The organism is Psychroserpens burtonensis DSM 12212, from assembly GCF_000425305.1.
GTDB classification, from domain to species: Bacteria; Bacteroidota; Bacteroidia; order Flavobacteriales; family Flavobacteriaceae; genus Psychroserpens; species Psychroserpens burtonensis.
Window position 1 is genome coordinate 1 of record NZ_AUDE01000001.1, and the last position, 115,343, is coordinate 115,343.

A 115,343-nucleotide genomic window follows, 5' to 3' on the forward strand; every position below is an offset into this window, starting at 1 on the left:
CATATCTCAAAGGTATTAATTGAAATTTAAAATAGTACTCCGAACTTATTGAGGGCTAAACTACTAACCAAGTTTGGGCCTCAGACATAACTTACATTAGAACCGTAAAAGGTTTTGCTACTTGGCTTTGATAACCGATATGTATTCTCGTAAAATTGTAGGATATGATCTTAGTGATAGTCTGGAACTAAAAGGATGCGTAAGAGCGCTTAATAAGGCTATTTATCAAGCTAAAAGTATTGAAGGACTCATACATCATTCGGATAGAGGAATACAGTATTGCAGCAATGTTTACACCCAAATACTTAAAAGAAAGAAAATAGATATTAGTATGACAGAAGAAAATCATTGTTACGAAAACGCAATGGCAGAAAGGGTAAACGGCATATTAAAAGATGAATTTTATCTTGACCAGACCTTTGCTAACGTGCCACACGCTAAAGCAGTAGCAAAAAATGCAATTAATTTATACAATGAAATAAGATTACATTTATCTTTAGACTTCAAAACACCAAATATGGTCTATAAATTAACCGCATAAAATCAATTTTAACCTGTAGCCATATTTCAGGACTAGACATTACCACAAACCAATGATAAAATTCTTTAGAAAAATTAGACAAAACTTGCTTATGGAAAATAAAACTGGAAAGTATTTAAAATATGCCATTGGAGAAATTGTTTTGGTTGTAATTGGAATATTAATTGCACTTCAGATTAATCAATGGAATGAAAATCGAAAGGAAAATAATGGGTTAAAAACATTAACTGAAAATCTAAATAATGAATTCCAGAAGAACTTAAAAGAACTTGATATTGACTTATCGCGCGTAAAAAATGCAATTACTGCGAGTAATACTTTATTATCATATACAGGTACAAAAAATGTTGAGGTCGATAACATAATAATTGATAGCTTAATTTATTATGCTGTCTCTAATCCTACTTGGAATCCAAGTTCTTATGTGTTAAATGATATCAAAAATTCTGGTAAATTATCAATTTTAAAAAATGAAAACCTTAAACTTCTTTTATATGATTGGGATAGACTTTATGAAGATATCCTAGAATGGCATGCTGGCTCAACTATTAATACAAACCGAGTAGTTCATTTTGTAGGTGAAAAAGGATCCTTAGTTAATATTGACCATTATAATAATAAAAATGAGAAAGGCACAAAGTTCGACATTGAAAACATAGACTTATTACAGGAAATACGTTTTGAAAATGAACTAGAAAACAGTTTATATTCTTTAATAGAATTGGACAAAAGGTATAATAAAGCAAGTGTTTTATTAAATAAAATTATAGAGCTTTCGAATAGTAATGATATTACAAAATAAAATAACGAAAGGCTAATACCGTGTATAATTCATTGCTAGTTCTAGCCTACTTTGAAATTCCTTCGGAATTTCTTCTGGTTCGTTTTAGTTTACTAATTTAGTTGCTAAAACACGCAACGAAATCATACACAACAACGTTAGCCAACATTTTGACAAACCGCTAACCAATGATAAACTTCTTTAGAAAAATACGCTACGACCTTATGGAAAAAAACAAAACTGGAAAGTATTTGAAATATGCTATTGGTGAAATTATTCTAGTCGTTATTGGAATTTTAATTGCACTTTCTATTAATAATTGGAATGAAAAGCGAAACAATTTAAAAAAGGGACAAACTATCTTAATTCAATTAAAAAAAGAATATAAATCCAATCTTCTCCAATTAGATGAAAAAATATTAATGAGATCTAAAATTGTTAGATCTTGCAAAGATATTTTAGATATAATTGATAATCCAATAAGTTTAAATCAGGACAGTTTATTTCAAAAAATAGCGACGCTAACATTAGACCCAACTTTTGATCCAGTTACTAACGATCTAATTAGTTCTGGTAATCTTCGACTAATTAAAAATGAGGATTTGAAACAAAAACTGTCAAACTGGACTTCGGATATACTCGCATTGCAAGAAATGGAACTCCAATGGCAGAAAATGACTCTTCAAATTAACTTTCCTTTTATAGTTAGACTAAATATTTATCGGGATATTGCTAATGTTCAATATAAAAATGAAACCGTACCTGTTTTTATACTTGATAAAAGTCTTAACGGAAAATTGAATATTGGTAAATCTAAAAAAACCCCTAGTTTGGCGGAAGTACTAAACAATCCCGAACTCGAAAGTCTGGTTACGAAAGCAATAACTGATAATTATCTCAATAATCTTCAATCACACTCACTAAGGAATAAAATCAATGATATTATCAATCTAATTGACAAAGAGATTAAACGGTAAATAACGAAAGCACAATACCGTTGTGCTTCATTATGATTATTTACCTAAGCTTGGCTTGCGATAATAACTACTGTGAACCATTCCTACCATATCGATTATGCTAGTTTTACTGATTTTATATGTGTTAAAAATAGTATCCACTAAATCTCTCTTGGACCTGATGTTCCTAACTTTTTTTTTAAAAGTTCTTGCTGGACTTCCAACTCAATCTCCTTGTTACTTAAAAGCTTACGAAGTATTCTATTTTCCTCTTCTGCTTGCTTTAACTCTTTACTACGCGTGTCATAGGTCACTTTTAAGCCTGCTTCGCCTTGGGTATCATATTTCTTCTTCCAACTATAAAAAAGTTCCCGTACTAACCTTGTATTTACGACTGGTTTCAACGATTCCTAATTCTTCAGATGTGGATAGAATTTTTAACTTTTCTTCTAAACTCCATTTCTTGTATTTCATATCTCAAAGGTATTAATTGAAATTTAAAATAGCACTCCGAACTTATTGGGGGCTAAACTACTAGATGGTTATATCGAGACAAATAAATCAATTGCTTGGGGAATAACTTTAAAATATGACTCTAAAATTATTGGGACAATTTGTTTGTGGAATTTTTCTCAAAACAATAAAACAAAGGCATTATGAGTGAAACCCTAAAAATGATCATTGATTTTGGTTTTAAAGAATTAAAATTTAACAAAATAGAGGCTTTTACATATACTGAAAATGAGAATTCTAAAAAACTATTAGAAAAAAACGGATTCCACCTTAATGAGAATAGAAAAGATCTAGATCATAAATCAAATATTATATTTGAAATTGAAAATGCCAACAGCTAACAATGTATAAAAATAATGTTAAATTGAGCGCTTAATCAAGTGTTAGTGCCTTTTTGTTACGGCTAATTTTACTTAGGAAAATCCACGCACACAAAACGTTATCTACAATTCCCACTTTTACGGGAAAAAATAATTACTCTAAGCTAACGTTTAGGTAATCGGAAAAAACCACGGCTGAAAATAAGAATAACTGACAGCTGATTTTCAGAACGATATAAAAACGTTAGTCAGAATTAATAAAATGAGTGACTTAAAAGCGATAGTAAAAACAACCTAATATTTAAAAATAAACCTCCTCAGAAGATATATCATATAACAAAAAAGAAGATATGCTTAGGTCTTCACCGCTAAACTTATGTCAGATAAAACAATTTTAACCATAGGGATTTTAGCCCATGTAGATGCAGGTAAAACCTCAATTACCGAGTCTCTACTGCATCACTCAGGGACAACTACATCTCTGGGTAGTGTAGATAAAGGTTCAGCTATTACTGATGGTTTAACTATGGAAAAAAATAGAGGAATTTCCATCAAAGCCTCATCTGTTAATTTCTCTTGGGAGCATCGTTTATTCCAGTTGGTAGACACCCCAGGCCATATTGATTTTTCAGCTGAAGTTGATCGATCTCTTTCAATATTGGATGGTGTAATACTAGTAGTTTCTGCAAAGGAAGGCGTTCAAGCCCATACCCTTAACCTATGGGAGAGTTTGATAGAACGAAAACTACCTGTCATCATTTTTTTTAATAAAATAGATAGGGCTGGCGTAGATGTAGAGCGCGTTTTTTTAGATTTTCAAAAAGACTTAGGCGTTCAACTTTTCGCTTTGAATTATCCCGATGTATCTCATCCAGACAACCCAAAATTATTATCGTTTACAAATTGTGCTCATCATATAAACTCTACAATCCTTGATACGTCAATGGAAAATCTAGCAGAATGTGACGAGACTTTTCTCTCGCAATATCTCGAAGGAGAGATCTCTAATTTAGAACAAGTTTTAGAGAAAGGAAAACAAAATATAAAAACTAGGGCACTTTATGGTTCGCTCTTCGGTAGTGCTAAATTAGGCTTGGGCATAGAAGAATTATTAAACAGTATTACGACATTAATCCCCCAACCAAAAAGCTACTATTCAACTGCCGCTGCAAAAGTTTTTAAAGTAACATTCGATAAAAAAAAAGGAAGATTAGCCTACATCAAATCGTATGGAAGCAGGCTAAAAAGCAAAGACTTCATTCGATCTCAACAGCTGGATAAGGACATTAAAATTAATCAGATATTTAAACCTCACCTTGGAGGTTTAGTCCAAAGCTCTGAATTACATAAGGGAGAAATCGGAATTATTACCACTTCTGATAGTATACTTCCTGGAGATATTTTAGGTTCTGAGGACCTTAAGGATCAATATTCAAAAATTAGTGAGGCTGTACTTGGCGTGGAAGTGATCCCAAAGGATGTAAAGGATTATCAAAAACTGGGAGAGGCTTTAGAAATCCTCAATGTTGAAGATCCAATATTAGATTTTAAATGGTTCAAGGAGGAAAAAGAGTTTCATTTAAAAATTTTAGGTCCTATTCAAACTGAGGTTCTAAAAGAAAATTTAATCCAAAGATGGGCCGTTGAAGCAGAATTCCACAAACCTAAAGTGATTTACAAAGAAACACCCTCTAAATCAGCTCAAGGTTATGTGCGTTATTGGATGCCAAAACCATGCTGGGCCATTATGACATTCTTGATAGAACCAGCACCACTAGGTAGTGGCGTTTCATTTACTTCAAACGTAAGAACGAGTGATATTAGTAACAAGTATCTCAATGAGGTCAAGCGAGCCATTCCTTGGTCTCTAAAACAAGGCATTCATGGATATGAAGTTACCGATATATCCATTACACTTATAGCCGGTACAGAACATACCGTTCATTCAAATCCTGGAGATTTTCTATTAGCTACACCAATGGGCCTGCTCAAAGGATTAGAAAATGCCGGAACAGATCTTTTAGAACCCATGTATGCTTTTGAAATCAAAGCCAATAAAGATTTGTTAGGGCCTATTTCTACTGATTTAAACCAGATGAATGCTCAGATAGATACTCCTATGTTCGAAAATTATTTTTTCATTATAGCTGGAAGAGTTTCAGTAGCTGCTGCCATGGATTATGCTATAAAATTTAATGCTACAACCTCGGGAAAAGGACGTCTAAAACTAACACTGGATGGCTATAAAAAAACTACTACCACTGATGACAAAATCAGGAGTTACAAAGGCGTTTCACCTCTAGATGAGTCTCAATGGATACTGCATATGCGTGGCGCCTTTAAAGCAGATGACAGGTCATCCAGCTAAAACTGAACAAAAAAGTAGATCATAGCATATAGAGAGTTCGGTGGTTTAGCAAGGTCCTGAGTGCTCTAACAAATCATCAAATATAAAAATTTAGCTTAGTGCAAACTTAGAAGTTTATTATTTCCTACTGCCCTCCTTACCATATTCTAAATGTTTGCAAAAATGTCAAAAACCTTATGAATAAAATATTAATTATTTTTCTACTATTCGGACTTTGCTCTTGCGGAAAAAAGAAGAAATCTGAAAAGAAAACAGAGCATGTAATAATTAAAAAAACTGTATCTGAATTAAAAGACTTCGAATTAATTGAGGACTTTGAAAAACATAAAGCAGAATTTAGCACTGAAACTTTTGAACTTAATAACCATTCTGCTAATGGTGGTGAGTTGACATTATTCCATGATAAAAAATTCAATTATATTGTTTATGATTTTTGGCTTTATGGAGAAACTGGAAAACTAAATTATACGTATTGGACAGAAAAAAAAGGAAAGATAAATTTTATATTCCTCGAACAATTGAAATAAGTGTATAATAACCTTAATCCTCTCTTTTGTTCTTTATTAATTATTACTAAATTTAATGAATTGTAAACTTAAGCTGTGTATAATGAATTGCTTTGGTCAGTGCTCATTTGTAAAATTCTTTAAGAATTTGCTCCGGTTCGTATTTGTTTGCTAAATTAGTTGCTTAATCACGCAACTATCCTTACAACAAAAGTTGTACTTCAGTATAAGCAACCAATAAGATTCCCGCTTTCTCGGGACATAAAAAGGATAAGATTCTTTAGATTATTGAAATAAAATTTTAGAAATAGAGATCAACTGTTCAGTGGACATTTGGTTGAGATAGCCGCTAGCGGATGTCCATAAAGTGAATAGAAACTATGATTAAGTTTTTTCGACGAATTAGATACGACCTTATAGAAAAAAATAAAACTGGTAAGTATTTCAAATATGCTGTAGGCGAAATTGTTCTTGTAGTTATTGGAATTTTGATTGCATTAAGCATTAATAATTGGAATGAAGAGCGTAAAAAAAAGGGTTTCATGATTACTAACATCAAGTCCATTTCAGAAGATATTAAAGCTGACCTTTATGATATTAAAAAGGTCAATAAAACCTTATATAATCAAATTGTAGCAGCCAATAATATAATACCAATTATGGAATCTGAAAATAGATTCATTATCGATTCTCTGAAATTTATAATGGATTTTAATTCATTTACTACGACTCCAATTATTTCTGAACGCTCAAACACATGGAGTTTCATTAATTCCTCTGGAGTTGTATCTGAATTTCCTGATTCTAAACTTTTAAAACTACTTCAAGATTATTATAAGAATTATAATGATATAGTCATCAATTTTACAAATTCAGGAAACCCTGCTAAACTAGAGCTTCGAAAGCTAAAATATGAACTTTTTAGTGACACGGAACATCGCAAATTTTTCCCCACTAATTCACCAAAAGCTCCAAGCTCGAAAGTATATAATTCTATTTTTGAGGATAAACGAATTTTGCCATTATGCAGGTTTATTGGCAGCACAGCTAATTATTTTGAAAAAAGTTTTAATTCTGTTCAAGATAAAGGAGAAACAGTTCTAGATTATATAAATGAAAAATATAATTAATGAAAAAAAATAACGAAAGCACAACAACGCATATAATTAAATGCCTAGTACCGTGTGTACTTGGAAAATCCTATAGATTCCCCTTTGGTTCGTTTTCTTTTGCTAAATTAGTCCTAAACAAAAATAACGCACTTTATATGAACACGTTAGACTTCATTAAAACCGACAACTAAGATTCCTGCTTTCTCGGGAAATAAATATGATTAGATCCTTTAAATTACTCAAACAAAATTTTGCGAAGTAAAATCAAATGTCCAGTAGACATTTGGTTGAAATAGCCGCCAAAAGACATCCATAAAATTAATAGAAACTATGATTAAGTTTTTTAGACGAATTAGATACGACCTTATGGAAAAACACAAAACAAGTAAATACCTTAAATATGCCATCGGAGAAATCGTTCTGGTTGTTATTGGGATACTAATCGCTTTATCTATAAATAATTGGAATCAAGAACGTGTGTCTAAAAACAAAGCCTACTCTTACTTAAATCAAATTAATAACGACTTATCTTTAGACTTACGATTCTATGATTCTATGATTTATGATTGGTCAGAATTTATTTTGGTTTTTGATAAGGTTATAAAAAGCGATTTAAAAAACGATACACTAATCACAAAACTTGGAAGTATATTAACAATAAATTCAGACCCTAGAGAATTTGGAAACTCCTACAATAATCTGATAAACTCTGGTGACATAGATTTAATTGAGGACAAAGCTCTTCTAACTAAATTCCATGAATACTACCGTATCTCTTGTCAATTATATAACAATGTTTCAGAATACCAGAGAACCTTTAATATACATAATATCGAGGGTCCCCTTGTTCAAACGCTGGTCATGGAAGAAGGTGGCTCCTATAGTTTAGAGTCGCTCAAAAAAGGAATAGCCTCAGGCAATTTAATATCAATGATTAATTGGCAAAATAGTTCGTACAAAACTTTACTTAAATTCCTTAAAAGAAACCAAAAAGAAGCACAAGAACTTCAAAGAATAATAAAGGATTTAGAAGAAACAAAAGGCTAAAACAGTATATAATTAATTACTTTAGCAAGTGCTCATAGACAAAACATTAATAAATTGAAAAATAAAGTTCTTTTTAAGTTATTTATTATCATTGCTATCCATTATTTAATTTAGCCAGACCGTCTCAGATAGGACCATTACAATTGATCCCAAGCTGTCTTTTCAAAACTATGAACATTTCAAAAGGTTAACGCTAAGCTTTCCAGATTCGCCCATCGAATATATAGATGACTTTGACTTTGAATGGGGTTATACCTATAAAATAAATGTTAGAGAAACAAGATTAAGATCAACCTTGTCTGATGGAACTCAATATGACTATGCACTCAATCATATTATTTCAAAAATAAAGGGGCCTAACTCAACTCCGTTTAAATTGTTTCTTGACCCATCGTTATATTATCATCCAGTAGACGCAAGTCAACAAGAAATAAATAAAACCTTAAAACCAATTAATGATAGTTTATATCTATACTTTGACAAAGTTAAAATTGAAGTTCCCGCTAATTTGAAAATATTATTTAATCAGATTCTAGAGGGAAAAGTATCAAGAATGGGTCATTTTATTTTTATAAATGAAGAACGCATTAGACTTGTCCATTTTTAACTCATAACACATACAAAACCTGTACATCTTTGAAAGTAGGTTTAGTAAGAACATTAAGATAATGATCGTCAAAACCTACTCTTACAAAAAAAGCCTTGTTTTATTGTTGAGTTTTAAGACCCCAAATTAAAAAAATACTCCTCGAAAAAATTATGCTTCAGTAAACAGATATTCGAAAGAACGCTCTCCAACCTTTCAAAAGCACATAAAAAGAGATTGAGTTAAAAACATTAAATACCCCAATTTGTTTAACCTATCTAAAAACAAAAAGCCTTTCAATTTCTTGAAAGGCTTAATTTTACTAGTGGTCCCACTTGGGCTCGAACCAAGGACCACCTGATTATGAGTCAGGTGCTCTAACCAACTGAGCTATGGGACCTATTGTTATAAATAACAATATGCTCTTTAAAAGCGTCTGCAATATTACCACATATTTTAAAACTCTACAAGAAATTTATATCAATTTACTCCTTAATATCTTGGCATAACTCAATCAAAACGCCATTTGTAGATTTTGGATGCAAAAAAGCAATAAGCTTATTATCTGCACCTCTCTTAGGTTTTTCGTGAATCATCTTAAAACCTTCGCCTTTTAATCGCTCAATTTCCTTTTCTATATCCCCTACCGCAAAAGCAATATGATGAATCCCCTCGCCTTTTCTTTCTATGAATTTGGCAATAGGACTGTCGGCTGTCGTTGCTTGTAACAACTCTATTTTATTTGGACCCATCTCAAAGAAAGAGGTAATTACACCCTCACTTTCTACAGCTTCTGTTTTATAATGTTTTGTACCAAAGAGCGCAGCAAATAAATCATTTGACGCTTCAATATCTTTTACTGCAATTCCTATATGTTCTATTTTTTTCATATTCATTTTCCGCGAAAACGGAAACCTCTTAAGTGGTTATTCTCTTTTTTACTTACTTCAAAGTTAACATAATCCTTAATTATCGCCTATTTTTGTAGCTAGAAACCAAAACTTGGTTTTATTTTTGATAAAAGTCGTTATATTAGAATGACTGATGATGACGTAACAACGACTTAAATTTAAAACAATGGAAGAATTTACCCAAAGACAGAAAAAAATTGGCGGACTTTTACAAAAAGACCTTGCAGATATATTACAAAAAGCAGCCAAGGATGGCGGAATGCGAGGAGTCATTATTTCGGTAAGTAAAGTGAACGTCACCACCGATTTATCGGTTGCCAAAGTATACCTCAGCGTATTTCCAAATGGTAAAGGAAAAGAACTCATTGAAGGTATTCGCTCAAACACCCCTTTAATTCGTCACGAAATGGCGCAACGCACCAAAAACCAATTACGTCGTATGCCTAACTTAGAGTTTTTTATTGACGACTCTTTAGAATATATAGACGGCATAGAAAGATCTCTCAAAAGAGAAGAAGACCCAATTAAAGAAGCAGATCTTTTAGCAAAACGTAAAAAGAAATAATCGGTTTTAGCAAAACCTTTATAAATAGTTTTATCGTAAAATTGATCTTCCTTTTACAAATAAGAGCATGAACTTCTCATTTTACATAGCAAAACGCTACCTGTTTTCTAAAAGCAGCAATAGCTCTATAAACATCATGACTATTATTGCAGCTTCAGGGACTGTAATTGCTGCTACTGCTCTATTTATTGTCCTCTCTGGTTTTGCTGGGTTAAAAAATTTAAGTCTAGAATATACCTCTGTTGTAGATCCTGATTTAAAACTATTTCCTTTAGAAGGGAAATCGTTTATAATTTCAAAAGAGGACTCTCTTAAAATTAAAACTATAAGCGGAATTCAAAGCTATTCTAAAACGATAGAAGAACGTGTTATTTTAGAATTTGATGGTAAAAAGCAAATTGTTACCATGAAAGGTGTGGATGAAAACTTTACTAAAGTTACAGCTATTGATTCTATGGTTTACTACGGAAATTGGCTAGAACGCAATACTAGTCAAATTGTTTCTGGTGGTATCATCTCCAGAAATCTTTCTTACGGAGTTCTTGATCTAACAAGGAATCAAAAAATATACGTCCCAAAACCAGGAAAAGGACAAATCAGCTCTGTAAAAGGCGCTTTTAACTCTTTAGAGGCTTATAACGTTGGTGTATTTGACATCAATGAAGAACTTAATAGTGAATATATCTTTGCCAATATTGAAACGGCTAGATATTTGTTAAACTATAACGACAACCAAATATCATCTATAGAGTTTAAATTAGTCCCAGAAGCTGACCAAATTCAAATTTCAGAAGCATTGCAAACTGTTTTTGGAAATCGCGTCACTATTAAAAACAGAGCTCAGCTAAATGATGCCCTCTATAAAATGCTCAACACCGAAAACGTTGCGGTCTATCTCATTTTTACTTTAGTTATTATCATTGCCCTTTTTAATGTAATTGGCGCCTTAATTATGATGATTTTAGATAAAAAAGCATCGCTAAATACCCTTTTTAATTTAGGCACAACAACAAAAGATATAAGACGTATTTTCTTTTTACAAGGTAGTTTGATGACTATTCTTGCTGGTACAATAGGATTAATCTTAGGGTTTGTAGTTGTGTTTTTACAGCAACAATTTTCACTTATTATGTTGACACCAGCCTTAGCTTATCCCGTAGAATTAAAGCTTATAAATTTCTTAATTGTCTTTATCACTATCGTCGTCTTAGGAATTTTAGCTTCTAAATTAGCTTCGCAGAGAATTAATCGAAATTTGGTAAAAGGTTAATTCATCAGTGCGCAATTTCCTATATCCAATTTGCAGTTGATTAGTCCTAACTTAAAAAATAGGCTTGAGATAAACGTCCTAAATATTCTTTAAAACGTATTCTAGCAAAAAAGAAAAGACGTATTCTAATAGATTAAAAATCCAGTTAATTAGAATAATAAAGAAGCTGTTTCTTTAAAATAATTTAAAATTAGTGGGTTTAGATAAATTTATCTTTGAGAAAAACACACAAGGGTAAATCAGCTTCACAGCTTTACAACATCAAGAAAACTGGTGATTTCCAAAGGACTCCAACACCTCATCAAAAGCAGCAAATACATCTTTAGCATCATCGCTTGTGACCATTTTCATTCTGTGTTCTTTGAAGTTAGGAATGCCTTTAAAGTAATTTGTATAATGGCGTCTCGTTTCAAAAACACCTAACTTTTCACCTTTCCAATCTATAGACATCTGGAGGTGACGTCTTGCAGCATCAACGCGATCTGCCATTGATATTGGTGCTAAATGCTCTCCAGTTTCAAAAAAATGTTTGACTTGTTTAAAAAACCAAGGATTTCCAATTGTTGCACGACCAATCATACAACCATCTAATCCAAAGCTATCGCGCATTAAAGCCGCTTTTTCGGGTGTATCCACATCGCCATTTCCAAATACAGGAATGTGCATTCTTGGATTGTTTTTCACAGCTGCAATTGGCTTCCAATCAGCTTCACCTTTATACATTTGCGCACGTGTTCTGCCATGAATAGAAATTGCTTTACAACCAACATCTTGAAGCCGCTCTGCAACCTCAACAATTCTTATAGAGTCGTGATCCCAACCTAGACGGGTTTTAACAGTAACAGGAAGATTGGTGCGTTTTACCATCTCTGCAGTAAGACTTTCCATCAAACAAATATCCTTTAGGATTCCTGCACCTGCACCTTTGCTCACTACTTTTTTTACTGGACATCCAAAATTAATGTCTATAATGTCTGGTTTAGAGCGCTCAACAATATCAATCGTCTGCAACATACTTTCCATGTTAGCTCCAAAAATCTGGATCCCAACAGGCCGTTCTTTTTCATAGATATCGAGTTTCATGACGCTTTTTGCTGCATCCCGAATTAAGCCTTCACTTGAAATAAATTCTGTGTACACAACGTCTGCACCTTGCTCCTTGCACAATGCTCGAAACGGTGGATCACTAACATCTTCCATTGGAGCTAACAACAACGGAAAATCTGAAAGTTCTATATCGCCTATCTTTACCAAACTCAATATATTTTGCGCAAAATTACAGTTTTTTAGGTAATTGTATACCTGCAACACCAATAACTAAATATAATGTGATTTTACATCATAAAAGGAGTAATCAAATTACGTCTGTAGATCTAGTCTCCATGACACTTGGAGTTGCCTTATACTCTTTAGTTGGAGCTCATTCAACTCGAATTATCGGGAAGCGTTTAGTTGATTTTTCCGAAGAAAAAAACCCAACCATACCAGCGATTCTTTATCTTCGTGAATTACTAAAAATAGTACTACAGAAATAGACCAACTTAAAAATTACTGATTTTAAAATGTAATCATCACGCATTTAACCCAGTTCAACAACCACTTCATTCTTTCTGTTTATCGCTTCATAAGGCGCATTGTATCCAAAAAAGTAAAACCGGTTAGTATAGGAAATCCCTTCTTTTTCTAAGGCTTTGATAAGTTGATTTTTATAATCTTCAATTTTCATATCATTAGCCCAACCTCCAAACGTTATAACAGCCATTTTTTTTGCTGGCTCTTCTTTAAATTCTATCTGTGACTGATTTGGTTTTGGTAAATCTTCTTTCTTAAAATTTTTAGGCACCATAAACATCATGGTCATAGAGTCTTCCAAAGACATTGAGACAGGTGAAGTCATTGCAATTTTTTTGTTCTCTTCGTTTCCACCAAAAATATATCCAGCTAAAACAGAAAACCCTTGACTTGATCCTTTTTTGTAATCACCAGTAGTTAGCTTAACCGATGTAAATAAGGTTGCCTCATAGGACCTAACCTCAAATGCATCATATGTCTTTATTACTTTATAAGGATATTTTTCAATTCCGTTTTGACTTTTCATAGCATAGATTTGAACGATAGCAAAAATTATTACAAGCACTAATACTACAATTAAAACTGTTTTCATTTTCATGTGATTTATTGATTTTTATTAAACTGTTTTAAGACCCAAAGCCCATAAAAACCTAAAAACAATTCTGCAATTGTTCCAAAGACATAACCAAAGGTTGGTATTCCATCTATTAAAATACTTAAGACTCTACCGCAACCCAGACCTAACATAAAAATGATATTAGTAATAAGTGCGGTTTTTAGATAATTGGATTTCAAAACACCCATAATCCACAGTGTAGAAAACCCTAAATACAATCCCATAACGGCTTTGTAGAAATTGTGTTCATCCACAGTCTCTAGAAACATATCAAAGCTTAGGTCTGGCTTAAAACCGTAAACAAAAGCCATAGGGATAACAATACAGACAGAAATGATTAAGTGTATTTTATTTATGATGTCTTGCTTTCTTTTCATTTATAACGTTTAAAAAACTTCAACTGCGCTCAGTGCGACAACATTCAAGTTAAAAGTCCTTCCTATTGGGGAGGATTTAGGAGCGGACTAAAACTCAATATCCTTCTCAACCTCTGCATCACCACGTTTCACGATAACTTTAGTTTTATCTCCAGTATCAAATGTAGATAACACGCGCATATAACTCATCAAATCGATCACTAAACTATCACCGAGTTTCACAACAATATCTCCTTTTTTAAGTCCTGCTTTTTGCGCTGGTTTGTCTTCACTAATTCCGTCAATTCGCATGCCTTTTCCATCAAAAAGATAATCAGGAATCACACCTAAACCCACCTTAAAACGAGGCACCTCTTCAGTTTCATTTTTTGTTTTTCTAAACGGTAATTTACCATTATCATCTAAATCTGAAATGATATCAAATATATATGATGAAATGGTTTCCATCCCTTCGTAATTTAGCTTTTGATTGTCATCACTAGGTTTGTGATAATCCTCATGCTGTCCTGTAAAAAAGTGCAATACCGGAATGTCACTATTATAAAAAGAGGTATGATCACTTGGTCCCACTCCAGATTCGTTTTGTATAATTTTAAAATTAGAATTATTGGCTTTTACAACCTGCTTTAAAATTGGCGATGTACCAACACCATAAACCGCTAATGTGCTATCTTGTTTTAATCGTCCAACCATATCCATATTAAGCATGAAATTAGCTTTTGATAAGTCTATAGTTGGGTTTTTCGTGAAGTAATTTGAGCCTAATAATCCCATTTCCTCACCAGAAAAAGCCATGAATAAATAATTATTCCCTTTGTTTGCAGACTTTAATTTTTGAGCAAGATTTAAAAGTACTGCCACACCACTTGCGTTGTCATCTGCTCCATTATGAATTTCTTTAGTGTCACCTCTAAACAAAGACCCTTCTGCACCATACCCCAAATGATCATAGTGCGCTCCTATAATAATCGTGTTTTCTGCTTGGTTATCTAAAAAACCAATCACATTAGTTCCTGTAATTGTACTATCGCCATCCTTGATAATATAATTAACTTCTTGATGTGGATCTGTTTTTGGCTTAAATGAAAATGTTTGTAAATAACCTTTTGTTCCTTCTGCTTTTAAGCCTAAATCCTCAAAACGTTCTGCTATATACTTTGCTGCGGCTTTCTCTCCATCAGTTCCTGTTTGACGACCTTCGAGTTTATCGTCTGCTAAAAAAGCAACGTCTTCTTTAATAGTTACAACATCAATTTTTTCTTCGGAATTTGTCTTACAAGCGGTTAAAACCGTCAAAAAAAGAACAATAATTAGGTGATTAATACGCATATATCTTAATTTTACACAAATTTAGTTAATAATTAGCAGATGAAATACATAGTTGTAGCACTAATAGCACTCACCTTTTTAAACTGTAAAAACGAATCTCAAACGACTTCCAAAGAGAATAAAAAACAACTAACAGAAACTATAGAAGCTGGTAAAGACACATTAATTTACCCTGAAGAAAAGCACTTTAAAGCCATTAGACAAGTCACCTTTGGTGGAGATAATGCAGAAGCTTATTGGAGTTTTGATGACAAGCAATTGGTCTTTCAATCTAATAATAAAGCATGGAACGTAGGCTGTGACCAAATGTTTTTAATGAATGCTAACGAAACATTTACAGCTAGTATTGCTCCTCCAATGTTGTCAACCGGAAAAGGACGTACAACATGTGCTTACTTTTTACCAGATAACAAACACATCATTTATGCCTCTACACATTTAAAACAAAATGAATGTCCAGATACACCAATACGAAATGAAAACGGAAAATACATCTGGCCAATCTATGACAGCTATGACATTTTTGTAGCAGATTTAGAAGGTAATATTATTAAACAATTAACGAATGAAATTGGATACGATGCGGAACCAACAGTATCGCCAAAGGGTGATAAAATTGTGTTCACCTCTACAAGAAGTGGAGATTTAGAATTGTACACCATGAATATTGATGGAAGCGATGTAAAACAAATCACGAACGAATTAGGTTATGATGGAGGCGCTTTCTTTTCTCCTGACGGAACAAAACTCATCTTTAGGTCGTCACGTCCAAAAACAGAACAAGAGATCAAAGAATACAAAGATTTATTAGCTGAAGGCTTAGTTGAACCAACTGAAATGGAACTGTATATCTGTAATGCAGATGGTAGTGATTTGCGTCAATTAACCGACTTAGGAAACGCAAATTGGAGTCCGTTTTTTCATCCTTCAGGAAATAAAATCTTATTCTCTTCAAATTTTGAAGCAGAGCGCGGATTTCCTTTTAATTTATATCTAATTGACCTTGATGGGAAAAACCTAGAACGTGTAACTCATGGTGAAACTTTTGATGCGTTTCCTGTGTTTTCAAATGACGGTAAACATTTAGCGTTTTCTTCAAATAGACATAATGGTGGTGGACGCGATACGAATTTGTTTATTGCAGAATGGCAAGACTAACAAATACCTTTGAAAAAAGAGATCTCTTAATCTTACATCACCTACTTCAGAAGAATATTTAGAAATGACGATTTTTGAAAGCCTAAACATTGGTGGTTATTGTTTGAATCTATTTCTTGTACCCAAAGGCACAAAACAAAAACCACATTATTATTTCTTCCAATATGTCCTCCCGACTGGACTTAACATATTGAATTTACTAAAAGGTTTTTGGAATCTAAATCGAAAATAGACTTTATGGTCTACTCTAATAAGCATTGACTAAAAGGTCTTCTTTAAAGCACATTTCCGAATAAAAATTAGTTATTCACCTTATTTAAACGATCACGCTCATCTGTTTTAATGTTGCGCTCATTAGATTCTAATCGTGTGTTACCGAATTTATAACGGAAACCTAACTTTATATAACGCGTATCTACATCTGAAAAACCTCTGCTAAACTGGTTTTGATACCTTACGCTGGTTGTAGCATCTTGCATATTAAACAAATCACTAACCGAAAGTGAAAGCACTCCTTTTTTCTTTAAGATGCTCTTAGATATTGCTAATTCTGAAAACAAACGATCTTCCACAATTTGAAACCCCTGCAAATTCTGTCCGACCCATGTGAGCGTAAATGATGCATTAAGACTACTGTCTTTTAGAAACGTCCAATCATTTTGCAAAACAGAATAATTAGACCAGAGGCTTTGATTTACAAAACCGTTACCAAAATCTGTTTCTTCTTCAATATTATAAAATGACGTTACCGCATAAATAGACCAACGGTCTGTGACATTAAAATAGGTTAGAAAGTCAAAACCGTATTCAACAGTCTTGTCAAAATTGACGCTAATATATTCTACCTCATTTGTTGTATTATTTTGTCTTGGAATCTCTGATATAGCGCCATCATAATTTTTATAATAAGCCTCAATAGTCAATAAATCACTAAATAATGTGGTTCCTATAACCGCATGGTCAGTAAAGGTTGGTACCAAATTAGGGTTTCCTGAAACGACATAATTTTCATTTAAAAAGAACCTAAATGGGTTCAAATCTGCATAGCCAGGACGCGCTATACTGCGTTTGTAATTAGCGTACACATTATAACGGTCGCTAATATTGTATTGTACACTCGCATTAGGAAACCACTCCAAATAGTCTTGTGTATTTATTTGAGTTGTAGATAAAGACACGCCCTCTATATTAGTTTGCTCAGCTCGCAGTCCTGCATTGAGACTCCATTTTTCAGTATTAGATGCGTAATTGGCATAAGCAGCATAAATACGTTCGTCATAATCAAAAGCATCTGAATTTAGATTGTCTATAGTTTCAGTTCCTGTATTGGGATCGACATCAAATTGACTGATATCACTTACCGTTTTTATATTAGAAGTCTTTACACCTGCCTCAAACTCTGAACTATCATTGATGGGTAAACTATAGTCTAATTTTGCTGCAAATATTTGAGTGTCTTGGTTGGCGTTAGTATTAAATGCAGACGCATTTATAAAATCGTTGTTGACATCAAAAAAATTGCTTAAAACGGCTTGATTTCTTTCATAATTATAAGTCGTAAAATGACCATTAAACGTTAATGAGCCTTTGGTAAGGCTATGCCTAAAATTAAGATCTACGCCTACATTATATTTATTATCACGAGATAAATTATCTGCTGTAAAACGCTCTAAAAAAGCGTTGTTTATATCTGTAATCAATGTATTATTATTGATACTGTATTTAAAGTAGGGTATATAAATCGTATTTGAGGAAAGGCTCAACGTATTGTTGTCATTGATAAAATAGTCAAAATTTGTGTTTAGACTGTGGGTTTCAGACCATGTGTTTCTATTAGTTAATGAACGCCAAGATTCATTTATAGCATTCGAATTATCTAGAAAATTAACCATATCGTCACCACCTCTATTTATTTTATCTTTTGAATAGTTATAATTGACGTTAAAACTGATGTCCTTATTTTTAAAAAAATGACTTGTTCCTAAATCATACCTTGGAAAAACACCTTGTGTAAAGTTAGAATTCACACTTCCTCGATACCCTGTAATCAAGTTTTTGCTCATTATGATATTTAAAACAACACCACTTTCTGCATCATATCGTGCTGAGGGATTTGTAATCACCTCAATAGATTTAATAGAATTTGCTGAAGACCCTTCTAATAATTGATTTAAATCTTCCGAAGATAAATTCACCTTTCTATCATTAATATATACCGTAGGATTAGAGTTTTTAACAGTAATCTCATCACCTAAAACCAAAACTCCTGGAGTGCTTTTGAGCACTTGAAGCATGTTACCTTCAACCAAAGCTGTCTTTTCTATATTGAAGATGAGCCTATCTGCCTCTCTTCTTAACGTAGGTTTTTTTACTGTAATATTAATTTGATCTAAACTTTCAACAGCATCTTCTAATGTAATCGTTTTTAAATCTAAGCTCCCAGTAAGTACAACTTTTTGCTCATATGTTTGATAGCCTATAAAACTTACTTTAAGAATATAAGTATTAGACTCGAGATTATTAATAATAAAAAACCCACTTGCATCTGTAGATGTTCCTTTTAGAACTTCGCTTTGATCGGTGTTAAAAACAATAATATTTGCAAATTCAATAGCCCTATCATGAGCATCTAATATTTTTCCAGAAATAGAATATTCTTGACCATAACCCAAGGAAGAATACAATAAAAATAAGGAGAAAATGTGGAGAAGTTTCAAAATTAGTTTGGGTTTAATAGTGCAATATACTATTTGTTTTTTAATGATAATTACGGTTTATCCGTAGTTAATGTGCTTTTTGTCAACATTAATGATATTGTATGCGTAATAATTCGATTATATTTGCAAATCATAATGAAGATGAATTAAAGTTTATGAAGAACATCAGGAATTTTTGTATAATCGCACATATTGACCACGGTAAAAGTACACTAGCAGATCGTTTATTAGATTACACTGGTACTGTGACCGATCGGGAAAAACAAGACCAACTTTTAGATAGTATGGATTTGGAGCGTGAGCGTGGTATTACTATAAAGTCACATGCTATTCAAATGGATTATACGTTTGAAGGCGAGGACTACGTGCTCAATCTTATTGACACACCTGGTCACGTAGATTTCTCTTATGAAGTGTCACGATCTATAGCGGCTTGTGAAGGTGCTTTATTAATTGTTGATGCTGCTCAAAGTATACAAGCACAGACCATTTCTAATTTATATTTAGCTTTAGAGAATGATTTAGAAATTATTCCTGTTTTAAATAAGATAGATTTACCAAGTGCTAATCCAGAAGAAGTTACAGATGATATCGTTGAGCTTTTAGGATGTGATCCAGAAGAAGTAATCCATGCAAGTGGTAAAACAGGCTTTGGGATTGATAAAATTTTAGAAGCGATTATTAAACGTGTTCCTGCTCCTAAAGGGAGTGTAGAAGCGCCATTACAAGCATTAATTTTTGATTCAGTTTACAATACCTTTAGAGGTATTGAAACTTACTTTAGAGTTTTTAATGGTGAAATAAAAAAAGGACAAAAGATTAAGTTTCTCGCAACAGGTAAAGACTATTTTGCAGATGAAGTTGGAACTTTAAAATTAACCCAAGTCGCTAAAAAAAGTGTAAAAGCTGGAGATGTTGGCTACTTAATTACAGGTATTAAAACAGCCAAAGAAGTTAAGGTGGGAGATACCATTACAGACTTTGCAAACCCTACCACTAATATTGTTGAAGGTTTTGAAGATGTAAAACCAATGGTTTTTGCTGGTATTTACCCTGTCGATACAGAGGATTACGAAGAACTTCGTAACTCTATGGAAAAATTACAATTAAACGATGCATCGTTAGTATTTCAACCTGAAAGTTCGGCGGCTTTAGGCTTTGGTTTTCGTTGTGGCTTTTTAGGAATGCTCCACATGGAAATCATTCAAGAACGTCTAGAACGTGAGTTCGATATGACTGTAATTACAACGGTTCCCAATGTGTCATATAATGCATACACTAACAAAAATCCAGATGTCGCTTTTATTGTAAATAATCCTACTGACTTACCTGAGCCAACGACCGTAAATCGTGTTGAAGAGCCTTATATTAAAGCTACTATTATTACAAAATCTGACTTTGTAGGTAATGTGATGTCTCTATGTATTGAAAAGCGTGGTATCGTTCTAAATCAAACCTATTTAACTCCAGAACGTGTTGAATTAACTTTTGAAATGCCTCTTGCTGAAATCGTCTTTGATTTTTATGATCGTCTCAAAACGGTATCTAAAGGCTATGCCTCTTTTGATTATTCTCCTATCGGAATGAAAGTGTCTAAACTTGTAAGATTAGACATTTTATTGAATGCACAAACTGTAGATGCACTTTCTGCCTTAATTCATACCGACAACGCTCAACATATAGGTAAGAAAATGTGTGAAAAACTGAAAGAATTAATTCCAAGACAACAGTTTGATATTCCTATTCAAGCTGCAATTGGTGCTAAAATTATTTCTCGCGAAACGATTAAAGCTTTGCGTAAAGATGTAACTGCTAAATGTTATGGTGGAGATATTTCTCGTAAGCGTAAATTGTTAGAAAAACAGAAAAAAGGTAAAAAACGTATGCGTCAAGTGGGTAATGTAGAAATACCTCAACAAGCCTTTATGGCTGTACTAAAGTTGAACGATTAGCTAATAACTCCTTTGAAAAAAGGAGTCTCTTTGCTGAAAAACACACGAGACTTTTTGGAATAAATTGATACCAATGTATAGGTCTACCTTTTACACCCATGAGCCTTGTAATCTTAGCTTCATTTTTAGTTTTTGTACTAAGAGATTGAGCAAATCTAAATCATGGTTTTTCTGAGAGTTTAGAAAAAGAAACTGTACAGCAATCAATAGCAAAATTTATGGACAACATGAGGTCTTTTATTTCGCAGTGAGTATATCTTTATTCCGAAGAAAAATTTAAATCACCTATTATAAAATAGAGCTCATACGCTCGTCGTAATTTTTAATCCTCTTAAGCAACAGTTTCAACATCAAAAGGTTTCCCTAAATAAACTAAGTGCCAATTTTCACCAATCTCTTCAATGTCTTTATTGTAAGAAGAAATAATTTTGATTTCAGAAGCTTCATTTTTAATAAACAACGGAATAATTTCTTTATCATTATCACACAGTTCAATTAAGCTTTCATAATGCGCCTTATCTTTTAGCTCAATTTCTTGAATACTAGGAAATTTTCTAACAACATTACTAAGCGTTGCAAAATCATCTGTATGTGAAAACAAGCCCACCTTAGGGTTGTTGTTACTGTCACGCATTTCATCTACACTAACTAATCTAAAAGCCCCATTCTCACCAAATTGTTTACTAAACTTATTTATGGCGTATTTATTTATATCATTACTCGCCGTTAATGCCATTAAATAACCCATATCATTTAGTTCTATATTATCCATTAGAGTATCAGAATAAATATTAGTATTTATAGCCTCAAGTCCTAACTCTTTAGCTTTATCAATATTAGTTTGATTACTATCTATTAATACCACATGTCTTCCATTTGACTCTAAATAATGACCAATAAGTCTAGATACCTTAGAGGCTCCAACTATTAATGTACCATTAGACTTTGTTAAAAACACACCAACTAACTTAGCAAATAATCGCGCTGTTGTTGCATTTAGTAATACCGTCCCTAATACAATCATAAACACCAGTGGTGTAATATATTCCGCACCTTCAACACCTTGTTTTAGTAACTTACTTCCAAAAAGAGAGGCAATACCCGCTGCTACAATTCCTCGTGGTCCAACCCAGCTTATAAAGAGTTTTTCATTAAGTGTTAATTGAGAACCTTGAGTACTTATAAATACAGCTAATGGTCTTATGACAAATACAACAATAGCGAAAAGCACTGCTGTTTTCCAAGTATATAATAACAATAGATCTTCAATATTAATGTTTGCAGCGAGGAGTATAAATAATATAGAAATTAATAATACACTAAGAGATTCTTTAAAATACAAGAGTTCTTTAAGGTTTGTTAGTTTTCCGTTTCCTAATACCATTCCCATTACCACTACTGCTAATAAGCCCGATTCGTGAGCAAAAAGTTCAGACTCAACAAAAACAAGAAGTACCGTAGAAAGTGCTACTACATTTAGTAAATAATGTGGAATAAATTTCTTGTTAATTGCGAAAGCTAAAGCATGCGCAAAAGTGAACCCAAAAGTAGTACCAAATAGCACAATTTTACCAAATTCTAAAAATGCTGTTTTTGTGAATCCGCTATCACCTCCAACGCTAATAAATTCAAATACTAGTACAGCTACTAATGCGCCAATTGGGTCAATCAAAATACCTTCCCATTTTAGAATAGTAGAAATATCTTTTTTAAGGGGAATATTTCTCAAAATAGGCGTAATTACTGTTGGTCCTGTAACGATTATTAAACCAGAAAATAGAAATGACAAATCCCAACTCAATTCAAAAATATAATGCGCTAAAATACCTGCGCCAAAGAAAGTCACCGCAGATCCAAGTGTAATTAGCTTAGTTATTACGGGTCCAACATTTTTAATTTCAGATCGTTTTAGTGTTAATCCGCCTTCAAAAAGAATAATACTTATGGCTAATGACACAAAATAATATAAACTGTCACCAGGAAAGAGTCCTTTTTCTCCATTCCAAATTGGCTCAATCCATTTGGTTCCATCTTCGCTTAAAAATTCTGCAGCAATTGGCCCAACCAAAAGCCCAATTAAAATTAATGGTAATATTGCTGGAATTTTTAATTTCCAAGCCACCCATTGCGCTAATATTCCTAAGATAATAATCCCTGCTAATTCTAACATGTAATATTTTTTTCAAAGTTAAATATAATTTAAACTATTTGAACAGCTTTTAAAAAAGAGCTTAAAAACGATGAGGAGCACAAATATTTCAAAAGGCATAAAAAAAATATTAACTTACCCTCGAAATTGATTTTTAATAGCACTTGACCAACAAAAAATTTAAAACCATAGGTATTGGAGTTGCATTTTCTCCAAACCTAAAAGCAAACCTTTACGAAGCTGCACGACTATCGCTCTCTTTTAAGAGTAAGTTGGTGCTTATTCATGTTGGTGAAAAATCTCGTAAAAAAAAGGAACAAATTTTAGACATTATACAACCGTTTCTAAAAGACAACCTCAGCTATGATCTCGTTTTTAAGACTGGTAATCCTGTAGATGTGATTTTATCGGTTTCCGAAGAAAAAAAAGTGGACTTGCTCATTTTGGGAGCACTTCAAAAAGAGAATTTTGTACAGTATTACCTAGGAACCATTGCTAGAAAAATCACGAGGCAAGCAAATTGCTCTATTTTATTACTTATTAAACCTTCTGTAGAACGCATACCTTGTAAACACATTGTTGTTAACGGGCTCGACAACCCGAAAACCAAACAAACTATTACCACAGCGTATTATTTGTCTCACAAACTACAATCTAAAAAAATTACAATTGTTGAAGAAATCACAAAGCAAGAAATCGCTGTGAGTGTAGATGATGATAAATCACTTCGAAAATATGCCATCATTAAAGAGCGTCTAAAAATGCGTGAAGACTCTCGTATAAACTCTATTATTAACGAAATCCCTGATGACTATAAGTCTAATATTGTTACAAAAACACAATCTATCTTTGGAACACGAGGCTACAGTATTGGTCACTATGCTCAATTTGTTAGAGCAGATTTATTAGTGATGAATGCGCCAACAAAAACCAGCTTTTGGGATCGTCTTTTCCCACATGATATCGAATATATTTTATCTGAGTTGCCAACAGACGTTTTAATCATTCAATGACAAAAAAAAAGAACAGCATAGCGCTCATTTTAAAGCAACTCCCTAAAAATATATTTTCTGGATTTGTGGTAAGTTTAATTGCTTTGCCATTAGGTCTAGGACTTGCCATGGCAAGTGACGCTCCAGCAATTGCTGGCGTTATCACTGCAATTGTTGGTGGTGTAGTCGTATCCATTTTAGGGGGAAGTCATGTAACCATTACAGGTCCAGGAAACGGGTTGGTAGGTGTTACCTTAGTTGCTATTACAACTCTTGGTCTAGAAGGTGCTTATGCAGCTATTATATGCTCTGGTCTATTAATTATGTTACTTGGTTTTTTACGTATGGGGAATCTTTCTGATTTTTTCCCCTCCTCTGCCATTCAAGGTATGCTTGCTGCTATTGGGCTTATCATTCTAGGTAAGCAGTTTCATATTATGTTTGGTCATAAAATTACTCGAGACAATACTATTGACTACTTGATTGAAATCCCATATACAATAAATGATGCATTACATTACGAAAATACAGGCCTCATATATGCAGCTGCTGCGGGACTAATAAGTTTAGCGATTATGGTGTTTTATCCAAAGCTTAGAAATAAGTATTGGCACTTAATACCAGCCCCAATGTGGATTGTTGTCTTATCAATAGGGTTTAGCTACTATTTTGAATTGGTCTTACATCAAGACAACCCAATTGCTCAAGACTACATGATACCTGCAATTCCTTCATTTGCTGAAATCACTACTCAATTACCAAAAATCTCATTTTCAAAAGTTGGTAGTCTAGCGTTTTGGGGAAGTGTGTTTTCTCTCACCTTAATTGCGAGTATTGAATCCCTTTTGAGTATCAAAGCGGTTGATAAATTAGATCCCGAAAAACGTCGCTCTAACGTAAATAAAGATTTAAAAGCTTTAGGGCTAGGAACAATAGCGAGTGGTTTTGTTGGTGGATTAAATGTCGTTACTGTAATTGCTAGAAGTTCGGTAAACGTTAATAATGGAGGAAGCAACAGGTCCTCTAACTTTTTTCATGCGTTCTTTCTTGTGGTATTTATTGTGGTATTTAGTTCTCAATTAACTCGTATTCCTTTGCCTGCTCTCATGGCTATTTTGGTATATACCGGTTATAAATTAGCATCACCAGATTTAATAAAGAAAATATTTTCTGTAGGAAAAGAACAACTCATCATCTTTTTTGTGACACTTCTTACCACCTTAAAGTTTGGATTAATTCTAGGAATTTCTGCAGGCGTAATCATCACTATAGTCATACATTTTATAATCAATAAAAACGTCACATTGTTTTTAAGGCATTGGATAAAACCAAATGTATTGATGTTTAAAGAGGATGATAATAAATCTAACTATTACGTTAGTGTAAAACATTTTTGCACGTTTGCCAATTTTTATAGATTAAAGCAAAAACTAGATGTGATTGCTGCAGATCAAGATGTCATAGTAGACTTTTCTATGTGTGATTTTGTAGATCATACAGTCATGGAAAATCTTAATAACTATCAAGGTATATTCACTAAAAATGGAGGTCATTTTGATATTGTAGGTTTGGATATACACGATGCAGATTCTAAGCATCCTTTTGCGTTGCGGAAAATTGTTGCAGTACCTAAATTATTTGGATATAATCTTACAAAAAGACAAGAAAACCTTGAGACTATTGCAAAAGATTACCACCTTACTTATAGTGCAGATATAAATAAAAACACTGCTTTTCTAAATCCTTTTCTATTTTTTAAAACAAAGCAACCCAATTATATTTACAATGAATTAGAAGACGAAAATGCAAACACTAAATTATTTGATATCGAATTTTCTGAAGGCGAGTTTATAGCTAAAGAAGTCGTAAGAACATCTATGCTTCATATTGATTTAAATGAAACGATTCCGGTGTTCTCTTTAGATAGAGAAACCATAATAGATAAGGTCTATGCAATTGCTGGATTTAAAGATATTAACTTTGATGACCATCAAGATTTCTCAAAACGATTTCATTTGGTAGGAGAGCATATAGAAGCCATTAAAACATTCTTCACGAATGAGTTAATTCACTTTTTTGAGAGTAATCCATATTATCATATAGAATCTAATGGCAATAGTTTACTCATTTTTAGTACCCAGCGCTTGGCTAGTACTAAGGAAATTAAAGCGCTCTTAGATTTTGGGAAACGACTAAAAGATGTCATTCCAAAGAGCCTTTAATTCGTATTAGTCTTTATCCTTAGTCATCTCTTCAGATCGATAATACACTCTTTTTAAACTCCTCTTTAATAAAAGAAATCTATAAATTCCAATGATAAAAAAAAGCGCACTAAAAACCAATGCCGTTAATGCTAAATACTTGAAGTTCGTAAAGTCTTTAAGCTGAAAAAAGGCGATGGCTCCCAAGAGTAAATACAATGACGATCGTATATAAGACAAAAGTGTGCGCTCATTAGCCAAACGGGTTCTTTCAATTGCCAAATAATCTCTAAGTATAACACGCTCGTCTGGTTCAAAATCACGACCAAACTTCAATAATTTTATTCCCTTTTTTTTAGACTTCTGCTTCATCTTGTAACGTTTTCTCTTGTAAATGTAAATTTTTATACTCCAAATACGATTATGACCATTCAAAAGTGTTAAAAATACCTCAATAATTGGTGCTAAACTTAAGTATTGTATACTGCTTTTAGTAATTTGCATTTCAATTATTTTTAGAGATGAAATTATATCCAATTAATGCTGGTAATTTTAAGTTAGATGGAGGTGCCATGTTTGGTGTTGTTCCTAAAACTTTATGGACCAGAACAAATCCTTCCGATAACAATAATATGATAGATATTGCCGCACGTTGTTTGCTTATAGAAGATAGCGATAGGTTGATACTAATCGATACAGGTATGGGAAATAAGCAAAGTGATAAGTTTTTTGGCTACTATCATCTTTGGGGAAATAACAGCATTGACAATTCTTTAAAAACTCATGGTTTTCATCGTGATGACATTACAGATGTTTTCATGACCCATTTGCATTTTGACCATTGTGGTGGAAGTATACAATGGAATGCCGATAGAACAGGTTATGAAACTGCTTTTAAAAACGCACATTTTTGGAGTAACAAGAATCACTGGGAATGGGCGACCAAACCAAACAAGAGAGAAAAAGCCTCCTTCTTAAAAGAGAATATTTTACCTATGGAAGACAGTGGTCAGTTAAAATTCACCAACCTTCCGCAGAAAGATATATTAAAAAATTCGCCACTTGGATTCGATATTTTTTTTGCTAATGGTCATACAGATAAGCAAATGATTCCAATGATTCAATATAAGGGAAAAACGATATGTTTTATGGCAGATTTGCTACCAACTGTTGGTCATTTACCATTACCTTTTGTTATGGGATATGATACACGACCTCTATTGTCTTTAGATGAAAAAGAACGCTTTTTAAACCTAGCAGCAGATCATAATTATTACTTATTTCTAGAGCATGATGCGCACAATGAAATTATAACCGTACAACACACAGAAAAAGGCGTCCGACTTAAAGATACATTTAAAACAAACGATATATTTAATTAAAACCAGTATAAACCCAGCGTGTTAAGCGTTATCTCTTAAAATAAGATTATTAGCGAACAACATGTGACCATTAAAAAACAATAAACATAAACACATGAAGTACTTATTTAAACCATTTTTATACACCGTATTCTTATCAGCCATTTTATTTGGTTGTAGCGCAACATCAGGAGTGCTTTCTACTCCAATAGAAAATATTGACACCTCTCCTTTAAAGGAAGCAGAGCTAACTGAAAGTGAAAAAAATACGTGGTCTCATTTAGATCTAGTAAAAGATACCATTCCTGGAATGAGTGTCGATAAAGCATACAGTGAGATTGTTAAGAATAAAAAAGGAAAAACAGTTATTGTTGCGGTTATTGATAGCGGAACAGATATAGATCATGAAGATTTAGATGATGTCCTTTGGACGAATAAAAACGAAGTTCCTAATAACGGAAAAGATGATGACAACAATGGTTACATTGATGATATTCACGGTTGGAATTTTCTTGGTGATGGGTACGATGAGCAATTAGAATACGTTAGAATTCTAGCCGCAGGAGACAAAAACACTCCAAGATATGCTGAAGCAGAAGCATTGTATACTAGCGAATATCAAAAATACGTAGGTTACAAAACTCAATATGAGCAAATTTCTCAGCAGGTTAATGCAGCAGATGAGATTTTAACCAAACACTTTGGCAAATCTGACTATAACAAAAAAGAGGTTACTGCTATCAAAACCGAAGATGAAAAACTAGGCCAAGCGGTGCAAGTAGCTCAATTTATTTATAGCAATAATATGAAGTCCTTGGCAGACGCTAAGAAAGAGTTTAAAAATGGACTGGAAAGCATCAACGATAGACTAAATGCCAATCTTAATAAAGAGCTAAAAGGACGTACAACAGGAGATAATCCTAATGATTTAAACGATAAAGTAGGTTATGGTAACAATAATCCTAGACCCTCTAAAAAAACAGAAAGTCATGGAACTCACGTTACTGGCATTATCGCTGCAGAGCGCAACAATAATAAAGGAATGAATGGTGTTGCAAATAATGTTCAAATTATGGCAATTCGCGCTGTACCTAATGGAGATGAATATGACAAGGACATTGCTCTTGCAATTCGCTATGCTGCAGATAATGGTGCCAAAGTCATCAATGGTAGTTTTGGTAAGTCATTCTCACCAAATAGCCAATGGGTAAGAGACGCTATTAAATATGCTGCAGATAAAGATGTTCTTTTTGTCCATGCTGCTGGTAATGACAGTGAGGATATTGATATCGCTTCTAATTTCCCAAATGACGCTGTTGGTACAGGTCCAGAAATTTCAGATAATGTAGTTACTGTAGGGTCGTTAACTAGCACCTATGGTTCATCAATGGTCTCTAGTTTTTCTAACTTCGGAAAAGTCAATGTTGACGTTTTTGCTCCTGGAAGTGATATTTATTCTACAATGCCAGAAAATGAATACGAGATGAATAGTGGTACCTCAATGGCTTCACCAAATGTTGCAGGAGTTGCAGCTTTAATTCGCTCACAATATCCAAGCTTAACGGCATCGCAAGTAAAGAAGGTTTTAATGGACTCTGGTTTACCAATTAAAGCAAAAGTTACAATAGGAGAAAACAAAGACGTAAAATCGCTCAACGAGATTTCTACATCTGGTAGAATAGTTAACGCTTATAACGCGTTGATTATAGCATCACGAATGGCAAACTAAAAGGAATTCCGAAGAAAAAAATAAATATGAGATTTAGATTAAGCACACTCTTACTGCTATGCGTAACATTTTTTTCTTCGGAAATTAATGCGCAAGACACCACAATAGAATATAAAACAGATTATTATTGGCAACAACAAACCGATTACATAATGGACATTGATATGGACGTAAAAACCTATCAATTTACAGGAAAACAGACTATAAAATACACCAATAATTCGCCAGACGATTTGTCTCGTGTCTTTTATCACCTGTATTTCAATGCCTTTCAACCTGATAGTGAAATGGATGCGCGTTTACAAAGTATTACAGATCCAGATGGTAGAATGACTGATAACGTTGGAACTAAAGAAAACCCGATTTTTGAAAGTCGCATATCAAAATTAAAAGACGATGAAATTGGTTTTATCAAAGTGTCTTCTTTAAACCTTAATGGAAAAGCCCTTAGTTACGAAATTGAAGGTACTATTATGATTGTGGATTTAGAGACACCAATCAAAGCAGGAGAAACTGTAGATTTTAATATGGTTTTTAATGGGCAAGTGCCTGTTCAAATTCGTCGTTCTGGTAGAAATAATAAAGAGGGTGTTGCTTTATCAATGGCACAATGGTATCCTAAATTAGCAGAGTATGATACCGAAGGATGGCATGCAGATCCATATATAGCACGTGAATTTTATGGTGTTTGGGGAAATTTTGATGTAAAAATCACTATAGATAAAGACTATATTATTGGCGGTACAGGTAATTTACAAAATGCAGACGAGATTGGATATGGTTATACACCTAACGACGTTAAGCATAAAGGAAAAAAGCTAACGTGGCATTTTATTGCACCTAACGTTCATGATTTTACTTGGGCTGCTGATAAAGATTATATTCATGATACAATGCAAGTTCTTAATGGGCCAATGCTTCACTTCTTTTACAAAAATGATTTACCGAAAGACAACCTAGAAAGCTGGAAAAAAATGCAACCTAAAACGGTTGAGTTGATGCAGTATTTTAGTGAGCATATTGGGAAATACCCTTTTGATCAGTATTCTGTGATTCAAGGAGGTGATGGCGGAATGGAATATGCAATGTCAACACTTATCACAGGAAATCGCAGTTATGGCAGTTTAGTTGGTGTGACAGCTCACGAAATGGCGCATACATGGTTTCAGTTTTTACTGGCAACCAATGAAGCTAAGCATGAGTGGATGGATGAAGGCTTTACAAGCTATATTTCTACTTTAGCTATGAACGAGATTATGGATGAGAAAAAAGAAAACCCATTAAGTAGATCTTATCTTGGATATGCTTTTCTAGCAAATTCTGGTGTTGAACAACCGTTAACGACGCATGCCGATCGTTATAATATTAATCAAGCCTATGGGATATCAGCCTATAGTAAAGGAGCAGTTTTCATCTCTCAATTAGGTTACATTATTGGTGATGATAATTTAAAAACAACTATAAAAAAGTACTATACAGATTTTGCTTTTAAACATCCAAAACCACTCGACATTGTGCGAACGGCAGAACGTGTTTCGGGTTTAGAATTAGATTGGTATCTCATCGATTTTGCGCAAACTACAAACACAATAGACTACGCTGTAACAAACGTAGAAGACAAAAAAGTAACTCTAGAGCGCATTGGATTAATGCCAATGCCATTAGACCTGACAATTACGTATACAGATGGTTCTACTGAGGATTTTTACATCCCATTACGTATGATGCGTGGTGCAAAAAAAACCTCAGCAACTGTAAAAGATGATTGGGCTTGGGCATATCCAACATATACACTAGAAACCTCTAAAACTGTAAAATCTGTGCAACTTGATCCTAAAGGGTTGATGGCAGATATAAAGCAAGATAATAATGTGTATCCTGTAGCTACAGAATAATTATATCGTGTACCTTCCTAAAATAGATTGACAGATTTTACATAAATTAAGAAAAGCCAAAACAAATAAATGTTCTGGCTTTTTTTAATACCATAGTTCATTTTTATAAGCCTCAATTTTAGAGGAGTGTTCTCTATTGTAAAGCAACAAATGGGTCTCGTTTATTTTTTTATTCCTATATCCTAACAAGTGAAAAATAGATTTAGCGAAAAACTTAGCTATATTTAAATTAACCTTAAGAACGTTTTTATTCTTATTATCCCAAGATATTCCTGGAAACAGAACTAAAAGACTATCAAATTTTAAATGACGTAATCCTGCTGAAAGCTTTAAGAAAAATGGCTTGATAGGCTTAATAATAAAAAAACCTTCCTCTCCTTTAGATTGGTATAATGGCATAAAAAGTCTAGCATTATATGTTGATTTGACCATCTGTTGATTACTCGTTGCTAAAATTGTTCCTTTTACGATATCCTGAAAGCTTTTAAAACCAGAGTTCATTTTAAAAACCTCATCTCTCTTTATGTGATATAGATATACCACTTCAAAAATATCGGATAAATGATTTGCGTTTATTTGAAGTTGTTGATAAAGTACTTGACATTGAGGGATGTGTTTCTGCTCTATAACGGTCACGTTCCTTAGCGCTAAATAAATAAAAGAGATACAGTTCTCTATAGCTTCTTTTTCATCATGTTGTCCTGACTCAAATCCAAGAGACACATATCCTAATTCATTAATAAAACTAAGTAAAGGACCATTTAAATACTCTTCAATTCCTAAAACAATAGGTACAGGAAATAACTTAGAAAATTTCCTATTAATTAGCGCATCATTAATCGTAATAAAGGGAAGTGTTTTGCTTGAAGTCGTATGAAAATCGATAAAATAAAATGGTCCAGAATTAGAACTAATGATGCGTTCTATTAATTTAAATAACTCGATTTGTTCTTGCTCTTCGGTATTTAAAGTCTCTTTAAGTTTGAGCGCTTCTAATTGTTTTTGGGTCCAAAGCCTATTTAGGTCTTTATCCAGATAACGTTGGTTTTCTTTTAGCGCCTTAAGGTTACCCGAAACACCATAAATAGTGCCAGAAACTGTTTCGGGTTTAATTGTATCAAGTACCTCTTGTAAGGCAAACACACCTGCTGTTTCATTGCCGTGAATACCAGCAAAAAAGACAATTGTAGCACCTTTATGAACCCCTTTAATATGGCCCAAGACCCGATTAATAGATATCGTTTTGTGTATGGCTTTATTATAAATTTGAGTCATTTGTCTTAAAGATCTTTAGACGTTAATATGCCAACTAATTTTTTCCCCTTCACAACAGGAAGACAACTAATATTGTTTTCTAGCATTCTCTGTTTCGCTTCTGCAATAGGTGTATCTTTAGTAATAGTTATGAGCTCATCTTTCATAAAGTTTTGAACACATTTAGTACTTTCTTCAATTTCGTTAATGTGATTTTTTATATCTGTCCAGCTTAATAAACCAACCAAATTTTTTTTATTATTTATAACTGGCATGTGATGAATATTTTTCCATTGCATAATATGAATAACAAGTTCCAAACTATCTTTTTTGTCAACTGAGAACAAATCAGTATTCATCACATGAACTACTTTTTTATCGATATCAAATGTGGTATGCACCTCTTTATCTAAAATTTTCCAAGTAGACACCGGATAATCACATTCTTGCTTTAAATACATATTTGCTGTTAATACTTGTAATGCTTCAATAGGTTTTTTTCTTTTTAGTAGATTTCTATAGCTTTTCTTAAGCCATTCTGAACCATTATGTATGTTGACTCTATTTTCTATAACGGTTAAGTAGTTCTCTGCATCTCTAGGTAAAACTCCCTTTTTATAAAGCCCTTTATATGCCATTGGTAATAATTCATCTAAAATTAAACGCTTACTAGAAATGAGCTTACCTTTCCATTTAAATTGCGCTGCCATTCCATATCTAGCAGCTTTAAAAAAATTAGATTTAACATCTTTAAAGTCCATTGTTTCATGGATATTATCTTCAGATTTTGGTCGTCCAACCATAATACCAACCCAGAACATCATATTAGCAATTTCATCTTTCGTTGTTGGTCCAGAAGGGATATACCTGTTTTCAATTCTTAGATGTGGTTTCCCGCCTCCAACACCATAGCATATACGATTCCAACGGTAAACCGTCCCATTATGAATGCTTAGCGCTTTCAACTTCGGAATCTCTCCATTTTGTAACATTTCTATACTGTCTTTCTCAAATTCAGCGGTCACCAAACTTCTAAATCTTGAAATATTATCTTTAAAAATATCTGTGATACTTCCAGTTTCCCAATGATTTCCAAAGCTCACCCTAGATTGTTTTTCATTTAATAAAAACGAATTAGCTCTAGTATCTACGCTCTGTGTAAATAATGCGATTCGGGTTTCACTCCACAGCTCTTTTCCGAAGAGAAACGGGGAATTTACACAGATACTAAGCACAGGACCAGATATCGTCTGGGCCCAATTATAACTTTGAATAAAATCGTCTGGGTGAATTTGTAAGTGTGTCTGAAAGCTAGTGTTGCAACCTTCTAACATTAGGGAATCATGTAATAGGTTTAGTTCGTCTACACCTTTTATATGGATATTAAAATCTTGCTTTCTAGATACTTTTATCGCATCGTTAAGCACATAGTATCGCTGAATTGGCGTCATGTTATCAATAGTGATATATTTGAGTGATAACGTGGGTAAAATACCTGTAAGCGCAATTCTTGTGTTGTACTTATCTGCAACTATTTTGGCTTTATTTAAAAGGTCTTTAAGCTGTTGATGCAATTTGGAAAAGCAATCTGCTTTGAGTTCAAAAGGATCTAAATTAATCTCAAGATTATAGTTTCCAATTTCTGTAGTAAAATGATGGTCGTTAATCTCTTTTAAAATGTCTAGTGCATTTCCATTTGGTAAGAATTCCTCATTAACCAGGCAAAACTCTTGTTCTGCACCAATGCGAATAGGTGCTTTTTCAATCATATTGTTTTCAATCATAAAATCTAAAGCTTCAATATCCTTAATTAGCTGGTGGATATAATTGGCTTTATCTTTCTTTTTTGAAAGTTTAGTAACGTGTAAATTTCCCATAATTATGACTGTTTTAAATGCAACTAAAATTACTTCAAACTTTAGATTTAAAATATGATTTAAGTCATGGTTTATAGAACGTTATGGTTAAACAAAAATGATAAAAAGGGTTTTTTAGCGCTCACTAACGCCAATCTAATAGGAATGCAAACAAGAGAAATAAAATCACCTAAAAATCGGTACGTTTATTATGAAATTTGTGCTTTCTATTCACGTTACTAAAAGGAAAAAGCTGTTACCATCTTTATTCACAGAAGAGAACTAGCAGGTGAATAATGAAAAGCTTAAAAAACTCAAAGTCACAATCTATGTCGTGTGGCTTTTTTTGTGAGATAAGTTGGTCAATTGGTCGATTAAAACTTTAAAACAATTATCAATCGTTTTAAATTTACTTTATTTGTTTTACAATGATTAGCAAAACTTATAAATCCTATTAAATAGTAGTATTCTAGATGTCATTTTCATATTCTAAAAAAGAAAAGCTTAAAAGCCAAAAACTCATAGAACAGCTGTTTTCCGAAGGGAAATCGGTTAGTGCTTACCCATTGCGCATGGTGTATCTAAAGTCAAATTTTGATGAGGATACACAATTTAAAACAGGAGTTACAGTAAGTAAACGTAATTTAAAAAAAGCAGTGGATCGAAATCGCATCAAACGCTTATTGAGGGAAGCCTACCGCCTTAATAAAAGTGAGTATTTTAACAACATTTCATCATGTTATACGTTAATGATTTTGTACATTGGTAAGGATAAAACGGATTTTGATTCCGTAAACAAAAAAATGAAACAACTTTTAGAGACTTTTTCTAAAAAAGTGTCGCCTGAATAAATGATATTATCCTTATGAAACGTCTATCAATAATAGGTAATTATAAAGAAAAGTGTTTATTGAGATCTTACGTGTGACGATTGAAAAACAATAAATATAACCACATGAAAAAACTACTACAAAAACGTATTTTAATTCCGCTTGTAGCACTCACTATTTTTTTTAGCGGAACAGCATTTAAAAGTGACTTCTTCGAAATTGCTAAGCAAATAGAAATTTTTACAACACTTTTTAAAGAACTCAACATGAATTATGTTGATGAGACAAATCCTGGAGATTTAATGGATACTGCCATTAAAAGTATGCTTGCAGATTTAGATCCATACACGAACTATTATAACGAACAAGATGTAGAGTCGGCGAGAATCAATAATGCAGGAGATTATACTGGTATTGGTGCTAATGTGTTGACACTAAAAGATAGATTGGTGATTGTTGAGCCTTACAAGGATTATGCAGCAGACAAAGCGGGTTTAAAAGCTGGCGACCAGATTATCAAAGTAGATAATGTTGTTGTTGCAGATTTTAAAGACGATGCAGGAAACTTGCTACAAGGTGGAGCAGGTACTAGTGTTGAAGTGACCTACATAAGACAAGGTAAAACATTAAATGCAACGATACAACGTGAGGCTGTAGACATCCATGCAGTACCTCACTACTCTATGATAAACGAAAATACTGGATATATTGTTCTTCGAAAATTTAACGCCAAAGCATCCGCTGAGACTAAAAGCGCACTTCGAGATTTAAAGAATCAAGGTGCTGAGAAACTAATTTTAGATCTGCGTGGAAATCCAGGTGGTTTATTAAGAGAAGCAGTAAATGTTACTAATATTTTTGTACCCAAGAATCAATTGGTAGTGACCACAAAATCTAAAGTAGAAAAATACAACAAAACCTATTACACAAAAAATGAACCGATGGATACCAAAATCCCTTTGGTTGTTTTAATTGATGGCTCTAGTGCATCAGCAAGTGAAATTGTATCTGGTGCTTTACAAGATTTAGATCGTGCGGTAATTATTGGAGTACGTAGTTTTGGAAAAGGTCTCGTACAGCGTCCTAAAAAATTAACTTACGGCACACAGATGAAAATTACAATTTCTAGATATTATACACCCTCTGGACGCTGTATCCAAGCACTTGATTATTGGAATCGTGACGAAAACGGAAAAGCAACACGTACAAAACAAGAAAATTATAACGCCTTTAAAACTAAAAAAGGAAGAACGGTTTATGATGGTGGAGGTGTACAACCAGATCTAGAATTAGAGGCTACTAAATTGAGCCCTATTACTAAAGCGATCATAGATGAAAATCTAATTTTTAAATATGCTACGCAATATTATTACAACCATCCCGCTCCAGACGATATGATGAAATTTGAACTTAGGGAAGCTGAATTTAACAGTTTTAAAAACTTCTTAAGTGCTAATAGCTTTAGTTTTGAAACTAAAACAGAAAAAGCCTTTGCAACTGCATTATCTGTAGCAAAAGAAGAGGAACTCAATAGTGAGATTGATGACGACTATTCCAACTTAATTTCGTCATTAAATACATATAAAAACAAGGCAATAGACGACAATAAAACACAATTATTGTCTTTACTCTCTGATGAAATTGTTAAACGTTATTTCTATCGAGAAGGTCTATATACATATTATGTTTCTAATAACTTTGAAATTCAAAAAGGTCTAGAAATACTTAAAAATCCATCAAATTATTTGGGCTATTTAGATTGATATTGAATTAAATTCGACGAAAGCATTTAAAAAAATTATATTTAAATAATGTTTTCAATACTAATATGAAAAAACTACTACTAATAACGCTTCTGTTTTCTCAACTTTTGATCGCTCAAAAGGAGTTTACACATGAAGTGTATTTTGAGACAGAGGCGTTTGAAGTACCTACAACAGAGCACAATAGATTATTAATGTTTTTATCAGAGATAGAAAGTATTGATATTTCAAAAGTTTCTATTTATGGGTTTACAGATGATAGAGGTAGTGATGGTTATAACTTAAAACTGTCGCAGGATCGTGCTAATTCAATAAAAACCATATTTTCTAATAACGAATTTGATGAATCTGTGATTACTAATGTTGATGGTAAAGGAAAAATTTTACTCAAACTAATCAAAGAAAATGATTTAAGTAAAATAAGAGGTCTTAACCGCAAAGTTGAGATTATTGTATCTTCTGTATTTCCTCCAAAACCCAAAGAAGCTCCAGAAGTAGTAGAAGCTAAAAAAAGAGAAGCTACAGAGCTTTTAAAAGGTGAGTTAAAAGCAGGAGATAAATTTGAGCTCAATAACATGCTGTTTAAAACAGGTTACAGTAAACTATTACCAGAATCTAAAGAAACACTTAAAGAAATTGCTGATATTCTCGTAGAACGAAAGGATTTATACTTTACCATTCAAGGTCACGTATGCTGTACAAAAAACAGTAGAGATGCTATAGATCGTAAAACTAAAAAACGTAATCTTTCTGTTGCTCGAGCAAAGTTTATCTATGAATATCTAGCAAAAAAAGGTGTTAATAAAAGACGTATGAAATATGTTGGAATGCGTAGAAAGTTTCCGTTGGGTGGCGAACCAAAATTAGACCGTCGCGTAGAAATTTTAATTACTTATGTAGGTGAAGATAATTAACTTCTAATCATTCCTATGTGCGGAATCCCATCTTCTAAATACTCCTCACCTACTTCAAAAAATTCAAGATTATTATAGAAACGCTTTAAATACGTTTGAGCAGAAATTTTGATTTTAGTTTCCTTATAATATGTTTTTATAGCGTCAACCGAAACATTCATAATATCACATCCGTACTTATGTTGGCGTTCACATTCACTCACCACTACTCTACCAATACTAGCATATTCAAAATAATCACCGGATTTAAATACTCTAGTGTAAGCAACAACTTTATTATTTTTAAATCCGACAATATGTAGTGCTTTTTGATCTTTCCCATCAATATCTTGATAGACACAATCTTGTTCTACAACAAAGACCTCACTTCTTAATTGAAGAATGTTATAAAGTTCTTGAGTAGTTAATTCTGTAAATTTTTTTACTTTTATATCTATCATAGTTCTTTGTCACACTAAGGGTAATCAAAGTGTCTTTTTACATTTATGAATGCTTTATTACTCATTCGTCCTTATCTAAATCCATCAAATATGTGAATCTTTAATTTTAAAATATTTTTTAATCCTGAACAATCACATCTTTATCTCCACATTTTCCATACTCTGGTTGGATATTAACATGATTGATTCCGAAGTTATAAAATACCATCTCTTCTACATCATGTAATATTACATCAAATTGAGATAAAGTAATATTCTCCTCAAAATCTATATGTGCTTCTAAATGAATTTCATCTTCATTGAGTTGCCAAATATGAACATGATGTACATTTTTTATAGCTCCTATTTGTTGAATATCTTTAACAATATCCTCTACTAGAATTTGATCAGGAGTAAACAACATCAATACTTTAAAGGAATCTTTTAATAAATCATAACCCATATAAATAAGATATAAGGCTATTGCAAAAGTTAAGACGCTATCCACCCAAAACATCTGATAATACTTCATCAATAATCCACCAATAAAAACTGCAACACTTGCCATCATATCTGTTAACAGGTGAAGATAAGCACTTTTTATATTCATATTAGTTTCGCTATCTTTTTTAAGTAAGAGCACACTAAAACCGTTACCTAAAATAGCTACTAAAGATAGCCAAATTACTACGTTAGACTCAATCTCTTGCGGATTTTGAAAACGTTTCACAGCTTCGATAATTAGTAAAATAGCAACTATAATTAAGGTCGCAGCATTAATAAAGGCTGCTAAAATTTCGGCACGTTTATAACCGAATGTTTTTTGAAGAGATGCTTTACGTTTTGAGAGTCGATTAGCAATATAACTAATAATTAAAGAGATCACATCACTAAAATTATGGAGCGCATCACTTAATAATGATAAACTACCTGAAAGTAATCCACCAATAACTTGTGCCACAGTAATAACTATATTTAAAAAGATAGAAATGATAAGATTTCTTCCCTTTAAATCGTCATGAGAATGGGAATGATTGTGAGAATGTGAGTTACCCATGAGCTATAAATTTTAGATGGATACTAACATGGAATAGGGATTTTATCCACACGGTTTTGATGACGTCCACCTTCAAAATCAGTATTTAAAAAGGTATCCACAATCTCAATTGCTTGTTGTAAAGCAGTATATCGTGCAGGAATACAACAAATATTAGCATTATTATGTTGTCTTGTAAGTGCTGTAATTTCTTTAGTCCAACAAATACCAGCTCTTACTTTTTGATGTTTATTTGCAGTCATTGCAACGCCATTAGCACTTCCGCAAATTAAAATACCAAAGTCTACTTTTTTATCAGCGACATCATTAGCAATAGGATGTACATAATCTGGATAATCAACACTGTCGTTTGCGTTTGTTCCATAGTTATTAACAGTATATCCTTTCGCTTCTAAATATGCAGTAATGGCTTGTTTATAATCCGTTCCCGCATGATCGTTACCTATTGAAATTGTCATAATTTGGTATGTTTTTTAAAACCTTAAAGTTAATAATTGCTTACAAATAAACCACAGTAAGACATAGATAGTTATTCATAACATTTATGTTTGATGACGATGTCGCTTTCTTCGGAAATAGGCGTTGTTAACATCTATGGTGATCTGTATTCATTACTTGTTCATATCTTATCTTAAGTACTTAAAAGTTTTCTTAGGATTATCCAGTAATTTTCCCAATCAAAAATAGAACCTTAGTAACCTAAAAAGTTAACCTTTTTTTTTGGTAAAGTTATCACCATTAAATTTGACCATGCTAACATAAAATTTAAAAATACTTATCATGTTTATGTTGTCAATAGAGGTTATCAACAGCTGTTAATAGCTTTATAAATTAGCTTTACAATCAGCCTTTTAAATGTTAACTTAATGTTAACTATATATTAAGTAATTGTGATAAGTCACATATCAAAGTAAAGTATAATAAAGTTATAGCGACTATTAACACACTATAATAAGCACCATTTTATTTTTTAAATTTTAAAAGAAAACTGATGTTATGTATATATGTGTTGATAAGTGTGAAATTTTATTTTTTTCAGTTTACTAAGCCTAAACAAAAATCAATTCATGTGTACGTTTTAACTTCCGAAACAAAAATAGTTTAAAACGGTTAAGAGTGTTTTATAAAATTTGAATGAGAACTAAACGCTTTAAAAATTTGATTATAAAGTAGTTAAATAAACTGTTATCCTTTATATTTGTAAGAAAATAATACAGTTATGAAAAAAATTACTTTACTTTTTTTGTTATTACCTTTTTTAGGGTTGAGTCAGGTTCAGATTGGGCAGGATATTGATGGAGTGAATGAATTAAGTACAGCTGGATATGCTGTAGCTTTAAATTTTGATGGATCTATTTTAGCTTTAGGTGTTCCAAATGAAAGCGTTATAGGTAACAGTTTTGGTGCTGTAAGGGTTTATGAAAATCAGAATAATACATGGGTTCAAATAGGAGAAGATATTGATGGTGTTTCTTCTAGTGATTTTTTTGGTCTGGCATTAAGTATAAATAATCAAGGAACTAAAATTGTTATAGGTTCTTATAGTAATGATAATGGAATTAATTCTGGCCAAACAAAAGTTTTTGAGAACCAGTCTGATTCTTGGGTACAAATAGGACAGGATATTAATGGAGTAACAACAAATGATTACTCTGGTTCTTCAGTAAGTATTAATGCAGAGGGTGATGTTATAGCTATTGGAGCTCCTTTAAATGACGGTATTGCTAATAATACCGGTCATGTTAGGGTATATGAATATCAGGTTAATTCTTGGGTTCAAATTGGAGAAGATATAGAGGGTGAAGCTTTTAATGACAGACTTGGTTCTTCAGTTAGTTTGAATGACGAAGGTAATATTTTAGCTATTGGTGCGCCTTTATACGATGCAAACAGTGTAGATTCTGGATATGTTAAAATTTATGGGAATCAATCAGGATTTTGGGTTCAAATAGGTCGAAATATAAATGGAGCAGATCAAGGTGATATTTTAGGTGAAAGATCAGGATCGGCGATTAGTTTAAATGCAAATGGTAATATCGTTGCAATTGGAGCTCCTAGAGGTGATGATATTGAAACTAACTCGGGTAATGTAAGAGTGTATGAAAATGTATCTGGTATATGGACTCAAATAGGATTAGATATAATTGGAAATGGAGAGGGTTCAAACGATAATTCGGGATACTCTATTAGTTTAAATGATATGGGTAATATATTAATTATAGGAGCTCCTGCAATCGATAATGCTAATAAAACTGGATATGCTCGTATTTTTAAATATCAACTTGATTCTTGGGTTCAAGTTGGAGTAGATATTAATGGAGATATAAATCAAGATCAATTTGGATTTTCAGTAACTATAAATACTGAAGGAAGTATTGTTGCGGTTGGAGCACCTTACCATGATGCAACTGCAAACACTGAAGATTTTGGTCATACAAGAGTTTTTAGTATTGTTCCAGAATTAGCAATATTAGAGGTTGTAGAAGACATCCTAGGAAACACAAACGGTATTAACGTAACAGCAGACCAGTTAAATAGTATTACTGGAGTTTCTGGAGCAATAGAAGGTATTAATTATACGACAGCTATAGCTAATGGTACATTTGTAGATGAAAACAATCCAACAGCTGCAGAAATACAAGCTATTATTAATCAAGTAAATAATGCTTTAAGTCTTAATGAAAATGATGTATTTAATTTCAAACTCTACCCAAACCCAACAAAAAATCAATTCATAATTCAGCTAGATCCTTTAGTACAATTACAAAAAGTAGCTATCTACAATACCTTAGGTCAAGTGGTTTTAACTTCCGAAGAAAAAAATATAAATACCTCTACATTATCGAGTGGTTCTTACATTGTTGAGATCATAACTAACAATGGAAAAAGCTCTAAAAAACTGATTATAGAATAAATTATGATGTAAAAATAATAATAAAGACCTGCTCATTTAACAGGTCTTTTTCATTAACTTAACACTCTCTAAACATGATTAAATAATTAAACCGTAGATTTGTAGAAACTTAATACTTCCATTACCGGTTTCACAACCTATAATTAAAGTGAAAACGTTAACTCTTCTCTATAAGAATTAAGTCTAAAAACGATAAGATTCCATGTTTCAAAGGAATTATAATGATTACAATTTAAATGACAAATAAGAAAAAAAGGAAACCTTCACATAACAAGATTTCCAACCTTACAAATACAATTCTAAGTATTTTAAAAAAAGATAGAAACCAAACTTTCAACCATAAACAAATTGCTGCTAAACTTGGTGTTAATGATGCCAGTAGTAGAAATCAAATTATAAAGAAACTTCAAGAGCTTAAGGCTAAAAACGAGATTGAAGAAATTGATCGTGGAAAATTTAAAGCTATTGTTAATACAGAGTATCATACAGGTCGTGTAGATATGGCATCCAGAGGTTCTGGATATATTATCTGCGATGACTTTGAAGACGATGTTTATATTTCTTCAAACAATATGAACAAAGCACTTCATGGTGATGAGGTAGAATTTTACGCCTACAAACGCAAAAATCGCGGTAAGAAGGAAGGTGAAGTCACTAATATTATTAAGCGTGCAAAAACGGAATATGTTGGTGTCATTCAAATTAACGAAAAAAAGAATTTCGCTTTTGTAGTTGTTGATAGTAACAAAATGTACAAAGATATTTTTGTGCCTATCAATAAAATTAATAAAGCAGAAGAAGGTGATAAAGTATTAGTATCTCTTGAAGAATGGCCAGAAAAAGCCGATTCTCCTTCTGGTAAAGTCCTTAAGGTTTTAGGTAAACCAGGAGAACACAATACCGAAATTCACGCCATTCTTGCAGAATACGGTTTACCATTAGAATTCCCGCACGAAGTTGAGGAGTTTGCTAATAAAATTGATACTTCAATTACTAAAGAGGAAATTGCAAAACGTCGTGATATGCGACAAGATTTAACTTTTACTGTAGATCCAAAGGATGCAAAAGATTTTGATGATGCATTATCGTTTAAAGTTTTAGATAATGGTTTATATGAAATAGGAATCCATATTGCAGATGTATCTCACTATTTAAAAGAAGGAACTATTTTAGATGATGAAGCTTACGAGCGTGCAACTTCTGTATATTTAGTAGATAGAGTGGTACCTATGCTTCCAGAAATTTTATCAAATGGTGCGTGTTCATTACGTCCACACGAAGAGAAGTATACTTTTTCTGCAGTGTTTAAATTGAATGATAAAGCTCAAATTAAAGACCAATGGTTTGGTAGAACAGTGACCTACTCTGATGCTCGTTTTGCATATGAAGAAGCACAGGCTATAATAGAAACTAAATCTAATGATATTCCTAAAGAAGTTTCATTAACAGGTAAAGCATATAAAGCAGATCAAGCTGTGGCAGACGCGGTATTAAAAATGGATGAACTCGCTAAAATTATGCGTAATAAACGTATGAGTTCTGGAGCTATTTCGTTTGACAAAGTGGAAGTTAAATTCAATTTAGATGACCAAGCAAATCCAGTTGGAGTTTACTTTAAAACGAGTAAAGATGCTAATAAATTGATTGAAGAGTTTATGTTATTAGCTAACAAAAAAGTAGGTGAATTTATAGGGAAACAAAAGAAAACTTTTGTGTATCGAGTGCATGATGAGCCTAAAGATGAAAAACTGGCAACACTTCAAAATGTAGTTGGACGTTTTGGATATAAACTAGATTTTAAAGATAAAAAAAGCGTGTCGTCATCATTAAATAATTTATTGAAAGAGGTCAACGGTAAAAAAGAACAAAACTTAGTAGATACATTAACGATTCGAACCATGAGTAAGGCTGAATATTCCACAAAGAATATTGGTCATTATGGTTTAGCATTTGACTATTACAGTCACTTTACTTCACCTATTCGTCGGTATCCAGATGTGATGGCACATCGTTTATTACAACAGTATTTAGATGGCGAAAAATCCGTAAATCAAGATGCTTATGAAGACAAATGTAACCATTGCAGTAACATGGAAAATCTTGCGACAAAAGCCGAAAGAGATTCTATTAAATACATGCAAATTCGTTTTATGGAAGATCATAAAAACGAAAACTTTGTAGGGGTGATTTCTGGTGTGACAGATTGGGGAATTTACATAGAAATTATTGAGAATAAGTGTGAAGGTATGGTCAGCGTTCGTGATATGAAAGACGATCACTATCAGTTTGATGAAGATCATTACGCACTCATTGGTAAAAATTCAAAAACGATGTATCAATTGGGTGACGAGGTCGTTGTGAAAGTTAAAAACACAGACTTAGTTAAAAAGCATTTAGACTTTACTTTGATAGGTAAACATATAGATGAGTAATTATTTTGGCGTTACCTAAAGGTCAGGCTGTTCGTTATATCTTTTGGTAAAAAACCAAAAGGATGCCACTTCCATCCTTAACGCAGATGGTGAAAATTAAAATTATTTATTGTTAAAATAAATAAACGTGATGTTGAACTTAATTCTGCATCACGTATTTTTATAGCTGTAACATTTCCGAAGAAAATAACACCAATAACAAAACCATTGATCATGATACTAACCACAACAAATTCTATAGAGGGATTTAAAATTGTAGAATATAAAGGCATTGTAACTGGTATTGCTTACGATTCTAGCTATAAGCACAAAGGCACGAAAATGTCTTTTAAAGACATGTTTAATACGAGTAAATATTGCGAAGGTTATGCTGAGGGCTTAGAAGAAATTAAGGGAAAAGCATTTCGTAAACTTCAAGAGAATGCTAAAGCTTTAAATGCAAATGCAGTGGTAGGTATTAAAATAGATATAGAACCACTAGCAAATTCTCATACTTTGATTGTATCTATAACAGGAACTGCTGTGACTGTAGCTTAGCTAATAATTCATTAATTAAGTTTGTAACAAATTCTAAAATTTGTGTCTAAGAAATACATTCTTTTTTAGAACTGTAACAATTTGTTTTGGCAGTCATCTTTAATATAGAAACAGACGTAAATACACTAAAACATATTTAAAATGAAAATTTTTATAACTGCTACATTTTTATTTATCACAACCTTGCTAACTGCGCAAAACCCTAAAGAAATAGGCGTTGGAGAGTTTAATGAAGTTAAAGTTTATGATTTAATTGTTGTAAACCTGATCAATTCAAACGAAGCAAAAGTTGTAATTACGGGAGACGATATTGAAGATGTTGAGCTTATTAATAAAGATGGAAAGCTTAAAATTCGTATGAAATTCGATAAAACATTCAACGGTACGAATACATTCGTTTCTGTGTATTACACAAGCATTGATATTATTGATGGAAATGAAGGAGCCTTTATCACGTCAAATGAACTTATAGAGCAAAACCAAATAGAACTTCGTGCTCAAGAAGGTGCACAGTTAAAAATTGGTTTAGATGTAGATCAAGTTAATATTAAAGCAGTTTCTGGTGGTATTATAGAAACTAGAGGTAAAGCGATATCACAAAATATTACACTTAACACAGGAGGTATTTATGAGGGTAAATCATTTGAAACCCAAAATACGACGGTTAATATTAGGGCTGCTGGAGAGGCAGATGTCAACGCTTCAAAAATGGTGGATGCCAAAGTTATTGCTGGTGGTGATGTTTATATTTACGGAAACCCAGAGCACGTGAAACAAAAAACCACCTTAGGAGGTAGAATTAAACGTGTCAATTAAACAGAAAATCAACGTAGTGAGTACCATACTTTTTTATTAGATTTGTAGGAAAGCTATTCTCTAACTATGTTTGATGATATTTTGGCAGCTATTCCTTTTGGGATAATCCTTGCGTTCACAATAGGTCCAGTATTTTTTGTACTGCTAGAGACCAGCGCGACCAAAGGATTTAAAAGTGCACTCATTTTTGATTTTGGTGTGATGTTAGCCGATATTGTTTTTATTCTTCTTGCATTTTATAGTACTAATAAATTAGTAGATAAGCTTAAAGATGATCCTAATTTTATCGTTTTTGGAGGTGTTCTATTAGTCACTTATGGAACAATTTCTTTTGTAAAAACATCTAAATCATTTAGAGCAATTGTTAGAGAGTATCACAAAGTTGAAATTCAGAAAAATGCCTTTGGAAAGCTTTTTATTAAAGGATTCCTTCTTAATTTCATAAACATTGGAGTCTTAATTGGCTGGCTTGGATTTATCGTTATAGGAAGTACAATCACAGAGTCTAAAAATGGAGTGGAAGTATTTATAGCAACCATGTTAACCGTTTATTTTTTAACAGACCTACTAAAAATTGCAGCAGCAAAACGATTAAGAAATAAACTTACACCACGACTTATTTTTAAAACTAAAAAAATAGTAGCACTAGCTATTTTAGGGTTTGGAATACTATTGTTGGTACAAGGCTTTTTTCCGAAGGGAAAAGAACGACTTCAAGAGGAAATTGAGCACCGTTTATAAAACGTCTAAACGATGGTAAAAACTGAATATCGCATTTATGTTGTAGAATTATCCAAAAGAGTATTCACAGAAAACAGAAAGTTTAGAGAAGCTAATCCGCAATTTAATGGTGTTTTAGAGTGTCTCTATGTTGGTATGACTAGTAAAACGCCAAAAGAGCGCTTTTTACAACATAAAACAGGTTATAGAAATAAGAAGGGTTATAAGATATCTGCAAACATTGTAGAACAATATGGTTCTTATTTAAGACCAAGTCTTTATAACCATATTGATCCAATGGCCACGAGAGCAGAGGCGCTTAAAATGGAGGAGACGTTGGCTTTGGAGCTGAGAAGACAACGTTATGCAGTTTGGTTTAATTAACAGATTCTTGGGAAGTTAGCGATCTTAATTAAGTTAGTAATTACTTAATTATCAGATTTAACTTTATAGGCGACGCTCACGTGTTACTCTGTCGAGATGATAAGTGATAAATTTTGAATAACAAAAGAGGGGTTTAGAAAGTCACTTTTTTTTGAGTTGTTGAACGTCTCGAAAATTCGGTAGAACTGCGATACTAAATTACTATACGTTTTCTTAAAATTTAAAACATAAAAAAACCCGCAACGTAAGTTGAAGGTTTTTTGAGGTGTCGAGCGGATTCGAACCGCTGTAGATGGTGTTGCAGACCATTGCCTAGCCACTCGGCCACGACACCTGTTTTCCTTTTTAAAGGCATCTCGTTATTTCTAGCGAGTTGGCAAATTTATAAAAAATTACCGTTTAATAACAGAAACCCTTACTTTTTTCGTCTTTCGGTCATTTTTATTGTGACGCTTTCAACGTCTCCACCTATTGGAGGATTTAATTTACTAACACTGACAGTTGCTTTTTTTACTAATTTTTCTTCGGAAAAGATTCGTGTCAACATACGTTTTGCAACCGTTTCTAGGAGTTTTGAGGGTTTAGACATTTCTTCTTTTGCTATTTTATTTAGCAATACATAATCTACGGTATCGCTTAATTTATCTGTTTTTACCGACGTTTTTAAATCTGCTTTAACCTCAATATCTACACGGTAGTCACTACCAATTTTTGTTTCTTCTTTTAAACAGCCGTGATGTGCAAAAACTCTTATATTTTCAACTTTTATTATTCCCAAAACGTTTTATTTTATTACAAAGATATAACGCAATTATCAATTATACATCGTATCGATATTCAATGTTGAATTGATATTATATTTAATAACTTTGTCTATTATTTCAAAACATATGTCTGAAGAAACAAAAGCGCTCAATTTTATAGAGCACATTATAGAAGAGGATTTGCAAAACGGCTTATCAAAGGATAAACTTCGTTTTCGCTTTCCGCCAGAGCCTAATGGTTATTTACACATTGGCCATACAAAGGCTATTGGGATTAGTTTTGGTTTGGGTGAAACATATAATGCACCAGTAAACTTGCGTTTTGATGATACTAACCCAGCAAAAGAAGAACAAGAATATGTCGATGCGATTAAGCGTGATATTGAATGGTTAGGCTATGAGTGGGCTAATGAGGTTTATTCTTCAGATTATTTTCAAACGCTTTATGATTGGGCGGTTCAATTGATTAAAGACGGAAACGCTTATGTCGATTCTCAGTCTAGCGAAGCCATGTCAGCGCAAAAAGGGACACCGACCCAACCAGGAGTTGATGGTCCGTATCGTAATAGATCTGTAGAAGAAAATTTGGACTTATTCCAAAAAATGAAAGCGGGAGAATATGACGAAGGTTCACATATTTTGCGTGCAAAAATTGATATGCAGCATGTTAATATGCATATGCGTGACCCTTTGATGTATCGTGTTTTGAAGAAGCATCACCATAGAACAGGAAATGATTGGTGTATTTATCCAATGTATGACTGGACGCATGGCGAAAGTGACTATATAGAACAGATATCACACAGTTTGTGTTCTTTGGAGTTTAAGCCTCATAGAGAGCTTTACGACTGGTTTAAGGAACACGTGTATGATTATGCAGCAGATAAACTACCAATGCAACCAAAACAGCGTGAATTTGCACGTTTAAACTTGAGTTACACCATTATGAGTAAACGAAAGTTGCTCAAATTAGTAGAACAAAAATTGGTTTCTGGTTGGGATGATCCAAGAATGCCTACAATTTCAGGCTTAAGACGACGTGGTTACACACCAAATTCTATTCGTACATTTATAGAAAAGGTCGGTGTTGCCAAGCGTGAAAACGTGATTGATGTATCGTTACTAGAATTCTGTATTCGTGAAGATTTAAATTATTCAGCACCGAGAATAATGGCTGTTTTGGATCCGATAAAAGTGGTGATTACTAATTACCCAAATGACAAAGTAGAATGGCTTGAGGCAGAAAATAATCAAGAAGATGACAGCGCAGGTTGTAGAAAAGTGCCATTTTCTAAGGAGTTATACATCGAAAAAGCAGATTTTAAAGAAGAAGCAAACAGCAAGTTTTTTAGATTGAAAGTAGGAAGCGAAGTGCGTCTTAAAAATGCGTATATCATAAAAGCAGAAAGTGTTGTAAAAGATGCCAATGGAAACATTACTGAAATTCATTGCACGTATACTACAGATACCGAAAGGAAAGTTAAAGGCACACTGCATTGGGTGTCTATTCAGCACGCTATAAAAGCAGAGGTGAGAGAATACGACCGTTTGTTTATGGATGAAGCTCCAGACAGTCATCAAGACACAGATTTTATGGAGTTTATAAATCCAAATTCACTTAAAATTATTGACGCTTTTGTAGAACCAAGTGTCTTAGAAGCTCAAGTTGGTGATCGTTTCCAGTTTCAACGCTTAGGCTACTTTAACGTGGATAACGACTCGAAAGCAGAACATTTGGTGTTTAACAAAATTGTGGGTTTAAGGGACTCTTGGGAGAAACAAAAACCGAATCCACAGCAGCAAAATAATAAACCGCAACAAGCACAGCACAAACGACCAGCTATTGAGGCGATCAAGCAACTCGGTAAAAAATACACCAATGTACCAGAAGAAAAACAGTTAATATCTAAAGCCGAAATTATAAAACTTTCTGAAGAGGTGACTTACGAGGATTTACAGCCTTTATTTAACACAGCGGCTAAAAAAGCAGGAACGCGAATTGCAACGATGATTGCCTTAAGGGTGTTGTTAAAAAACGGACAAGAACGCAACTCAGATATAGAGGAGTTTATAACAAAGGCAAAAGATGATAAAAATGAGCTTTTAGTGGCGGAAGCTAACGCTATTTAAGCCTATTCGTAGGTAAACTAAAAACCTTAAAGACAATCACTTTGAGGTTTTTTGTACATTTATGGAAATTTTGTTAGCTTTTGTTTCATACCTCAAAGTTTAGCTTTTGTGTTGTAATGAGGTTTTTTTTATAAACGTAGCATGACTACGGTTTTTACAAAAAGCAAGATTAGAGTGCAAATGGCAATTTTGCGGGCGAAAGAAAAGGCTAAGGAGAGTTTATTAACTAACTTTAATCAATTTATATCATGGATTTTAATTATTTGGCAATTGTTGTTGCCGCAGTAGTACCTGTTGTTTTAGGTTTTATTTGGTATAACCCAAAAGTATTTGGAGTGGCTTGGATGCGAGCAGCAGAAATGACAGAGGCCAAAATTAAAGGTGGCAATATGGCCATAATATTTAGCGTGTCATTAGTCTTATCAGTCATCCTAGCTTTTTTTACAAATTTTTTAGTGATTCACGAATTTGGAGTTTACGGTTTGACCGGAGGTAATCTGGATGCAGCAACCACTCAAGCTTTTCTTGAAGAGTTTGAAGGTACATGGCGCACTTATAAACATGGCGCTTTACATGGCGCAATGGCAGGTATAATGTTTGCTTTACCAGTAATTGGAATAAATGCCTTGTTTGAACGTAAAAATTTTAAATATATCCTGATAAATGCAGGCTATTGGATTGTTTGCTTAACAATTATGGGTAGCATTATTTCTGGATGGATTGCATAAACTTTAATCATTTAACACTTTTTAAAGGCTTAAAATTATATTTTTAGCCTTTATTTTTTTGCATTGATACACTACAAACTATACAATTCTGTAAACGATTTACCTGAGTCTTGGGATCTGCTTCCTAGTCAAGACCTTTTTTTAAAACGTCCGTTTTTAAAAGCGCTAGAAAATTCTAGCCCAAGTAATATATCGACCTATTTTATCGGTGTTTTTTCTTCGGAAATTTTAGTGGGTATTACCATTATTCAACGGGTTAAAATGTACGTAGATGATGTCTTTAGAAAAACGTCTAATCCTTTTTTTAAGCGCTGCGGAAAAGTGCTGATCTCAAAGATTGTTAAAGGAAATGCACTTATCGTCGGTAATTTAATGCAGACAGGTCAGCATGGGCTTTACTTTAATGCAGAGCACATAACACAAGATCGGTTTCTAGATACCGTTTCAGAAGGTTTAAAAGCATTATCAAAACAAATCAAAACCAGGCATAATAAAAAAATACGTATTATTGGTTTTAAGGACTATTTTGAAGATGATCCAATTCATGGGAGTCAGGCCTTTTTCCGAAGAGAAAAATTATACAAAGCACAAGTGCAACCCAATATGATTTTTGAGGTAAACACGAATTGGAAGTCACCTCAAGACTACGTCTCTACTTTTAATAAAAAATATCGTAGACGCTATAAAACAGCACTAAAAAAGAGCGATACTATTCAACGCAAAGAACTTTTTCTTAATGAGGTATTATCGCTTAGTGGTCAATTGTATGAATTATATGAGAACGTGTCTGATAACGCAGGAATTAACTCATTCAAATTACATAAAAAGCACTTTTATAATTTAAAACTGGAGCTTAAAGAGGACTTTAAATTGTTTGGTTATTTTATAGATCATCAGCTCGTAGGCTTCTATACTCTAATTTTAAATCACAGCAAGTTAGAGACTTATTTTTTAGGTTATAATCAAGCGCTTCAGCACAAACATCAAATGTATCTCAATATGTTATTTGATATGGCATCGTTTGGGATTGAACACCAATATAAACAGGTTATTTTTGCAAGAACAGCCATGGAAATTAAGAGTTCTGTTGGAGCAAAACCACATCATATGTCTTTGTATTTAAAACACACTAATAGTGTGATTGCAAATACGATTTTAAAGGCTGTCGTTAAGTACGCTAATCCCGTTAGAGATTGGGATGAACGACATCCGTTTTCATAAAAAAAGCTTCGAAGATTAACTCCAAAGCTTTCATAGTTGTATAAAAAGTTAAATTTACTCCGCTTTCTTTCTCGGATTTTTCATAGCCTCGCCAATCTGGTTACTAGCCGTAAAACTAGCGACCATATCATTTAGCATTTGACTTCCTGCTTGAGGAGAATTTGGTAATAATATTAAGTTACTATTGGTTTGCTGACCAATAGATTGCAACGTGTCATAATGTTGTGTGACCACAATTAGTGCAGATGCTTCTTGAGAATTAATCCCCACTTTATTTAAGACTTCTACAGATTCTTCAAGACCACGAGCAATCTCACGACGTTGGTCTGCAATACCTTGACCTTGTAGACGCTTGCTTTCTGCTTCAGCTTTTGCTTTCTCCACAATTAAAATACGAGCTGCATCACCTTCAAATTGAGCAGCGGTTTTTTCTCTATCGGCTGCATTAATTCTGTTCATAGCAGCTTTTACTTGAGCATCTGGATCAATGTCGGTTACTAAGGTTTTAATAATATCAAAACCATATTCTGACATGGCATCATTAAGTTCTGCTTTTACAGCTAAGGCGATATCATCTTTTTTAACGAAAACATCATCTAATTTCATTTTTGGTACTTCGGCACGAACCACATCAAACACATAAGAGGTAATTTGATCATGTGGATAATCCAATTGATAAAAAGCATCATAAACCTTGTCTTTAATAACACGGTACTGTACAGATACCTTTAAACGCACAAACACATCGTCTAAGGTTTTGGTTTCGATAATAACATCTAATTGTTGGATTTTTAAACTTAATTTTCCTGCGATTTTATCAACCAATGGAATTTTTAACTGTAATCCAGATTGTCTAATAACTTGAAACTTACCAAAGCGCTCAACAATAGCCGCTGTTTTTTGTTTCACTACAAAAAATGAGGAGTAAAGGACAACTAAGGCTAAAAGAGTAAGAGGTATAAATATAATTTTTTCCATAACAGGTGTTTTAATTAGTAGATAAATAACGAATTACTAAATTAAGTTATATTTGCTCAATTCACACCTTGAAATCATGCAAATAAAACAGTTTCTCTTATTAGTAGCCTTTTGTTTAAGCTTTGTTGCAGTTTCTGTAGCGCAACATAAACGATATACCATAAAAAATGGGATAAGTTTAATTGGAGGTTTAACTCAGTACGATATTACAACGGATAATTTCACAACCAAAAGTGGTACTGGCTTTATTGGCGGAATGGTTGCAACTGTAGATATTCCTCATAAATGGTATACGGTAAGTTATGGGTTTCAATTTTCTCAAAACACTTTGGAGATTACAGGGCGACCAAGTTTAACAACGATAACTCAAGCGCCTATAGAATACGATATTAAAATGGCACAAGTATCGTTTTTGTTGCACGTAAAATTAGTTTCTGATTATTTGACTTTAGATGTGGGTCCGCAATTGCAATACAATAGTGAATTGGAGTTAAAAGAGGACGGTCAAAAGAATTTCATCATTCAAGGTTACGATAATCTGTTTGCAGAAGACCTTAGTAACATTTCAAACTTCAACGCTAATGGTGTTATTGGCGCTTCGGCAGGCATCGGAAATTTTAAACTCCGAGCAGCTTACAGTTACGGATTTACAAATATCTTAGGAAAGTTAAACGACCAGGATTTTAATCTAAACAATGCAGATCGTTTTGAAGGGAATCAAAGCATGTTATCCTTTGCTTTGATGATTACGTTCTAACCACGAATTCCTGCGAAAGCAGGAATCTCATTTAAAACAGAAAATAGGCCTAATCAAATTCAATATTGTCGTCAGATTTATTAAAGATTTGTTGGTGGAAAACACCAACAAAGGCAATATAACCAACAAAATTGAACATTGGTAAAATGTCAGTCTGAGCGCAGTGGAAGACTCAACAAATGGTCCATTTACAAAAGCACTTCGATTTGCTAGGCAAGGTGTTTCCATTTCACTAGCGCTCAGTGTAATACTCTAAAGATATTAAACTTAACTTTGTGTCCAATACAGATTAATTCGTCTCACAACCTCTATTAAATCTATTAAGCACCAACAAAAGCGAAGTTGAACGATCAAGATTTCAACCTAAGCAACGCAGATCGTTTTGAAGGGAATCAAACGATGTTGTCTTTTGCTTTGATGATAACGTTCTAATACATTCCTGCGAAAGCAGGAATCTCATTTAAAATGGAGAACAGGCACAATCAAACTCAGTAATCTCGGCAAATTTATTTTTTAAGATGTGTTGGTAAGAACCGCCAACAAAGGCAATAGGTCTAACAAAATTAAATATTAGCTATATGTCAGTCTGAGCGGAGTCGAAGACCCAATATACAGGCAAAATCTTAACAGTATTACAATGTTCTACATAAGTTGCTTTCTAATGTAACGAATGTGAAAGCCATGACATGTCTATACTATCTAAGATGTATTGGTGGAAAACACCAACAAAAACGAGTTTTGTCATTCAGAGCGCTAGCGAAGAATCTCACCCGTTTAAAGGTTTTTCGCTAGCGCTCTGAATGACTTTCTTTTTCTTTTAAAGTTTATATCGAAGCAATCAACCCATCAATACGTTTCAAAGTTTCCACCTTCCCAATCATATAAATAATATCAAACACATCAGGACCTTGTAAGGCTCCAACAAGGGCTAAACGTAATGGCATCATCACTTTTCCGAAGCTAATCTCATTAGAGGTAATCCATTCTTTGACGGTGTTTTGTACGTTTTCTGAAGTAAAATCGTCTACGCTATTAATGAGGTCTTTGACCTTAGTTAAAACATCAGCTGTGTCGTCTTTAATCGATTTTTTAGTTGCTTTTTCATCGTAAGATAAAGGCGCCGTAAAGAAGAAATGGCTCAAGTCCCAAAAATCACTCACAAATGTGGCACGCTCTTTAACTAGGGCAACGACCATTTCTATATAATTAATATCGATGTCATTGCGAGGAGTTTGCGACGTGGCAATCTCATCTTGAGATTCTTCGCTAGCACTCTGAATGACATCACGCTTTTTATCAACAATAGTTTTAAACTGTGTAGCTAAACCATTATCATCCTGCTCCTGCATATAATGGTGATTAAACCACTTAATTTTATCTGGATCAAAACGTGCTCCAGCCTTATTGACGCGTTCTAATTCAAACGCTGTAATCAATTCATCTAAATTAAAAATCTCTTGTTCTGTTCCTGGATTCCAGCCTAAAAACGATAAGAAATTTATCATAGCGTCTGCAAAATAGCCTTCTTCTTTATAACCTTTAGACACATCAGCAGTTTTTGGATCTGACCATTCTAAAGGAAACACAGGAAACCCTAATTTATCGCCATCACGCTTGCTTAACTTTCCTTTTCCTGTTGGTTTTAGAATTAATGGAAGGTGCGCAAATTCTGGAGCGTCCCAACCAAAAGCAGCATATAATTGATAGTGTAATGCTAACGATGGTAACCACTCTTCACCACGAATCACGTGAGAGATTTCCATTAAATGGTCGTCCACAATATTGGCAAGGTGGTAGGTTGGCATTCCGTCACTTTTGAATAGAACTTTATCGTCCAAAACATTAGTGTCAATTTTTATATCACCACGAATACTATCTTTTAAATGCAAGGTTTCGTCTTGAGGTGATTTGAACCGAATCACATAATCTTCACCTGCATCTAATTTTGCTTTGGTTTCATCTTCAGTTAGCGATAACGAATTACTTAATTTGAGTCTGTTGTGCCAGTTGTAGATAAACGTTTTTCCATTAGCTTCGTGATCTTTTCTATGAAAGTCAAGAGTTTCAGATGTATCAAAAGCGTAGTAGGCATGACCTTTTTCTATCAACTCATCTGCATATTGTTTGTATAAATGTTTACGCTCGCTTTGACGGTAAGGACCAAATTTTTCGTTTTTTCCAGGACCTTCATCAAAAGGAATTCCACACCAGTTAAGCGACTCTACAATATAATCTTCTGCACCTTCAACATAACGGTTTTGATCAGTATCTTCTATACGAAGCACAAACGTACCCTTGTGTTTTTTAGCAAATAGATAATTAAAAAGCGCTGTTCTAACACCTCCAATATGTAAAGGTCCTGTTGGGCTTGGTGCAAAACGCACTCTAACGGGTTTGGTCATGGTTTTGAATTTTAAGACTGCAAAGATAGATTGATATGATTAGAGAACAAAGATTAGGATATTTATTTTACAGAATCCCTAAAGTCTAAATGTGTTAAAGTAGCCATTGCAGTTGAATTATCTAAAATCATTTCTTTTTCGAATAGATTGTTTTTAAAGAACATTACATCTCCATAAAAAGTTGGTCTTTCAATTTCATTTCTTATAGTATTTACCACATAAACCCTCTTAAGATTAAGATACTTGTCTGCGAAATTTGTATTCAATGCAATATTAATTGAACTGTTATTTTGAACTAAACTAGGATAAAGCAAAATGTCTACTTGAAAATTAGGATTCTCGTATAAGCACTTGTAAGAAATATAGGATGAAAAAATATGACTATTCTTATTACAAAATGAGTTAATAAAATACTCATGAAGAGATATCATATATTGCGCGTCCTGTGCACTAAATTTTGATTCTGCATATTTTTTAAAGGAGTTTGTGTTGTTTATTCCAAGAAATTTAGTGCCCTCTTTAGTGTTTTTTTCATTCAATAAGTTTACTACTCTAATATCACGATCACATGTAATATTCCATACGGAAAGAGCTAATAGATCATTTTCTTTTTCGTCCTTTTGATTTAATACGTATTCTAATACAGCTGTTTTTGGATGAATACTAGAATAAAAAACTGGAGAATTTTTAATATTAGCTCTTTGATTTTGGACAAACTGTTTTGGAGGGTATGTATATTCAGAAAAATTTTGACGATTATTTATATCATTTAATGGTCTGACTCTGTAGTAATGTCCATTAAATTGCTCTTTGAAATAAGATTCACTTGGGATTAAAAAAAAAAGGAAATAGTTCGTAATAAATTTTGTCTATTTCTTTGAAAGTATCTATATCCACAAAATTGAATCTATTTTTCCAATCAATAGACTTTATTTTATTGAAGGATTTTTCAAAATTATATTTGGTCATATTATTTTCATCTCCTTAGGCACACGTTTATTCATAATCCTAAACCATAACGGAGGCAGCATCGCTAAAACCATAGAGGTTGGATAACCAAAAGGCATTTGCGGACTCTCATCATGGCAATCTAAAACTTGATATTTCTTTGATGATTTAAAATGGTGATCGCTATGACGTGTGAGTTCGTACAATACAATTCTACCAATCACGTGGTTGGAATTCCAAGAGTGCATTTCTTTAACGCGCTCATATCTACCAGATTTTGTTTTTAAACGCAGCAATCCGTAATGTTCAATATAGTTGACTGATTCCAAGAGTAAAACCCCAATAATACCTGCGGAAATAGAAAACAACAATCCAATATGTCCAAAGACTAAGAAAACACTAGTTAAATAACTTAGCTGTAAAACCGTATACCAAAACATATCGTTGTTTACAGAAAGGAAACTTTGATTGTTAGTCTTTAATAGTTTATTCTGAATTTTCCAAGCGCCAACATATTGTCTAAAAATTGAAGTGAACCAAAAGGAATAGACCGTTTGATTATATCTTGCTGTGGCTGGATCTTCTTGCGTTGCTGCGTTCAAGTGATGACCAAAATTATGTTCGATAAAAAAGTGCATGTATAAAGACGGTAATAATAAAGCTTTACCAAGAAAACGTTCGTTTGTGGCTTGTCTGTGACCTAACTCATGAGCAACATTGATTCCGTTTACACCTAAAACGATGCCTACGGAAATAATCATACCAACCAATTCATAAGTTTCAATTACAGTGTTTGCTGCTTCATATATTCCGAAGAAAACTAACCCATAAACAATGGGGATGTTGAGATAGAGCAACCAGTCAAATACCTTTTTTTTGAGTCTGTTATCAACGTCTTCCGAAGTTAAATTTTTAGTGTCAACCGGGAAAATAAGTTCTAGTAAAGGAATGATAACGAATGCAAAAACAGGTGTGAGAAACACCAATGAGCCTTTAAAATAAACACTAATAAAAGCGACTAAGGGGATTGAAAATGCAGCAAGATATTTGAGGTCTTTCATTGACTTTTAATTCATTCCCTTGAAAAAGGGAAACTGTTAATAGTTTTAATTTAAAATCGAATAGGTTCTTTCTTTGCATACCTCACTCTCAAAATATACACTTTGGTGTCTTCAATGAGGTAAGTGATTGTATACTTGTGTTTTTCGTAAGTTCTAACGTTACCCTGATTATTATTTTTGAGCTGATCTATTTTATAGATTTCTGCGTTGGTTTTAAGTGTTTTGTTGCAGAGTTGGTCCAAACTATATTTTTGACCATTCTAAAATCATTTCTCTTACCGCATCGTGAGAGCGCAAGCTATTGGAATTTAATTTTAGTTTAAAGATAACTTAAAATTAGGACTAATTAAAGGCCTACCGTAATCTGAAAATTAACGCAGCTCCTCGAAATTAACAGAATCTTACCAAATTTAGGCAATTACACATAAAAATAAATTCTATATTAGTGAGTTATTTAAGGGTATGGCAGGAAATTTTAAAAATATTCAAGGCAAATTAGAGCAATTTATCAAACGTTATTACACGAATGAATTGCTTAAAGGCGTGATTTTATTTTTCGCAATAGGATTGCTCTATCTAATAGGCACTTTACTTGTTGAATATTTTTTATGGTTGAGTCCAGTATCAAGAACCCTTTTATTCTGGGTATTTATTGCAGTAGAATTAGCCTTGTTTGCTAAGTTTATCATATTCCCAATTGCCAAATTATTTAAACTCCAAAAAGGAATTGATTACGAAGACGCATCCCAAATTATAGGGAACCATTTCCCTGAAGTGAATGATAAGTTATTGAATGTTCTTCAACTCAATCAAAACAGTTCACAGTCTGAACTTTTAGAAGCGAGTATTGAGCAGAAATCGTTAGAATTAAACCCAATTCCGTTTAAATTAGCAGTAAACTTCAATAAAAACACCAAATATTTAAAATATGCTGCGATTCCGATAGCTATTTTATTACTGTCTTTTATTACAGGAAAAATTAATTGGTTTAGTGATAGCTATGAGCGCGTTGTAAATTATAATACTGCTTATGAGCCACCAGCACCATTTCAGTTTTTTGTAATTAATGAGAATTTGAAAGCGATAGAGAATAAAGATTTCAAAGTCACAGTAAATACTGCTGGTGATATCATTCCAGAGAACGCACAAATCCATTTTAACGAGCAATCGTTTTTTATGCAGCAAACTGCTCCAGGACAATTTGAGTATGTGTTTTCTCAACCTAAAGAAGCTTTGAACTTCAGTTTGTCTGCGAATGATGTCGTATCCAAGAATTATACTTTAGATATTATAAAAGTACCTACACTTGTTAATTTTGAAATGGTATTGGATTATCCTGAATACACTAAGAAGAAAGATGAGGTTTTGAAGAGTACAGGGAATTCTACAATTCCAGAAGGGACCAACGTGACCTGGAAGGTGAATACTAAATCTACAGATGAGGTGGTGTTTTATTCTAAAGACACGATTGCCTTTGAGCCTATTTCCGAAGGAAAATTTGAAGCTTCAAAACGTGTGTTTAGTAATACGGATTATAGTATTAGTACGAGTAACGCAGCATTAAAGGATTACGAGAATTTAGCCTTTTCAATCAATGTCATTAAGGATAACTATCCAGAAATGAATGTAAAGATGGAAACCGATTCTTTAGACAGCCAATCACTTTTTTTTTTAGGTCAAGTCAGTGATGATTACGGTTTAAGAAAATTACAGATGGTGTATTATCCAAGTAAAAACCCACAAGACAAGTCTTACGAAGTGATGAACGTGTCAAAATCTAATTTTGATGAGTTTGTAAGCGCGTTCCCAAATCAACTAAACCTTGAAGACGGTGTTGATTACGAATTGTATTTCCAAGTTTTTGATAATGATGTGCTTCATAAGTATAAAAGCTCAAAAAGTTCGGTGTTCAGCTATAGAAAGTTAACTAAAGATGAAGAGGAACAAAAGCAATTGGATGAACAAAACGAAACCATTAAAGATATAAGTAAAACCTTTGATAGGTTAAAAGAGCAAGATAAAGAGCTCAAAGAAATTTCTAAAACTCAAAAAGAAAAGGAGGAACTTAATTTTAATGATAAAAAGAAATTCGAAAATTTTATTAAGCGTCAAAAGGAACAAGAACAACTGATGAAAAGCTTCAACAAGAAATTGAAGGAGAATATAAAAGAGTTTCAAAACGAAGATAAAGAGCAAGAGAAAGACAAATTTAAAGAAGACCTGCAAAAGCGTTTAGAGGAAAACGAAGAACAGCTTAAAAAAGACGAGAAACTTTTGGATGAGTTGGAGAAGATGAAGGATAAAATCAACAAGGAAGAGTTTACACAAAAATTAGAAGAATTAGCAAAGCAGAATAAGAATAAAGAGAAAAGTTTGAAACAACTACTCGAGTTGACAAAGCGTTTCTATGTTGCCAAAAAGGCTGAGAAGCTGATGAAAGATTTGGAGAAATTGGCTGAAGAGCAAGAGCAGCTTTCCGAAGAAAACAAAGACAAGAATACAAAAGAAGCTCAGGAAAAACTCAACGAAAAGTTTGAAGATTTCCAGAAACAAATGGACACTCTCGATAAGGAAAATAAGGCACTTAAAAAACCAATGGATTTACCTCAAGACAAACCAACAGAGGAATCTATAAAACAGGATCAAAAAGAGGCTACTGAAGCTTTAGAGGAGCAAAAGGAGAAAGAGAAAGAAGCGGAGGAGAAACAAGAAGAAGGAGAACCTCAAGAAAAGCAGGAGGAACAAGAGCCACAGGAAAGTCCGCAAGGTCCGCAACAAAAAGCTAAGAAGAAACAAAAGCAAGCGGCTAAGAAAATGAAAGAAATGACTCAACAGATGGCTCAAGCCATGTCAATGGGTGGTGGAGAACAAATGCAAGAGGATATCGATGTATTACGTCAAATTTTAGATAATTTAGTTTTATTCTCTTTTGATCAAGAGTATTTGATGAACGATTTTAAAAAGATTGAAGTCAATCATAATGAATACGGTAAGTTTTTACGCAAGCAAAATGACTTACGAGAGCATTTTGAGCATATTGATGATAGTTTATTTGCATTATCATTAAGACAGCCTGCTATTTCAGAGCAAGTGAATTCACAAATCACAGATGTCTTTTATAACATGGATAAAACATTAGCCCAATTGTCTGAAAATCAATTATATCAAGGTGTTTCTTCACAGCAGTATACCATTACAGCGACCAATGAGTTAGCAAGTTTTTTGAGCGATGTACTTGACAATATGAATCAAGAGATGAACCCGTCTATGGGTCAAGGGCAAGGACAAGGAGAACAACTTCCAGATATTATTATGAGCCAAGAGGAGCTTAATAAAAAAATGGAAGAAGGTATGAAGAAGGGAGAAAAAGGAAAAAAGCCTAAAGAAGGTGATGACGGTAAAAGTGGAGAAGGAAAAGAAGGTGAAAAAGAAGGTGAAGATGGAAAGCCTAAGGGAGGAAAGGATGGCAAGAGCGGAAAAGAAGGCGATAAAAAAGGTGAGGGAGAAGGTAAAGGAGGAAAAGGCGATAGTGAAATACAAAACGGTGAGTTGTTTGAGATTTATCAAAGACAACAACAATTACGTCAGGCTTTAGAAAGGCGTTTAGAAAAAGACGGCGTTAAAGGAGGTCTTGGTCAAAAATTATTAAAAGATATGGAAGAGGTCGAGTTAGATTTAATTAACAAGGGATTTACAAATCAAACGCTTCAAAAAATGATGGAGTTACAACACCAGCTTTTAAAGTTGGAAAATGCGACGTTCATTCAGGGACAAGATAATAAACGTAAATCTGAAACAAATAATAAGGGGTATGACAACACCGTTCCTAGCCAAATCCCAAAGGCCAAAGAATATTTTAATACTACTGAAATTTTAAATCGTCAAGCATTACCTTTGCAACAAGTTTATAAAAAGAAGGTTCAAGAGTATTTTAAGAAAGTGAATGATTAGTTTTAACTACGAAACAGGGTTTACATTAGATGAAGAAACGAAAGTTTCACAATGGATATCTAATGCAATTTTAAGCGAAAATCTCAAAGAGGGAGACATCAATTACATTTTTTGTAATGATGACTATCTGCATAAATTGAATGTTGAATTTTTAGAACATGATACCTTAACTGATATAATTAGTTTTGATTATTCCGTCGGAAAAGAGCTACATGGAGATATTTATATTTCTATTGAAAGAGTTGCTGATAACGCAAAAGATTTTAAGGTGGATGTGTTGGATGAATTGAAGCGTGTCATGATTCATGGCATTCTTCATTATTGCGGATTTAAGGATAAAACCGATGATGATGCGAAGCTCATGAGAGAAAAGGAAAACCACTACTTAAGTATTCTCAACTAATAGTTTAGTATTTCAATGTATATTTGCGAACTGAATTCTTGCGAAGGCAGGAATCTCATTGTAGAAAAGCACGAAGGTTTGTGTTAGACCCTAACAATGAAAAGAGTTTAAAGAAAGAGATTCCTGCCTTCGCAGGAATGTGAATGTTCCACGTGGAACAATAGATAGAATTATGTTCAACGAAGTTTATGATGTCATAGTTGTTGGAGGAGGTCATGCAGGAAGCGAAGCTGCTGCATCTGCTGCCAATATGGGAAGTAAAACATTACTTATTACCATGAATTTACAAAACATTGCTCAAATGTCTTGTAATCCTGCAATGGGTGGAATAGCGAAAGGTCAGATCGTAAGAGAGATTGATGCGCTTGGAGGTTATAGCGGTATCGTAAGTGATTCGTCCGCGATTCAGTTTAAGATGCTGAATAAATCTAAAGGCCCTGCAATGTGGAGCCCAAGAGTTCAAAGTGACAGAATGCGTTTTGCGGAAGATTGGCGATTGTTGCTCGAGCAAACCAGAAACTTGGATTTCTATCAAGATATGGTATCTACATTAATTGTAGAGAATCATAAAGTGGTTGGTGTTAAAACGGCGTTGGGCTTAGAAATAAAAGCAAAGACGGTAGTTTTAACAAATGGAACATTTCTCAATGGTCTTATCCATATAGGAAATAAAAATTTTGGAGGAGGTAGAGCTGGAGAAAGAGCGGCAACAGGAATTACAGAACAACTTATCAGTTTAGGTTTTGAGTCTGGTAGAATGAAAACGGGAACACCGCCAAGAGTAGACGGAAGATCTTTAGATTATTCTAAAATGGTGGAACAACCCGGAGATGCACAGCCCGAAAAATTTTCGTATTTAGAATCTATAAAACCCTTAAAGGAACAGCGTTCTTGTCATATGACATATACGAGCCCAGAGGTTCATGACTTATTGCGTGAAGGTTTTGATCGTTCACCAATGTTTAACGGTAGAATACAAAGTACAGGACCTAGGTATTGTCCGTCAATAGAAGACAAAATAAATAGATTTGCCGATAAAGATAGGCATCAAATGTTTGTAGAGCCTGAAGGTTGGAATACGGTTGAAGTGTATGTAAATGGATTCTCTACATCATTACCTGAAGATGTTCAGTTTAAAGCACTGCGATCTGTAGTTGGTTTTGAAAAGGTGAAGTTCTTTAGACCTGGATATGCGATTGAGTATGATTATTTTCCGCCAACACAATTAAAGCACACTTTAGAAACTAAATTAGTAGACGGGTTATTTTTTGCTGGTCAAATTAATGGAACTACGGGTTATGAAGAGGCCGCTTCTCAAGGTTTAATGGCAGGAATTAATGCCGCTTTACAAGTGCAGGAAAGAGAAGCGTTTATATTAAAACGTAATGAGGCATATATAGGTGTTTTGGTTGATGACCTTATTACAAAAGGAACTGATGAGCCTTATAGAATGTTTACATCACGCGCAGAATACAGAACTTTATTACGTCAGGATAATGCAGACTTTAGACTAACACCTAAAGGTTATGATTTAGGATTGGCTAGTGAAACGCGTTTAAGAAGAATGGAAAAGAAGCAATCAGAGTCTGATAATTTTGTAAACTTTTTTAGAGATACAAGTGTGAAGCCTGAGGATGCGAATCCTGTTTTAGAATCTAAAAATTCAGCATTGGTGAAACAATCAGATAAGATGTTTAAGTTGTATTCACGACCAAATATCACGTCTGATGATATGCGACGTTTTGATGTTGTGGAGCAATATATTCAGGAGCATGATTTAGATAGAGAGGTTATCGAGCAGGCAGAGGTACAGATAAAATATTCTGGTTATATTGAAAAAGAAAAGAATAATGCAGATAAGTTAACTCGGCTCGAGGATGTAAAAATCCCATCTAGTTTTGATTATACGAAATTGAAATCTATGAGTACTGAGGCGATACAAAAGTTAACTAAAATTCAGCCAGTAACCATTTCACAGGCGTCAAGAATTAGCGGAGTGTCACCAGCAGATGTTTCTGTGTTGTTGGTTTATCTGGGACGCTAGTTGCGATGAACTGAGTTGTCAGTCGCAATAATTTTTGTAGACTGGTTTTGCTTAAGTTAAAAGATATCGTATAACAAAACGAGATTCCTGCTTTTTCAGGAATGAGATGTTTCACGTGGAACATAGATTAAATAACACAAAATAAATCTTCTGTTTGTGATAAACTCAACTGACAATAAACCCTACTTAAACGTTAAAGACCACTCCGTTTCAGGAGAAGAATTTCAGTTAGTTTATAATCAACAAATGGATTTATTAGAAACGTTTCCGCAACCATCAGAGGATAAATTAGGTGATTATTATGAGAGTGAGGATTACATTTCTCATACAGATGCGAAACGTAATGCGTTTGAAAAAGCATATCATTTTATAAAATCAATGGCTCTCAAACGAAAATTAAAACTCATTAACTCTTTTAATTCCGAAGAAAGAAAACTCCTCGATGTTGGTTGTGGGACAGGAGATTTTTTAAAAGTTGCTAAAGACAATCATTGGATGGTTTATGGAATTGAGCCCAACGAAAATGCGAGAAGAATTGCTAACGAGAAAACCAATAATGCTGTTTTTGATATCGAGCAGTTATTAAAATTTGAAACACAAAGTTTTGATGTCATTACGCTTTGGCACGTGTTGGAGCATTTGCCAAACTTAAAAACTCAAATAGGCACTTTTGAAGCGCTGTTAAAACCAAATGGTAGATTAATAATTGCTGTACCTAATTACAAAAGTTTCGATGCAAATTATTACAAAAACTTTTGGGCAGCTTTTGATGTGCCAAGACATCTATGGCATTTTTCGCAGACATCAATTTCTAAATTGGTTGGGACAAAAAGTATGGACGTTGAGAAAACAACACCAATGATTTTTGATGCATATTATGTGTCGTTACTTTCAGAAAAATATAAAAATGGATCTATGAATCTATTCAAAGCCTTTTGGATAGGATGGACCTCTAATTGGAAAGCAAAACAATCTACAGAGTATTCGTCCATGATTTACACCATTAAAAAGAGGTAAAATGCGTTTTTAAGCGTTTTAAGACACGTTCTCTTTGGGGTGTAAGCATTTATATTGGGCTCTAAAGTTTTAAAACGTGAGCCTCTTCTAAATCGCTTAATATGAATAGATTTTAAAAATGCATAACAGAATTGCTATTAATAATTTTAATAGTTAGTTTTTTAGCAAATACCACACACTTTCATACATTTGCAGAAAATAACTAAAATCTAAAAAATGAAAAAAATAGCAGCAGCACTTTCAATGGTGCTTGTTTTAGCATCTTGCCAAGAGCAAAAGAAAATGGCATTCGTTAATAGAACAGACGTCATTAATGACTATCAAGAAAAAATTGAGGTCGAAGAGAAGTTCAAGGTTAGAGAAGATCGTTTTAATAAACGTTCAGACAGTATTGGTAAGGCCTTTCAATTTGAATACCAACAATTTCAAATTGCAGCAGGATCAATGTCGAAGGAAAAACAACAAGAACAAGGTCAGGCATTTAATCAAAAGAGCCAAGTGCTACAGCAGCAAATGCAATTTGAGCAGCAACAATTACAACAAGCCTTCTCAATAGAAATGGATTCTGTAATGACAACGATGAAAACATTTGTTCAGGATTATGGTAAGAAAAATGGATATAGCTTTATTTTTGGAACAAGTGATGTAACCACTACAATAATGTATGGTGAAGAGGTTAGTGATATCTCTGATGCGATACTTAACGGCCTCAATGATGCTTACAAGAAAGAAGAGTAATCTTTTTATCTCATAAAATTTAAAATGCCGACTTATTTTTAGTCGGCTTTTTTATGCAATAACCTAGTGAGTTTTATAGATAAATCTGTCAGGATGATTTTGGAATTGCCGTTGCGTTCTATATGGTAAATGGCATCTTGAAGTTCTTCGGAAATTTCCATAATATTATTACCGTGAACAAAAGGAGCAAATTTTTCGAGTTTAAACGACGACTTTGGTTCCATAAAAACTAAGGAATCTGCTTTATAATTTAAAAGTAGCGCTTGACGGAAGAAATCCAAACAAAAATTCAAAAACTGCTTTTGTGTTTCACGACCGGTTTTAGCAATCGTTTCACTCCAGGAAATTAAATCGTGAATAGCACTCTTATTCCCTTTAGCTTTAAAAGCAGAGCGAATCCAGAACACAAACCAGTCTTCAAACTGTGTGTCTTCGCTATCGCTATAGACCAAATCACAAGCCTTATTATAATTTCCGTTAGATTGATGTGCAATTTTAATTGCGTCAGGTTCTGGTATTTGATAATTTTTTAGTAATGCATTTTTAATAACACCCTCTGCTAAAGGCGGAAAATGCAACACTTGGCAACGCGACCTAATGGTGTTTATAATTTGCTCTTCATCTTCTGCAATAAGTATGAAGACCGTTTTATTTGGCGGTTCTTCAATGAGTTTTAAAAGTTTGTTCGCAGCAGCTGTATTTAGTTTTTCTGCCATCCAAATCAACATCACTTTATAGCCACCTTCATAAGATTTTAGTGATAAGGATTTTACAATATCTAATGCTTCATCAACACCAATTTGACCTTGTTTATTATCAATTCCTAAAATTCTATACCAATCAAATAGGTTTCCATAAGGTTGTTTATCAACTAGTTGTCTCCATTCTTCCATGAAATGTTTAGAAACAGGATGTTTTTTAATCTTATCATTTGTTGCTACAGGAAACACAAAATGAAGATCAGGATGTGATATGTTTTTGAACTTTAAATTACAGCTTTCAGTGTCATTAGAATTCTCGCCTTCTATGTTTTTGCATAACAAATATTGCGCATAGGCAATGGCCATGGGTAACGTTCCAGAGCCTTCGGGGCCCACAAACAATTGCGCATGAGGTACGCGTCCAAAATCAGCACTTTTAGTCAGGTGATTTTTGATATGTTCTTGTCCTAAAATTTCAGAAAATAGCATAGCGCAAATATACTTTTTTATTTAAATCTTTAGAGATCTAATCTATGCAAACGTTTTCGTTAATAAACAGCTTTTGTCAGTTGGTTTTATTGGTTACATTTGTGTTTCAATTTTTTAAAAGACAAGACATGAAGACTCTAAATGATTTCAATTTCGAAAGTAAAAAAGCACTGATCCGTGTAGATTTTAATGTGCCATTAAACGAGAATTTTGAAGTTTCAGATGCGACGCGTATTATCTCTGCAAAGCCAACTATTATTAAAATTTTAGAAGATGGTGGTAGTTGCATATTGATGTCTCATTTAGGGCGGCCAAAAGGTGTTGAAGACAAGTATTCTTTGAAACATATTGTGAGTACCATTGAAGATGTTTTAGGTGTCGAAGTTAAATTTGTTGAGAATTGTGTTGGGTCAAAAGCAGAGGAAGCTGCAGCTAATTTAAAACCGGGAGAAATCTTGTTATTAGAAAATCTAAGGTTTCATGCAGAAGAAACTGCAGGTGATAAAGCATTTGCAGAGCAGTTATCAAAATTAGGAGATATTTATGTGAATGATGCCTTTGGAACTGCACACAGAGCACATGCTTCTACAACAATTATTGCTCAATTTTTTACAGATCATAAATGCTTCGGAAATTTGCTAGCTCAAGAAATTGAGAGTATCCGTAAAGTCATGGAGACAGGAGAAAAACCAGTTTTAGCAGTTCTTGGAGGAGCAAAAGTGTCTTCTAAAATTACAATTATAGAGAATATTTTAGATAAAGTAGATCACCTTATTATTGGAGGAGGAATGACTTACACGTTTGTAAAAGCGCAAGGAGGAAGCGTTGGAGATTCTATCTGTGAAGATGATAAAATGGAATTAGCGCTTGAGATCTTAAAACAAGCTAAAGCCAAAAATGTACAGATTCACTTACCAGTAGATGTGATTGCTGCAAATGATTTTGCTAACGATGCCGAAACAAAAATTGTTGATGTTGATGTGATTCCAGACGGTTGGCAAGGACTTGATTGCGGTCCAAAATCTAAAGCGATTTTTCATGATGTTGTGATGCAATGCAAAACCATTTTATGGAACGGTCCTCTAGGTGTTTTTGAAATGGAGAATTTTGCTGGAGGAACAATTGCTCTTGGAAATTCTATAGCAGAAGCAACTAAAAACGGTGCGTTCTCACTCGTTGGTGGTGGAGATTCGGTTGCTGCTGTGAAACAGTTTGGTTTTGAAAAGAAGGTGAGCTATGTGAGCACAGGTGGTGGAGCAATGCTAGAAAGCTTAGAAGGTAAAACTTTGCCAGGAATTGCGGCTATTTTAGAATAGGCTAATAATTAGCATCTGTTTTTTACTTCGGAAGTCTCTTACAAATACTTTTAATTTGTGGAATTACACCCTTTTTCTCTTTTTACTTCCATAGAAAAGAAACGAGAACTACTGCGATACTTTATTTTCATGTTTTGCAGTGATTTTAAACAAGAAATGGTATTAAACTTTCATTTTAGCTAAAAAAATCTCATTTTAGCTGACTTGTCGTTAGGCTGTATCCAAATATAGTCTGCGATTTATAAAGATAAAACCAATGAACCACAAGCTTATTACCCTAACTATTGGCTGCTTAGTATGTGCTTTCATCTCTTTTGGACAGGATTCCATTCCGAAGAAAAAAGAAATAAAACGACTCACAGAAGCCGATTTTGTTGCCGGTGAAACCTACGTGATTGATACGATTATTGATGGCAAAAACTTTTTTAAAAAGGGCCTTAATATCAAGCCAGAACTAGATTCTATTCAAAACCGAAAACTTCTAGACCATCCTCATGCTGCCGAAATTGACGAAAAATGGTTAGAAGAATTATATAGTAATGTACTCTTTGATAGTATTTATGAATCTGTCACGACTCTTAAATACGATCCTGTTGATTATCCTGAATTAACAACAGACACCTTAAAAGCGAGATTAAAACGGCTCAATGCAAGAACACCTTTTAATGTTGAATACAATCCTTCATTAGAGAGCGTTATAAAATCATACTTGAAACATCGACGTAATTCTATGTCACGATTAATGTCTTTGAGTCATTATTATTTTCCGTTGTTTGAAGAGTCATTGGATAATTATGATATTCCGTTAGAGGTTAAATATTTAGCAATTGTAGAGTCTGCTTTAAAACCAAAAGCAAAATCTAGAGTTGGGGCAACAGGACTATGGCAGTTTATGTTTGGCACAGGGAAAGAGTATGGACTCAACGTGAGCAGTTATGTCGACGAACGTAGCGATCCTGTAAAATCTACGGTAGCAGCGAGTCAATATTTAGCGCGTTTATATAAAATTTTTGGTGATTGGGATTTGGCGCTAGCAGCTTATAACTCAGGTCCAGGAAATGTTTCAAAAGCGATTCGTCGTTCTGGTGGTTATGAGAACTACTGGAATATCAGACCTCATCTTCCACGTGAAACAGCAGGATATTTGCCAGCATTTTTAGCAACAATGTATATTTTTGAATTCGCTGAAGAGCATGGTTTTAAAATTGAAAAACCTAATTATCGTTATGTAGAGACAGATACGATTCACGTGAAACAGATGATTTCTTTAGATCAAGTTTCAGAGCTTGTTGATGTGCCTATTGAGGAACTTCAGTTCTTGAATCCGTCGTATAAGTTAGATATCATTCCATTTATTAAAGGAGAAGATTATACGCTGCGATTACCGCGAGAAGCTATTGGTAGATTTGTGACTAATGAAATCGAGATTTATACTTATGTTACAGCAGAATTGAACAAGCGAGAAAAACCACTTCCGCAGTTATTTGACGCAAAAAGCAAAACACGATATCGTGTGCGGTCCGGAGATTACCTGGGTAAGATTGCTAGAAAATTTGGTGTACGAGTAAGCCAAATTAAACAATGGAATGGTTTGCGAGGTAACAATCTAAAAATCGGACAACGATTAACTATTTACCCAAGAAAACCCAATACGTCTTCTGGGAAAGCAGCGGCAAGCACACCTAAAAAAGTTATAAATACCGAAGGTAAATCTACATATAAGGTTAGAGAAGGAGATTCGCTTTGGAGTATCTCTCAAAAATTTCCAGGAGTTTCTGTTCAAAATATTAAAGAATGGAACGATATTAGTGGTAACAAATTGAAAATAGGAACGACCTTAGTCGTTTCGAAATAATTAGAACTCAATAAACAAGAAAAATGATTAAGAACATATTAGGTATTTTATTAATTGCTACGTTGCTTTTTGGATGTGATGATAAAAACGCACAGCGTATAGTGCCACAATCTTCAGGCAATATAAATAGTGTGGTTGTGGTTTCAGACAATCTACTATGGGAAAACAGTGTTGGTGAAGCCATAAGAGATATTCTTGCAGCGTCTGTTGAAGGATTATCTAAAGATGAGCCTCAGTTCTCAATGAGCCAAATGCCTACCGAAGTATTCTCTGGTTTTGCAAAAAATAACAGAACAGTTTTAAAGATCGAAAAAGGCAAAGAAGCAGCAACCCAAATTGCTAGAGATGCTTATGCAAGACCACAAACTTTAGTGGTTATTTCTGGACAAACAAATGCTGAAATTATTGAACAGATTAAAACGAACTCTGTGAAAATAATAAATGCATTTAAAAAAACGGAATTAAAAGAACGTCAACGTAGAACGAGTAAATCCTTATTTAACGATTCTCAAATTAGAGAAAAATTAGGGGTGTCTTTACAATTCCCTACAGCGTATAGAATTGCAAAAACAGAAGACGATTTCTTTTGGATTAGAAGAGACATTGAAACAGGAAATGTTGATTTATTAGTATATGAAATACCATTATCATCTATTAGAAAAGGAGACAGTGCAGTAGTAGATATCGTTAGAGTTAGAGATAGTGTTGGTAAAATACATATTGAAGGTGCATTAGAGAACAGCTATATGGCAACAGAGCCAGCATTTACACCTTTTATTAGTAATGTTATTATTGATAATAAACCAACCTTTGAAACTAGAGGGTTATGGGACTTAAAAAACGCTTTCATGTCTGGACCTTTTATAAACTATGCTATTGAAGACAAAGTTAATAATCGGTACATCATAGTAGAAGGTTATGTGTTTGCACCGTCAATTTCAAAACGAGATTATGTTTTTGAACTGGAATCTATTATAAAATCAATAGCTATTAAGTAAACGTAGACTAAACTAAAAAATAAAGCCAACGATGATCGTTGGCTTTGTTTTTTTATACGTTTTAAGAATAATTATTTATTCTTTTTCAGTTGTAGATGCAGATGTTGAGTCTTCGTCTTTGCTGGCATCTTTAAATTCTTTAATACCACTTCCTAGACCTCTCATGAGTTCTGGAATTTTCTTTCCTCCAAACATTAATAAAACCACAACAACGATTAAAATTATTTGCCATGCTCCTGGAGCTAAAAATATGCTAGATGTTATCATAATAAAGTATTTTGAACTGCAAATTTAATAATTATACTTCAAATTAAACGTTAATAAGTAAACTTTAACCAAGGCTGGTTACAATTGGACTTATTTTAATTAATTTTGTGTAACAATGGCAAAAAAAGAGAAAGAAAAAAAATTTAAAAAAAAGTTACTTCATAAGTACCGTTTGGTAGTTCTTAATGAAGACACTTTTGAGGAGCGTTTTGCCATAAAATTGACACGTCTAAACGTTTTTGTTATTTTATCTTTGGGAACTATATTACTTATTGCAGGTACTATTTTTCTAATTGCTTTCACGTCGTTAAAAGAATATATACCTGGTTATTCTTCTACCGCTTTAAAAAAACAAGCTACAGTTTTAAATTATAAAACAGATTCTTTATTGCAGGTTATAAACCTCAATAAGCAATATTACACTTCAATTAGGAAAGTGTTGACAGGGGATGTGGCGTCTGTTGAATTTAATAGAGACTCTATTATAGATGCGGCAAACATAGACCCTAGAGGTTTGGATTTGAAACCAACCAAAGAAGATTCTTTGCTAAGAGAGTTAGTTGACAAAGAAGATAAGTATAATGTATTTGAATCTTCAATATCGGCTACAAATTTTGTCTTGTTCCCTCCAGTAAATGGAATTATTTCTGAAGGTTATAATATTAAGGAAAAGCATTTTGCAGTAGACATCGTTGTTGCCAAAGACACACCTGTAAAAGCAACCGCAGATGGTACTGTTATTTTTGCAGAGTGGACAGCAGATACAGGTTATGTTGTGATTATTGAGCATAGTTATGAACTCATTTCTGTATATAAACATAATGCTTCAATAACCAAAGAGCAAGGAGATTTAGTGAAATCGGGAGAAGTAATAGCCATGGCAGGAAACGCAGGAGAATTGACAACAGGACCTCATTTACATTTTGAACTTTGGAGCAGAGGTTACCCCGTAAATCCAACAAATTTTATAGACTTTAACTAATGGGATTTTTTAAGCCTTTACTAGCAAAACTCTTTGCAAAATATGTAAGAAAATCTATATTAAGATGGTCTAGCAAGCCTATTGAAACTCAGTATAAGGTTTTTAAAACCTTAATTGATGAAGCGTCGAATACGCAGTTTGGTAGAGACCACGATTTTAAATCTATAAAAACATATCACGATTTTATTGAGCGTGTTCCAATACGAGATTATGAAGAGTTAAAACCGTACGTTGATAGGGTTGTTACAGGAGAAGAAGATGTTTTATGGAAAGGAAAGCCATTGTATTTCGCAAAAACATCTGGTACAACTTCTGGAGCAAAATACATCCCGTTAACAAAGGAGAGTATGCCAACACACGTTGAAGCTGCCAGGAATGCGATCTTAATGTATATTGCCGAAACAGGAAACAGCCAATTTGTAGATGGCAAAATGATTTTCTTACAAGGGAGTCCAACTCTCGAAGAAAAAAACGGAGTACAATTGGGTAGACTCTCGGGAATTGTAGCGCATTATGTTCCTAAATACCTTCAAAAAAACAGAATGCCGTCATGGGAAACTAATTGTATTGATGATTGGGAAACTAAAGTAGAGGCTATTGTAGAGGAAACGCTTCCAGAGGATATGTCGGTTATTTCTGGAATCCCATCGTGGGTTCAGATGTATTTTGAGAAAATCAATATCAAGACAGGGAAAAAAGTTGGTGAAGTGTTTAAAAACTTTAATCTTTTCATTTTTGGAGGTGTTAATTACGAACCCTATCGAGCAAAATTTGAAAATCTTATTGGGCGACAAGTAGATAGTATTGAGTTGTATCCTGCAAGTGAAGGGTTTTTTGCGTTTCAAGATCAACAGAACGAAAAAGGGATGCTTTTACAATTAAACTCAGGAATGTTTTATGAGTTTGTTGAAGCCAATCATTTTTTTGACGACAATCCAAAACGTCTCACGATTTCCGAAGTAAAAATTGGTGTCAATTACGTCATGATTATTTCTACCAATGCGGGACTTTGGGCTTATAATATTGGCGATACTATTGAGTTTACGTGTACAAAGCCTTACAGAATAATAGTTTCAGGAAGAATCAAACATTTTATTTCTGCATTTGGCGAACATGTGATTGGTAAAGAAGTTGAGCAAGCCTTACAAGATGCAACCCAAGGTTTGGAGGTTCGTGTTTCAGAGTTTACAGTTGCTCCGCAGATTAATCCATATTCTGGATTACCATTTCATGAGTGGTTTATTGAGTTTGAAAATCCCCCTAAAGATATTTTGGAGTTGGCAAAAAAAATTGATGCTTCTATGCAAAAACAGAATAGTTACTACTATGATTTGATCTTCGGAAATGTACTACAACCATTAAAAATTTCAACTGTAAAGAACAAGGGGTTTCAAGACTACATGAAATCCATAGGTAAATTAGGTGGACAAAATAAGATACCAAGATTATCAAATGATCGAAAAATAGCAGATTCTTTATCTGCTCAAAAATTGTTGAAATAATACTATATTTGTCCGCAAACGACAACGAATGAACAAAAGAAAAATTCACGAAAGAACGAGAGCTCAAGAAAGTTCAAATGCCATTGAGAGAATGTATGTTACGATGCGACATTTGTTTAATCGTGGTTTTTATAAACCAATGGGTGTTTCTGGTGAGACTCTTAGAGAGTCTTTATTGTTATTACGACCAGAAATTTATGGTTCTATTTCCGAAGAAAAAGCAGAGCTAGAGGGTTTATTATATGTTATTGATCGATTACCAGAAGGTATTGAGGAATGTACATTTATTAACCTTACCAGTGATGAAGGTTATGGTAATTCCCATTTTAAGCCCATAATTCCACCAAAAAGACGTCGTAACTGTTATCGTATAGATGAAGAGCAGATGAATATTGAAATCACTCGCGGGCGCTCAGAAATTTATGATATTTTAACGCACCTTACATTTTTATTTATTGAGTCTCACAAGATAAGTAAGCGGGTTTTAATAGATGAGAAAGGGTCAACCACTAGAGATTGGATTAAACTAGAAAAGGCGGTACTTTCAAAAAATAAATTAACACAACAAGAGCGTGAAATAGCGATTACTCACACTGCTAATATTTTAGGTAGAACATTTGAAGAGCTCACCAATGCTCATTTAAAATTTACTAATAAAGCGCAACCAGAGCGATTGCTTCATATTGTGTATTGGTTAGGGAAGCTTGCTATTGAAGAGGTGGTAAATAATAATAAACGAACAGTAACTTTTAGTCCGGTTTTAAGAGAGCGTTTAGGGCATCATTTATACGGTGAAATTTGGGCAGACAATATAAAGGAGGTTCTTAAAAAGAAGAAGCTTTTAGGGCGACCAATACATGTGATTAGTGCCAATATGCATAGTGTTATGAATTCTATTTTTGCACCTATTGCTTTAAAAACCATGGCTGTAAAAAAAGATATTTTTGACATTTATGAAACCATAGGTAAAAAGGAAAATGAAAATCTACGTAATAAAATTACTAGAGAAGCGTTGCAATGTGGTATGACATATATTGAGGATACTTCTGGTACTAACATAGATGTGCAGATTTTTGATACCGCTCAAATTGATTTTTCTAAAACAGATATCAAGATTGGAAGCACGTTTGAAGATGACGAAAAGCCTGTAATTTTTGTTATGGATTATGCTTTTGGAGAACAAGCCTACGAAACGATGGATGAGCTTTTAAAGCCTTATAATGATGGTGATGAAAAGGTGCTTTTAAATATAGAATCTGTTTCTATTATGGGTAAAGCGGGAATTTTAGAAGGGGGTAAAGGAGATATTATGATTCCTTCTGCTCATATTTTTGAAGGTACTGCAGACAACTATCCTTTTAAGAACGAGCTTAGCAGGGCAGATTTAGAAGGACAAGGGGTTAAGGTTTTTGAAGGATCTATGATTAGTGTTTTAGGAACATCACTTCAAAATAAAGAAATACTAAAGTTCTTTTATAACTCTACTTGGAATGTGATTGGACTAGAAATGGAAGGAGCTCATTATCAAAAAGCAATACAAGCAGCATCAAAGGTTAGGGGGAGTATAAACCCTAATGTAAAGGTGCGCTACGCTTATTATGCCAGTGATAACCCATTAGAAACGGGAAGTACTTTAGCATCTGGTGGTTTAGGGACTTCTGGAGTTAAACCTACCTATTTGATAACAAGAATAATATTACAACAGATATTTAATAAATAATATAAAGATATGAGTGAAAATTTACCTAACACCAACAAAAATGAAGAAGTAGATCTAGGTGTTTTATTTAATGCTATTGGAAAGTTTTTTGACAAAATATTTAATTTTATATCTAATTTTTTTAAAGTTTTATTTTCGGTATTTATTTATACGTTGAAACCTTTAATAGCTAATTTTAAGATTATATTAGTAATAATGATATTGTCTGGGGTTATTGGGTATACCATGGAAAAGTATAAGACGCAAACATATAAATCAGTAATGTATGTAAAGCCTTATTTTGATTCAAAGTATCAACTGGTAAATAATATCAATTACTTTAATGCTTTAATATCAAATAAAGATTACGAAACGTTAATAGAAGTATTTGATATCACAGACGAAGAGTCTAAAATTATAGACCGATTTGAGATCGAGATAGGACCAGAAAGTGAAAACGATAAAATAAAGGATTACGATACATACTTAAAATCATTAGATAGCATAAGGGCACAAAGCATAAGTTATGATGATTTTATCGAAAATAGAGACATCTTTTCATCAGATTTCTTTGAAATAACTGTTTATGCTAACAAGAAAGATGTTTTTAAAAATCTAGAAAATGGATTAAACTCTTCTTTTGAGAATACTTATTCAGAAAAGAAGAAGCAAAAAAGGGACTCTTTACTCTATATAAAGAAGCAAAATATCTTGGCTTCTATTAGATCTGTTGATTCATTACAAAAAGTCTACATTAAAGTATTAGAACAGGACTCTAAGACTAGTAGTAGCACTATAAGCCTTTCTGAAGGATTTTCAATTGAGCCTGAAAACTCAAGAACAAAAGAGTATGAATTGCTTAACAAGGAACTGGAACTTAGAAAAGAATTAAGTGCATTAGAAGAAAAGAAAATTGAGGAAAATGACTTTTTTGATATTGTTTCTGGATTTCAAGATATAGGTAGTATATCAAAAACTATTTTTCAGAAGTATTCAATTATTTTACCATTATTGGCTTTTGCCATAATATGTCTAATATTTATGATGAAAAAAAGTGTAGCATTTGTGAAAAGGTATGATTAATACAACAATATTAATAACAGGCGGAGCAGGTTTTATTGGATCAAATTTTATAACTTATATTTTAGAACAAAACCCTAATACTAAGGTTGTAAATTTAGATAAGCTCACTTATGCAGGTGAGTTGTCTAATCTAAAGAAAGTCACGTCTCATAATTACAAGTTTATAAAAGGAGATATATGTGATAGAAGTTTAATTATCAGTCTATTTAAAGAGTATGATTTTGATGCGGTAATACATTTTGCTGCGGAATCCCATGTTGATAATTCTATCGAGAAACCTGATGAGTTTATTCAGACAAATGTTTTTGGAACTTTTAATCTTTTAGATGTTGCAAAAAATCATTGGATGGATGGACCACACACTTTTAAAAAAGGGTCTGAACACAGAAGGTTTCATCACATATCCACAGACGAGGTTTATGGTACATTAGGAGAAACAGGGCTATTTACAGAGCAAACACCATATGCGCCTAACAGTCCATACAGTGCTTCAAAAGCATCATCAGATTTTATTGTTAGAAGTTACTTTCATACCTACGGAATGAATGTCGTAACTACTAACTGTTCAAATAATTATGGGCCAAAACAGCACGATGAAAAGTTAATTCCTACCATAATTAGGAAAGCGATAAATGGTGAACAAATTCCAATTTATGGAGATGGAAAAAACATAAGAGATTGGCTCTATGTTCTTGATCATTGTAAAGGAATAGATTTAGTTTTCCAAAAAGGGAGAACGGGAGAAACGTATAATATTGGAGGTCATAACGAAAGAGATAATTTGTATATCGCCAACAAAATATGTGATATACTAGATGAAAGAAAGCTTAAAGAAGAATCTTTCAAAACACAAATTACCTTTGTTAATGATAGACCTGGTCATGATTTTAGATATGCAATTGATGCCTCTAAAATAGAAGATGAATTGGGTTGGAAAGCAGATGAAAACTTTGAAACTGGTATCAAAAAAACAATTGATTGGTATTTAGATAAATATAAAAGCATATGAAGGGAATTATCTTAGCAGGAGGCTCTGGTACTAGATTACACCCACTAACAAGAGTTGTGAGTAAGCAATTAATGCCGGTTTACGATAAACCAATGATTTACTATCCGTTAACAACGTTAATGTCGGCTGGTATTAGGGAAATTTTAATTATTTCGACATCAAAGGATACACCTAGGTTTAAAGAATTACTTGGAAATGGCGAAGATTATGGATGTGTTTTTAAATACGAAGTTCAAGAAAACCCTAACGGTCTTGCTGAGGCATTTATTATTGGAGAGTCTTTCATTGGTCAAGATAAAGTAGCCCTTATTTTGGGGGATAATATATTTTATGGTTCAGGTTTAGAGGAAAAGCTAAGAGAACTTAATGATATTGAAGGCGGAATTATCTTTGCATACCATGTTCAAGATCCACAACGTTATGGTGTTGTTGATTTTGATGAAGACAACAAAGCACTTTCAATAGAGGAAAAACCAATTCATCCTAAATCGAATTATGCTGTTCCTGGTATTTATTTTTACGATAACTCAGTAGTTGAAATAGCAAAAAACATTAAACCTAGTGCTCGAGGAGAGTTAGAAATAACAGATATAAATAAAACCTATTTAAAGCAAGGGAATTTAAATGTTCAAATATTAGATAAAGGGACCGCTTGGTTAGACACAGGAACATTTAATTCTTTAATGCAAGCGTCTCAGTTTGTTCAGGTAATAGAAGAACGCCAGGGACTAAAAATTGGTTGTATCGAAGAAACAGCCCATAAAATGGGCTTCATAGATAAGGCTCAACTCATTAAATTAGCAGAGCCATTGCTTAAAAGTGGCTATGGGGAGTATTTACAAAACTTATAGTTTTTATGACAATAGAAGAAACATGTCTCAAAGATTGTTATGTATTAAAGCCTACGATATTTGAGGATCACAGAGGTTATTTTTTTGAAAGCTTTAATGCAGATAAGTTTCAAAAAATGACAGGGCTTACTATCAATTTTGTTCAAGATAATGAGTCCAAATCGTCTAAAGGAGTATTGAGAGGATTACATTTTCAAACTGGAGATTACGAGCAGTCAAAACTAGTAAGAGTTGTCAAAGGTGCAGTATTAGATCTTTGTGTAGATATTAGACGAGGATCTCTAACATTTGGTCAACATTTTTCAGTAGAATTAAATGAAGACAATAAGAAACAGCTATTTGTTCCTAAGGGTTTTGCACACGGTTTTTTGGTTTTAAAGAACGAAACTATAATTAATTATAAATGCGATAATTTTTATCAAAAAGATTCAGAAGGAGGTATCCTCTTTAATGATAAAGACTTGAATATTGATTGGGGAATTTCTGAAGATGAAATCATTCTTTCAGACAAAGACAAAATATTACCAACACTTTCAGAATATTTAAATGAAAAGTAGAGTTTTAGTCACAGGAGCAAACGGACAATTAGGTAAAACAATTAGGGAGCTCTCTAGTGATTTTAAACATTCTATTGATTTTGTTTTTGTAGAAAAATCTGAATTAGATATCACAAGTAGTGAAAGCTTGGAACTTTTTTTTCAAGCAAGTAACTTTGATTACTGTATTAATTGCGCCGCTTTCACCAATGTTGATTTAGCTGAAACTGAAACTGAAAAAGCAATTAATGTTAACGCTAATGCGGTAAAAAATTTAGCTATCAATTGCAAAAAACAGGATATTATTCTTATCCATGTTTCTACAGACTACGTTTTCGATGGTAAAAAAAAATTACCTTATATAGAAAGTGATGCCACAAATCCAATTAACTTTTATGGTGAGTCAAAGCTGTTAGGAGAAGAATATATTAGAGAATACCTTGACCATTATTTTATTATAAGAACCTCGTGGTTATATTCAAGGTTTAATAAAAACTTCGTAAAAACAGTTTTTAACAAACTAAAAAACAACGAAAAATTAACGATAATTACATCCCAAAAAGGAACGCCTACAAGTTGTAATGATCTATCTTATTTCATGCTTTTTTTAATATCCGACGCGATTAAAATTTTTGGTACTTATCATTTTTCAGCACAAGGAGAAACTACATGGTATGGCTTGGGAATGCAGATATCAAAGTATTTAAATAAAAATTCAAATGTGACTCCTTTAAAAAACTACCCCTCCAAAGCACAACGACCGTTGTATAGTGTGTTGAATAATAATAAAGCTGAGGAGCTTTTGCAAAAGCCACTTAAAAATTGGGAAGATAGTGTTGATGAGGTTATAAAAGGTTTATCAAATAAATCACATTAAAGAACAGAGAAACCTAGCTGAAAGATAATGGAACTAATAGAAAATTCCCAAAGCATAGCAATTTGAGCCTATAAATTGGTTTTGTAAAACACAAAATATATATGAGTGGTATAGAAATAAATAAAAATCTAAGAATCGCAATTGAAGCATCTCTAAAGGCGGGTGAAGTGATAATGGAGGTTTATGACACAACTTTTAATGTTGAAATTAAAGAGGATAAATCCCCATTAACAGAAGCAGATAAAAAAGCTAATGATATTATTAACTCTTACCTTATTGAGACCCCAATACCAATTATTAGCGAAGAGAACAAACAAATAGATTTTGAGGTTAGAAAAAATTGGGATTCTTGTTGGATTGTAGACCCTGTTGATGGAACGAAAGAATTTATAAAGCGAAATGGAGAATTCACAGTTAATATTGCATTAATACATAATGGAGTTCCTCAGCTGGGAGTTATTTATGTACCTGCCTCCAAAACGCTTTATTATGCTGATAACATTAAAAATAGTGCGTACAAGGCCGAATTATCAAATCATAATACGTCAATTTCTACAATTTTAGAAAAATCAAAAATGCTTCGGCCCAAAAACAGTGAGGGCAATCTTATTGAGGTCGTTGGCAGTCGCTCCCATATGAGTAAAGAAACACTAGACTATATCTCACAACTAAAAACTGAGGGCAAAGATATAGATATAGTGTCTAAAGGGAGTTCTTTGAAATTTTGTTTAGTTGCAGAAGGTAAGGCAGATATTTACCCAAGATTTGCTCCAACAATGGAATGGGATACAGCTGCAGGACAGGCTATTTGTAACGCAGTGGGTATAAATGTGATTTCAAAAGAGACTAATAAATCACTTTTGTACAATAAAGAGAATCTTTTAAACCCTTGGTTTATTGTTTCCAAAAGATGAAAGACCAGTCTCACAAGAGGCATATAGCTAAAACTATTACTTGGAGAATAGTAGGCACCCTAGATACTGTGATACTTTCATGGATTATCTCAGGGAGTCCAATCATTGGTTTAAAAATCGGTCTTGCAGAAGTAGTCACAAAAATGTTACTTTATTATTTTCATGAAAGGGCTTGGTTTAAAATAAACCTATCAAAAGACGGTGAGGTTTTAGAAAGTAGAAAAAGACACATAGCTAAAACATTTACTTGGAGGCTCATTGGCACCATTGACACGATGATTTTGGCTTGGATTATTTCAGGTGACCCTCTAACTGGATTAAAAATAGGATTTGCAGAGGTGGTTACAAAAATGTTGCTGTATTACTTTCACGAACGTTTTTGGTATAAGTCAAACTATGGTCTTTCTAATAGAAATAAAAAAGAACTATAATTTATTGATTATGAAAGAAAATATAATATCACATACTTATCAAGTTTCAAAAAAAGAAAGGAATAGTTCTAACAATCACAATTCATTTTTATTGTGGTTCACTGGTTTATCTGGTTCTGGTAAGTCAACAATTGCAAGTTTAGTTGAGAAAGCATTATTTGATTTAGGGATAAAAACCTACTCTCTTGACGGTGACAATATTAGAAAAGGCATCAATAATGACCTTTCCTTTTCTCCAGAAGACAGAACAGAGAATATTAGACGTATTGCTGAGGTGTCAAATCTAATGGTTGATTCAGGCTTAGTGGTATTAGCAGCGTTTGTTTCTCCCTATAAGAAAGACAGAGAGAATATTAGAACTATCGTTAAAGATGTTAACTTTGTCGAGGTTTACATCAATACTAGCATAGAAGAATGTGAAAGAAGAGATGTGAAAGGATTGTATAAGAAGGCTAGAGCTGGAGAAATCAAAAATATGACAGGAATTTCTGCACCTTATGAAACACCAAAAGCACCAGACATTGAAATAAAAACCGAAGGTGAATCTATTGAAGTATCGATACAAAGAATTTTAGATTTTATAACACCAAAATTAAAACTCAAAGATGAGTAAGTATTATTTAAATTATTTAGACGAATTAGAGAGTGAGGCTATTTTCATATTACGTGAAGTTTGGGCTCAATTTGATAATCCTGTGATTTTGTTTTCGGGAGGAAAGGACTCTATTCTAGTGACTCATTTAGCTAAAAAAGCATTTTATCCAGCTAAGATTCCGTTTGCATTAATGCATGTCGATACAGGTCACAATTTTCCTGAAACTATACAATTTAGGGATGATGTTATTAAGGATTTAGGTTTACAGCTTATAGTAGGCTCTGTTCAAGAGGCTATTGATGACGGGCGAGTTTCCGAAGAAAAAGGAAAAAGCGCAACCCGAAATATACTTCAAATAACAACGTTATTAGATGCTATAGAGTCTAATAAAATAGATTGTGCAATTGGAGGCGGACGAAGAGATGAAGAAAAAGCGAGAGCAAAAGAACGTTTTTTTTCGCATAGAGATGATTTTGGCCAATGGGATCCTAAAAATCAAAGGCCAGAGCTTTGGAATATCTTTAATGGAAGACATTTTGAAGGAGAACATTTTAGAGCTTTTCCAATTAGTAATTGGACAGAAATGGACGTTTGGAACTATATTAAAAGAGAGAATATTGCTATTCCTTCGCTGTATTATGCGCACGAAAGAGAAGTTGTTTGGAGACAAGAGAGTTGGATTCCAAATTCTAAATTCTTAGTGCTCGAGGATCACGAAGAAGTCGTCATAAAAAAAATTAGATTTAGAACTCTTGGTGATATTACAATTACTGGTGGCATTATGTCTGATGCAGATACTCTTGAGAAAATAGCAGCTGAAGTATCTGGGATGCGTCAAACAGAACGAGGAAACAGAAGTGATGATAAACGATCTGAGTCTGCAATGGAAGATAGAAAACGCCAAGGTTATTTTTAAAATAAAGTAAAAAAATGTTAGATAATAATCAATTATTAAGATTTACAACAGCAGGAAGTGTAGATGACGGTAAAAGCACACTTATTGGTCGTTTGCTTTACGATTCTAAATCTATTTTTGAAGATCAACTTCAAGCCATTGAAAATACAAGTAAAAAGAAAGGTCATGATGGTGTCGATTTGGCTTTATTTACTGATGGTCTCAAGGATGAACGCGAACAAGGTATTACTATTGATGTTGCTTATAGGTATTTCACCACACCAAAACGCAAGTTTATAATTGCTGATACGCCAGGACATATTCAATATACACGGAATATGGTAACTGGAGCATCAACAGCAAATGCGGCAATAATATTGGTAGACGCTAGACATGGTGTCATTGAGCAAACAAAGAGGCATTCATTTATTGCTTCATTATTGCAAATACCTCATGTGATTGTTTGCGTTAATAAAATGGATTTAGTGGATTATTCTGAAGAGGCTTACAATAAAGTTATTAATCAATTTGAAGAGTTTTCTTCTAAGCTGTTGGTTCATGATATTCGGTTTATTCCAATTAGTGCATTAGATGGAGATAATGTTGTTAATCGATCTAAGAATATGGATTGGTACCAAGGAGCCCCTTTGTTACATACATTAGAAACCATGCACATAAGTAGCGATATTAATAAAGTAGACGCAAGATTCCCTGTGCAAACGGTTCTACGCCCTCAAAATGATACCCATAGGGATTATAGGGGTTATGCAGGCAGAGTTGCTAGTGGTATATTTAGAGTAGGTGACGAAATTACTGTCATGCCTTCTGGGTTTACATCAATTATAAAGTCTATCGACGTCTATGAAGCATCATTGGATGAAGCTTATGCACCAATGTCTATTTCGATGACATTAGAAGATGATATTGATATTAGTAGAGGAGATATGATTGTGCGTTCAAACAATAAACCCGAAGCTAATCAAGACATAGAAGTTATGTTATGTTGGTTGGATGATAATCCTGCTAAACTAAGAGCTAAGTATAGTATTCGTCATACTAGTAATGAACAAAAAGCAATGATTAAGGAAGTTATTTACAAAATAGATATTGAATCTTTAGGACGTAACACAGAAGATAAAGATTTAAACATGAATGATATTTCTAAAGTTAAAATAAGAACTACTAAACCTCTTATGGTAGACTCTTACAGAGAAAACAGAACCACAGGAAGTATTATACTCGTTGACGATACCACAAATGAGACTGTTGCAGCGGGAATGATTGTTTAATTAGAAAGAAGTTAGAGAATGAATAATTTCATTTTTTTGATTCTCGTTTTACGCTTGCAATTATAAGTCCTTTAAATTCATGTAACCTCAACTCATATTTTGTTTTGTTTAAGTCTATTGATTACATTAATTGAAATACTTATTAGCACCAAAAATGGAAGTAAATACTAAAGGTTCAGTAAATAAGAGACTTAATATATAGATTGTTTAGGTTTATTTTTATTGTATTTTTGTTATCAAATAAATCAAAAGTAAATAGATGTTGGATTTAAAAGGAAAATCACTATTAATAACAGGAGGAACAGGGTCGTTAGGTAAGGCTCTTACAGAGCACATCTTGACCAAATATCCAGATATAAGACGTCTTGTTATATACTCAAGAGATGAGCAAAAACAGTTTCAGATGGCTCAGGAATATCCTTCAGATAGGTATCCACAAATACGCTACTTTATTGGAGATGTTAGAGATAAAGAGCGCCTTGAAAGGGCCTTTCAAGGAGTAGATTATGTCATCCATGCAGCTGCAATGAAACACGTCCATATTGCAGAATACAATCCAGATGAGTGTATAAAAACAAACATTGGTGGAGCAGAAAATGTAGTATATGCCTGTTTTAAAACGAAAGTAGAGCGTGTTGTGGCTCTTTCAACAGATAAAGCTTGCGCTCCAATTAATTTGTATGGAGCAACTAAATTGACATCAGATAAGTTATTTATTGCAGCAAATAATATTAAAGGTGATAATCCAATTCGGTTTTCAGTAGTTCGTTACGGAAATGTGATGGGATCAAATGGATCTGTAATTCCTTTTTTCATTAACAAGAAAAAAGAAGGAGCTTTACCTATCACAGATCCTAATATGACACGTTTTAATATCTCTCTTCAAGGGGGTGTTGATATGGTTATGCACGCCTTAGAGCATGCTTGGGGTGGAGAATTATTTGTACCTAAAATTCCTTCATATAAAATTATGGATGTTGCCGAAGCTATTGGTCCAAATTGTGAAAAACCCGTTGTTGGAATTCGTCCAGGAGAAAAAGTACATGAAGAAATGATTACAACTTCAGACTCTTTTTATACCTATGATTTAGGAAAGTATTACACCATACTTCCTGCAACCCACAGCTGGAGTTTAGAAAAGTTCATTAATGCTTTTAGTGCAAAAAAAGTTGCTCTTGGATTTAGTTATAACTCAGGAGAAAATGATGATTGGGAAACAGTAGAGGGCTTAAGAGAACTTATAAAAACACATGTAGACCCTAATTTTTCAGTATAATGAAATCAATACCATACGGAAGACAACATATTGATCAAGACGATATTGATGCTGTCGTAAAGACATTGACTGCAGATTTTTTAACCCAAGGACCCAAGGTAAAGGAGTTTGAAGATAAATTTGCTCAGTATGTAGGCGCAAAATATGCAGTTGCTGTAAATAATGCGACTTCAGGTTTACATTTGGCTGTTTTAGCCTTAGACTTAAAAGAAGGAGAACGTGTTATAACAACTCCAATTACATTCGCTGCTTCTGCCAATTGTGTTAGATTTGCTGGTGGAGAAGTATGGTTTGCAGATATAGAGGTAGATTCTTATATATTATCCTTAGAAAGTACGAGAAAGCTAATTGAAAGTAAGCCTAAAGGGTTTTTTAAAGGAATTATTCCAGTAGATTTCGCAGGACTTCCAGTAGATTTAGAAGCGTTTAGAAACTTAGCTAATCAACACGGTTTATGGATAATCGAGGATGCTTGCCATGCACCTGGAGGTCATTTTACAGACTCAAAAGGTCAAAAACAAATGTGTGGTAACTGTAATTATGCCGATGTTGGTATCTTTTCATTTCACCCAGTAAAACATATTGCTTGTGGGGAGGGTGGCATGATAACTACAAATTCCGAAAAGTTATACAAAAAACTAGCGTCTTTAAGAACGCATGGAATTACCAAAGAAAACATGAGTGAAGATCATGGAGGCTGGTTTTATGAAATGCAAGAACTAGGCTTCAATTATCGCTTAACAGACATACAATCTGCACTAGGGATAACCCAGTTAGCAAAAAATGCTCAAGGTGTTATTAGACGAAATCAAATAGCAACTGCCTATAAAAAAGCATTTGTAGGAAAAATTAAATTTCAAGACCTGCCTGAGAACTCATACAATGCGCACCACTTGTTTATTATCGAGGTAGAGAACAGAAAAGAATTATATGATTATTTGAGAACACATAATATCTTTACTCAGATACATTATATACCTGTGCATACGCTACCTTATTACAAAAGCATAGGATATGGTGACGCTAATTTGAAATACTCAGAAGACTATTATTCTAAATGTATAAGTTTACCAATGTATCCAACATTAAGTGATGAAGAGCAAACATATGTTATTGAGAAGGTTTTAAAGCTTGTTAATGGTAAATAAACTAATATTAGGAACAGTTCAATTAGGTCTAGATTATGGTATTAATAATCAATTTGGAAAACCCTCTTTAGAAAAGGCATTTGACATTTTACATACAGCTTATGATAATGGTATTAGAATATTAGATACTGCTGAGGCTTATGGGAACTCGACAGAAGTTATAGGTCAATTTCAGAAACAACATCCTAATAAAAAGTTCAATATTATTAACAAATTGGCAGTAAATGCAGATTTATCCACAAAAGACTTCTTCAATCATGTCAAAGAAGGTTGTAAAGTTTTAAATACAGAGCAGCTTTATGGATACATGTTTCATAATTATAGCAGCTTAAAACAAAATATAAATTTTTACGATGAACTACTAAACCTTAAATCTAAAGGGCTAACACTACATATTGGTATTTCTTTGTATACAAATGAAGAGATTATAGATATTGCTGAAAATTTTAGTGATTTTGATTTTATTCAAATTCCTTTTAATTTACTTGATAATGACTTAAAAAGAAAAGCCTCTGTTTTAAAAGCAAAAGAGAGAAATATCGCTATACATACAAGATCAACTTTTTTACAAGGCTTATTTTTTATGAACCCAAACATATTGATAGATAGTTTATTACCGTTAAAACCGTATCTTCAAGACATAGAAGAAATAAAATCAGATTACAATTTGACTACAGAGTCTCTTGCGCTTCAATACGTAATTCAAAAAGAGTATATCGATCATGTTTTAGTAGGCGTGGAAACGAGTCAACAATTAATTGATAACATTAACTTATGTGGAGCCGAGGTAACAATTCCTCATTCTATCATTGATAAACTCAATGTCTTAGAAAGTGACTTGTTAAACCCTTCTAATTGGAATTAAACCTTAAACCAAAAAAATACTAGGAAATTAATTATTCATTAGCTCTTACTGTTTTAAAAAATCGCTTTAATTTAAAATCAAAATAGATTTGTAATGAAAAATATAGTGCTGTTAGGCCATGGAGTTGGTGTTAAATTTGTTGTAGATTCTTTATTAAAAAACAGTAAAACACATAGAGTTGTTGCGCTTTTTACACATCCATTTAGCGATCACAAAAGGGATCTAGAATTAATTGAAAGTCGAAAAGATATTTATGGTGATTATGCCTATAATGTTTTCAATTTAAAAAAGGATTATGATATAGAAGTACACGAATCTGAAAACATTAATAACCCTCAAACTGTTTCAGAAATTAAAGATTATAATCCCGCTTACATCATTAGCATAGGATGCAGAAGCATCTTAAAGGCTCCTTTTCTAAATGAATTCCCTCAAAAAATACTAAATATTCACACAACACCGTTACCAACATATAGAGGTGCAGCAAGTGATTCTTGGATGATATTAAACAATGAATTGGGTAAAGAAAAGTATGGCTGTATGCATTTTATAGATTCTGGTATTGATACAGGAGATATCATTGCCAAATCATATTATACAATACCTAAAAAATCATATCCTATTGATGTGTTTAAAGCAAGGATGGACATCTTTCACGAGATTATTTTAAAAGGGTTAACTAATCTAGAAAATCCAAGTTTTATTCCTGAAAAACAAGACTCAAGTGCCTCAACAACGTTTCCTAGGTTGTACACACCTGAAGATGGAAAAATTAACTTTAATGACTATTCAGGAGATGATCTAATTCTATTTATACTTGCTTTTGGCTACCCTTTTGAAGGCGCCTTTTGCTTTTTAGAAGATCAAAAGATCAATATTTTAGATGCTGAATTCTATAATGACTTTGATTTTCATCCGTTTTCTTATGGATTAATCTTCGGAAAAAACGAAAATAATGAATACAAAGTTAGCGTTAAAGGTGGTTATATAATTGTGAAGAAGATTGAAATAAATGGAGAGTTTACAAAACAATCTAAAATATTTAGATTAGGAAAATTTTTGAAATAAATGAAAGTAATAGCAGTAACACAGGCAAGATCAGGATCTACTCGTTTACCAAATAAGGTTTTATTAAAGATTGAAGATAAAACACTATTGCAGATTCATATTGATAGAATAAAACAAGCAGAACAAGTTGATGATATTTTCATTGCAACAACTGTTGAACCAGCAGATGATGTCATTGTTAATCTTGCAGAAAGTTTGGATGTAAAGTATTATAGAGGAAGCGAAAATGATGTATTAGATAGGTTTTATCAAACCGTAAAAGAGATCCAACCAGATTTTATTGTAAGGCTTACTTCAGATTGCCCTTTGATAGACCCAAAGCTTTTAGACGAGGTGATTTCCGAAGCAAAAGAAGAAGATTTAGATTATTATGCCAATATTATTGAAGAACGTTATCCAGATGGTCAAGACATTGAAGTATTTAAGTTTTCTGCATTAGAAAAAGCGTGGAAAGAAACGACCTTAAAATCTGATAGAGAACACGTGACGCCTTATATTAGAAATAACTCCTCTTATAAAGGAGGAACACTATTTAAGTCTAATAATCATGGCTTAGACAATAATTATAATCATGTGCGTTTAACAGTAGATGAGTCTCAGGATTTAGAGGTTATTAGACACCTTATTAAAGACTTAGGTTTTGATAAAGATTGGAAAACTTATGCAGATTACTATTTAGATAACCCTAAAATTAAAGAACTTAACAGTAAAATTGTAAGAAACGAAGGGTATCAAAAATCTGTGGATGATGACACAATTGTTTAGTTTTAATAAATCAAAAGTTTAAATATGAGAAAGATTTTTTTTGTATTATGTTCAATTGTTTTTGCTTGTAGTCCAAACAATGATGATGATACCGAAAACACTATTGAAATTGAGGTGTCTACTATTACAGTAGAAGGCGCTACAATTGATTGGACACCTCCTTCAATTTTAGAATCTGCAGCTAGTGTGGTTTATAAAGTTTTATTATTTGGGGACGTGGTGGCAGATAATTTAACGATTAGAACATTCACTTTTACAGGTTTAAGTGAAAACGTACTCTATACAGGTTCGGTTTTTTCCTTAGACTCTAATGGGAATGAAACTTTTTCTGAGTTTAGCTTTACAACTTTACAAAATCCTTTTTTCGACGGAACCTTAACGATAGCAACCCAAGAAGAAGTAGATAATTTTTATTACACTCGTGTTAAAGAACTCGTTGTTGATGGTGTAGGAATTACAAACTTAGAAGGCCTGCAAACACTTCAAATAGTTGAACAGTATATCACTATTAAAAACACTGCGATTCAAAATCTAGATGGTTTACAAAATGTTTCAGCAGATCTAAGTGTGCTCTCGCCAGGTAACCTTATTGGTTTACCTAGCTTAAAAATAGAATTTAATAGCCAATTAGAAAATATATCTTCTATTTCGGGATTTTCTATTGATGCAAGACATGTGAGTTTAGAAAGCAATACATCATTATCAACCCTAAATGGTTTAGTTTTGGGAGAAGAATTTAAATCGATTGGTCTTACAGATTTACCACTTTCAGACTTGTCATATTTTAATAGCTTTAATCAAATATTTGGTTTAAGATTAAAAGAACTGAGTCTAATTACTAATTTGGATGATCTCAATAATCTAGACACTTTAAGATTTTTAACGATAGATAATTGTCAAAACTTGTCTAATTTAAATGGGTTGAGTAATGTCAATATTATGCGAAATATTCAAATTTTAAATTGTGATCAAATAACAAATCTTAATGGGTTAGAGTTATTAACTAGCTTGGAGCTCATATGGATAGAATCTTGTGAAAACATGATTAGTTTAGAAGGATTAGACAACCTATTTGAACCAGTGCAAAACGCTCAACTAATTCTAAGAAACAATACTGTTTTAGCTGATTTTTGCGCCTTAAAAACTTGGTCACAAAATGTTACTTTTATAGTAACAGTTGGTCCGCTTTTTGACATAATTGGAAACGCATATAATCCTACTTTAAATCAAGTTCAATCTGATACTGAATGTTCGCAATAATTAAGTGAACGATAAATTTTCAAAATAACAAAATAACAAAATGACTAATAGAACAGGACAAGACCTATATAATAAAGCAAAAACATTAATTCCTGGAGGAACCATGTTGTTATCTAAACGACCAGAAATGTTTCTACCAGACAACTGGCCATCTTACTTTTCAAAAGCAAAAGGCTGTAAAGTCTGGGATCTTGATGGTAAAGAATATACCGATATGTGTATCATGGGTATTGGTACAAATACCTTGGGTTATGGAAATGATGAGGTAGATAATGCTGTTATGGAGACTGTGAAAAAAGGGAATATGAGTACCTTTAATTGTCCAGAAGAAGTAGCATTAGCAGAAAAACTAGTTGAGCTAAATCCTTGGGCAGATATGGTGAGGTTTGCTAGAAGTGGTGGAGAAGCAAACTCTATTGCTATAAGAATTGCTAGAGCAGCATCTGGAAAAGATAAAGTTGCTATTTGTGGCTATCATGGATGGCATGATTGGTACTTATCTGCAAACCATAATAATGGAGATGGATTAACAGGACATTTATTACCTGGTTTAAGTCCTAATGGAGTACCAAAAAATTTAAAAGACTCCGTATACCCTTTTAATTATAATAATTATGAAGAGCTTTTGTCTATTATTGATACTAATGATATTGGTGTGATTAAAATGGAAGTGGTAAGAAATTTTGGTCCAGAAGATAACTTTTTACAGAAAGTTAGAGACTTAGCAACTCAACGAAATATTGTATTAATTTTTGATGAATGCACGTCTGGATTTAGAGAAACTTACGGAGGGATTTACAAGAAATATGGCGTTGAACCAGATATGGCTATGTATGGCAAAACCATTGGTAATGGTTATGCGTTAACCGCTGTAGTTGGAAAAAAATCTGTTATGGAAGCAGCACAGACCTCTTTCATTAGTAGTACCTTTTGGACCGAGAGAATAGGGCCTACTGCTGCATTAAAAACCATAGAGGTCATGCATAAAATGAAATCATGGGATATCATTACTGCTCAAGGAAAAAAAATGCAAAGTCAATGGAAATCTTTGGCTGAAACACACAATATAGACATTGCTATATCTGGTCTGCCTGCGCTAAGCACTTATAGCTTTAAAAGCGATAATGCCATGGCTTACAAAACACTTGTAGCTCAAGAAATGCTTAAAAAAGGTTTTTTGGCAAGTACAAATTTCTATGCATGTACTGAGCATAAAGACGAAAATATCGCTGATTATTTTGATGCTTTAGATGGTGTCTACAAGACGATTTCAGATTGCGAACAAGGTCACAAAAACATTCATGACTTGTTAGACGGACCTATATGTCATTCTGGATTTAAGCGACTAAATTAATGACTAAAACGATTCTCTTTAGAGCCGATGGAAATGCAACTACAGGTTTGGGGCATTTATATCGATTATTCAGTTTAGTTGAAATGGTAAAAGACCATTTTGATTTTGTGTTTCTAACCAAAGAAGAATCCACATTAGAAGTTATTCCAAAAGACTATCAAGTTTCAAAGATACCAGAGCATCTTTCAATTGAAAAAGAACCAGATTGGATTAACACTCATTTCCCTGCTCAATCTTATAGTATTATTGCAGATGGCTATCACTTTGATTCCGTTTACCAAGAAGCTATCAAGCAGTATGGGTTTAATTTGATATATATCGATGATTTGGCTAATGAAAAAATGTATGCAGACATTGTTATTAACCATTCACCATATTTAAAAACATCAGATTACCATAAGCAATCGTATACACAATTGGCATTAGGAACATCATATGCATTATTAAGGCCAGCCTTTTTAAAAGCTGCTCAGCATGAAAGAAAAGTAAACAGTATTGATACCGCTTTTGTGTGTTTTGGTGGTGCAGACCCTTTCAATCTCACAATCAAAGCTGTTAAAGCATTACTCGCTTTAGAAGATATAAAGCATATACATGTGGTTTTAGGAGGAGCTTACAAACATCATGGGCTTTTAGAGTTGACAGAAAAACACTCAAATGTATTAACTATTCATAGAAATTTATCTGAACAGGAGTTGGTTACGATAATGCAATTATCGCAAATTGCCATTGCGCCTGCAAGCACTATTTTGTATGAATTATGTTGTATTAACATGCCTATTTTTAGTGGGTTTTATGTGGATAATCAAGAACTTATTTACAAAGGGTTTTTAGGAAGAGGAGCTATCTATAATGGTGGTAATATGAAAGATTATTCGCAATCTGATTTTGAATTTCGTATTAAGCACATTTTAGGGAAAAATAATCATGATGTCATTATGAAGTCACAAAGTATGTTGTTTGATGATAGGATAAAGGCAAGACACATTGACTTAATCAAACAAATATGTTGAAAATAGCAGTATTATGTAGTGGAGGATTGGGCTTTGATACTTTAAAAAAAATCATGCCTGAATATCACATTTTGTGTGTGTTAACAGATAGTAATTCTAAGACTATTATCGAATTTGCTAAAACTAATGATATTCCTTTATTTTCAGGCAATCCTAGAAAGAAAAAAGGGTTTGAGTTTATTAAGGCTTTTGATATTGATGTTATAGCTTCAATAAATTATTTATTTTTAATTGAAGAAGATATCATCAACCATTCTAAACAGCTAACGTTTAATATTCATGGTTCTCTTCTTCCGAAGTATAGGGGAAGAACACCTCATGTTTGGGCAATTATTAATGATGAAAAAGAAGCAGGAATTACTGCCCATGTGATTGATGCTGGTTGTGATACAGGTAAAATAATACATCAGATAAAAGTTCCAATCGAAGATGAAGATACTGGAGCAGATATGCTTAATAAATATGCTGATGAGTATTTTCCGATGGTAAAACAAGTACTACATAATTTAGAATATAATCAATTAGATTTAAAGATTCAGAATGACTCTTTTGCTACTTACTTCGGAAAAAGAACATCAGAGGATGGTGCTATAAACTGGAATTGGACCAAAGAAAAAATAAGAAATTGGATAAGAGCTCAAGCTCACCCATATCCTGGCGCATTCACCTTTTACGACGGTGAGAAAATTATTATTGATAAGGTTTCTTTTACTGATGAGTTGATCTCTAAAAAACAACTTAATGGACAAATCATCAGTAAAATAAATTTAACACCAATAATTAAGACGTCAAATGGAGCTATCAAGTTAGATACTATACGAACAGAAAATTGTATTTTTGAATTAGGAAAAGCGTTTGATAATGAAAATAGGAAATAAAACTATAGGCGGTAAGAACCCTTGCTTTATTATAGCAGAACTCTCTGCAAATCATAATGGAAATCTCGATGTAGCAATAGAAACGATAAGAGCTGCAAAAAGAACTGGAGCAGATGCTATTAAATTGCAGACTTACACACCAGATACATTAACCATTAATTGCGACAATGAACATTTTCGTATAGAAGGTGGAACACTTTGGGATGGAAAGACCTTATATGAACTTTATGGTGAAGCTTATACTCCTTGGGAGTGGCATGAGCAATTGTTTAAGGTTGCCGAAGAGGAAGGGCTAATATGCTTTTCGTCACCTTTTGATTTTACAGCTGTAGATTTTTTAGAGAAATTAAATGTTCCAGCTTATAAAATTGCTTCATTTGAAATACAAGACATTCCACTAATTGCATATGCAGCATCTAAAGGCAAACCTATAATCATGTCTACGGGTATAGCTGAAGAAGAAGATATAAAATTAGCTGTTGAGACTTGTAGAAAAGAGGGAAATAATGATATTATATTATTAAAATGCACATCATCATACCCCGCTCCTCTAGAATTAGCAAATTTAAAAACGATTCCTGATTTAAAATCTCGTTTTGGTGTTGAGGTTGGTTTTAGTGATCATACTTATGGTAGTTTAGCTCCAACAATAGCCACCTCATTAGGTGCTAAAGTAATTGAAAAACATTTTATTTTAGATAAAAGTATTGGAGGCCCAGATGCAGATTTTTCTTTGGACGTTGCAGAATTCACTGAAATGGTGAATCGTGTTAGAGATACTGAAAAACTACTTGGAACCGTATCTTACGATCTTGCTGAAAAAGTAAAGAAGAACAGAAAATTTGCTAGGTCTTTATTTATTGTAGAAGATGTAAGAAAAGGAGATAAATTAACCTCCGAAAATATAAGATCAATAAGACCGGGATATGGATTACATCCTAAATTCTTAAATCAAATTTTAGGATCTACATTTTCAAAGGAGATAAAAAAGGGGACACCACTTAGTCAAGAGGATTTTATATAGTTATGCAGAAAAAGATGCTGGCATTGTTCCTTAGAGGATCCTCAATGGGATCAAAGTTCCTATTGATTATTGCCTTGTCTAAATCTCTTACTACTGAGGATTATGGCGTTTTGAGTATGGTTCTCACAACATTAACTTTTTTAATGTTTTTTTTAGGTTTAGATTTTTATAATTTTTCTCATCGCGAGATAATTGAAAATGACAGCCTAAAAGTAAAATTTTTAGTAAACCAGTTCTGGTTTCATTTGATTTGCTATGTTGTTTACATTCCAATAATCTACATCATTTTTATTAATGATATTATTCCGTTAAGCTATATTATACCTTTCTACTTATTGCTAGTTTTAGAGCATTTTGGACAAGAGCTTTTTAGGTTTTTCAACCTTTTTAATAAACCTAATCAGGCCAATTTAATATTACTCATAAGAACAGGCTTATGGATTGCTATTATGGTAATAGTAGAGTATTTTATATTAGAAAGACCCATAACGATAGAGCATGTATTATACTACTGGATTGCAGGTTCTTTTCTGGCGGTTTTGTATAGTCTCATCTATGTGTTTATAATTGGAAGCACAGATTTTAAAACTATCAATTGGTTTTCAATTGACAAAAAGTGGATCAAAACAGGAATCAGAATTAGCCTTCCTTTCTTTTTTGGAACTATAGCTTATAAAATAATTGAATATTCTGATCGTTATATGATTGACTGGTTCTTAGATAAATCGGCAGTTGGGATCTATTCATTTTACGCAAATTTTGCAAACATTATCAATATTATTGTTAGTACAATCACAATAACCCTAATAGTCCCTAACCTATTAAGAGCTATAAGTGCAAAAGAGCCAATTGAAATTGAAAAGCAAATTTCTAAATTTTTTAAGGAACTTTGGGTAACAACCTTAGGGGTAAGTGTAATTGTGGTTTTTTTAATCTTCCCCGTTTTAAGTTGGCAAGATAAGCCAGAGTTTAAAGCTGAAATTGTAGTCTATTTTGTTATTCTAATTGCTAACATTGCATTTAATATGTCTTTGTTTTATCACTTTTTATTGTATGCTTATAAGAAAGATAATTCCATTCTAAAACCTACTATTTATGCCTCATTAGCGAATATTGTATTAAATTTGATTTTTATACCTAAATTTGGTCTTATAGCTGCTGCTTTATCTACTCTTTTAAGTTTTCTATTAATACTTATTTTAAAGAGAAAATATTGGCTTGACTTTAATAGTAAAGATATTGAATAATAAATCAAAAAGCATTAAACATATTTTCATTGGGATTGCTCCAAACCATATTATAAATTTTGAGAATCTTATTAGTCAAGATGATCAAATTCAAAATACAATACTATTAAACCCTGGACATTTTGAATATGACAAGAGAGTATGGTCTTCAGTTATAAATGGTTCGATCGAAATGAAATATGGGGAGTTAAGCACCTTAGGAAAGCTCAAATACCAATTGCATAAATTATCAGGTTATAGAAATTTTATTCAACAAATACATACAAAGTTATTACACAAAAATCAGAAATACAATCTATATTATTGCAATTTAGATGATGTGTTAACAAATTATGTTTTTCATCAATTAATAAATGAAGATCTCATTAACGAGAATTATGTTGTAGAAGATGGCGTGTTAAATTATTATTATCCTTACATAGATTTAAAGAAGCTTAAAATGAAAAGGCTATTGTGTAAAGTGATGTACAATATAAATTTTATTCCTGAAAAGGAACACCCAACAGGTATTTCTTCATCAATAGTAAAAGGACAATATGTAAGGCTTCCTCAAAAAGCATTGCATCCAGAAAAATCAATATCTTTACCCTATGACGAGATATATTATGTGCCAGATGATGATACTATTTTAATAATTGGACAAGATATAATGCACAATGCTAAGGAAGGGTTAGAGTATTATTTGAAAAGATTAGAGCTACTGTTTGAACAAATACAAGTTATAATTAACGAAAATTCAAAAATAGTATACAAACCGCATAGAAATGGTGATTTCAAATTAGCAACTAATTTATTAGATTCTATGTTTAATTCATATGAGTTGTTTGAAGATATCACACCAATTGAAGTTTGTATAAAAGAGATAAAGCCAAGTCAAATATTTTCCTTTGAATCCAGTGCAATGCTAAATTTGAAAATTGCGATTAAAAACCATAATGTTAAAATTGCGGTACTTCCTTTTAATGTGAAAAAGGACGTTTTAACCAATATTTTTAAAACACTTGAAATTGATATTTTATAATGACGTTAGCATTTAACCTCTTTCTTTTAGTTCTATTTTTATTGTTTTTGTATGCTATAACGAGAAAGGACTATAAAATTGTATTTCTATTTGGATTATTAGTATTTCAAGGACTTACAATTATACCATCGTTAATATATTTAGAAGAAGGTATTTATATAAGTGAACAAGGTAGAGATAGCTTTTTTGTTGGTGCTACCTTTATGTATGTTATGTATTTTTTCATAACTTTTACCGTTATTTTCATGGTGTTTGAGTTGATGAAACGTTTTAAGACTTCTCAGCCTGTCTTTAGGTTGAATAATAATATAGTGGATGAAAAAATCATTTTCTATATAGTTGTTTTTACACTCTTAATTTTATATTACAATGCTAGTCAGTCGAGACTTCCTTTATTTGATCCCACTGTAACTCGTTTTACATATTGGCCAAATTCTAAATTGCCGTTTTTAAATAAAATATTAGGGAATACGTCTATTTTTATTCCTTTTATTTTAGGACTAATTTATAAAAACAATAAAACTAAATGTCTAATTTTATTAGCGTTATACTTTGTATATAATTTTTTAATAGGCCAAAAATTCTCTCCTATAATTTTAGGTTTTTTTTCTTTTTTCTTACCAATGGTATTAGTTTCCGAAAGGAAAATAAATTTTAAAAGATATATTAATATGAAAACTATCATTGTGATAGCTTTGATCGTGGGTTCTGTATACACAGTAATCTATAAGCGTTACGAACGGCGAAGACCCTATGCGGTTATTAAAATATATGACCCTAACGAAGCAATGTTCTATAGAGCTTTTGGTTTACAAGGACATCTAATGTGGGGAACAGTTGAGACTTATGTTTATAATGATAAACCTCATTCATACAACCCTCTAGATCTTTCATATGGAATGCAACATTTGATGAGGGAATTTGCTGCAAAAAAATCGAATCTAGACAAAGCGATTTCAAACGGATTTAATTTCACCAATGGATATCCTTCAATTTTATTTTACACTTACCCTATTTTTTTAGCATTAATTCTTCACATTCTTGTTACTGCAATATTAATTGCTTTTCCTGGCTGGTTATTAATTCAGTTTATAAAAGCGCGAGCCTATGTTATGGCTGTTATTTTATTTCAATTTTTTAATTGGGCAATATATGCGATAACTATGGGCTACTTCTACAAATTCAACTTTATAATTGGTTTTCTCCTTTTGTATGGGGCCTACACTTCTATCAATTACAAAAACAAAATAAAACTAAAACGTTTACGATGAATTATAAGCTTTTTATTTCTGGAGTTTTTATTATGTTACTGATAGCTTGCAAATCAGAATCTAAACCTGAAAAGAACCTAATAATCGAGGCTAGTGATCCGAAAATGGATTTGGCTGTGCTTATTAATGAACTAACTTTAGAAGATAAGTATCCTCAAAATGATGTTAGACGATATGGCGTTTTTCCCGATCTAACAGTAGGAAACCACCCTAAAACTGGGCAAAATAAAATGAATGAAATATTAAACCTAGCAGAGATGGGGCTTGAGCTTAATTTTCCTGAAGGTGTTTACAAAACAGTTTTAAATTTTTCTAATAGGAATGGGGTGAAACTTCATTTTGATAAGGCTGCATTTATAGGAGCAATCTTAATAAATGGAACTTCAGAACAAAAAATAAAGAATATAAACTTGACAGGAACATTGTTATCTTATAGCTCATTTTCATCTACATATAATTCTGGTGTTGCTATAGATTCTTTGATAATCAAAAATGATAAAACAATAAATATTTCAAATTTAAATAGTTCAGGTTGTAATATTTATATAGGAACGTTCTCGTTGAGTATTAATTACCTTGAAATTGAGGGCATAGGCTCTGTAGGAGATCAATTTAGGTATACGCCTGCTGCATTGATGATTCACGGTAAATCCCCTTCGCCTGAAGATATTCTTATTAAACATGCCAATATTAAATCATCAGACAGACATGGTGCTTATTTATCGGGTAAGTTTATTGAGATAAACAAATTGTTTATTACCTCTGTTGGCTTAGGGGAAATTGAAAACATGCCTAAAATCGCTTATACAAAACCCGGAGAGGAAAAAGAAATAACTGCGGTATGGCTAAAAGATTTTGAAGATTCAAATATTGGTGATTTACATATAAACACTTCGAGCTCACCTAAGTTAAACTATGCCTTATACTTAGATTCTGGCGATATAAACTTTCCATCTACGGTATCAATAGTCCACTTAGCAGGAAAGAATAATGAAGTTAAAAGAAGTCCTGCTACAAATATTGATGTTATATACTTTAAAGAATAGTAATGAATATGTCTATAGTTAAAAAAAAGCAGGTAATTGATTTTTGTTTTTTGCTCTTTATTTTAGTGCTTCCATTTGAGTTAATTTTTTCTCCAATAGCTTTTGGTTTGTTGGCTTTTGTGTTTTTAGTATTTGGAGATAAAAAGAATCTATTTACTGTTATTAAAAACCATTATTTAGCTAGTATAACTACTTTATTGTATGCTTATTATGTCATTGGAATGTTAATTAATGGTTCCTTTGATATTGCGAAGATAGATGCACAATTTTTCTTATTTGTAGTTCCTTTGCTGTTTGTAGTATTGAACCTGAGTATTGAGCAAATACAAAAAGCTAAAATAGTATATGTTTGGGCATGTATTGCTTTTTGTTTACTAGCTCTTTTAACTTTAGGATATAGCTTAGCAGTAAATTATGAACATAGAAATGATTATAATTTTATACAAACTTCAATGTATCATTTCCACTATCCTTATGATGTGCTTTATATCAATTCTGGCTACATAATCTTGCTTTTTGGAATGGGCTTTAAAAGAATAAAATATTTGCTAGCTACTTTGTTTTTTACAATAATCATGTTGTCAGGAGTGAGAATGGGTGTTGGTGTTTTTACGTTAATAACGTTAATTTATATATTAGTAAACTTTAAAAAGCTGCTCAATTTCAAAACCCTAGCCTTAATGGTATTTATTGTTCTGTTAGGTTTTGTACTAGTAAAAAATAGCAGATACGTTAATGATAAGTATTTTGACACATTAAATAAGATTGGATTTAATACAAATGAATATGTATCTGATATAGGCGAAGAGTATCATAAGGTTACTTTAAGACAAAAGCTGTGGTCCTCAGCATGTGACGCCTTGAGTCAATCTCCTAATTTGTTTTTTGGTTATGGAGCTCAAGGGTCTCGTGAGCCATTAAATGATATTTATACAAGTAGAAATTATAAAATAGAGCTTATGAATTCTCATAATGAGTATTTAACGACCTTACTTAATGGAGGTATATTTGGCTTGTTTATTTTAATTTCGGTTTTTATTCTTTCTATTATTATAAGTATTAAATCAAATTCCATTGACAACTTATTAATTGTTGTGATTATCGCAATAGCTTTTATTACAGAATCTATGCTAGAAAGGCAAAAAGGAGCAGTATTCTTTGCTGTATTTATTACTTTAATAATTATTGAAGGAAAGTTGAAACTATTTAATTCTACTAAAACATTAGAAAATCAATTGGAGTAATTAAAAACCAGATAAATCATCTTATTATTTAAAATAAATTCTTTTTCTAATGCGAATTTTAATTTTTAGCTTTCAAAATTATAGGATTTTGGGTTGATGTTTATTAATTTAATTTCTTCAATGCCCAAAATAATTAACGTTGAGTTTTATCGGGTCTAATTTTTATGGTTACACTACAATTAAGTTATTTATATTTTAAGAGGTCATGAAAAAAAATTCATAAAAAACAAATCCAGATATTATTGTTGAATTAATGGTAGAGCGTTTCATATATAAACATTTATAAATTTCTTACTATCCACTAATACTTGAAGTTTATAAGATATAATTAATATATATTTGCAACGATTTATCACACTGTAAAGTTTAATGAATAAGATAAAAGTTGTACATATACTTAACTCCGTAGGTGGTGTAGATGTGTCTTTAAGGATTATTTTGAAGAATATTGACAATCAAAATTTTGAAAACGTCGTTATTCATGGTTTAGAGGACACCAATACCGAGTTTAAAGATAAAGACGGAAAAATCATAAAGGAATATAAAATTCCAATACAGCGAAATATTAGTCCATTAAAAGATTCATCCTCGATATCCAAGGCTATTAAGATACTACGAAAAGAAAAACCAGACATCATACATGCGCATAGCGCTAAAGGGGGTATAATAGCTAAAATTGCGACTACCTTTCTAAAGATACCTGTACTGCACACACCTCAAGCTTATTCTTTTATGAGTGGTCAAAGTAAAATCAAAAAAACCATCTTCTTATCTATTGAGAAAATGTTCGTTGGGCCTAATAACAAAATATTAGCATCGTCTACTTCTGAGCAAAATAGAGCTATAAATGAGGTTGGGTACCCTATCGAGCAAGCATTGCTTTTTAATAATTCAATAAAGCCTATATCAACAATTCAATCGCTTTCTATTGATAAAACTTGGCCAGATAATTATATCTGCTCAGTTGGAAGACCTTCCTACCAAAAAAATATTGAATTAATGTTAGATGTTCTAAATAAAATTAGAAAATCCATAAGTGATATTCATCTGGTTTTGATGGGTGTAGGTTTTCATTCACCAAACCTTGAGACAGTAAAAAAGAAAATCAGAGTATTAAATCTAGAAAGTAATATAACACTGTTAGAGTGGACAACCAGGGAAGATATTTTTAATATTATAAAAAAATCACAACTTTATTTGACTACAGCAAGATACGAAGGGCTACCTTATGCTGTTATAGAAAGCTTAGCTCTTTCGAAACCAATAGTTGCTACAGATGCAGATGGAAATCGAGACCTAGTTATTGATAATTTCAATGGAAGATTGATATTTAATGAAGACGTAAAAGAATTGTCGCAGTCTGTGGTGGGTATTATTAATTCTGAAGAACAAAAACAAATGTTTTCAATTAACTCATTAAAAATGTTCAATGAGAACTTTAATATTATCAATAACATAGGTAATTTAGAAAATATATATAGAAACAACGTAAAATTAAAGAAATGAGAATCTCAGTTATAGGAACAGGTTATGTGGGCTTAGTAACAGGAACATGTTTAGCAGAAACTGGTAATGATGTGCTTTGTGTTGATATTGATGAACATAAAGTGAATCAAATGAAATCGGGAATTGTCCCAATTTATGAACCACATTTGGATGTTCTTTTTGAACGAAATATCAAAGCTAGTAGACTTAAATTTTCAACATCACTAGAGAAGGGATTAGAACATGGAGATATTATTTTTCTAGCGTTACCAACTCCAGAAGATGAAGATGGATCTGCCGATTTAAAATACATCTTAGGTGTCGCAGATAATATAGGTAAATTGATTACAGAGTATAAGGTAATTGTTGATAAAAGTACCGTTCCAGTAGGAACTTCAGATAAAGTTAAAGCAGCTATCGCTAAAAATGCTAACATTGAGTTTGATGTTGTTTCAAATCCAGAATTTTTAAGAGAAGGCTTTGCAGTTGATGATTTTCTAAAACCAGAGCGTATCGTTATTGGTGCTAGTTCAGAAAAGGCAATTAAACTCATGGAGAAACTTTACAAACCTTTTGTTCGTTCTGGAAACCCAATTATAGTAATGGATGAGCGCTCAGCCGAACTTACTAAATATGCAGCAAATTCATTTTTAGCAACTAAAATTACATTTATGAATGAAATAGCTAATTTTTGCGAAAAAGTTGGTGCTGATGTTGATAAAGTTAGAGTAGGAATGGGAACAGATTCCCGAATAGGAAAGCGTTTTTTATTCCCAGGAATTGGATATGGTGGTTCCTGTTTTCCAAAAGATGTCAAGGCATTATTTAAATCAGGGATGGATAATGATTATGAGTTTGGTATTTTAAAATCTGTAATTGAAGTCAATGATAGTCAGAAAACAATACTAATCCCTAAGATAGAAGCTCATTTTAATAATAGTTTAAAAGGAAAAACATTTGGTGTTTGGGGCTTGGCATTTAAACCAGAAACCGATGATATTAGAGAGGCTCCTTCACTATATATGATTGAAGAACTCTTGAGTAAAGGGGCTAAAATTAAAGCCTTTGATCCTGAGGCTATGCCAAACGTTAAAAATAAATTTGGTGATAATATTTATTTGGCATCAGATATGTATGATGCCACAAAAGATGTTGATGCTTTAATAATTTGCACAGAATGGAGTATATTTAGAACTCCTGATATTTCAAAATTGAAATCAAATATGAAGGCATTTAATGTTTTTGACGGTAGAAACTTATACGATGTAAGTGATATGAAAAATGAAGGTTTTAATTATATTTCAATAGGTCGATAAAAATCATAACAATGAATACAATACTTATTACTGGTGCTGCAGGTTTTTTAGGGTCACATTTGTGTGACCGCTTTATAAAAGAAGGTTTTCATGTCATTGGTATGGATAACTACATAACTGGAGATCAACGCAATATAGAACACCTTATTGAAAACACTAATTTTTCATTTATTGAACATGATGTAACCAAACACATATCAATAGATCAAAAAATACACTACATACTTCATTTTGCTTCTCCAGCTAGTCCAATAGATTATCTTAAAATACCGATACAAACTCTTAAGGTTGGATCATTAGGAACCCATAACTTATTAGGTCTTGCTAAGGCCAAAAAAGCGAGACTATTGATAGCTTCAACATCTGAAGTATATGGAGATCCGCTTGTTCACCCACAAACAGAGGACTATTACGGCAATGTTAATACCATTGGTCCAAGGGGAGTTTATGATGAAGCAAAACGCTTTCAAGAGTCTATAACAATGGCATATCATAGGTTTCATGGAATAGAAACTAGAATTGTTAGAATTTTTAACACCTATGGTCCTAGAATGAGATTAAATGACGGAAGAGTTATTCCGGCATTTATGGGGCAAGCTTTAAGAGGTGAAGATTTAACGATTTTTGGTGATGGTTCGCAAACAAGATCATTTTGTTACGTAGATGATCAAGTTGAAGGTATCTATAAATTATTGTTTAGCGATTATGCATATCCTGTAAATATTGGTAATCCGCATGAGATCTCTATTTGTGATTTTGCCGAAGAGATTATAAAATTAACAAATACAACTCAAAAAGTAATTTATAAGGACTTACCTGTTGATGATCCTATGCAAAGACAACCAGACATCTCTTTAGCTAGAAAGTTATTAAATTGGGAGCCTAAAGTGACGAGAGAAGAAGGTATGAAAAAAACGTTTGAGTTTTTTAAAAATTTACCAGAAGAAGACTTATTTAAGAGAGAGCACAGAGATTTTTCAAAACATATAAAAACATAATTTGAGTTTATTTAAACAGGGACGATATTCTGGATATTTAAGACCAATTTCTTACTTAATTGATTTAAGTATTATAAATGGTTTTGCAATCTTATATTTTTTTATAAATATTGATCCAATCATATTTATGATGTTTTCATTTATAGCATGGATCATTCTATCTGTCTATTCTAAATTTTATGAAGTATATAGATATACGAGAGAGGTTAAAATCTATTCTTTGATACTCACTCAATTAATATTGTTTACCTTAATCATTTTTGCTTTTTCTGGTTATTATTATAATCTAAATATCTATCCAATAACGATATTTAAATATGTATTATCTGTATTTCTTTGTATTGCGTTTTTTAAATTTACGATCTATTATTTGTTGCAAAAGTATCGAGTTTCTTTCGGCGGAAATTTCAGACGTACAGTGATAATTGGCGAAAACAAAAAAACGAAGGCTCTAGAAACATTTTTTAATAAAAACCCAGAATATGGTTATGTACACGTCAATACATTTAATTTAAAAGACCGAAAGATCATTAATTTACAAAGTCTGTTCGATTATATTAAAAAAGAAGAGATAGATGAGATATACTGCTCTATTTCGGAGCTGACAAATCAACAAATTCTTGAAATAGCAGATTTTGCAGATAACAATCTTAAAATCTTAAAATTTCTTCCAGATAATAAAGACATATATTCTAAGAAATTGAGATATGAATATTATGATTATATCCCAATTCTGTCTTTAAGAACCATACCGCTTGAAGATTCATTTAATACCATTGTCAAACGCTTTTTTGATATTATTTTTTCGAGTTTAGTTGTTATTTTTATTCTATCTTGGTTAACACCCGTAATAGCCGTATTAATTAAATTAGAATCTAAGGGGCCCGTGTTTTTCAAACAGTCGAGAAATGGGTTTAATTATAAAGAATTTGACTGTTATAAGTTTAGATCAATGACGCCTAATAAAGATGCACATTTGTATCAAGCAACTAGAGGGGATCAACGTATTACTAAAATAGGAAGGTTGATTAGAAAAACAAGTATTGATGAACTGCCTCAGTTTTTTAATGTGCTTTTCGGAGACATGTCTGTTGTAGGACCAAGACCTCATATGGTGAGTCATACTAACATGTATGCAAAAAAAATAGACAAATTTATGGTACGACATTTTGTTAAACCAGGTATTACAGGTCTAGCCCAAATTAGCGGTTTTAGAGGGGAAATAGAATCAGATAAAGATATAATTGGTCGTGTAAAATTTGATATATTCTATATAGAAAACTGGTCTCTACTTTTAGATATCAAAATTATAGCAAAAACGTTCATGAATGCTGTTAAAGGGGATGATAAAGCTTATTAAATAACCCCTTTCAATAAATCTAATTGACGATTAAAGTCAAAGTTTTGTATTGCTGTATCTTGTATATTCTGTTTTCTATCTAATGACAGTGATTCAATTTTAATAGTAGAAATAACACTATTTAAATTATCGTAATCTCCAGATGTCGCTACCCATCCTAAGTTGTTATTATTAATAACATCCTCGCCTTCTCCACCTCCATAATAAAGCATTGGCAGTCCTAAACGTGCGTATTCAAATATTTTTGAAGGAACACTACCATAAATTCTATTTAGTAATGGGATAATAGCAATATGATAGTTCGTTAATAAACGGTGAAGCTCGTGTCTTGTTACGCGACCGTGAAAAAACAGAGGCAATTTAGAGTTTTGGGAAATAAACGTTTCAATTTGAGATTGCTCTGCACCAGAACCATAAATATGAAATTCAATATTAGAATAATCTAGCTCAGTACACAACTTGTATATGCCTTGTGCTATACCTAGAAGACCAGCATACACTATTTTTAACTTACCATTAGATGGGACTTGTTGGATTTTTGGAACTAGAAAATCGGGAAAATTTCTGTATAAAAATGTCTTTTTATTTGCGAATATAGAATTTACATGAGTTAAAATCTCTTCACTTTGGCCTAAAACTAAATTGGCCTTACTGTAGTTATAACGTTCAATTTTTTCAAGTACCTTATAACTAAAATTCTCTTTTAATGCACCTAATTCCAAACCTGCTATAGGCCAAAGGTCACTTACATTTAGGATGAGGTTTTTGTTTTTTTTACGCAAAAATAACATAGAAGTGAATGCTACTAATAGTGGCGGAGATTGCACAATAACAGTCTTCGGGATTTTATTCCACAGGAAAAACCAAATCAAACTAAAACTATATGATAACATAGCAATTAATCGTAGCAATTTGTTTTTTGAGTTGCTCGCGTAAATCCAAAGGCGATTAATAATGATGTTTTTTTCTTCGGAAACGTGCCTGAATTTACCAGTATAGCCGTCAAAAATTTTACCGGTAGGATAATTAGGTAAAGGTGTTAATACGGTGACATCAAAATTATTTTGTTGTAAGCCATTCGCTAACTGAAAAATACGGTTAGATGCGGCTCCAATCTCTGGAGGAAAGTAACTGGTGATTATTAAAATGTCTTTTTTCATGATGTTGAGTTGACATGTGATGTAAACTGTTTTAGTTTTCCACCTTTAGAACGTTTCAATTTATGTTGTCTTTCAAAAGTTACGGTCAATCCTTTTTCAAGATAGCGTTCCATCTCTTGAGCTATAGTGTTTTTTTTGTCCTCAGATAGTTGTTCCTCACTCACATAACTAACTTTAAAAAGAGGTTTCTCTAACTGCTCAATAATAAACTCTTTAACGTTTCCGTCATCTTCAATAATACGCTTAGTAATGTAGTAAAAAGTAAGGCCTGCCGCCTTTTTTCCGCTAGGTAAAATAGCGATATCATTGGTTCTACCAATCAACGTTTTTAAGATTGGTTTTCTTAATGTGCTCGTTTTAGAAAGGATACCTACATCACCAATATCATATCTAATAAAAGGATGTGCTCTGTTGTATAAAGAGGTAATTACGATACGTCCTTCTTCTCCATAAGGAAGACAATTATCATTCGCGTCTAATATTTCAACATATAAGGTTTCACTATTGAGTTGCCAATCATTACTCGTGTTTTGAAAAGCGATTAAATCTAATTCAGAAGCACCATATTCGTTAATTATGGGGATTCCAAATTGTTTTTCCATGAGCTTTTTGTCGGTATCAAATAACATTTCAGAAGTGACAACACACGCCTTTAGTGTTGGGCAAATAGATGATAAGTTGATGGATTTTCGCTCTAGAAATTTTGCAAACTGAGCGATAGAACTTGTGTAACCATTAATATAATCAAAGGAAGTTACTTTAAATTTATCTAGATGTCCCTCAAAAGCGGCATCACTTAAATCAAACACAGAAAACCGATAACGTTTACTTAGTCTATCTTTTAGTCGTTCTTTATAATAGCCTTTTTTATCTAAAGGAATACCATAAAAACGTGCTTGACGTGACGTGTTAAAGTCCATGTCATACCAACTAAACCTGTTTTGAATCACAGCCCAAGTCATCGCATGACTATACTTGTCTTTAGCAAAAACAAAGGGATCCCCAGAAGACCCAGAAGTTTTATTGACATATGTATTTTTAGTAGTAAATCCTTTTGATAACCGTTCTTCTAGAGGGCATTGCAAATCTTTTTTTGTCATTACAGGTATAGAATCCCAATGCTTTGAGTTGGCATGAGGAGCTAATGACTTATAATAGTTATTGTGGCTTACATGAAAATCAACAATAGCGTGACGTTTATCCTTTAAGAACATTTTAAAATCAAGATCTTTTTTTTGCTGTATATGAGCCAGTTCCTTTTTTGCCTTATCCAAAGGGTAGCCATTTAATTGCAAAGAAAAATCAAAAAGGTTCAAAAAATGATAAGGTTTGTGTTGGATGTAAAGTAAAGAAAAAAAGTTTTGTTTAGAAACTTCGAAACCCGTAAAAACAATTATTTTTACGCAAACAAATTGAAAACATGACTATTTTAATTCTTGGTTCTGGCGGAAGAGAGCACACATTTGCATGGAAAATTGCCCAAAGTCCATTATGCGACAAAATTTTTGTGGCACCTGGAAACTCTGGTACAGCACAAATAGCAACTAATGTTGATATTAAAGTAACCGATTTTATTGCTATAAAAGCTCTAGTTCTTGAGTATAAAATTAACATGGTTGTTGTAGGTCCAGAAGACCCATTGGTGCAGGGTATACATGATTTCTTTTTAGAGGATGAGCAATTAAAACATGTGGCTGTTATTGGCCCTCAAAAAGCAGCAGCAGAGTTAGAAGGCAGTAAAGAATTTGCTAAAGAATTTTTATTTAGACACAATATTCCAACTGCTGCATACCAGAGTTTTAATGCCAATAATGTAGAAGAGGGTTATCAGTTTTTAGAAACTTTAAGTCCGCCGTATGTGTTAAAAGCCGATGGTTTAGCTGGAGGAAAAGGTGTTTTAATCCTTAATGATCTAGACGAAGCAAAAATAGAACTTAAAAACATGTTAGTTGATGCTAAATTTGGAGTCGCAAGTTCTAAGGTGGTTATCGAAGAATTTTTAGACGGGATTGAATTAAGTTGTTTTGTATTAACAGACGGTAAAAATTATAAAATTTTACCCACTGCAAAAGACTATAAGCGAATTGGTGAAGGCGATACAGGTTTAAATACTGGTGGTATGGGAGCGGTTTCTCCAGTGCCTTTTGCTACAGATGCCTTTTTGAATAAAATTGAAGAACAAGTTGTTAAGCCTACAATTAAAGGTTTAGCGAAAGATAATTTGCCATACAAAGGGTTTGTGTTTATTGGTTTAATTAAAGTTGGTGATGATCCAAAAGTAATTGAGTACAATGTGAGAATGGGAGATCCAGAAACAGAGGTGGTTTTACCGAGACTTAAAACCGATTTGGTAGAAGTTTTTAAGGCAATTTCAGAAGAGCGTCTAAATGAAATAGATATTGAAATAGATGACAGAGCGGCTACAACCGTAATGCTAGTATCAGGAGGTTATCCTGAAACTTATGAGAAAGGGAAAGAGATTACAGGCCTAGAGAATGTAGAAGACTCAATTGTGTTTCATGCTGGAGCGATCTTAAAAGATAATAGAATAGTGACATCGGGAGGACGTGTTATGGCAATTACATCTTATGGTAATACCTATGAAGAAGCCATAAAAAAATCTTATCAAAATATAGATAAGCTATATTTTGATAAGATGAATTATCGAAAAGATATTGGTTTCGATTTATAAACTAAGAACTTATTTTAATTTTTTTGTTTTAAGCGAGAATTAGAGATTTTATGCTAGTTTGAAATCATTTTTCAATTGCATAGCATCGTTACGGAAGTCAAAAATGGCAAAAACATGGTTCAAAAGGGCACTTTTTTTACGAATTGAAAATGTTTAAATGAATTCTATAGGTAAGAATGTGAAGTAACACTCTTATCTTCCTCTTTATTTTTACTATGTTCTTTTAATTGCAACATCCAGTATACGAATGCAACCATTGCAATGGCAACAAAGACCCAGGATAAAACGTTAGCCGACCACCAATTATCTAGTTCTAAAACTGCTAAAGCATCAAATGGGGCAAACAACACATTTACAAATAAGTCTTCAATAGCTAAAAAAAAGTCTTTCATTACAGTATATTTTTTAGAAACTCTTACCGAGCGTCGTGTATAATCATATATTTACAATGCAAAATTACGTATTTTTTTCATTTTAAACTATTGCAATGATTTCAAATTTTTTTAGTAAATCAAAACCTATACACTACATCGTCGCAAGTGTCATCTTATTATTGATTTTTGTTTTGTCTAGATTAAACGTATTCTCAGAGAACTCAAACGTTATTGTTTTTGCAGAGCAAATAGGCTTATTGTTAATCACGTTACTTTCGGTTTTTGTGTTTGATTTTTTAGTTACTCGCAATGGTTTAACTAAAAAAAACAGCTATAGTATTATTCTTTTTGTAGTGTTCTTTGCAATCCTACCGCAAACCCTACTAAATACACGACTCTTATTTGCTAACTTATTTATTCTATTGGCTTTAAGACGTCTTGTGAGTCTAAGATCTCAAAAAGAGATTAAAAAAAAGTTGTTTGATGCTTCGATTTGGATTGCTGTGGCCACACTTTTCTATTTTTGGTCTTCAGTATTTTTTATAATGATTATTTCCGCCCTGTTGTTATATGTTATAACAGATGTGAAAAACTATTTGATTCCTTTTGTCGGTGTGGCAACAGTTGCAGTGATTGTCGTGTCGTATTTAGTCGTATTTGATAAGGATATTATAGATTATACGGTAGGAATCTTTGATTTTAGTTTAGATTTTAGCGCATTAAATACTAAACGTCTTATTGTCGGTTCGACGTTATTATTTTCTGTTGGTTTATGGTCTTTATTTTACTATATCAAAAATATAAATTCGCAAATGAAGAATAATAAACCCTCTTTTAAGTTGATCATATTATCTCTTATTTTAGGACTATTCATCGTTGCCGTTGCTCCTTCTAAAAACGGAAGTGAGTTCATATTTCTATTCGCTCCTCTAGCTATTATAATAACGAATTATGTAGAAGTAATTCCCGAAAAATGGTTTAAAGAGACCTTACTTTGGGTTATGATTTTAACACCAATAGTGTTGTTAATGTTGTAGTTTTTTACCGAAAGCTAAATCACCTGCATCACCTAATCCAGGTACTATATAACCTTTATTACTTAATGTTTCATCTATAGCAGCAATCCATAGGTGTGTATCTTTTCCGAAGTGATTATTAACATAATCAACTCCATCTTGAGCTCCAATAACACTTACTAAATGAATGTTTTTTGGTGTTCCAAAGGGTTTTAATGCCTCAAATGTAGCGACCATTGATTGTCCAGTTGCTAGCATAGGGTCTGCAAGAATAAGTGTCTTCCCTTCCAAACTAGGACAAGCTAAATACTCTACGATGATCTCAAAGGTTTCAGGATTTTCTTTATGATGTCTGTAGGCAGATATAAACGCATTTTCGGCTTCATCAAAATAGTTTAGTAGCCCATTGTGAAGCGGTACACCAGCTCTTAAAATAGAACATAGTACAATGTCATCATTAAAGAGTTTTGTATCACTTGTTCCTAAAGGGGTTGTAATTGTTTTTGGAGCAAAATCTAGAGTTTTGCTCATTTCATAGCATAAAATCTCCCCTATGCGTTCAATATTTCGTCTAAAGCGCATGCGATCTTTTTGAATGTTGACATCTCTAATTTCGGAAATAAATGAATTTAATATAGAATCTTCTTGAGATAGATTGTGAATATGCATAGTTGGGTGTTCATTTTTATGAATGCTAAAGTTAATAAATACCCATATATTTGTGGTCTAAAATTTTACATTATGTTTTCAACAAAGGCCAATAAGATATTTCAAGACGTTATTGAAAAATATCATGTTATTAATACAGTGGACCAATCTTTCGTAAATAGTTATCATAAAGATGCAAATCTATTAGAACATTTACTCTATAGAAAAAGTTGGATTGATACAGTGCAATGGCACTACGAAGATATTATTCGTGATCCTCAAATAGATCCTGTTGCTGCTTTAAAATTGAAACGTCAAATTGATGCATCTAACCAGGATAGAACAGATATGGTGGAGTATATTGACGGTTATTTTCTTGAAAAATATGGTGATGCGTCACCAAAAGCACAAGCGACTATAAATACCGAAAGTCCGGCTTGGGGAGTTGATAGGTTATCGATCTTAGCGCTTAAAATATTTCACATGAATGAGGAGGCAACTCGTGCAGATGCATCTAGTGAGCATAAAGCGGCATGTCAAACTAAATTAAATATTCTACTAGAGCAACGCGTTGATTTGTCAACTGCAATTGATACTCTTTTAGAGGATATAAGCAAAGGTGATAAGTACATGAAAGTGTATAAGCAGATGAAAATGTATAATGATGATGAACTTAACCCTGTGTTGCGTTCACAAAAATAATTTCATATCAGCTATAGCCTGAAATACGGTCTTTATATAAGATTGTAAATAGGCTTCAAATGGCTATTTCTTATGCCAAAACTAAAACATATTCTAGTAATTCGTCTCTCAGCAATGGGTGACGTGGCGATGACTGTTCCTGTTTTACGAGCATTTTCAAATCAATATCCCGAAGTAAAACTTACCGTTTTAACGAAACCACTCTTTAAACCTTTTTTTAAAAGCATTCCTAATATTGAAGTTATTGCTGCAGATATAAAAGGCAAACATAAAGGGATTTTTGGGCTTTATAAATTATCTAAAGAGCTTAAATCACGAGATGTAAATGCTGTAGCAGATTTGCATAATGTTCTAAGAAGTAAGGTTTTGAAACTTTTTATCTTCGGAAAACCCGTCGTACAAATAGATAAAGGTCGTCAAGAAAAAAAGGCTTTGGTTGGCGGACAAACTTTCGAGCAACTAAAAACGACACATCAGCGTTATGCTGATGTTTTTAAAACTTTAGGGTTTCCATTGGACTTGAGTCAACCCATATTTCCGAAGAAAGAAAACTTAAAAGAGGCATTTATAAAAATTATTGGTAAAGACTCAAAACCTTGGGTTGGGATTGCTCCTTTTGCAGCTTTTGAAGGAAAAATGTATCCATTGGATTTAATGATTACCGTTATAGAAGCACTTTCAAAAGAGCATAAAGTGTTATTGTTTGGCGCAAGTAATGAAGAGAAAAAGGTGTTAGAGGATATTGCAAATCAATTTGATAATGTCATTAACCTCGCAGGTCAGTTTTCTTTAAATGAAGAATTAGATATGATGTCTAACTTAGATATTATGCTTGCAATGGATTCTGGTAATGCACACATGGCTGCGATGTTAGGTGTCAAAGTGATTACTATTTGGGGAGTGACTCATCCTTATGCAGGATTTTTACCATTTAATCACACTATAGATTCTGCAATTCTATCAGATAGAAAGCAATATCCAAAAATCCCAACCTCAATTTATGGCAATAAACTCCCAGAAGGTTACGAAAAAGCCTTGCGTTCTATCGTTCCAGAGCAGATAATCTCTAAAATTAAAACCGCTCTAAAATAAAAAAGCCTCGTTCTAGAAGAACGAGGCAAGATTTCGAATTTTAGATAATCCCTACGATTAAACTCTAATCTGTGGTGAAAATATTTTGATTAAAATTAGCTATCAAGAATACGTAGTAATATCTTTTGTTTTTTAGATAAAGTGTTTGTTTTATACGGTTAAATTCACATAAGTTAGATGATATGTAAATTATACGTCATCGTAGTCAATCACAATAGTAGGTGTTGTGGGTTGTGCTTGGCATGTTAAAATCAAACCTTCTGCTAATTCGCCATCTGTTAAAATATTATTTTTCCGCATCGTTGCTTTACCTTCTATAATTTTAGCAATACAACTGCTACAAATTCCACCTTGACAAGAATAAGGAGCATCTATATCTTCATCTAAAGCAGCTTCTAGGATAGTTTGTTTTTGAGACATTTCGAAAGTGAAAGTTTCATCATCTACAAGGATACTTATTTTGGTTGTGCCACTCGCAATTGTTCCATCAGTAGTATCAGGTTTTGCCGCTTTAAAAAGCTCAAAATGAATACGGTCTTCACTTGTGCCATGCTCGGTCAAAACATCTTTAACCGTATGGATCATTGCTTCAGGGCCACATAGATAATAAGCATCAACTTCAATATGCTTGTACTTGTTTTTTACGACATAATTGACTGTGCTTTTCTCAATGCGACCAAATATAGAGTTATCTTCATCTGCTTGACTAAATACAAATTGTATAGAAAAACGAGAACTATATTGATGTTGTAATTCTAGTAATTGGTTTAAAAACATGGTGTCTTTAGTCGTTTTATTGCCGTAAACCAAAATAATTTCACTCTGTACTTCCTCTTCTAAAGCACATTTAATAATGCTTAATATCGGTGTAATACCACTTCCAGCAGCAAACAACGCCACATTTTTAGTTTTAGAGTCATTAGGCTCAAACAAAAAACGACCATTTGGAGGGGCGACTTCTAATACATCGCCAATACTTAATTGGCTATTTGCGTATGATGAAAAAGTCCCATCCTCAACTTCTTTTATTGCAATTTTTAGTTCACCACTTTTTGGGGATGAGCATAAAGAGTAGTCACGCCTTACTTCTGACCCATTAACGTCGGTTTTTAAAGTGATATACTGCCCTGCTTTAAATTGAAATGTATCTTTTAATTCCTGCGGAACAT

102 protein-coding genes, 2 tRNA genes and 1 pseudogene (1 of these 105 running past the window's edge) are annotated in these 115,343 nt (G+C 32.9%); 76 read left to right on the forward strand and 29 right to left on the reverse strand.

All coding sequences use genetic code 11. The features are described from left to right. Positions 1-115: 115 nt before the first annotated feature. The 3 genes and pseudogenes from H593_RS0100005 to H593_RS19760 all read left to right on the forward strand — a co-directional run. A pseudogene (locus tag H593_RS0100005) lies at positions 116-541 on the forward strand (transposase); the annotation flags it as partial. 91 nt (positions 542-632) lie between these two features. After that, positions 633-1,343: a DUF6090 family protein gene (locus H593_RS19755; RefSeq protein WP_028870515.1), complete on the forward strand. Its 711-nt coding sequence runs from the start codon at positions 633-635 to the stop codon at positions 1,341-1,343. Between the two features lie 203 nt (positions 1,344-1,546). Beyond that, entirely contained in the window at positions 1,547-2,299 is a 753-nt protein-coding gene (locus H593_RS19760) for a DUF6090 family protein (RefSeq protein ID WP_028870516.1), read from the forward strand. A gap of 140 nt (positions 2,300-2,439) precedes the next feature. Here the strand turns inward: H593_RS19760 and H593_RS18235 are convergent, their stop codons facing one another. Beyond that, on the reverse strand, positions 2,440-2,682 hold the full coding sequence (locus H593_RS18235) for a hypothetical protein (protein ID WP_245584978.1): 243 nt from the start codon (positions 2,680-2,682) through the stop codon (positions 2,440-2,442). A 252-nt stretch (positions 2,683-2,934) separates the two neighbouring features. Between H593_RS18235 and H593_RS20665 the strand changes: the two genes are divergently transcribed. The 6 genes from H593_RS20665 to H593_RS0100050 all read left to right on the forward strand — a co-directional run bounded on the left by H593_RS20665 (position 2,935) and on the right by H593_RS0100050 (position 8,751). Continuing rightward, a complete protein-coding gene (locus H593_RS20665; protein WP_051229570.1) occupies positions 2,935-3,132 on the forward strand; it encodes a GNAT family N-acetyltransferase in 198 nt (65 codons plus the stop codon). Between the two features lie 355 nt (positions 3,133-3,487). After that, entirely contained in the window at positions 3,488-5,479 is a 1,992-nt protein-coding gene (locus tag H593_RS0100030) for an elongation factor G (protein WP_028870517.1), read from the forward strand. Positions 5,480-5,655: 176 nt separating this feature from the next. Further along, positions 5,656-6,006, forward strand: a complete 351-nt coding sequence (locus H593_RS0100035) for a hypothetical protein (protein ID WP_028870518.1) — start codon at positions 5,656-5,658, stop codon at positions 6,004-6,006. 359 nt (positions 6,007-6,365) lie between these two features. After that, positions 6,366-7,115 (forward strand): DUF6090 family protein, encoded by a 750-nt coding sequence (locus tag H593_RS19765; RefSeq protein ID WP_051229571.1) that lies wholly within the window; start codon positions 6,366-6,368, stop codon positions 7,113-7,115. A 348-nt stretch (positions 7,116-7,463) separates the two neighbouring features. After that, positions 7,464-8,144 carry a DUF6090 family protein gene (locus H593_RS19770; protein ID WP_051229572.1) on the forward strand — a complete coding sequence of 227 codons (681 nt, stop codon included), beginning with the start codon at positions 7,464-7,466 and terminating at the stop codon, positions 8,142-8,144. Between the two features lie 223 nt (positions 8,145-8,367). Further along, positions 8,368-8,751 (forward strand): DUF4377 domain-containing protein, encoded by a 384-nt coding sequence (locus H593_RS0100050; protein ID WP_261793645.1) that lies wholly within the window; start codon positions 8,368-8,370, stop codon positions 8,749-8,751. A 305-nt stretch (positions 8,752-9,056) separates the two neighbouring features. On the opposite strand, the gene H593_RS0100055 is transcribed toward H593_RS0100050, so the two are convergent. Beyond that, positions 9,057-9,130, reverse strand: a tRNA-Ile gene (locus tag H593_RS0100055). An 85-nt stretch (positions 9,131-9,215) separates the two neighbouring features. Beyond that, complete coding sequence (gene mce / locus H593_RS0100060; protein WP_028870520.1) at positions 9,216-9,620, reverse strand: methylmalonyl-CoA epimerase; 405 nt, start codon at positions 9,618-9,620, stop codon at positions 9,216-9,218. 187 nt (positions 9,621-9,807) lie between these two features. Between mce and rbfA the strand changes: the two genes are divergently transcribed. Both rbfA and H593_RS0100070 read left to right on the forward strand, forming a co-directional pair. Beyond that, on the forward strand, positions 9,808-10,206 hold the full coding sequence (rbfA, locus tag H593_RS0100065) for a 30S ribosome-binding factor RbfA (RefSeq protein ID WP_028870521.1): 399 nt from the start codon (positions 9,808-9,810) through the stop codon (positions 10,204-10,206). A gap of 67 nt (positions 10,207-10,273) precedes the next feature. Continuing rightward, entirely contained in the window at positions 10,274-11,476 is a 1,203-nt protein-coding gene (locus H593_RS0100070; RefSeq protein ID WP_028870522.1) for an ABC transporter permease, read from the forward strand. A gap of 261 nt (positions 11,477-11,737) precedes the next feature. On the opposite strand, the gene dusB is transcribed toward H593_RS0100070, so the two are convergent. Then, positions 11,738-12,730 carry a tRNA dihydrouridine synthase DusB gene (gene dusB, locus H593_RS0100075; protein WP_028870523.1) on the reverse strand — a complete coding sequence of 331 codons (993 nt, stop codon included), beginning with the start codon at positions 12,728-12,730 and terminating at the stop codon, positions 11,738-11,740. A 74-nt stretch (positions 12,731-12,804) separates the two neighbouring features. Here dusB and H593_RS20670 point away from each other — a divergent pair, with 74 nt between their 5' ends. After that, positions 12,805-13,011: a hypothetical protein gene (locus H593_RS20670; RefSeq protein ID WP_147231250.1), complete on the forward strand. Its 207-nt coding sequence runs from the start codon at positions 12,805-12,807 to the stop codon at positions 13,009-13,011. 44 nt (positions 13,012-13,055) lie between these two features. Here H593_RS20670 and H593_RS0100080 read toward each other — a convergent pair whose 3' ends face one another. The 3 genes from H593_RS0100080 to H593_RS0100090 all read right to left on the reverse strand — a co-directional run bounded on the left by H593_RS0100080 (position 13,056) and on the right by H593_RS0100090 (position 15,370). Further along, a complete protein-coding gene (locus H593_RS0100080) occupies positions 13,056-13,640 on the reverse strand; it encodes an SOUL family heme-binding protein (RefSeq protein WP_028870524.1) in 585 nt (194 codons plus the stop codon). Positions 13,641-13,651: 11 nt separating this feature from the next. Next, on the reverse strand, positions 13,652-14,041 hold the full coding sequence (locus H593_RS0100085; protein WP_028870525.1) for a DUF4345 domain-containing protein: 390 nt from the start codon (positions 14,039-14,041) through the stop codon (positions 13,652-13,654). 87 nt (positions 14,042-14,128) lie between these two features. Continuing rightward, positions 14,129-15,370 carry a M28 family peptidase gene (locus H593_RS0100090; protein ID WP_037051099.1) on the reverse strand — a complete coding sequence of 414 codons (1,242 nt, stop codon included), beginning with the start codon at positions 15,368-15,370 and terminating at the stop codon, positions 14,129-14,131. A 39-nt stretch (positions 15,371-15,409) separates the two neighbouring features. Between H593_RS0100090 and H593_RS0100095 the strand changes: the two genes are divergently transcribed. Continuing rightward, a complete protein-coding gene (locus H593_RS0100095; RefSeq protein WP_028870527.1) occupies positions 15,410-16,528 on the forward strand; it encodes a TolB family protein in 1,119 nt (372 codons plus the stop codon). 299 nt (positions 16,529-16,827) lie between these two features. Here H593_RS0100095 and H593_RS0100100 read toward each other — a convergent pair whose 3' ends face one another. Next, entirely contained in the window at positions 16,828-19,245 is a 2,418-nt protein-coding gene (locus tag H593_RS0100100; protein ID WP_245584979.1) for a TonB-dependent receptor domain-containing protein, read from the reverse strand. Positions 19,246-19,400: 155 nt separating this feature from the next. On the opposite strand from H593_RS0100100, the gene lepA reads away from it, so the two are divergent. Beyond that, positions 19,401-21,197, forward strand: a complete 1,797-nt coding sequence (lepA, locus tag H593_RS0100105) for a translation elongation factor 4 (protein WP_028870529.1) — start codon at positions 19,401-19,403, stop codon at positions 21,195-21,197. Positions 21,198-21,528: 331 nt separating this feature from the next. On the opposite strand, the gene H593_RS0100110 is transcribed toward lepA, so the two are convergent. Beyond that, positions 21,529-23,367, reverse strand: a complete 1,839-nt coding sequence (locus H593_RS0100110; protein ID WP_028870530.1) for a cation:proton antiporter — start codon at positions 23,365-23,367, stop codon at positions 21,529-21,531. 143 nt (positions 23,368-23,510) lie between these two features. On the opposite strand from H593_RS0100110, the gene H593_RS0100115 reads away from it, so the two are divergent. Together H593_RS0100115 and H593_RS0100120 are read left to right on the forward strand one after the other, a co-directional pair. Then, complete coding sequence (locus H593_RS0100115) at positions 23,511-24,359, forward strand: universal stress protein (RefSeq protein WP_028870531.1); 849 nt, start codon at positions 23,511-23,513, stop codon at positions 24,357-24,359. Next, a complete protein-coding gene (locus H593_RS0100120) occupies positions 24,356-26,560 on the forward strand; it encodes a SulP family inorganic anion transporter (RefSeq protein WP_028870532.1) in 2,205 nt (734 codons plus the stop codon). The genes H593_RS0100115 and H593_RS0100120 overlap by 4 nt, the downstream gene beginning before the upstream one ends. A 6-nt stretch (positions 26,561-26,566) precedes the next feature. Here H593_RS0100120 and H593_RS0100125 read toward each other — a convergent pair whose 3' ends face one another. Continuing rightward, positions 26,567-27,043 (reverse strand): DUF202 domain-containing protein, encoded by a 477-nt coding sequence (locus tag H593_RS0100125; RefSeq protein ID WP_245584980.1) that lies wholly within the window; start codon positions 27,041-27,043, stop codon positions 26,567-26,569. 17 nt (positions 27,044-27,060) lie between these two features. Between H593_RS0100125 and H593_RS0100130 the strand changes: the two genes are divergently transcribed. From H593_RS0100130 to H593_RS0100140, 3 genes are all read left to right on the forward strand, one after another. Continuing rightward, positions 27,061-27,921: an MBL fold metallo-hydrolase gene (locus H593_RS0100130; protein ID WP_028870534.1), complete on the forward strand. Its 861-nt coding sequence runs from the start codon at positions 27,061-27,063 to the stop codon at positions 27,919-27,921. Between the two features lie 94 nt (positions 27,922-28,015). Then, positions 28,016-29,629 carry a S8 family peptidase gene (locus tag H593_RS0100135; protein WP_028870535.1) on the forward strand — a complete coding sequence of 538 codons (1,614 nt, stop codon included), beginning with the start codon at positions 28,016-28,018 and terminating at the stop codon, positions 29,627-29,629. Between the two features lie 26 nt (positions 29,630-29,655). Next, complete coding sequence (locus H593_RS0100140) at positions 29,656-31,524, forward strand: M1 family metallopeptidase (RefSeq protein ID WP_028870536.1); 1,869 nt, start codon at positions 29,656-29,658, stop codon at positions 31,522-31,524. A gap of 84 nt (positions 31,525-31,608) precedes the next feature. Here the strand turns inward: H593_RS0100140 and H593_RS0100145 are convergent, their stop codons facing one another. Both H593_RS0100145 and H593_RS0100150 read right to left on the reverse strand, forming a co-directional pair. Beyond that, positions 31,609-32,799, reverse strand: a complete 1,191-nt coding sequence (locus H593_RS0100145) for a succinylglutamate desuccinylase/aspartoacylase family protein (RefSeq protein ID WP_028870537.1) — start codon at positions 32,797-32,799, stop codon at positions 31,609-31,611. A gap of 5 nt (positions 32,800-32,804) precedes the next feature. Continuing rightward, a complete protein-coding gene (locus tag H593_RS0100150; RefSeq protein ID WP_028870538.1) occupies positions 32,805-34,655 on the reverse strand; it encodes a glutamate-cysteine ligase family protein in 1,851 nt (616 codons plus the stop codon). Between the two features lie 452 nt (positions 34,656-35,107). Between H593_RS0100150 and rnpA the strand changes: the two genes are divergently transcribed. The 3 genes from rnpA to H593_RS0100165 all read left to right on the forward strand — a co-directional run bounded on the left by rnpA (position 35,108) and on the right by H593_RS0100165 (position 38,141). Further along, a complete protein-coding gene (gene rnpA / locus H593_RS0100155; RefSeq protein WP_028870539.1) occupies positions 35,108-35,485 on the forward strand; it encodes a ribonuclease P protein component in 378 nt (125 codons plus the stop codon). A gap of 104 nt (positions 35,486-35,589) precedes the next feature. Then, positions 35,590-37,227 carry a S41 family peptidase gene (locus H593_RS0100160; RefSeq protein ID WP_028870540.1) on the forward strand — a complete coding sequence of 546 codons (1,638 nt, stop codon included), beginning with the start codon at positions 35,590-35,592 and terminating at the stop codon, positions 37,225-37,227. A gap of 65 nt (positions 37,228-37,292) precedes the next feature. Next, positions 37,293-38,141: an OmpA family protein gene (locus tag H593_RS0100165; RefSeq protein ID WP_028870541.1), complete on the forward strand. Its 849-nt coding sequence runs from the start codon at positions 37,293-37,295 to the stop codon at positions 38,139-38,141. Here H593_RS0100165 and H593_RS0100170 read toward each other — a convergent pair. The 3 genes from H593_RS0100170 to rpiB form a co-directional block, all read right to left on the reverse strand. Then, on the reverse strand, positions 38,138-38,581 hold the full coding sequence (locus tag H593_RS0100170; protein ID WP_028870542.1) for a GNAT family N-acetyltransferase: 444 nt from the start codon (positions 38,579-38,581) through the stop codon (positions 38,138-38,140). The genes H593_RS0100165 and H593_RS0100170 overlap by 4 nt on opposite strands. Positions 38,582-38,699: 118 nt before the next feature. Then, complete coding sequence (locus H593_RS0100175) at positions 38,700-39,617, reverse strand: cation diffusion facilitator family transporter (RefSeq protein WP_028870543.1); 918 nt, start codon at positions 39,615-39,617, stop codon at positions 38,700-38,702. A 23-nt stretch (positions 39,618-39,640) separates the two neighbouring features. Next, positions 39,641-40,075, reverse strand: coding sequence for a ribose 5-phosphate isomerase B (gene rpiB, locus H593_RS0100180; RefSeq protein ID WP_028870544.1), 435 nt, complete (start codon positions 40,073-40,075; stop codon positions 39,641-39,643). A 761-nt stretch (positions 40,076-40,836) separates the two neighbouring features. Between rpiB and H593_RS0100185 the strand changes: the two genes are divergently transcribed. From H593_RS0100185 to H593_RS0100215, 6 genes are all read left to right on the forward strand, one after another. Continuing rightward, positions 40,837-42,531 carry a T9SS type A sorting domain-containing protein gene (locus H593_RS0100185; RefSeq protein WP_028870545.1) on the forward strand — a complete coding sequence of 565 codons (1,695 nt, stop codon included), beginning with the start codon at positions 40,837-40,839 and terminating at the stop codon, positions 42,529-42,531. Positions 42,532-42,767: 236 nt separating this feature from the next. Next, positions 42,768-44,963: a ribonuclease R gene (gene rnr / locus H593_RS0100190; RefSeq protein ID WP_028870546.1), complete on the forward strand. Its 2,196-nt coding sequence runs from the start codon at positions 42,768-42,770 to the stop codon at positions 44,961-44,963. 213 nt (positions 44,964-45,176) lie between these two features. Next, a complete protein-coding gene (locus H593_RS0100200; protein ID WP_028870547.1) occupies positions 45,177-45,500 on the forward strand; it encodes a YbjQ family protein in 324 nt (107 codons plus the stop codon). Between the two features lie 141 nt (positions 45,501-45,641). Beyond that, positions 45,642-46,316, forward strand: a complete 675-nt coding sequence (locus tag H593_RS0100205; protein ID WP_028870548.1) for a head GIN domain-containing protein — start codon at positions 45,642-45,644, stop codon at positions 46,314-46,316. A 66-nt stretch (positions 46,317-46,382) separates the two neighbouring features. After that, positions 46,383-47,057: a LysE family translocator gene (locus tag H593_RS0100210; protein WP_028870549.1), complete on the forward strand. Its 675-nt coding sequence runs from the start codon at positions 46,383-46,385 to the stop codon at positions 47,055-47,057. Positions 47,058-47,069: 12 nt separating this feature from the next. Continuing rightward, the gene (locus H593_RS0100215; protein WP_028870550.1) at positions 47,070-47,420 is read left to right on the forward strand and encodes a hypothetical protein; all 351 of its coding nucleotides are present in this window, start codon (positions 47,070-47,072) and stop codon (positions 47,418-47,420) included. A 263-nt stretch (positions 47,421-47,683) separates the two neighbouring features. Here the strand turns inward: H593_RS0100215 and H593_RS0100220 are convergent. Both H593_RS0100220 and folB read right to left on the reverse strand, forming a co-directional pair. Continuing rightward, a tRNA-Cys gene (locus H593_RS0100220) sits at positions 47,684-47,754 on the reverse strand. Positions 47,755-47,835: 81 nt separating this feature from the next. Beyond that, on the reverse strand, positions 47,836-48,198 hold the full coding sequence (gene folB / locus H593_RS0100225) for a dihydroneopterin aldolase (RefSeq protein ID WP_028870551.1): 363 nt from the start codon (positions 48,196-48,198) through the stop codon (positions 47,836-47,838). A gap of 112 nt (positions 48,199-48,310) precedes the next feature. Between folB and H593_RS0100230 the strand changes: the two genes are divergently transcribed. The 3 genes from H593_RS0100230 (at position 48,311) to H593_RS0100240 (ending at position 52,263) form a co-directional block, all read left to right on the forward strand. Then, entirely contained in the window at positions 48,311-50,314 is a 2,004-nt protein-coding gene (locus tag H593_RS0100230) for a glutamine--tRNA ligase/YqeY domain fusion protein (protein WP_028870552.1), read from the forward strand. Between the two features lie 248 nt (positions 50,315-50,562). Continuing rightward, a complete protein-coding gene (locus H593_RS0100235; RefSeq protein ID WP_028870553.1) occupies positions 50,563-51,042 on the forward strand; it encodes a DUF1761 domain-containing protein in 480 nt (159 codons plus the stop codon). A gap of 63 nt (positions 51,043-51,105) precedes the next feature. Continuing rightward, positions 51,106-52,263 (forward strand): hypothetical protein, encoded by a 1,158-nt coding sequence (locus H593_RS0100240; protein ID WP_028870554.1) that lies wholly within the window; start codon positions 51,106-51,108, stop codon positions 52,261-52,263. A gap of 54 nt (positions 52,264-52,317) precedes the next feature. Here H593_RS0100240 and H593_RS0100245 read toward each other — a convergent pair whose 3' ends face one another. Beyond that, entirely contained in the window at positions 52,318-53,241 is a 924-nt protein-coding gene (locus tag H593_RS0100245) for an SPFH domain-containing protein (protein ID WP_028870555.1), read from the reverse strand. Positions 53,242-53,293: 52 nt separating this feature from the next. On the opposite strand from H593_RS0100245, the gene H593_RS0100250 reads away from it, so the two are divergent. After that, on the forward strand, positions 53,294-53,998 hold the full coding sequence (locus H593_RS0100250) for an outer membrane beta-barrel protein (protein WP_245584981.1): 705 nt from the start codon (positions 53,294-53,296) through the stop codon (positions 53,996-53,998). Between the two features lie 824 nt (positions 53,999-54,822). On the opposite strand, the gene gltX is transcribed toward H593_RS0100250, so the two are convergent. From gltX to H593_RS20675, 4 genes are all read right to left on the reverse strand, one after another. Continuing rightward, a complete protein-coding gene (gene gltX, locus H593_RS0100260) occupies positions 54,823-56,400 on the reverse strand; it encodes a glutamate--tRNA ligase (protein WP_028870557.1) in 1,578 nt (525 codons plus the stop codon). Positions 56,401-56,462: 62 nt separating this feature from the next. Beyond that, positions 56,463-56,666 (reverse strand): hypothetical protein, encoded by a 204-nt coding sequence (locus tag H593_RS21460; RefSeq protein ID WP_245584982.1) that lies wholly within the window; start codon positions 56,664-56,666, stop codon positions 56,463-56,465. A gap of 699 nt (positions 56,667-57,365) precedes the next feature. Continuing rightward, a complete protein-coding gene (locus tag H593_RS0100270; protein WP_028870559.1) occupies positions 57,366-58,409 on the reverse strand; it encodes an alkane 1-monooxygenase in 1,044 nt (347 codons plus the stop codon). 50 nt (positions 58,410-58,459) lie between these two features. Then, positions 58,460-58,651: a hypothetical protein gene (locus tag H593_RS20675; protein WP_147231224.1), complete on the reverse strand. Its 192-nt coding sequence runs from the start codon at positions 58,649-58,651 to the stop codon at positions 58,460-58,462. A 220-nt stretch (positions 58,652-58,871) separates the two neighbouring features. Between H593_RS20675 and H593_RS0100275 the strand changes: the two genes are divergently transcribed. From H593_RS0100275 to H593_RS0100295, 5 genes are all read left to right on the forward strand, one after another. After that, positions 58,872-62,360: a DUF4175 family protein gene (locus tag H593_RS0100275; RefSeq protein WP_028870560.1), complete on the forward strand. Its 3,489-nt coding sequence runs from the start codon at positions 58,872-58,874 to the stop codon at positions 62,358-62,360. Beyond that, positions 62,353-62,763 carry an rRNA maturation RNase YbeY gene (gene ybeY, locus H593_RS0100280; protein ID WP_028870561.1) on the forward strand — a complete coding sequence of 137 codons (411 nt, stop codon included), beginning with the start codon at positions 62,353-62,355 and terminating at the stop codon, positions 62,761-62,763. The genes H593_RS0100275 and ybeY overlap by 8 nt, the downstream gene beginning before the upstream one ends. 172 nt (positions 62,764-62,935) lie before the next feature. Further along, positions 62,936-64,807, forward strand: coding sequence for a tRNA uridine-5-carboxymethylaminomethyl(34) synthesis enzyme MnmG (gene mnmG, locus H593_RS0100285; RefSeq protein WP_028870562.1), 1,872 nt, complete (start codon positions 62,936-62,938; stop codon positions 64,805-64,807). A gap of 159 nt (positions 64,808-64,966) precedes the next feature. After that, positions 64,967-65,824, forward strand: a complete 858-nt coding sequence (locus tag H593_RS0100290) for a class I SAM-dependent methyltransferase (protein ID WP_028870563.1) — start codon at positions 64,967-64,969, stop codon at positions 65,822-65,824. 216 nt (positions 65,825-66,040) lie between these two features. After that, complete coding sequence (locus H593_RS0100295; protein ID WP_028870564.1) at positions 66,041-66,562, forward strand: OmpH/Skp family outer membrane protein; 522 nt, start codon at positions 66,041-66,043, stop codon at positions 66,560-66,562. Positions 66,563-66,600: 38 nt separating this feature from the next. Here the strand turns inward: H593_RS0100295 and H593_RS0100300 are convergent, their stop codons facing one another. Continuing rightward, positions 66,601-67,752: a DNA polymerase III subunit gene (locus H593_RS0100300; RefSeq protein ID WP_028870565.1), complete on the reverse strand. Its 1,152-nt coding sequence runs from the start codon at positions 67,750-67,752 to the stop codon at positions 66,601-66,603. Positions 67,753-67,880: 128 nt separating this feature from the next. Between H593_RS0100300 and H593_RS0100305 the strand changes: the two genes are divergently transcribed. From H593_RS0100305 to H593_RS0100315, 3 genes are all read left to right on the forward strand, one after another. After that, the gene (locus H593_RS0100305; protein ID WP_028870566.1) at positions 67,881-69,068 is read left to right on the forward strand and encodes a phosphoglycerate kinase; all 1,188 of its coding nucleotides are present in this window, start codon (positions 67,881-67,883) and stop codon (positions 69,066-69,068) included. Between the two features lie 256 nt (positions 69,069-69,324). Then, positions 69,325-70,923, forward strand: a complete 1,599-nt coding sequence (locus H593_RS0100310; protein ID WP_051229574.1) for a LysM peptidoglycan-binding domain-containing protein — start codon at positions 69,325-69,327, stop codon at positions 70,921-70,923. A 23-nt stretch (positions 70,924-70,946) separates the two neighbouring features. Next, positions 70,947-71,921: a DUF4837 family protein gene (locus H593_RS0100315; RefSeq protein WP_315969297.1), complete on the forward strand. Its 975-nt coding sequence runs from the start codon at positions 70,947-70,949 to the stop codon at positions 71,919-71,921. A 75-nt stretch (positions 71,922-71,996) separates the two neighbouring features. Here the strand turns inward: H593_RS0100315 and H593_RS0100320 are convergent, their stop codons facing one another. Beyond that, the gene (locus H593_RS0100320; protein WP_028870569.1) at positions 71,997-72,188 is read right to left on the reverse strand and encodes a twin-arginine translocase TatA/TatE family subunit; all 192 of its coding nucleotides are present in this window, start codon (positions 72,186-72,188) and stop codon (positions 71,997-71,999) included. Positions 72,189-72,303: 115 nt separating this feature from the next. Here H593_RS0100320 and H593_RS0100325 point away from each other — a divergent pair, with 115 nt between their 5' ends. The 32 genes from H593_RS0100325 (at position 72,304) to H593_RS0100480 (ending at position 106,490) form a co-directional block, all read left to right on the forward strand. Continuing rightward, entirely contained in the window at positions 72,304-73,170 is an 867-nt protein-coding gene (locus tag H593_RS0100325) for a M23 family metallopeptidase (protein WP_028870570.1), read from the forward strand. Beyond that, the gene (locus H593_RS0100330; protein WP_028870571.1) at positions 73,170-74,672 is read left to right on the forward strand and encodes a GH3 auxin-responsive promoter family protein; all 1,503 of its coding nucleotides are present in this window, start codon (positions 73,170-73,172) and stop codon (positions 74,670-74,672) included. The genes H593_RS0100325 and H593_RS0100330 overlap by 1 nt, the downstream gene beginning before the upstream one ends. 28 nt (positions 74,673-74,700) lie before the next feature. Beyond that, positions 74,701-76,392, forward strand: a complete 1,692-nt coding sequence (locus tag H593_RS0100335; protein WP_028870572.1) for a DUF6909 family protein — start codon at positions 74,701-74,703, stop codon at positions 76,390-76,392. Positions 76,393-76,401: 9 nt separating this feature from the next. Then, on the forward strand, positions 76,402-77,454 hold the full coding sequence (locus H593_RS0100340) for a hypothetical protein (protein ID WP_028870573.1): 1,053 nt from the start codon (positions 76,402-76,404) through the stop codon (positions 77,452-77,454). After that, the gene (gene rfbB, locus H593_RS0100345) at positions 77,447-78,463 is read left to right on the forward strand and encodes a dTDP-glucose 4,6-dehydratase (RefSeq protein ID WP_028870574.1); all 1,017 of its coding nucleotides are present in this window, start codon (positions 77,447-77,449) and stop codon (positions 78,461-78,463) included. Before H593_RS0100340 ends, rfbB begins: the two co-directional genes overlap by 8 nt. Continuing rightward, positions 78,460-79,314: a glucose-1-phosphate thymidylyltransferase RfbA gene (gene rfbA / locus H593_RS0100350; RefSeq protein ID WP_028870575.1), complete on the forward strand. Its 855-nt coding sequence runs from the start codon at positions 78,460-78,462 to the stop codon at positions 79,312-79,314. Before rfbB ends, rfbA begins: the two co-directional genes overlap by 4 nt. Before the next feature lie 5 nt (positions 79,315-79,319). After that, a complete protein-coding gene (rfbC, locus tag H593_RS0100355; RefSeq protein WP_028870576.1) occupies positions 79,320-79,871 on the forward strand; it encodes a dTDP-4-dehydrorhamnose 3,5-epimerase in 552 nt (183 codons plus the stop codon). After that, positions 79,861-80,727 (forward strand): dTDP-4-dehydrorhamnose reductase, encoded by an 867-nt coding sequence (gene rfbD / locus H593_RS0100360; RefSeq protein WP_028870577.1) that lies wholly within the window; start codon positions 79,861-79,863, stop codon positions 80,725-80,727. Before rfbC ends, rfbD begins: the two co-directional genes overlap by 11 nt. Before the next feature lie 101 nt (positions 80,728-80,828). Then, on the forward strand, positions 80,829-81,641 hold the full coding sequence (gene cysQ / locus H593_RS0100365; RefSeq protein WP_037051108.1) for a 3'(2'),5'-bisphosphate nucleotidase CysQ: 813 nt from the start codon (positions 80,829-80,831) through the stop codon (positions 81,639-81,641). Further along, entirely contained in the window at positions 81,638-82,072 is a 435-nt protein-coding gene (locus H593_RS0100370) for a DUF2061 domain-containing protein (protein ID WP_028870579.1), read from the forward strand. Before cysQ ends, H593_RS0100370 begins: the two co-directional genes overlap by 4 nt. Positions 82,073-82,082: 10 nt before the next feature. After that, positions 82,083-82,685: an adenylyl-sulfate kinase gene (cysC, locus tag H593_RS0100375; RefSeq protein ID WP_028870580.1), complete on the forward strand. Its 603-nt coding sequence runs from the start codon at positions 82,083-82,085 to the stop codon at positions 82,683-82,685. Then, on the forward strand, positions 82,678-83,583 hold the full coding sequence (gene cysD, locus H593_RS0100380) for a sulfate adenylyltransferase subunit CysD (protein ID WP_028870581.1): 906 nt from the start codon (positions 82,678-82,680) through the stop codon (positions 83,581-83,583). Before cysC ends, cysD begins: the two co-directional genes overlap by 8 nt. A 14-nt stretch (positions 83,584-83,597) precedes the next feature. After that, positions 83,598-84,851: a sulfate adenylyltransferase subunit 1 gene (locus tag H593_RS0100385; protein ID WP_028870582.1), complete on the forward strand. Its 1,254-nt coding sequence runs from the start codon at positions 83,598-83,600 to the stop codon at positions 84,849-84,851. 259 nt (positions 84,852-85,110) lie between these two features. After that, positions 85,111-86,127 (forward strand): UDP-N-acetylglucosamine 4,6-dehydratase (inverting), encoded by a 1,017-nt coding sequence (gene pseB / locus H593_RS0100390; RefSeq protein ID WP_028870583.1) that lies wholly within the window; start codon positions 85,111-85,113, stop codon positions 86,125-86,127. Then, positions 86,127-87,275 carry a UDP-4-amino-4,6-dideoxy-N-acetyl-beta-L-altrosamine transaminase gene (pseC, locus tag H593_RS0100395; RefSeq protein WP_037051110.1) on the forward strand — a complete coding sequence of 383 codons (1,149 nt, stop codon included), beginning with the start codon at positions 86,127-86,129 and terminating at the stop codon, positions 87,273-87,275. The genes pseB and pseC overlap by 1 nt, the downstream gene beginning before the upstream one ends. Further along, positions 87,265-88,140: an aldo/keto reductase gene (locus H593_RS0100400; RefSeq protein ID WP_028870585.1), complete on the forward strand. Its 876-nt coding sequence runs from the start codon at positions 87,265-87,267 to the stop codon at positions 88,138-88,140. The genes pseC and H593_RS0100400 overlap by 11 nt, the downstream gene beginning before the upstream one ends. A gap of 93 nt (positions 88,141-88,233) precedes the next feature. Continuing rightward, a complete protein-coding gene (locus tag H593_RS0100405) occupies positions 88,234-89,208 on the forward strand; it encodes a methionyl-tRNA formyltransferase (RefSeq protein ID WP_028870586.1) in 975 nt (324 codons plus the stop codon). Next, positions 89,209-89,973 carry a cytidylyltransferase domain-containing protein gene (locus H593_RS0100410; RefSeq protein WP_028870587.1) on the forward strand — a complete coding sequence of 255 codons (765 nt, stop codon included), beginning with the start codon at positions 89,209-89,211 and terminating at the stop codon, positions 89,971-89,973. 24 nt (positions 89,974-89,997) lie between these two features. Further along, positions 89,998-91,233 (forward strand): fibronectin type III domain-containing protein, encoded by a 1,236-nt coding sequence (locus H593_RS0100415; RefSeq protein ID WP_028870588.1) that lies wholly within the window; start codon positions 89,998-90,000, stop codon positions 91,231-91,233. A 40-nt stretch (positions 91,234-91,273) separates the two neighbouring features. Then, positions 91,274-92,587 (forward strand): aminotransferase class III-fold pyridoxal phosphate-dependent enzyme, encoded by a 1,314-nt coding sequence (locus tag H593_RS0100420; protein ID WP_028870589.1) that lies wholly within the window; start codon positions 91,274-91,276, stop codon positions 92,585-92,587. Further along, complete coding sequence (gene pseG / locus H593_RS0100425; protein WP_028870590.1) at positions 92,587-93,600, forward strand: UDP-2,4-diacetamido-2,4,6-trideoxy-beta-L-altropyranose hydrolase; 1,014 nt, start codon at positions 92,587-92,589, stop codon at positions 93,598-93,600. Before H593_RS0100420 ends, pseG begins: the two co-directional genes overlap by 1 nt. Then, positions 93,594-94,478, forward strand: coding sequence for a methionyl-tRNA formyltransferase (locus H593_RS0100430; RefSeq protein ID WP_028870591.1), 885 nt, complete (start codon positions 93,594-93,596; stop codon positions 94,476-94,478). Before pseG ends, H593_RS0100430 begins: the two co-directional genes overlap by 7 nt. Then, positions 94,462-95,502 carry a pseudaminic acid synthase gene (gene pseI, locus H593_RS0100435; protein WP_028870592.1) on the forward strand — a complete coding sequence of 347 codons (1,041 nt, stop codon included), beginning with the start codon at positions 94,462-94,464 and terminating at the stop codon, positions 95,500-95,502. The genes H593_RS0100430 and pseI overlap by 17 nt, the downstream gene beginning before the upstream one ends. Positions 95,503-95,546: 44 nt before the next feature. Next, positions 95,547-96,749, forward strand: coding sequence for an oligosaccharide flippase family protein (locus H593_RS0100440; RefSeq protein WP_028870593.1), 1,203 nt, complete (start codon positions 95,547-95,549; stop codon positions 96,747-96,749). After that, a complete protein-coding gene (locus H593_RS0100445) occupies positions 96,742-97,770 on the forward strand; it encodes a polysialyltransferase family glycosyltransferase (RefSeq protein ID WP_157588738.1) in 1,029 nt (342 codons plus the stop codon). The genes H593_RS0100440 and H593_RS0100445 overlap by 8 nt, the downstream gene beginning before the upstream one ends. Positions 97,771-98,441: 671 nt before the next feature. Beyond that, positions 98,442-99,041, forward strand: coding sequence for a DUF6418 domain-containing protein (locus H593_RS20680; RefSeq protein ID WP_147231220.1), 600 nt, complete (start codon positions 98,442-98,444; stop codon positions 99,039-99,041). Then, positions 99,038-100,087 (forward strand): hypothetical protein, encoded by a 1,050-nt coding sequence (locus H593_RS0100455; RefSeq protein WP_028870596.1) that lies wholly within the window; start codon positions 99,038-99,040, stop codon positions 100,085-100,087. Before H593_RS20680 ends, H593_RS0100455 begins: the two co-directional genes overlap by 4 nt. Positions 100,088-100,095: 8 nt before the next feature. After that, positions 100,096-101,331 carry an O-antigen ligase family protein gene (locus H593_RS0100460; protein ID WP_028870597.1) on the forward strand — a complete coding sequence of 412 codons (1,236 nt, stop codon included), beginning with the start codon at positions 100,096-100,098 and terminating at the stop codon, positions 101,329-101,331. 369 nt (positions 101,332-101,700) lie between these two features. Further along, the gene (locus tag H593_RS0100465) at positions 101,701-102,837 is read left to right on the forward strand and encodes a glycosyltransferase (RefSeq protein ID WP_028870598.1); all 1,137 of its coding nucleotides are present in this window, start codon (positions 101,701-101,703) and stop codon (positions 102,835-102,837) included. Further along, positions 102,834-104,132: a UDP-glucose dehydrogenase family protein gene (locus tag H593_RS0100470; protein WP_028870599.1), complete on the forward strand. Its 1,299-nt coding sequence runs from the start codon at positions 102,834-102,836 to the stop codon at positions 104,130-104,132. Before H593_RS0100465 ends, H593_RS0100470 begins: the two co-directional genes overlap by 4 nt. 11 nt (positions 104,133-104,143) lie before the next feature. Further along, positions 104,144-105,130, forward strand: a complete 987-nt coding sequence (locus H593_RS0100475) for a UDP-glucuronic acid decarboxylase family protein (RefSeq protein ID WP_028870600.1) — start codon at positions 104,144-104,146, stop codon at positions 105,128-105,130. A gap of 1 nt (position 105,131) precedes the next feature. Next, positions 105,132-106,490: an undecaprenyl-phosphate glucose phosphotransferase gene (locus tag H593_RS0100480; RefSeq protein ID WP_028870601.1), complete on the forward strand. Its 1,359-nt coding sequence runs from the start codon at positions 105,132-105,134 to the stop codon at positions 106,488-106,490. On the opposite strand, the gene H593_RS0100485 is transcribed toward H593_RS0100480, so the two are convergent. Beyond that, positions 106,487-107,650: a glycosyltransferase family 4 protein gene (locus tag H593_RS0100485; protein ID WP_028870602.1), complete on the reverse strand. Its 1,164-nt coding sequence runs from the start codon at positions 107,648-107,650 to the stop codon at positions 106,487-106,489. The two genes, H593_RS0100480 and H593_RS0100485, sit on opposite strands and share 4 nt — an antisense overlap. Beyond that, positions 107,647-108,966 carry a phenylacetate--CoA ligase family protein gene (locus H593_RS0100490; RefSeq protein ID WP_028870603.1) on the reverse strand — a complete coding sequence of 440 codons (1,320 nt, stop codon included), beginning with the start codon at positions 108,964-108,966 and terminating at the stop codon, positions 107,647-107,649. The genes H593_RS0100485 and H593_RS0100490 overlap by 4 nt, the downstream gene beginning before the upstream one ends. Before the next feature lie 104 nt (positions 108,967-109,070). On the opposite strand from H593_RS0100490, the gene purD reads away from it, so the two are divergent. Continuing rightward, a complete protein-coding gene (gene purD, locus H593_RS0100495) occupies positions 109,071-110,342 on the forward strand; it encodes a phosphoribosylamine--glycine ligase (protein ID WP_028870604.1) in 1,272 nt (423 codons plus the stop codon). A 164-nt stretch (positions 110,343-110,506) separates the two neighbouring features. Here the strand turns inward: purD and H593_RS0100500 are convergent, their stop codons facing one another. Next, positions 110,507-110,734, reverse strand: a complete 228-nt coding sequence (locus H593_RS0100500; protein WP_028870605.1) for a DUF6341 family protein — start codon at positions 110,732-110,734, stop codon at positions 110,507-110,509. Between the two features lie 95 nt (positions 110,735-110,829). On the opposite strand from H593_RS0100500, the gene H593_RS0100505 reads away from it, so the two are divergent. Further along, the gene (locus tag H593_RS0100505; RefSeq protein WP_028870606.1) at positions 110,830-111,753 is read left to right on the forward strand and encodes a DUF6427 family protein; all 924 of its coding nucleotides are present in this window, start codon (positions 110,830-110,832) and stop codon (positions 111,751-111,753) included. Here H593_RS0100505 and upp read toward each other — a convergent pair. Continuing rightward, positions 111,742-112,401, reverse strand: coding sequence for a uracil phosphoribosyltransferase (gene upp, locus H593_RS0100510; RefSeq protein ID WP_028870607.1), 660 nt, complete (start codon positions 112,399-112,401; stop codon positions 111,742-111,744). The two genes, H593_RS0100505 and upp, sit on opposite strands and share 12 nt — an antisense overlap. A 72-nt stretch (positions 112,402-112,473) precedes the next feature. Between upp and H593_RS0100515 the strand changes: the two genes are divergently transcribed. Together H593_RS0100515 and H593_RS0100520 are read left to right on the forward strand one after the other, a co-directional pair. After that, positions 112,474-113,082 carry a DUF4254 domain-containing protein gene (locus H593_RS0100515; protein WP_028870608.1) on the forward strand — a complete coding sequence of 203 codons (609 nt, stop codon included), beginning with the start codon at positions 112,474-112,476 and terminating at the stop codon, positions 113,080-113,082. 72 nt (positions 113,083-113,154) lie between these two features. Further along, complete coding sequence (locus tag H593_RS0100520) at positions 113,155-114,174, forward strand: glycosyltransferase family 9 protein (protein WP_028870609.1); 1,020 nt, start codon at positions 113,155-113,157, stop codon at positions 114,172-114,174. Positions 114,175-114,363: 189 nt separating this feature from the next. Here the strand turns inward: H593_RS0100520 and H593_RS0100525 are convergent, their stop codons facing one another. Then, positions 114,364-115,343, reverse strand: partial view of a ferredoxin--NADP reductase gene (locus H593_RS0100525; protein WP_028870610.1) — the 3' portion only. The gene runs 73 nt beyond the window's last position; 980 of the gene's 1,053 nt are visible here — the last part of the coding sequence; its start codon lies beyond the right edge, outside the window; it ends in the stop codon at positions 114,364-114,366.

Coding starts and splice junctions, on each gene's coding strand:
- H593_RS19755 (WP_028870515.1), top strand. CDS start 633: ATGGAAAATAAAACTGGAAAGTATTTAAAATATGCCATTGGAGAAATT.
- H593_RS19760 (WP_028870516.1), top strand. CDS start 1,547: ATGGAAAAAAACAAAACTGGAAAGTATTTGAAATATGCTATTGGTGAA.
- H593_RS20665 (WP_051229570.1), top strand. CDS start 2,935: ATGAGTGAAACCCTAAAAATGATCATTGATTTTGGTTTTAAAGAATTA.
- H593_RS0100030 (WP_028870517.1), top strand. CDS start 3,488: ATGTCAGATAAAACAATTTTAACCATAGGGATTTTAGCCCATGTAGAT.
- H593_RS0100035 (WP_028870518.1), top strand. CDS start 5,656: ATGAATAAAATATTAATTATTTTTCTACTATTCGGACTTTGCTCTTGC.
- H593_RS19765 (WP_051229571.1), top strand. CDS start 6,366: ATGATTAAGTTTTTTCGACGAATTAGATACGACCTTATAGAAAAAAAT.
- H593_RS19770 (WP_051229572.1), top strand. CDS start 7,464: ATGGAAAAACACAAAACAAGTAAATACCTTAAATATGCCATCGGAGAA.
- mce (WP_028870520.1), bottom strand. CDS start 9,620: ATGAAAAAAATAGAACATATAGGAATTGCAGTAAAAGATATTGAAGCG.
- rbfA (WP_028870521.1), top strand. CDS start 9,808: ATGGAAGAATTTACCCAAAGACAGAAAAAAATTGGCGGACTTTTACAA.
- H593_RS0100070 (WP_028870522.1), top strand. CDS start 10,274: ATGAACTTCTCATTTTACATAGCAAAACGCTACCTGTTTTCTAAAAGC.
- H593_RS0100080 (WP_028870524.1), bottom strand. CDS start 13,640: ATGAAAACAGTTTTAATTGTAGTATTAGTGCTTGTAATAATTTTTGCT.
- H593_RS0100085 (WP_028870525.1), bottom strand. CDS start 14,041: ATGAAAAGAAAGCAAGACATCATAAATAAAATACACTTAATCATTTCT.
- H593_RS0100090 (WP_037051099.1), bottom strand. CDS start 15,370: ATGCGTATTAATCACCTAATTATTGTTCTTTTTTTGACGGTTTTAACC.
- H593_RS0100095 (WP_028870527.1), top strand. CDS start 15,410: ATGAAATACATAGTTGTAGCACTAATAGCACTCACCTTTTTAAACTGT.
- lepA (WP_028870529.1), top strand. CDS start 19,401: ATGAAGAACATCAGGAATTTTTGTATAATCGCACATATTGACCACGGT.
- H593_RS0100110 (WP_028870530.1), bottom strand. CDS start 23,367: ATGTTAGAATTAGCAGGGATTATTATCTTAGGAATATTAGCGCAATGG.
- H593_RS0100120 (WP_028870532.1), top strand. CDS start 24,356: ATGACAAAAAAAAAGAACAGCATAGCGCTCATTTTAAAGCAACTCCCT.
- H593_RS0100125 (WP_245584980.1), bottom strand. CDS start 27,043: ATGCAAATTACTAAAAGCAGTATACAATACTTAAGTTTAGCACCAATT.
- H593_RS0100130 (WP_028870534.1), top strand. CDS start 27,061: ATGAAATTATATCCAATTAATGCTGGTAATTTTAAGTTAGATGGAGGT.
- H593_RS0100135 (WP_028870535.1), top strand. CDS start 28,016: ATGAAGTACTTATTTAAACCATTTTTATACACCGTATTCTTATCAGCC.
- H593_RS0100140 (WP_028870536.1), top strand. CDS start 29,656: ATGAGATTTAGATTAAGCACACTCTTACTGCTATGCGTAACATTTTTT.
- H593_RS0100145 (WP_028870537.1), bottom strand. CDS start 32,799: ATGACTCAAATTTATAATAAAGCCATACACAAAACGATATCTATTAAT.
- H593_RS0100150 (WP_028870538.1), bottom strand. CDS start 34,655: ATGGGAAATTTACACGTTACTAAACTTTCAAAAAAGAAAGATAAAGCC.
- rnpA (WP_028870539.1), top strand. CDS start 35,108: ATGTCATTTTCATATTCTAAAAAAGAAAAGCTTAAAAGCCAAAAACTC.
- H593_RS0100160 (WP_028870540.1), top strand. CDS start 35,590: ATGAAAAAACTACTACAAAAACGTATTTTAATTCCGCTTGTAGCACTC.
- H593_RS0100165 (WP_028870541.1), top strand. CDS start 37,293: ATGAAAAAACTACTACTAATAACGCTTCTGTTTTCTCAACTTTTGATC.
- H593_RS0100170 (WP_028870542.1), bottom strand. CDS start 38,581: ATGATAGATATAAAAGTAAAAAAATTTACAGAATTAACTACTCAAGAA.
- H593_RS0100175 (WP_028870543.1), bottom strand. CDS start 39,617: ATGGGTAACTCACATTCTCACAATCATTCCCATTCTCATGACGATTTA.
- rpiB (WP_028870544.1), bottom strand. CDS start 40,075: ATGACAATTTCAATAGGTAACGATCATGCGGGAACGGATTATAAACAA.
- H593_RS0100185 (WP_028870545.1), top strand. CDS start 40,837: ATGAAAAAAATTACTTTACTTTTTTTGTTATTACCTTTTTTAGGGTTG.
- rnr (WP_028870546.1), top strand. CDS start 42,768: ATGACAAATAAGAAAAAAAGGAAACCTTCACATAACAAGATTTCCAAC.
- H593_RS0100200 (WP_028870547.1), top strand. CDS start 45,177: ATGATACTAACCACAACAAATTCTATAGAGGGATTTAAAATTGTAGAA.
- H593_RS0100205 (WP_028870548.1), top strand. CDS start 45,642: ATGAAAATTTTTATAACTGCTACATTTTTATTTATCACAACCTTGCTA.
- H593_RS0100210 (WP_028870549.1), top strand. CDS start 46,383: ATGTTTGATGATATTTTGGCAGCTATTCCTTTTGGGATAATCCTTGCG.
- H593_RS0100215 (WP_028870550.1), top strand. CDS start 47,070: ATGGTAAAAACTGAATATCGCATTTATGTTGTAGAATTATCCAAAAGA.
- H593_RS0100230 (WP_028870552.1), top strand. CDS start 48,311: ATGTCTGAAGAAACAAAAGCGCTCAATTTTATAGAGCACATTATAGAA.
- H593_RS0100235 (WP_028870553.1), top strand. CDS start 50,563: ATGGATTTTAATTATTTGGCAATTGTTGTTGCCGCAGTAGTACCTGTT.
- H593_RS0100245 (WP_028870555.1), bottom strand. CDS start 53,241: ATGGAAAAAATTATATTTATACCTCTTACTCTTTTAGCCTTAGTTGTC.
- gltX (WP_028870557.1), bottom strand. CDS start 56,400: ATGACCAAACCCGTTAGAGTGCGTTTTGCACCAAGCCCAACAGGACCT.
- H593_RS0100270 (WP_028870559.1), bottom strand. CDS start 58,409: ATGAAAGACCTCAAATATCTTGCTGCATTTTCAATCCCCTTAGTCGCT.
- H593_RS0100275 (WP_028870560.1), top strand. CDS start 58,872: ATGGCAGGAAATTTTAAAAATATTCAAGGCAAATTAGAGCAATTTATC.
- ybeY (WP_028870561.1), top strand. CDS start 62,353: ATGATTAGTTTTAACTACGAAACAGGGTTTACATTAGATGAAGAAACG.
- mnmG (WP_028870562.1), top strand. CDS start 62,936: ATGTTCAACGAAGTTTATGATGTCATAGTTGTTGGAGGAGGTCATGCA.
- H593_RS0100295 (WP_028870564.1), top strand. CDS start 66,041: ATGAAAAAAATAGCAGCAGCACTTTCAATGGTGCTTGTTTTAGCATCT.
- H593_RS0100300 (WP_028870565.1), bottom strand. CDS start 67,752: ATGCTATTTTCTGAAATTTTAGGACAAGAACATATCAAAAATCACCTG.
- H593_RS0100305 (WP_028870566.1), top strand. CDS start 67,881: ATGAAGACTCTAAATGATTTCAATTTCGAAAGTAAAAAAGCACTGATC.
- H593_RS0100310 (WP_051229574.1), top strand. CDS start 69,325: ATGAACCACAAGCTTATTACCCTAACTATTGGCTGCTTAGTATGTGCT.
- H593_RS0100315 (WP_315969297.1), top strand. CDS start 70,947: ATGATTAAGAACATATTAGGTATTTTATTAATTGCTACGTTGCTTTTT.
- H593_RS0100320 (WP_028870569.1), bottom strand. CDS start 72,188: ATGATAACATCTAGCATATTTTTAGCTCCAGGAGCATGGCAAATAATT.
- H593_RS0100325 (WP_028870570.1), top strand. CDS start 72,304: ATGGCAAAAAAAGAGAAAGAAAAAAAATTTAAAAAAAAGTTACTTCAT.
- H593_RS0100330 (WP_028870571.1), top strand. CDS start 73,170: ATGGGATTTTTTAAGCCTTTACTAGCAAAACTCTTTGCAAAATATGTA.
- H593_RS0100335 (WP_028870572.1), top strand. CDS start 74,701: ATGAACAAAAGAAAAATTCACGAAAGAACGAGAGCTCAAGAAAGTTCA.
- H593_RS0100340 (WP_028870573.1), top strand. CDS start 76,402: ATGAGTGAAAATTTACCTAACACCAACAAAAATGAAGAAGTAGATCTA.
- rfbB (WP_028870574.1), top strand. CDS start 77,447: ATGATTAATACAACAATATTAATAACAGGCGGAGCAGGTTTTATTGGA.
- rfbA (WP_028870575.1), top strand. CDS start 78,460: ATGAAGGGAATTATCTTAGCAGGAGGCTCTGGTACTAGATTACACCCA.
- rfbC (WP_028870576.1), top strand. CDS start 79,320: ATGACAATAGAAGAAACATGTCTCAAAGATTGTTATGTATTAAAGCCT.
- rfbD (WP_028870577.1), top strand. CDS start 79,861: ATGAAAAGTAGAGTTTTAGTCACAGGAGCAAACGGACAATTAGGTAAA.
- cysQ (WP_037051108.1), top strand. CDS start 80,829: ATGAGTGGTATAGAAATAAATAAAAATCTAAGAATCGCAATTGAAGCA.
- H593_RS0100370 (WP_028870579.1), top strand. CDS start 81,638: ATGAAAGACCAGTCTCACAAGAGGCATATAGCTAAAACTATTACTTGG.
- cysC (WP_028870580.1), top strand. CDS start 82,083: ATGAAAGAAAATATAATATCACATACTTATCAAGTTTCAAAAAAAGAA.
- cysD (WP_028870581.1), top strand. CDS start 82,678: ATGAGTAAGTATTATTTAAATTATTTAGACGAATTAGAGAGTGAGGCT.
- H593_RS0100385 (WP_028870582.1), top strand. CDS start 83,598: ATGTTAGATAATAATCAATTATTAAGATTTACAACAGCAGGAAGTGTA.
- pseB (WP_028870583.1), top strand. CDS start 85,111: ATGTTGGATTTAAAAGGAAAATCACTATTAATAACAGGAGGAACAGGG.
- pseC (WP_037051110.1), top strand. CDS start 86,127: ATGAAATCAATACCATACGGAAGACAACATATTGATCAAGACGATATT.
- H593_RS0100400 (WP_028870585.1), top strand. CDS start 87,265: ATGGTAAATAAACTAATATTAGGAACAGTTCAATTAGGTCTAGATTAT.
- H593_RS0100405 (WP_028870586.1), top strand. CDS start 88,234: ATGAAAAATATAGTGCTGTTAGGCCATGGAGTTGGTGTTAAATTTGTT.
- H593_RS0100410 (WP_028870587.1), top strand. CDS start 89,209: ATGAAAGTAATAGCAGTAACACAGGCAAGATCAGGATCTACTCGTTTA.
- H593_RS0100415 (WP_028870588.1), top strand. CDS start 89,998: ATGAGAAAGATTTTTTTTGTATTATGTTCAATTGTTTTTGCTTGTAGT.
- H593_RS0100420 (WP_028870589.1), top strand. CDS start 91,274: ATGACTAATAGAACAGGACAAGACCTATATAATAAAGCAAAAACATTA.
- pseG (WP_028870590.1), top strand. CDS start 92,587: ATGACTAAAACGATTCTCTTTAGAGCCGATGGAAATGCAACTACAGGT.
- H593_RS0100430 (WP_028870591.1), top strand. CDS start 93,594: ATGTTGAAAATAGCAGTATTATGTAGTGGAGGATTGGGCTTTGATACT.
- pseI (WP_028870592.1), top strand. CDS start 94,462: ATGAAAATAGGAAATAAAACTATAGGCGGTAAGAACCCTTGCTTTATT.
- H593_RS0100440 (WP_028870593.1), top strand. CDS start 95,547: ATGGGATCAAAGTTCCTATTGATTATTGCCTTGTCTAAATCTCTTACT.
- H593_RS20680 (WP_147231220.1), top strand. CDS start 98,442: ATGAAAACTATCATTGTGATAGCTTTGATCGTGGGTTCTGTATACACA.
- H593_RS0100455 (WP_028870596.1), top strand. CDS start 99,038: ATGAATTATAAGCTTTTTATTTCTGGAGTTTTTATTATGTTACTGATA.
- H593_RS0100460 (WP_028870597.1), top strand. CDS start 100,096: ATGTCTATAGTTAAAAAAAAGCAGGTAATTGATTTTTGTTTTTTGCTC.
- H593_RS0100465 (WP_028870598.1), top strand. CDS start 101,701: ATGAATAAGATAAAAGTTGTACATATACTTAACTCCGTAGGTGGTGTA.
- H593_RS0100470 (WP_028870599.1), top strand. CDS start 102,834: ATGAGAATCTCAGTTATAGGAACAGGTTATGTGGGCTTAGTAACAGGA.
- H593_RS0100475 (WP_028870600.1), top strand. CDS start 104,144: ATGAATACAATACTTATTACTGGTGCTGCAGGTTTTTTAGGGTCACAT.
- H593_RS0100485 (WP_028870602.1), bottom strand. CDS start 107,650: ATGAAAAAAGACATTTTAATAATCACCAGTTACTTTCCTCCAGAGATT.
- purD (WP_028870604.1), top strand. CDS start 109,071: ATGACTATTTTAATTCTTGGTTCTGGCGGAAGAGAGCACACATTTGCA.
- H593_RS0100500 (WP_028870605.1), bottom strand. CDS start 110,734: ATGAAAGACTTTTTTTTAGCTATTGAAGACTTATTTGTAAATGTGTTG.
- H593_RS0100505 (WP_028870606.1), top strand. CDS start 110,830: ATGATTTCAAATTTTTTTAGTAAATCAAAACCTATACACTACATCGTC.
- upp (WP_028870607.1), bottom strand. CDS start 112,401: ATGCATATTCACAATCTATCTCAAGAAGATTCTATATTAAATTCATTT.
- H593_RS0100515 (WP_028870608.1), top strand. CDS start 112,474: ATGTTTTCAACAAAGGCCAATAAGATATTTCAAGACGTTATTGAAAAA.
- H593_RS0100520 (WP_028870609.1), top strand. CDS start 113,155: ATGCCAAAACTAAAACATATTCTAGTAATTCGTCTCTCAGCAATGGGT.